The 115,343-nt window shown below is 61.8% G+C and carries 100 protein-coding genes, 3 tRNA genes, 1 other RNA gene and 1 pseudogene (2 of these 105 cut by a window edge); 41 read left to right on the forward strand and 64 right to left on the reverse strand.

Going from position 1 to position 115,343, the window contains the following annotated elements; all coding sequences use genetic code 11:
- The 3 genes from ettA to AC20117_RS19635 form a co-directional block, all read right to left on the reverse strand.
- On the reverse strand, window positions 1-539 hold the beginning of the coding sequence (gene ettA, locus AC20117_RS19625) for an energy-dependent translational throttle protein EttA (protein WP_074703383.1). Its footprint begins 1,144 nt before the window's first position; the window shows 539 of its 1,683 coding nt (coding positions 1-539); the start codon lies at window positions 537-539; the stop codon falls past the left edge of the window.
- A 107-nt stretch (window positions 540-646) separates the two neighbouring features.
- A complete protein-coding gene (locus AC20117_RS23985) occupies window positions 647-1,150 on the reverse strand; it encodes a DUF6993 domain-containing protein (protein WP_236777378.1) in 504 nt (167 codons plus the stop codon).
- Window positions 1,151-1,184: 34 nt separating this feature from the next.
- Window positions 1,185-1,751 carry a single-stranded DNA-binding protein gene (locus AC20117_RS19635; protein WP_074702133.1) on the reverse strand — a complete coding sequence of 189 codons (567 nt, stop codon included), beginning with the start codon at window positions 1,749-1,751 and terminating at the stop codon, window positions 1,185-1,187.
- 196 nt (window positions 1,752-1,947) lie between these two features.
- Between AC20117_RS19635 and AC20117_RS19640 the strand changes: the two genes are divergently transcribed.
- The 6 genes from AC20117_RS19640 to AC20117_RS19665 all read left to right on the forward strand — a co-directional run bounded on the left by AC20117_RS19640 (window position 1,948) and on the right by AC20117_RS19665 (window position 8,778).
- Window positions 1,948-2,020: transfer RNA gene (locus AC20117_RS19640), tRNA-Arg, on the forward strand.
- 68 nt (window positions 2,021-2,088) lie between these two features.
- Window positions 2,089-4,026 carry a glycosyltransferase gene (locus AC20117_RS19645; RefSeq protein WP_083339846.1) on the forward strand — a complete coding sequence of 646 codons (1,938 nt, stop codon included), beginning with the start codon at window positions 2,089-2,091 and terminating at the stop codon, window positions 4,024-4,026.
- A gap of 60 nt (window positions 4,027-4,086) precedes the next feature.
- Entirely contained in the window at window positions 4,087-5,493 is a 1,407-nt protein-coding gene (gene uxaC / locus AC20117_RS19650; RefSeq protein ID WP_074702130.1) for a glucuronate isomerase, read from the forward strand.
- The gene (locus AC20117_RS19655; protein WP_074702128.1) at window positions 5,490-6,932 is read left to right on the forward strand and encodes a mannitol dehydrogenase family protein; all 1,443 of its coding nucleotides are present in this window, start codon (window positions 5,490-5,492) and stop codon (window positions 6,930-6,932) included. The genes uxaC and AC20117_RS19655 overlap by 4 nt, the downstream gene beginning before the upstream one ends.
- A 110-nt stretch (window positions 6,933-7,042) precedes the next feature.
- Window positions 7,043-8,272 (forward strand): D-mannonate dehydratase ManD, encoded by a 1,230-nt coding sequence (gene manD, locus AC20117_RS19660; protein ID WP_074702126.1) that lies wholly within the window; start codon window positions 7,043-7,045, stop codon window positions 8,270-8,272.
- Window positions 8,269-8,778 (forward strand): gluconokinase, encoded by a 510-nt coding sequence (locus AC20117_RS19665; RefSeq protein WP_335644455.1) that lies wholly within the window; start codon window positions 8,269-8,271, stop codon window positions 8,776-8,778. The genes manD and AC20117_RS19665 overlap by 4 nt, the downstream gene beginning before the upstream one ends.
- Here the strand turns inward: AC20117_RS19665 and AC20117_RS19670 are convergent.
- Window positions 8,775-9,785, reverse strand: a complete 1,011-nt coding sequence (locus AC20117_RS19670) for a LacI family DNA-binding transcriptional regulator (RefSeq protein ID WP_101632652.1) — start codon at window positions 9,783-9,785, stop codon at window positions 8,775-8,777. The genes AC20117_RS19665 and AC20117_RS19670 overlap by 4 nt on opposite strands.
- 290 nt (window positions 9,786-10,075) lie before the next feature.
- Between AC20117_RS19670 and AC20117_RS19675 the strand changes: the two genes are divergently transcribed.
- The 4 genes from AC20117_RS19675 (at window position 10,076) to AC20117_RS19690 (ending at window position 16,025) form a co-directional block, all read left to right on the forward strand.
- Window positions 10,076-11,092 (forward strand): TRAP transporter substrate-binding protein, encoded by a 1,017-nt coding sequence (locus AC20117_RS19675; protein WP_074702124.1) that lies wholly within the window; start codon window positions 10,076-10,078, stop codon window positions 11,090-11,092.
- A 33-nt stretch (window positions 11,093-11,125) separates the two neighbouring features.
- Window positions 11,126-11,632, forward strand: coding sequence for a TRAP transporter small permease (locus tag AC20117_RS19680; protein WP_074702122.1), 507 nt, complete (start codon window positions 11,126-11,128; stop codon window positions 11,630-11,632).
- Between the two features lie 8 nt (window positions 11,633-11,640).
- The gene (locus AC20117_RS19685) at window positions 11,641-12,951 is read left to right on the forward strand and encodes a TRAP transporter large permease (RefSeq protein ID WP_074702121.1); all 1,311 of its coding nucleotides are present in this window, start codon (window positions 11,641-11,643) and stop codon (window positions 12,949-12,951) included.
- A 401-nt stretch (window positions 12,952-13,352) separates the two neighbouring features.
- Complete coding sequence (locus AC20117_RS19690; protein WP_236777379.1) at window positions 13,353-16,025, forward strand: GH25 family lysozyme; 2,673 nt, start codon at window positions 13,353-13,355, stop codon at window positions 16,023-16,025.
- Here AC20117_RS19690 and AC20117_RS19695 read toward each other — a convergent pair.
- Genes AC20117_RS19695 through AC20117_RS19705 form a run of 3 tightly spaced genes read right to left on the reverse strand, consistent with a single transcriptional unit; the run spans window position 16,022 to window position 22,491 of the window.
- A complete protein-coding gene (locus AC20117_RS19695; protein ID WP_074702119.1) occupies window positions 16,022-17,476 on the reverse strand; it encodes a glycosyltransferase family 2 protein in 1,455 nt (484 codons plus the stop codon). The two genes, AC20117_RS19690 and AC20117_RS19695, sit on opposite strands and share 4 nt — an antisense overlap.
- Before the next feature lie 42 nt (window positions 17,477-17,518).
- The gene (locus AC20117_RS19700; RefSeq protein ID WP_083339845.1) at window positions 17,519-20,965 is read right to left on the reverse strand and encodes a CDP-glycerol glycerophosphotransferase family protein; all 3,447 of its coding nucleotides are present in this window, start codon (window positions 20,963-20,965) and stop codon (window positions 17,519-17,521) included.
- Window positions 20,965-22,491: a stealth family protein gene (locus tag AC20117_RS19705; RefSeq protein WP_074702118.1), complete on the reverse strand. Its 1,527-nt coding sequence runs from the start codon at window positions 22,489-22,491 to the stop codon at window positions 20,965-20,967. The genes AC20117_RS19700 and AC20117_RS19705 overlap by 1 nt, the downstream gene beginning before the upstream one ends.
- Before the next feature lie 191 nt (window positions 22,492-22,682).
- Between AC20117_RS19705 and AC20117_RS19710 the strand changes: the two genes are divergently transcribed.
- Both AC20117_RS19710 and AC20117_RS19715 read left to right on the forward strand, forming a co-directional pair.
- Window positions 22,683-23,846, forward strand: a complete 1,164-nt coding sequence (locus tag AC20117_RS19710; RefSeq protein WP_074703379.1) for a CDP-glycerol glycerophosphotransferase family protein — start codon at window positions 22,683-22,685, stop codon at window positions 23,844-23,846.
- Between the two features lie 158 nt (window positions 23,847-24,004).
- Window positions 24,005-25,969, forward strand: a complete 1,965-nt coding sequence (locus AC20117_RS19715) for an acyltransferase family protein (protein WP_236777619.1) — start codon at window positions 24,005-24,007, stop codon at window positions 25,967-25,969.
- A 17-nt stretch (window positions 25,970-25,986) separates the two neighbouring features.
- Here AC20117_RS19715 and AC20117_RS19720 read toward each other — a convergent pair whose 3' ends face one another.
- Window positions 25,987-27,435, reverse strand: a complete 1,449-nt coding sequence (locus AC20117_RS19720; protein ID WP_074702116.1) for a glycosyltransferase — start codon at window positions 27,433-27,435, stop codon at window positions 25,987-25,989.
- A gap of 178 nt (window positions 27,436-27,613) precedes the next feature.
- On the opposite strand from AC20117_RS19720, the gene AC20117_RS19725 reads away from it, so the two are divergent.
- Window positions 27,614-28,651, forward strand: coding sequence for an acyltransferase family protein (locus tag AC20117_RS19725; RefSeq protein ID WP_074702115.1), 1,038 nt, complete (start codon window positions 27,614-27,616; stop codon window positions 28,649-28,651).
- 129 nt (window positions 28,652-28,780) lie between these two features.
- Window positions 28,781-30,373: a stealth family protein gene (locus tag AC20117_RS19730; RefSeq protein ID WP_101632653.1), complete on the forward strand. Its 1,593-nt coding sequence runs from the start codon at window positions 28,781-28,783 to the stop codon at window positions 30,371-30,373.
- A gap of 357 nt (window positions 30,374-30,730) precedes the next feature.
- Here the strand turns inward: AC20117_RS19730 and AC20117_RS19735 are convergent, their stop codons facing one another.
- From AC20117_RS19735 to mptB, 10 genes are all read right to left on the reverse strand, one after another.
- On the reverse strand, window positions 30,731-33,532 hold the full coding sequence (locus tag AC20117_RS19735) for a stealth family protein (protein ID WP_074702113.1): 2,802 nt from the start codon (window positions 33,530-33,532) through the stop codon (window positions 30,731-30,733).
- 1,126 nt (window positions 33,533-34,658) lie between these two features.
- Window positions 34,659-35,120, reverse strand: coding sequence for an FAD synthase family protein (locus AC20117_RS19745; RefSeq protein ID WP_074702106.1), 462 nt, complete (start codon window positions 35,118-35,120; stop codon window positions 34,659-34,661).
- Window positions 35,121-35,173: 53 nt separating this feature from the next.
- Window positions 35,174-36,421 (reverse strand): acyltransferase family protein, encoded by a 1,248-nt coding sequence (locus AC20117_RS19750; protein WP_083339840.1) that lies wholly within the window; start codon window positions 36,419-36,421, stop codon window positions 35,174-35,176.
- A gap of 158 nt (window positions 36,422-36,579) precedes the next feature.
- Window positions 36,580-37,503, reverse strand: coding sequence for a glycosyltransferase family 2 protein (locus AC20117_RS19755; RefSeq protein ID WP_074702103.1), 924 nt, complete (start codon window positions 37,501-37,503; stop codon window positions 36,580-36,582).
- 5 nt (window positions 37,504-37,508) lie between these two features.
- Window positions 37,509-38,333: a CDP-alcohol phosphatidyltransferase family protein gene (locus AC20117_RS19760; RefSeq protein ID WP_074702102.1), complete on the reverse strand. Its 825-nt coding sequence runs from the start codon at window positions 38,331-38,333 to the stop codon at window positions 37,509-37,511.
- Complete coding sequence (locus AC20117_RS19765) at window positions 38,330-39,403, reverse strand: glycosyltransferase family 2 protein (protein ID WP_074702100.1); 1,074 nt, start codon at window positions 39,401-39,403, stop codon at window positions 38,330-38,332. The genes AC20117_RS19760 and AC20117_RS19765 overlap by 4 nt, the downstream gene beginning before the upstream one ends.
- Window positions 39,403-40,194, reverse strand: coding sequence for an ABC transporter ATP-binding protein (locus AC20117_RS19770; protein ID WP_074702099.1), 792 nt, complete (start codon window positions 40,192-40,194; stop codon window positions 39,403-39,405). Before AC20117_RS19770 ends, AC20117_RS19765 begins: the two co-directional genes overlap by 1 nt.
- The gene (locus tag AC20117_RS19775; RefSeq protein ID WP_074702097.1) at window positions 40,178-41,026 is read right to left on the reverse strand and encodes an ABC transporter permease; all 849 of its coding nucleotides are present in this window, start codon (window positions 41,024-41,026) and stop codon (window positions 40,178-40,180) included. Before AC20117_RS19775 ends, AC20117_RS19770 begins: the two co-directional genes overlap by 17 nt.
- An 87-nt stretch (window positions 41,027-41,113) precedes the next feature.
- A complete protein-coding gene (locus tag AC20117_RS19780) occupies window positions 41,114-41,548 on the reverse strand; it encodes a DUF3224 domain-containing protein (protein WP_074702096.1) in 435 nt (144 codons plus the stop codon).
- A 94-nt stretch (window positions 41,549-41,642) separates the two neighbouring features.
- Window positions 41,643-43,172: a polyprenol phosphomannose-dependent alpha 1,6 mannosyltransferase MptB gene (mptB, locus tag AC20117_RS19785; protein WP_074702095.1), complete on the reverse strand. Its 1,530-nt coding sequence runs from the start codon at window positions 43,170-43,172 to the stop codon at window positions 41,643-41,645.
- 280 nt (window positions 43,173-43,452) lie between these two features.
- Here mptB and orn point away from each other — a divergent pair, with 280 nt between their 5' ends.
- From orn to def, 3 genes are all read left to right on the forward strand, one after another.
- Entirely contained in the window at window positions 43,453-44,025 is a 573-nt protein-coding gene (gene orn / locus AC20117_RS19790) for an oligoribonuclease (protein WP_236777620.1), read from the forward strand.
- A 174-nt stretch (window positions 44,026-44,199) separates the two neighbouring features.
- A tRNA-His gene (locus AC20117_RS19795) sits at window positions 44,200-44,272 on the forward strand.
- Between the two features lie 367 nt (window positions 44,273-44,639).
- Window positions 44,640-45,212: a peptide deformylase gene (gene def, locus AC20117_RS19800; RefSeq protein ID WP_074702093.1), complete on the forward strand. Its 573-nt coding sequence runs from the start codon at window positions 44,640-44,642 to the stop codon at window positions 45,210-45,212.
- 27 nt (window positions 45,213-45,239) lie between these two features.
- Here def and AC20117_RS23420 read toward each other — a convergent pair whose 3' ends face one another.
- The 6 genes from AC20117_RS23420 to rnpB all read right to left on the reverse strand — a co-directional run bounded on the left by AC20117_RS23420 (window position 45,240) and on the right by rnpB (window position 50,244).
- Window positions 45,240-46,001 carry a hypothetical protein gene (locus AC20117_RS23420; RefSeq protein ID WP_418202260.1) on the reverse strand — a complete coding sequence of 254 codons (762 nt, stop codon included), beginning with the start codon at window positions 45,999-46,001 and terminating at the stop codon, window positions 45,240-45,242.
- Window positions 45,911-46,582: a glycosyltransferase family 2 protein gene (locus AC20117_RS19810; RefSeq protein WP_139186829.1), complete on the reverse strand. Its 672-nt coding sequence runs from the start codon at window positions 46,580-46,582 to the stop codon at window positions 45,911-45,913. Before AC20117_RS19810 ends, AC20117_RS23420 begins: the two co-directional genes overlap by 91 nt.
- 130 nt (window positions 46,583-46,712) lie before the next feature.
- Window positions 46,713-46,922, reverse strand: a complete 210-nt coding sequence (locus AC20117_RS19815) for a hypothetical protein (RefSeq protein ID WP_074702090.1) — start codon at window positions 46,920-46,922, stop codon at window positions 46,713-46,715.
- A gap of 122 nt (window positions 46,923-47,044) precedes the next feature.
- The gene (locus AC20117_RS19820; protein ID WP_418202261.1) at window positions 47,045-48,457 is read right to left on the reverse strand and encodes a glyceraldehyde-3-phosphate dehydrogenase; all 1,413 of its coding nucleotides are present in this window, start codon (window positions 48,455-48,457) and stop codon (window positions 47,045-47,047) included.
- A gap of 294 nt (window positions 48,458-48,751) precedes the next feature.
- Window positions 48,752-49,789, reverse strand: a complete 1,038-nt coding sequence (locus AC20117_RS19825) for an acyltransferase family protein (protein ID WP_074702088.1) — start codon at window positions 49,787-49,789, stop codon at window positions 48,752-48,754.
- 67 nt (window positions 49,790-49,856) lie between these two features.
- Window positions 49,857-50,244, reverse strand: an RNA gene (rnpB, locus tag AC20117_RS19830) — RNase P RNA component class A.
- Window positions 50,245-50,314: 70 nt separating this feature from the next.
- Between rnpB and AC20117_RS19835 the strand changes: the two genes are divergently transcribed.
- Together AC20117_RS19835 and AC20117_RS19840 are read left to right on the forward strand one after the other, a co-directional pair.
- On the forward strand, window positions 50,315-51,088 hold the full coding sequence (locus AC20117_RS19835) for a YaaA family protein (RefSeq protein WP_074702087.1): 774 nt from the start codon (window positions 50,315-50,317) through the stop codon (window positions 51,086-51,088).
- 4 nt (window positions 51,089-51,092) lie between these two features.
- Complete coding sequence (locus AC20117_RS19840) at window positions 51,093-52,868, forward strand: accessory Sec system protein Asp2 (RefSeq protein ID WP_074702086.1); 1,776 nt, start codon at window positions 51,093-51,095, stop codon at window positions 52,866-52,868.
- Window positions 52,869-52,885: 17 nt separating this feature from the next.
- On the opposite strand, the gene AC20117_RS19845 is transcribed toward AC20117_RS19840, so the two are convergent.
- Both AC20117_RS19845 and AC20117_RS19850 read right to left on the reverse strand, forming a co-directional pair.
- Complete coding sequence (locus tag AC20117_RS19845) at window positions 52,886-53,626, reverse strand: zinc ribbon domain-containing protein (RefSeq protein WP_074702085.1); 741 nt, start codon at window positions 53,624-53,626, stop codon at window positions 52,886-52,888.
- An 84-nt stretch (window positions 53,627-53,710) separates the two neighbouring features.
- The gene (locus AC20117_RS19850; RefSeq protein ID WP_074702084.1) at window positions 53,711-54,625 is read right to left on the reverse strand and encodes a Nif3-like dinuclear metal center hexameric protein; all 915 of its coding nucleotides are present in this window, start codon (window positions 54,623-54,625) and stop codon (window positions 53,711-53,713) included.
- Window positions 54,626-54,725: 100 nt separating this feature from the next.
- Between AC20117_RS19850 and msrA the strand changes: the two genes are divergently transcribed.
- The 4 genes from msrA to AC20117_RS19870 all read left to right on the forward strand — a co-directional run bounded on the left by msrA (window position 54,726) and on the right by AC20117_RS19870 (window position 58,076).
- Entirely contained in the window at window positions 54,726-55,250 is a 525-nt protein-coding gene (gene msrA, locus AC20117_RS19855) for a peptide-methionine (S)-S-oxide reductase MsrA (RefSeq protein ID WP_074702083.1), read from the forward strand.
- Window positions 55,251-55,367: 117 nt separating this feature from the next.
- Window positions 55,368-56,303, forward strand: a complete 936-nt coding sequence (cysK, locus tag AC20117_RS19860) for a cysteine synthase A (protein WP_074702082.1) — start codon at window positions 55,368-55,370, stop codon at window positions 56,301-56,303.
- Window positions 56,304-56,347: 44 nt separating this feature from the next.
- Complete coding sequence (epsC, locus tag AC20117_RS19865; RefSeq protein ID WP_074702081.1) at window positions 56,348-56,935, forward strand: serine O-acetyltransferase EpsC; 588 nt, start codon at window positions 56,348-56,350, stop codon at window positions 56,933-56,935.
- A gap of 154 nt (window positions 56,936-57,089) precedes the next feature.
- On the forward strand, window positions 57,090-58,076 hold the full coding sequence (locus tag AC20117_RS19870; RefSeq protein WP_074702080.1) for a diaminopimelate dehydrogenase: 987 nt from the start codon (window positions 57,090-57,092) through the stop codon (window positions 58,074-58,076).
- 67 nt (window positions 58,077-58,143) lie between these two features.
- On the opposite strand, the gene gndA is transcribed toward AC20117_RS19870, so the two are convergent.
- From gndA to AC20117_RS19900, 6 genes are all read right to left on the reverse strand, one after another.
- Window positions 58,144-59,580 (reverse strand): NADP-dependent phosphogluconate dehydrogenase, encoded by a 1,437-nt coding sequence (gndA, locus tag AC20117_RS19875; protein WP_074702074.1) that lies wholly within the window; start codon window positions 59,578-59,580, stop codon window positions 58,144-58,146.
- 161 nt (window positions 59,581-59,741) lie between these two features.
- The gene (locus AC20117_RS19880) at window positions 59,742-60,692 is read right to left on the reverse strand and encodes a serine hydrolase (RefSeq protein WP_139186828.1); all 951 of its coding nucleotides are present in this window, start codon (window positions 60,690-60,692) and stop codon (window positions 59,742-59,744) included.
- Window positions 60,693-60,846: 154 nt separating this feature from the next.
- Window positions 60,847-60,922, reverse strand: a tRNA-Val gene (locus AC20117_RS19885).
- 62 nt (window positions 60,923-60,984) lie between these two features.
- Window positions 60,985-61,872 (reverse strand): NAD-dependent protein deacetylase, encoded by an 888-nt coding sequence (locus AC20117_RS19890; protein WP_074702071.1) that lies wholly within the window; start codon window positions 61,870-61,872, stop codon window positions 60,985-60,987.
- A 6-nt stretch (window positions 61,873-61,878) separates the two neighbouring features.
- Window positions 61,879-62,337: a peroxiredoxin gene (locus tag AC20117_RS19895; RefSeq protein WP_074702069.1), complete on the reverse strand. Its 459-nt coding sequence runs from the start codon at window positions 62,335-62,337 to the stop codon at window positions 61,879-61,881.
- A gap of 4 nt (window positions 62,338-62,341) precedes the next feature.
- Entirely contained in the window at window positions 62,342-62,761 is a 420-nt protein-coding gene (locus AC20117_RS19900; protein WP_074702068.1) for a DUF3052 domain-containing protein, read from the reverse strand.
- A 398-nt stretch (window positions 62,762-63,159) separates the two neighbouring features.
- On the opposite strand from AC20117_RS19900, the gene aceE reads away from it, so the two are divergent.
- The 6 genes from aceE to fabF all read left to right on the forward strand — a co-directional run bounded on the left by aceE (window position 63,160) and on the right by fabF (window position 71,177).
- Complete coding sequence (gene aceE, locus AC20117_RS19905; protein WP_074703378.1) at window positions 63,160-65,901, forward strand: pyruvate dehydrogenase (acetyl-transferring), homodimeric type; 2,742 nt, start codon at window positions 63,160-63,162, stop codon at window positions 65,899-65,901.
- 162 nt (window positions 65,902-66,063) lie between these two features.
- A complete protein-coding gene (locus AC20117_RS19910; RefSeq protein WP_418202230.1) occupies window positions 66,064-67,341 on the forward strand; it encodes a PucR family transcriptional regulator in 1,278 nt (425 codons plus the stop codon).
- Window positions 67,342-67,435: 94 nt separating this feature from the next.
- On the forward strand, window positions 67,436-68,416 hold the full coding sequence (locus AC20117_RS19915; protein WP_074702066.1) for an ACP S-malonyltransferase: 981 nt from the start codon (window positions 67,436-67,438) through the stop codon (window positions 68,414-68,416).
- Between the two features lie 11 nt (window positions 68,417-68,427).
- Window positions 68,428-69,480 carry a beta-ketoacyl-ACP synthase III gene (locus AC20117_RS19920; RefSeq protein ID WP_418202262.1) on the forward strand — a complete coding sequence of 351 codons (1,053 nt, stop codon included), beginning with the start codon at window positions 68,428-68,430 and terminating at the stop codon, window positions 69,478-69,480.
- A gap of 122 nt (window positions 69,481-69,602) precedes the next feature.
- Window positions 69,603-69,848: an acyl carrier protein gene (locus AC20117_RS19925; RefSeq protein WP_074702064.1), complete on the forward strand. Its 246-nt coding sequence runs from the start codon at window positions 69,603-69,605 to the stop codon at window positions 69,846-69,848.
- Between the two features lie 93 nt (window positions 69,849-69,941).
- Complete coding sequence (gene fabF / locus AC20117_RS19930; protein ID WP_074702063.1) at window positions 69,942-71,177, forward strand: beta-ketoacyl-ACP synthase II; 1,236 nt, start codon at window positions 69,942-69,944, stop codon at window positions 71,175-71,177.
- A 123-nt stretch (window positions 71,178-71,300) separates the two neighbouring features.
- On the opposite strand, the gene AC20117_RS19935 is transcribed toward fabF, so the two are convergent.
- The 20 genes from AC20117_RS19935 to ffh form a co-directional block, all read right to left on the reverse strand.
- A complete protein-coding gene (locus AC20117_RS19935; protein WP_074702062.1) occupies window positions 71,301-71,804 on the reverse strand; it encodes a DUF3145 domain-containing protein in 504 nt (167 codons plus the stop codon).
- 206 nt (window positions 71,805-72,010) lie between these two features.
- Window positions 72,011-72,964 carry a tyrosine recombinase gene (locus AC20117_RS19940; protein ID WP_083339839.1) on the reverse strand — a complete coding sequence of 318 codons (954 nt, stop codon included), beginning with the start codon at window positions 72,962-72,964 and terminating at the stop codon, window positions 72,011-72,013.
- A gap of 88 nt (window positions 72,965-73,052) precedes the next feature.
- The gene (locus AC20117_RS19945) at window positions 73,053-74,258 is read right to left on the reverse strand and encodes a DNA-processing protein DprA (protein WP_074703375.1); all 1,206 of its coding nucleotides are present in this window, start codon (window positions 74,256-74,258) and stop codon (window positions 73,053-73,055) included.
- On the reverse strand, window positions 74,258-75,805 hold the full coding sequence (locus tag AC20117_RS19950) for a YifB family Mg chelatase-like AAA ATPase (protein WP_074702061.1): 1,548 nt from the start codon (window positions 75,803-75,805) through the stop codon (window positions 74,258-74,260). Before AC20117_RS19950 ends, AC20117_RS19945 begins: the two co-directional genes overlap by 1 nt.
- A complete protein-coding gene (locus AC20117_RS19955; RefSeq protein WP_074702056.1) occupies window positions 75,805-76,161 on the reverse strand; it encodes a YraN family protein in 357 nt (118 codons plus the stop codon). The genes AC20117_RS19950 and AC20117_RS19955 overlap by 1 nt, the downstream gene beginning before the upstream one ends.
- 130 nt (window positions 76,162-76,291) lie before the next feature.
- Window positions 76,292-76,618 (reverse strand): DUF2469 domain-containing protein, encoded by a 327-nt coding sequence (locus AC20117_RS19960; RefSeq protein ID WP_074702055.1) that lies wholly within the window; start codon window positions 76,616-76,618, stop codon window positions 76,292-76,294.
- 88 nt (window positions 76,619-76,706) lie between these two features.
- Window positions 76,707-77,420 (reverse strand): ribonuclease HII, encoded by a 714-nt coding sequence (locus AC20117_RS19965; protein ID WP_074702054.1) that lies wholly within the window; start codon window positions 77,418-77,420, stop codon window positions 76,707-76,709.
- The gene (gene lepB / locus AC20117_RS19970) at window positions 77,417-78,172 is read right to left on the reverse strand and encodes a signal peptidase I (protein ID WP_083339838.1); all 756 of its coding nucleotides are present in this window, start codon (window positions 78,170-78,172) and stop codon (window positions 77,417-77,419) included. The genes AC20117_RS19965 and lepB (AC20117_RS19970) overlap by 4 nt, the downstream gene beginning before the upstream one ends.
- Window positions 78,173-78,174: 2 nt before the next feature.
- Entirely contained in the window at window positions 78,175-78,801 is a 627-nt protein-coding gene (gene lepB, locus AC20117_RS19975) for a signal peptidase I (RefSeq protein ID WP_236777380.1), read from the reverse strand.
- Window positions 78,802-78,921: 120 nt separating this feature from the next.
- Window positions 78,922-79,281 (reverse strand): 50S ribosomal protein L19, encoded by a 360-nt coding sequence (gene rplS, locus AC20117_RS19980; RefSeq protein ID WP_074702050.1) that lies wholly within the window; start codon window positions 79,279-79,281, stop codon window positions 78,922-78,924.
- A 232-nt stretch (window positions 79,282-79,513) separates the two neighbouring features.
- Window positions 79,514-80,305, reverse strand: coding sequence for a tRNA (guanosine(37)-N1)-methyltransferase TrmD (gene trmD / locus AC20117_RS19985; RefSeq protein WP_074702049.1), 792 nt, complete (start codon window positions 80,303-80,305; stop codon window positions 79,514-79,516).
- Entirely contained in the window at window positions 80,306-80,854 is a 549-nt protein-coding gene (rimM, locus tag AC20117_RS19990; RefSeq protein ID WP_101632654.1) for a ribosome maturation factor RimM, read from the reverse strand.
- A gap of 112 nt (window positions 80,855-80,966) precedes the next feature.
- Window positions 80,967-81,209 (reverse strand): RNA-binding protein, encoded by a 243-nt coding sequence (locus AC20117_RS19995; RefSeq protein WP_074702047.1) that lies wholly within the window; start codon window positions 81,207-81,209, stop codon window positions 80,967-80,969.
- Window positions 81,210-81,650 carry a 30S ribosomal protein S16 gene (gene rpsP, locus AC20117_RS20000; protein ID WP_074702046.1) on the reverse strand — a complete coding sequence of 147 codons (441 nt, stop codon included), beginning with the start codon at window positions 81,648-81,650 and terminating at the stop codon, window positions 81,210-81,212. It abuts the gene before it with no gap.
- A gap of 201 nt (window positions 81,651-81,851) precedes the next feature.
- On the reverse strand, window positions 81,852-82,334 hold the full coding sequence (locus tag AC20117_RS20005) for a hypothetical protein (RefSeq protein ID WP_074702045.1): 483 nt from the start codon (window positions 82,332-82,334) through the stop codon (window positions 81,852-81,854).
- Between the two features lie 74 nt (window positions 82,335-82,408).
- Window positions 82,409-83,296, reverse strand: a complete 888-nt coding sequence (locus AC20117_RS20010; RefSeq protein WP_074702044.1) for a VOC family protein — start codon at window positions 83,294-83,296, stop codon at window positions 82,409-82,411.
- 100 nt (window positions 83,297-83,396) lie between these two features.
- Complete coding sequence (locus AC20117_RS20015) at window positions 83,397-84,626, reverse strand: hypothetical protein (protein ID WP_139186827.1); 1,230 nt, start codon at window positions 84,624-84,626, stop codon at window positions 83,397-83,399.
- Window positions 84,627-84,649: 23 nt separating this feature from the next.
- Complete coding sequence (locus tag AC20117_RS20020; protein WP_074702042.1) at window positions 84,650-85,360, reverse strand: alpha/beta fold hydrolase; 711 nt, start codon at window positions 85,358-85,360, stop codon at window positions 84,650-84,652.
- Between the two features lie 9 nt (window positions 85,361-85,369).
- Entirely contained in the window at window positions 85,370-85,903 is a 534-nt protein-coding gene (locus AC20117_RS20025; RefSeq protein ID WP_139186826.1) for an NUDIX hydrolase, read from the reverse strand.
- Window positions 85,904-85,994: 91 nt separating this feature from the next.
- Window positions 85,995-87,581, reverse strand: coding sequence for a signal recognition particle protein (gene ffh, locus AC20117_RS20030; protein ID WP_074702040.1), 1,587 nt, complete (start codon window positions 87,579-87,581; stop codon window positions 85,995-85,997).
- Between the two features lie 238 nt (window positions 87,582-87,819).
- Between ffh and AC20117_RS20035 the strand changes: the two genes are divergently transcribed.
- Window positions 87,820-89,238 (forward strand): glucose-6-phosphate dehydrogenase, encoded by a 1,419-nt coding sequence (locus AC20117_RS20035; RefSeq protein WP_074703374.1) that lies wholly within the window; start codon window positions 87,820-87,822, stop codon window positions 89,236-89,238.
- A 97-nt stretch (window positions 89,239-89,335) separates the two neighbouring features.
- On the opposite strand, the gene AC20117_RS20040 is transcribed toward AC20117_RS20035, so the two are convergent.
- Both AC20117_RS20040 and AC20117_RS20045 read right to left on the reverse strand, forming a co-directional pair.
- On the reverse strand, window positions 89,336-89,674 hold the full coding sequence (locus AC20117_RS20040) for a P-II family nitrogen regulator (RefSeq protein WP_074702039.1): 339 nt from the start codon (window positions 89,672-89,674) through the stop codon (window positions 89,336-89,338).
- Complete coding sequence (locus AC20117_RS20045) at window positions 89,671-90,969, reverse strand: ammonium transporter (RefSeq protein WP_074702038.1); 1,299 nt, start codon at window positions 90,967-90,969, stop codon at window positions 89,671-89,673. The genes AC20117_RS20040 and AC20117_RS20045 overlap by 4 nt, the downstream gene beginning before the upstream one ends.
- A gap of 177 nt (window positions 90,970-91,146) precedes the next feature.
- Here AC20117_RS20045 and AC20117_RS20050 point away from each other — a divergent pair, with 177 nt between their 5' ends.
- The 3 genes and pseudogenes from AC20117_RS20050 to AC20117_RS20060 all read left to right on the forward strand — a co-directional run bounded on the left by AC20117_RS20050 (window position 91,147) and on the right by AC20117_RS20060 (window position 95,226).
- Window positions 91,147-92,427, forward strand: a complete 1,281-nt coding sequence (locus AC20117_RS20050; RefSeq protein WP_074702036.1) for an MFS transporter — start codon at window positions 91,147-91,149, stop codon at window positions 92,425-92,427.
- 111 nt (window positions 92,428-92,538) lie between these two features.
- Window positions 92,539-93,337 (forward strand): annotated as a pseudogene (locus tag AC20117_RS20055) (dioxygenase family protein).
- Window positions 93,338-93,540: 203 nt separating this feature from the next.
- The gene (locus AC20117_RS20060; protein ID WP_074702035.1) at window positions 93,541-95,226 is read left to right on the forward strand and encodes an HNH endonuclease; all 1,686 of its coding nucleotides are present in this window, start codon (window positions 93,541-93,543) and stop codon (window positions 95,224-95,226) included.
- Window positions 95,227-95,353: 127 nt separating this feature from the next.
- On the opposite strand, the gene ftsY is transcribed toward AC20117_RS20060, so the two are convergent.
- Window positions 95,354-96,562 (reverse strand): signal recognition particle-docking protein FtsY, encoded by a 1,209-nt coding sequence (gene ftsY, locus AC20117_RS20065; protein WP_074702033.1) that lies wholly within the window; start codon window positions 96,560-96,562, stop codon window positions 95,354-95,356.
- Between the two features lie 178 nt (window positions 96,563-96,740).
- On the opposite strand from ftsY, the gene AC20117_RS20070 reads away from it, so the two are divergent.
- Both AC20117_RS20070 and AC20117_RS20075 read left to right on the forward strand, forming a co-directional pair.
- Window positions 96,741-98,261, forward strand: a complete 1,521-nt coding sequence (locus AC20117_RS20070; protein ID WP_074702031.1) for a CYTH and CHAD domain-containing protein — start codon at window positions 96,741-96,743, stop codon at window positions 98,259-98,261.
- Window positions 98,258-98,992 (forward strand): glutamine amidotransferase, encoded by a 735-nt coding sequence (locus AC20117_RS20075; RefSeq protein WP_074702029.1) that lies wholly within the window; start codon window positions 98,258-98,260, stop codon window positions 98,990-98,992. The genes AC20117_RS20070 and AC20117_RS20075 overlap by 4 nt, the downstream gene beginning before the upstream one ends.
- A gap of 52 nt (window positions 98,993-99,044) precedes the next feature.
- Here the strand turns inward: AC20117_RS20075 and smc are convergent, their stop codons facing one another.
- On the reverse strand, window positions 99,045-102,683 hold the full coding sequence (smc, locus tag AC20117_RS20080; protein ID WP_170837965.1) for a chromosome segregation protein SMC: 3,639 nt from the start codon (window positions 102,681-102,683) through the stop codon (window positions 99,045-99,047).
- Between the two features lie 247 nt (window positions 102,684-102,930).
- Between smc and AC20117_RS20085 the strand changes: the two genes are divergently transcribed.
- From AC20117_RS20085 to AC20117_RS20100, 4 genes are read left to right on the forward strand one after another with little or no spacing between them, the layout of a single operon-like run.
- A complete protein-coding gene (locus AC20117_RS20085; RefSeq protein ID WP_074702028.1) occupies window positions 102,931-103,956 on the forward strand; it encodes a 3-oxoacyl-ACP synthase III in 1,026 nt (341 codons plus the stop codon).
- Window positions 103,950-106,649, forward strand: a complete 2,700-nt coding sequence (locus tag AC20117_RS20090; protein ID WP_074702026.1) for an alpha/beta fold hydrolase — start codon at window positions 103,950-103,952, stop codon at window positions 106,647-106,649. The genes AC20117_RS20085 and AC20117_RS20090 overlap by 7 nt, the downstream gene beginning before the upstream one ends.
- Window positions 106,646-107,680, forward strand: a complete 1,035-nt coding sequence (locus tag AC20117_RS20095) for an NAD-dependent epimerase/dehydratase family protein (protein WP_074702025.1) — start codon at window positions 106,646-106,648, stop codon at window positions 107,678-107,680. The genes AC20117_RS20090 and AC20117_RS20095 overlap by 4 nt, the downstream gene beginning before the upstream one ends.
- A 23-nt stretch (window positions 107,681-107,703) precedes the next feature.
- A complete protein-coding gene (locus AC20117_RS20100) occupies window positions 107,704-108,519 on the forward strand; it encodes a serine hydrolase domain-containing protein (protein ID WP_074702024.1) in 816 nt (271 codons plus the stop codon).
- A 74-nt stretch (window positions 108,520-108,593) separates the two neighbouring features.
- On the opposite strand, the gene fmdA is transcribed toward AC20117_RS20100, so the two are convergent.
- The 8 genes from fmdA to coaD form a co-directional block, all read right to left on the reverse strand.
- Complete coding sequence (gene fmdA, locus AC20117_RS20105; protein WP_074702022.1) at window positions 108,594-109,850, reverse strand: formamidase; 1,257 nt, start codon at window positions 109,848-109,850, stop codon at window positions 108,594-108,596.
- 40 nt (window positions 109,851-109,890) lie between these two features.
- Window positions 109,891-110,175: an FmdB family zinc ribbon protein gene (locus tag AC20117_RS20110; RefSeq protein WP_074702020.1), complete on the reverse strand. Its 285-nt coding sequence runs from the start codon at window positions 110,173-110,175 to the stop codon at window positions 109,891-109,893.
- Window positions 110,172-110,813: an AmiS/UreI family transporter gene (locus AC20117_RS20115; protein ID WP_074702019.1), complete on the reverse strand. Its 642-nt coding sequence runs from the start codon at window positions 110,811-110,813 to the stop codon at window positions 110,172-110,174. The genes AC20117_RS20110 and AC20117_RS20115 overlap by 4 nt, the downstream gene beginning before the upstream one ends.
- A gap of 144 nt (window positions 110,814-110,957) precedes the next feature.
- Window positions 110,958-111,923 carry a bifunctional DNA-formamidopyrimidine glycosylase/DNA-(apurinic or apyrimidinic site) lyase gene (gene mutM / locus AC20117_RS20120; protein ID WP_074702017.1) on the reverse strand — a complete coding sequence of 322 codons (966 nt, stop codon included), beginning with the start codon at window positions 111,921-111,923 and terminating at the stop codon, window positions 110,958-110,960.
- Window positions 111,916-112,611: a ribonuclease III gene (gene rnc, locus AC20117_RS20125; protein WP_074702015.1), complete on the reverse strand. Its 696-nt coding sequence runs from the start codon at window positions 112,609-112,611 to the stop codon at window positions 111,916-111,918. Before rnc ends, mutM begins: the two co-directional genes overlap by 8 nt.
- Before the next feature lie 10 nt (window positions 112,612-112,621).
- Window positions 112,622-112,825, reverse strand: a complete 204-nt coding sequence (rpmF, locus tag AC20117_RS20130) for a 50S ribosomal protein L32 (RefSeq protein ID WP_055240805.1) — start codon at window positions 112,823-112,825, stop codon at window positions 112,622-112,624.
- A gap of 2 nt (window positions 112,826-112,827) precedes the next feature.
- Window positions 112,828-113,403 carry a YceD family protein gene (locus AC20117_RS20135; RefSeq protein WP_074703372.1) on the reverse strand — a complete coding sequence of 192 codons (576 nt, stop codon included), beginning with the start codon at window positions 113,401-113,403 and terminating at the stop codon, window positions 112,828-112,830.
- Window positions 113,404-113,518: 115 nt separating this feature from the next.
- Complete coding sequence (coaD, locus tag AC20117_RS20140; protein WP_074702014.1) at window positions 113,519-114,001, reverse strand: pantetheine-phosphate adenylyltransferase; 483 nt, start codon at window positions 113,999-114,001, stop codon at window positions 113,519-113,521.
- 75 nt (window positions 114,002-114,076) lie between these two features.
- On the opposite strand from coaD, the gene AC20117_RS20145 reads away from it, so the two are divergent.
- Together AC20117_RS20145 and AC20117_RS20150 are read left to right on the forward strand one after the other, a co-directional pair.
- Window positions 114,077-115,318 (forward strand): aminotransferase class I/II-fold pyridoxal phosphate-dependent enzyme, encoded by a 1,242-nt coding sequence (locus tag AC20117_RS20145; RefSeq protein WP_074702012.1) that lies wholly within the window; start codon window positions 114,077-114,079, stop codon window positions 115,316-115,318.
- A 2-nt stretch (window positions 115,319-115,320) separates the two neighbouring features.
- Window positions 115,321-115,343, forward strand: the 5' end (the start) of a protein-coding gene (locus tag AC20117_RS20150; RefSeq protein WP_074702010.1) for a spermidine synthase. It continues 748 nt past the right edge of the window; only the first 23 of its 771 coding nucleotides appear in the window; the start codon lies at window positions 115,321-115,323; its stop codon lies off the right edge, out of view.

A 115,343-nucleotide genomic window follows, 5' to 3' on the forward strand; every position in this document is an offset into this window, starting at 1 on the left:
GGCTTCTGGAGGAGCAGCTTGCACAGTGCAACGCGGCGACGCTCACCTCCGGAGAGTACGGTTACGTCGGAGTCGCCGGGTGGGCAGCGCAGCGCGTCCATGGCTTGTTCGAGCTGGGAATCGATGTCCCAAGCGTCAGCGGCGTCGATAGCCTCCTGCAGCTTGCCCATCTCGTCGAGAAGCTTGTCGTAGTCCGCATCGGGACTGGCCATCTCTTCGGAGATCTCGTTGAAGCGCTGGATCTTGCCGTAAATTTCGCCGACGCCTTCCTGGACGTTGCCCAGGACGGTCTTTTCTTCGTTCAACGGCGGCTCCTGGAGCAGGATTCCCACCGAATAGCCGGGGCTGAGCCGGGCCTCACCATTGGACGGAGTGTCCAGACCAGCCATGATTTTCAGGATGGTGGACTTACCGGCGCCATTCGGACCGACAACGCCGATTTTGGCTCCGGGATAGAAGGACATGCTCACGTCATCGAGGATGACCTTGTCGCCAACGGCTTTGCGGGCCTTGGTCATTGTGTAAATAAATTCCGCCATGCCCATAAGGCTAGTGGGTGGCGGGGCAGAACTCACATTTGAGGGCCGGTGTCTGCCAGTGGTCCAAGCCAGCGTTCGCGTGCAGCTAGATGCTGCAGCCGTTGCTGTCAGGAGCCATTGCCGACAAAGCAGTTCCCGGCCGGCAGAACTGGCAGCACTGACATCGCAACCTCTCCTTCACGTACCTGCCCGATAACGCATTGCTCATCTACCGGTGCCGCAGCCTCGATCGCGTCGACGGCCAGGCCTGTGGGAGTTATATCGGCGGAGACCTCAATCTCGTCTTCAACGAAACCGGCGTCGGTCATCGCTTTGAGCATCTGCGATTCATTCGGCCGGGGCGAGGAAGCTGCGAGATTCTCCAACTGCTCCCGCACTTGCCTTTCGGCTGCATCCACGGCCGACGCTTCCGCCGTCTCAACGGCAGGTTCAGCAGTTTCAGTTGTTGCAGGCACTGTTGCGGAAGCAGTCGCATCGCTGCTTTCCGCTGAATCGGCAGCTCCCGATCCGACAGCCGAGCATCCTACCAACGCGAAGCCAGCTGCAAATAACCACGCGGCGCCAGCAAAGCGCATCTGAATTGAACGTCCCTGTCGGTGCAGATTTTTCACGCTGTCATTCTGTCACGCCCCGGCTCCGTCTCTTCTATCCCGCCATCCGCAGTCCGTTCTCATCGCGTTCATCAATCAATATTGAGTTGTCACCGTTGAACTCCGGGGCTGCCGCCGTTGAGGCATCCGTTCCCCAGTCGTAAAACTCTTCCGTGCTGGCGTTGACGCCGTCCGGGGACCTCTGTTCCGCACCGGGGAGCGGACTCGCTGAAAGCTGCTGGGTTTTCGGCTCCTGCCTCGATGAAATACTGCGAACGAAATTCGCCGTTCCCCAGAACAAGTCATGACCGAGCGACTCCGCGTCGATCTCACATGCCGTCCCCTGCCGCCCGTCATCGCTGGTCCATTGGCGGAGCCGGAGCCTGCCAGTAACGATGACGTGTTGGCCCTTCCTCAGGCTTGATCCAATGTTCTCGGCCAACTTCCGATAGCACTGCACCGTGTACCAGTTGGTTTGGCCGTCTACCCACTCCTGGTTTTCGCGGTCAAACCGCCGCTCCTTGGAAGCCAGCCGGAAATCGGCGCAGGCAGTCCCGCCCTTGGTCGTTCCGGCTTTAATGTCGGTTCCTATAATTCCCCGGACAGTAATGATGTCTGTCATGGTCCTGCTCCTCCTCACGATGCCGGCGGAGTTGCCGACATCCCCAGTCTGCGAATCCCTGCTATGGAAAAGAACCTGTTTCGAGACGTTTGTGGAGAGGCGGGCACCGCGGGCCGTTGTGCAGGACGAGTGGCGACTTCGAAGAATCGCAGGCAAGGGGATAAACTTGCTGACTGGCGGAGCGATCCGCCAGCCAGCCTCGGTAGCTCAGCGGATAGAGCAGGAGCCTTCTAATCTCTTGGTCGCAGGTTCGATTCCTGTCCGGGGCACGCATAATTAGCATTGCCTGCACAGCGCACCGGGCGCACTTGCAGTCGGCCGGGGGTAGATTACGAGCATGCAGACGCACGTCCATTTCCCTGTGAGCACCCTTGCCCTTCAAAGAGGCGGCTTGGTGAAAGCCGTCCGGAACCGTGCAAGCGCCCTCGCGGAAGAAGGTTCTTTCGCAGGAATCCATATCGATGTACTTGGATTCCAGCCCCGCCTGTCCCGCACCGTCAAGATGATGAAGGATTCGGGCCACCTTCACCCAGCGGTCCAGGTCAACAGTGTCCTGTACTCGCTGGATCCAAGTCCGGAGACTGAACGTCGAAAACCATCCTTCCCATCCCGGGACAGCGGGCTCACGGGCATCAAGGATGGACGTAATCCCCAATCGGTGCGGTATTTCCGGGACGGCTTACTGGAGATGTTTGTGCGCACCGATCCGGCAGGAACACCTGTTTTCATCGACTATTTCAATTCAGAGCGGCAACGTGTTAGACGCGATGAGATGGACAGTACGGGCAGACTGGTTCGTGTTTTGCATACCCCGGTCACGCCGGGTGAGTCAGCGGTCCAACGCTATATAGGCCGTGACGGGCAATGCTTTCTGACCATTTGGCAATCACCAGGCAAGAATAACTGGGAACAAGGCTTCCTCTTCGGTCCCAAGCCCCGGAGTTTTCCAGAAATGGGAATCCTTTATACCCACGCTTTCGAACAGCTTCTAGCGCAGCACGAAAGCGTTGCCATCACGTCGGAATTCCGTGAAAACCTAGACATCCTCCGCGACCAGAACCTGGATGAAGTCGTGGCATCTATACGGCACCCTCATCTCCGAAAAGTGGTAACTGCGCACAGTAACCACCTTGAACCTCCTTATACCGCCGGCTCCGGTGTAAGCGGCAACTGGCGCAGACTTATCCATCGCCTCGATGAATTCGACGCATTGGTGCTGTTGACCGAGGCTCAGCGGGAGGACATCGCAGCGGATTTCGGCCACGCGGAATTGCTGGAAGTCATTCCCCAGGTAGCTCCCCCTCGCAAGGAAGCCAACGCCCCAACGGACCCCAACCGTCTGGTCCTCGTGGCCCGAACACACCCGAAAAAACGTGTTGACGAGGCTATCCGGGTTTTCCGTAAAGTGGTCGATGGCAATCCTGACGCCGTTCTGGAGGTGTTCGGTTTCGGCTACAAGGACAAGGAAGAACTCAAGGTTCACCAACTCGTAGCCGACCTGTCGCTACAAGACAGCGTCCGCTTCATGCCCTTCACCAGCAACCCGGACGACATCTATGCCGCTGCTTGCGCGACCCTATTAACCTCGGCGTCGGAGGGTTTCCCATTGATTTTGCTCGAAAGCATGTCTTATGGCGTTCCCGTAGTGGCCTACGACTCCAACTACGGACCGCGGGATGTGATTATCGACAGTGAGAACGGCTACCTGGCGGACTTCGCCGACAGTGATGCCCTAGCGAAAAAGATCCTGCTGTTAATGCAGGACGCCGATCAACGCGCCAGGATGGGAGCGGCAGCAGTCGAGACCCTTGACCGTTTCGATACAGCACGCTTCGTTGAGGGCTGGAAGCGTGTACTGACCGCTCCCCCACGGCCTGACCGCATTACCCGGGCGTCTACACGAGCAGTGGTAGAGCACGTCGAATGGAATGGGAAGAAACTCTACATACGGGCCCCACACGGAACTGCACCCGGTACGGAACTCATATTCCGCCGCCGACACACAGACAATGCCACGGAGGTACCCGTCTCCAACGGACAGTGGATTGTTCAGCTGCCTGAGAGCAAGCCGGGCGATATCTTCGATGCTTACATCCGACTCGCGGACCACAGTGAAAAACGTATGGCCCTCGACATCGTTGATGTCGTCCAAAGACCGCCCATGCAGGTCTACGCCACCGCACACGGTTCATTCTCTGTGCGCCACGTCAACGATAGCTTGGTCGCCAAGGGACGCCGTTGGCTAAAACGGAGGATCCGGGCTCAAGCGCAGTAGCCGCTGCCAACAAATGGCAACTCGTTGACCACACTTCACGTGCTTGGAAACGATAGTGCAATGTCAATCTCTCTAGCCGCCGAACCTGATCGGCTTCTACCTGCTGAACCCGGCGTCCGAAAGATCGCGCGCGGGCTTCTGGAACTTGTTAGTGACCTGCCGATTATTTCTCCGCACGGTCATGTGGACGCCGCTGTCCTGGACAAGAACTCCCCCTTCCCTGATCCTGCAACGTTGCTGATCAGCCCCGACCACTACGTCACCCGGCTCATTCATGCCAGCGGTGTCCCGTTGGACCGGCTGCGCGTGGGAGGATCCACCGCGGCCTCTCCCCGCGACGTATGGCGGGAGTTCGCCAAGGCCTGGCCGTTGTTTGACGGCACCGCGTCCGGATACTGGCTGCGGTCCGAATTCGAACACGTGTTTAAGCTCGAACACGAAATCTCCGAAGCGACCGCCGACGCCACCTTCGATGCCATTCAGAGCAGGCTCAGTGAACCCGGCTTCCGCCCGCGCCAGCTCTTCAAGGACTTCAACATTGAGGTCCTGGCCACTACTGACGATCCTCTGGACAGCTTGGAGTCCCATGCGGCGCTGGCTGCGGACGCCACCTTCCAAGGTCGGGTTCTGCCTACGTTCCGTCCGGACGCGTATTTGAACATCAGCCATCCGACTTGGATCGAAAACGTCGACCAGTTGATTACCACGGCCGGCGACGGTACCACCGGATACGCGGGCTACATCCGCGCGTTGGAAAACCGCCGGCAGCACTTCGTCGACCACGGTGCCGTCTCCGCGGATCATGGAGTCCGTACTCCGCAGACGCTCAAGCTGGACCGCGCGGAAGCGGAAAGCCTTTTCAACAAGGCCCGCCGCGGGGAAGCCACCGAGACCGACCGCGACGCTTTCGAAGCGCACATGATGTACGAGATGGCACGCATGTCGGTCCAGGACGGTCTGGTCATGACGGTTCACCCCGGTTCATTCCGCAACCACCATCTGCCGACCTTCGAAAAATACGGCGCTGACACCGGCCACGACATCCCCTTCGCCGTCAACTACACCGAAGCCATCCGTCCGGTCCTGCAGGACTTCGGTACGGCAGAGGGCTTTAACCTGATCCTCTTCACCCTGGATGAAACCGTGTTTTCCCGGGAACTCGCCCCCTTGGCCGGCTTCTACCCCGCCGTCTACGTGGGCGCCCCGTGGTGGTTCCTCGATGCACCGGATGCAATGCTGCGCTTCCGCTCTGCCATCACCGAGACCGCCGGGTTCTACCGTTCCTCCGGCTTCATCGACGACACCCGCGCCTTCTGCTCCATCCCGGCCCGTCACGACGCGTCCCGCCGGATTGAAGCTTCATTCCTGGCACGGCTTGTTGCCGAACACCGCGTTTCCGAGTCGCGTGCCGCCGAGCTCATCGTCGATATTGTCGATGCCGCACCCCGAAGGGCTTTCAAACTGTGACGGCACAAACCGCAACGCAGCCGCTCAATCGGCAGACGTACGGGGCAGGCAGCCCCGCCCCGATCCGGATTATCCACTTCGGGCTGGGCGCTTTCCACCGCGCCCACCAAGCGTGGTACACGCATAAAGTAGACGCCAACCACGAATGGGGCATCGCCGCATTCACCGGACGTAGCCCGCAAGCTGCCGAGACTCTTGAGGCCCAGGACGGGCTTTACACCCTCGTCGAGCGGGCGGAAGACGCAGACAGCTTCGAAGTCATCGAAAGCATCAGTGCGGCGTACGACGGCGGCAACATTGCGCGGCTCGCAGAGCTACTGTCGCAACCGACGACGGCGATCGTCACCCTGACGGTGACAGAAGCTGCGTACAACCTCGGTTCCGATGGACAGCTCGATCTAACGGCAGAGGCGGTAGCGGCCGATGCAGCCCTGCTGAGCCAGTGGTGGAAGGCATCGGCAGCGCTCACTGGTTCCAGCGGCACGGCCCGTCGCGGAGCCCCATCGACCGCAGCGGCACGGTTGCTTACCGGCTTGGACGCGCGCCGGAGGGCAGAAGCCGGGCCAATAGCCGTTGTCTCCTGCGACAACCTCAGCGCCAACGGCACGGCCGCACGCAACGCCGTTCGCGGTTTGGCATCGGCGGTCGCACCGGAACTGGCAGGCTGGATCGATGCCAATGTGTCGTTCGTGGATACCTCCATTGACCGGATCACTCCGCGGACTACGGATGAGGACATAGCTGGCGTAGCCGCTGCAACTGGTTTTGCCGACCAGTCACCAGTGGTGACCGAGCCCTTCCATAACTGGGTCCTCTGCGGCGATTTCCCGGCCGGCCGGCCGGCCTGGGAAGATGCCGGCGCGGTGTTCGTCGACAGGATCGAGCATTTTGAACGGCGCAAGCTGTGGTTGCTTAACGGAGCCCACTCCCTGTTGGCCTACGCCGGCCAGTTGCGTGGCAGCGACACCGTAGCGCAAGCCTTGCGTGATCCCGTATGTGCTGCCTGGATGGACGAATTCTGGAATGAGGCCGCGGAACACCTTACGGAGCCGGAGCTCAAGGTGGACGAGTACCGGGCGGCGCTGCTGGAACGGTTTGGCAACTCGCGCATAGCCCACATGCTGGCCCAGATCGCCATCGACGGGAGCAGCAAACTGCGCATGCGCGCCGTCCCTGTTATCCGGGCAGAACGCGCGGCCGGACGCCCGGGGCAGGCAGCCGCCCGGCTGATTGCCGCATGGATCGACTACCTGGCAATAGCCAATAACGACGGCGCAGACGTGCGCGACGCCGAGACTGACCGCATCATGCCACTGCTGGCATTGGTTGGCAGGGACCAGACCGCCGCGCTGGTGGAACTGCTGGACCCGGACTTCGCCGCAGAAGACGGCATTGTTGATATGGTCCATGCCCTGCGCGGATCGTTCCAGGACCAGTAAGGGAAACGGACGCTGTGCCGGAGATCCGGCAACTTGTGGCAACTCCTTGCCACCCGGTTTCCGGCATAGCTACGGTTACTTGAAGATTTGAAATCATTGAAAGGCCTATCTTGAAGATCATTGCTGCTGATGTCATTGTGACCAGCCCCAGCCGGAACTTTGTGACGCTGAAAATCACCACGGATGACGGTGTTACCGGTCTGGGAGATGCCACTCTGAACGGCCGCGAGCTGGCCGTGGCAACTTATTTGAAGGAACACGTTGCGCAGCTGCTGATCGGCAAGGATCCGCACCGGATCGAAGACACATGGCAGTTCCTCTACCGCAGCTCCTACTGGCGCCGGGGCCCTGTCACTATGGCCGCAATCGCCGCCGTCGACATGGCGCTGTGGGACATCAAGGGCAAGGTTGCCGGGCTGCCGGTCTACCAACTGCTGGGCGGCGCCTCAAGGACCGGTCTGCGCACTTACGGCCATGCCTCCGGCCGCGACATTCCGGAATTGTTCGACTCCATCCGGCAGCATCTGGAAGAAGGCTACAAGTCCATTCGTGTGCAGACGTCCGTGCCGGGGATCAAAGCACTCTACGGTGTTGCTGCCCAGGCACAGGCGACGGGTGAGCGCTATGACTTCGAACCCGCCGGCCGGGGTGCGCAGCCGACCGAGGAAGATTGGGACACCCGGGCCTACCTGCGCCATCTCCCCACCGTCTTCGAAGCCGTCCGTAACGAGTTCGGCCCGGAGTTGCCGTTGCTGCATGACGGACACCACCGGATGACCCCGATCCAGGCAGCCAAGCTGGGCAAGTCACTCGAGCCGTACGATCTGTTCTGGCTTGAGGATTGCACCCCCGCTGAGAACCAGGAAGCGCTCCGGCTGGTCCGCCAGCACACCACCACCCCGCTGGCGATCGGCGAAATCTTCAACACGGTCTTCGATTTCCAGACGCTGATCAAAGAACAGCTGATCGACTATGTCCGTGCGGCTTCGACACACTTCGGCGGCATCTCCCCGTTGAAGAAGGTCATGGACTTCGCCGCCCAGTACCAGGTCAAGTCGGGCTTCCACGGCCCTACGGATGTCTCCCCGGTCGGCCTTGCAGCGCAGACTCACGTCGGGCTGGCTATCCATAACTTCGGTATCCAGGAATACATGGAGCACAGCGAGAAGACCAATACGGTGTTTGAGCAGTCCATGGTCTTTGCCGACGGTTATCTGCACCCGGGCGACAAGCCCGGACTCGGCATCGAGCTGAACGAAGAAGCCGCGGCTTCCTTCCCCTACCAGCAGGCCTACCTGCCGTATAACCGTCTCGCCGACGGCACGGTGCACGACTGGTGACAACCTCGGGCCCCTATCATGTGGTGCTGATGGGTGTTTCCGGATCCGGAAAGTCCACCGTCGGTGAACTCCTGGCTGAGCATATCGGCGCAGAGTTCACCGACGGAGACGCCCTCCATCCGCAGGCTAATGTGGACAAGATGGAGTCGGGTCTCCCGCTCAACGATGGCGACCGCAAGCCTTGGCTCGAAAAGATCGGTGCCACGTTTGCACAGGCGCCCGGCTCCTTGGTCATTGCCTGCAGCGCCCTGAAAAAGTCCTACCGGGACCTTATCCGGGCCGCTGATTCCTCAGTAGTATTCATTCATCTCCAAGGGAGCCAGAAACTGCTCGAAGACCGCATGACTTCGCGCAGCGGACATTTTATGCCGCCCTCCTTGCTGGAGTCCCAGCTGGAAACGCTGGAACCGCTCGATGCGACGGAACCCGGCGTCGTCCTTGACATCGCCGCTTCACCGGCAGAGTTGGCGCAGTCGGCCAAGCTATGGCTGGAAAAGACCAGCTAACGCTTGGTACGCCTGGCCGTTGAATTACGCACAACCAATCGGGTCGGCAGGACAACCGGCTGACCCGATTGGGACTTCGCCCCAGCGGCGAACGCCAACAGGTTATTCACCGCCGTTGTGCCCAAGGCATATAGCGGTGCCGCAATCGTCGTCAACGCTGGCGTTATCAGATCCGCGCCGTAACTGTTGTCGAAGCCCACCACACTGACGTCCTCCGGCACGCTAAACCCTTGCTGCTGCAGCGCGCGGATGAAGCCAATGGCCATCTGGTCGTTATAGGCGATTACTGCTGACGTACGATGCTGAAGCCATTCGGCGGCCACGTCCTCCCCGCCGCGAACCGTGGGCTGAGCCGGTGCCGTGCGCCGGACATTCAGTTCAAGCTCCAGAGCAGCCTCCCGCAGGGACCGCCAACGCATGCCGTCCGCCCACGAAGCTTCCGGACCCGCCAGATAGGTGATGGTTTCGTGGCCGTGTTCGCCCAGGTGCTCTGCGGCACGGCGGATCCCCCTGGCGTTATCGGTAACCACGCTGGCGACATCCGCCACTGCCCTGTTCATCACGATCGTCGGTTTCTGCTTGGCCATCATCCGGATGGCAGAATCCGACATACGGGAACTGGAAAGTACAATCCCGTCAACCGTGGACATGGCCCGCTCTAACGCCTGGCGTTCGCGGCGGTCGGATTCCTGGGTGTGTGCAAGGAGCATGGTGTAGCCGGCTTCGGCTGCCGCCGCTTCGGCGCCGCGGACCATCTCCGCATACACCGGGTTCCGGATGTCGGCGATGACCAACGCGATCATGGATGTGCGCGTTCCGCCAGGCTGCCCTGACCCGTTCATCGGCTTGGACCGATAACCGAGCTCAATCGCAGCCGCAAAAATCTTCTGCGCCGTTTCATGGCTCACCCGGCCAGGCCGAGCAAAGGCCCGCGAAACCGTGGATGAGGACACGCCAGCAACCCGGGCGACGTCGTAAATAGTCGGCGCCCCCTGAACTTCACTCATACTTGTCCTCCTATAGAACATCTTACGGGCAGGCCAAGGCAATATATGGCAACTGCTTGCCGCGCACGCTCCATTTTTGGCTGAATCATTAGAACGCATGCTTGGCGCCACCTGCCATTCCGGTGCACGCACAACGAGGCGTGTGCACAGATTGGGGCGGATTCGCAGCATGCATGAGGCGGCCATTCCACTGCGGCCAGCAGCTGGAACCGGCAGCAATGAAAATGGAAAGCCGCGGATTCTCCGCGGCTGCACACAATGCCCCCTCAACGGGCAGGAAAAGGTAAACCATGAAGGGCAACAAAGCTTTTGCAGTGATGGGGTCCGTGGCAGCGATGGCGTTGGCACTGACAGCTTGTGGTGGCGGTTCCGGCAGCGCCGACGGCGGCGCTGACGGCAAGACCATGCGACTGGCGCTCAACCAGACCGAAACCCACCCCTCTTACATCGCCCTGGACAGCTTCGGGGAAAGGCTGTCGGAGTCTACCGAAGGCCGCTGGGACATCGATGTCTACGCGAACGAGACCCTCGGTGCGCAGCAGGAAGCCATCCAGCTGGTCAGCGACGGAACCGTGGAGATGGCCATCGTCTCCGGTACTCAGCTGGAAAACCTCAATGAAGACTTCCGGGTCTTTAACCTGCCCCAGGTGTTCGACGACGTCGAGCACCAGATGAAGGTTGTCGGCGACGAGGAAATCACCGGCGAACTCTACTCCTCCCTTGAGGATCAGAAGATCACTGTCCTGGGCGGCTTTACCCAGGGAACGCGCAGCGTTTACAACACTGAGAAGCCGATCAACACCCCCGAGGACCTCGCGGGCATGAAGGTCCGCGTCCAGGAGTCCGACGTGCATATGAAGATGATCGAGCTCATGGGCGGCTCCGCAACACCCATGGCATTCGGCGAGGTTTATACCGCATTGCAGTCCGGCGTGCTTGATGGTGCGGAGAACAACGAAATCTCCTACCTGACGCAGAAGCACAATGAGGTTGCCGAGTACTTCTCGAACACGAATCACCTTGTTGGCCTCGACTACCTGGTCATCAACACCGATGTGCTCGCTGAAATGTCCGAAGAGGACCGCGCGGCTTTCGATGCCGAGTGGGATGCAGCCGTAACCGAGCACACTGAACTCTGGCTCTCCGAGACCGACGCGGCCATCAAGGAGCTTGAAGCCGCCGGCACCAAGTTCAACGACGTCGATACGGAAGCCTTCCGCACGGCCCTGCAGCCGCTCATCGACGAATACGTGACCACCGACTCCGCCAAGGCCCTGTACCAAGCCACCCGCGCCGCGGCCGAGTAATCCCCTACTCAGAGAGTCACTGAAAAAACAGCTATGCATGCCATAAAGAAATTCTTCGACAAACTGCTTGCAGTCGCCTGCGTGGTGCTGTTCGCCGTTCTCGTCGTGACGGTCGTCTGGCAGGTCTTTACGCGTCAGGTCATACAAGACCCCAGCGCATGGACCTCGGAACTGGCCCAGTATCTGTTCGTCTGGTTGGGCCTGTTCGGCGCGGCACTGGTATTCGCCGAGCGTGGTCATATCGCCGTCGATTTCGTGGTGCGCAAACTGCCCGAGCGCGCGGAGCGCGTGGTAGCCGTCTTTGTCCAGGTAGTCATCATGGTCTTTGCCGCGGTGATCCTTATCTGGGGCGGCTACCGCGTCTCCGTTCAAGCCTGGAGCCAAGCGCTTACCGGTTTGCCGGTAAACGTGGGCCCCTTGTACCTGGTGATGCCGATTACCGGCGTGATCATCATTTTCTATGCGATTTACCACACGATTGCCGTTCTGCGAGGCGAAGAGGAAGCCATCGCCGAAGACGACAATCCGGACGTTATCTAGGAGAGCCCGTGGAAACAGCACTACTCGCCGGGCTCATCCTTCTCATCGGGATTGCAGTCCTTATCATTCTCAGCGTGCCGATCGCCGTTGCCATCGGTGTCTCGACCGTAACTGCGATCATCGCTGTTCTCGGCTTTGACCGTGCAGTCTTGACGACGTCGCAGCAAGTGTTCGCGGGGATCAACTCCTTCACCTTGCTGGCCATCCCGTTCTTTATCTTGGCCGGCGTACTGATGAACAATGGCGGCATCGCCTCCCGCCTCATTGACGCTGCCAAGGTCCTCGTGGGACGCGCACCCGGATCGCTCGCACAGACGAACATCGTTGCCAACGCTCTTTTCGGGTCGGTCAGTGGGGCCGCGGTCGCCGCGGCGGCAGCCGTCGGAACCGTTATGGGTCCCCGCCAGGCCAAGGAAGGCTACGACCGCAGCTTTGCGGCCGCCGTGAACGTTGCCTCTGCACCGTCCGGAATGCTCATTCCGCCCAGTAACACCTTCATTGTCTACTCACTGGTCAGCAGCACGTCCATCGCCGCTCTATTCGTCGCCGGCTACGGCCCAGGTCTCCTGTGGGCGCTTGCCTGCATGACCGTCGTCTATTTCTACGCCCGCAAACGTCCGGAACTGAAGTCGACTGAGAAGGTCTCCTTTGCGGTGGCCATTCAGACACTGCTCAAAGCAGTGCCGTCATTGTTGATGATCGTCATCGTGATCGGTGGTATCCTCGCAGGAATCTTCACGCCAACGGAATCAGCGGCCATCGCCGTCGTCTACTGCTTGGCACTTGGTTTCATCTACAAGACCATCAGGGTCAAGGATCTTCCGGGAATCCTCCTGGACGCCACCAAGACCACCGCTATCGTGATGCTGTTGGTTGGCGTGTCCACCGCGATGTCCTGGCTGATGTCTTTCGCCCGGATCCCAGATCTGATCTCAGACAGCATTCTGGGCCTGACGGAAAACCCGACGATCATCCTGATCCTGATGATGATCATCCTGCTCATCGTCGGAACCTTCATGGACCCCACCCCGGCAATCCTGATCTTCACGCCGATCTTCCTGCCGATCGTCATGGAATTCGGCATTCACCCAGTCCACTTCGGAACCATGATCGTCTTCAACCTCTGCGTAGGAACGATCACGCCGCCGGTTGGAAACGTCCTGTTCGTCGGTGCCCGCGTGGCCGGGCTACGGATCGAGCCGGTGATCCAGCGGCTGGTGCCGTTCTTTATCTCGCTCATCATCGGACTGTTTGTCGTTGTGTTCGTGCCTCAGCTGAGTATGTGGCTGCCGACCGTTCTGGGGCTAGTAGCCCCATAGCTGAAGGAACCAGAATTTCGTGCCAAGAGGCCTCCGTTCAGGATTGGACGGAGGCCTCCTGCGTTCCTCGTAGGCACCAGCATTAACTATGGCCCCAATATTCACCGGATGTTACCGTTTAACCGACGACGACCACACCGCTGCGCTCCATGGCAGCCATACCCCGTCGCTTGGGGATATACCGGAGTACACCTATGCGCCCTCGCCCACAGTTCCAAGCCCCTTCAACCGCCGTGCGGATTCGGGGAACCGGGATCGTCGGCCTGACCGTCTTGTCTCTCGCGGTTTCGGGGTTCGTCCTTCCTCCAGCCGTCAGCGCTAACGCAACGCCGCAGCCATCAGTGATCACAACTGAGCCGGCAAAGATCAATCCATCCGCTCCGGTCAGCACGTCAACTGCTGTGCCCACGACTCAGGAAGTCCCCCAGCCCTCGCCGACGGCCACTACGCCGAAAGAATCGAATCCAGCGGAAACGCCGGCAACTAATGAACCCGAGGTCAGCGAGGAACCAGCTCCGCTACCGTCCGTTGAATCCACCCAGGGTCAGCGGCCTGTACCGGCGCAAACCGGGCGGCCCGAAATTGACGCTGATATCGAAGTCCCGGTAGAAGAACTCTCTCAAAAGCAGCTGAGGGAACTGCTCGAAGTGCTCCAGGGCGACCACGGCGCCCAGATGGGCCACGGACTTGCACAACGGCAGCAGCGAGAGGCCGAACTCAGGCAGCCGGAGAAGCAGGAAGAGCTCCAGGAGCAGCTGGACGTCCTGGAGATCGAACGGACCGGCTCGGTGCAGGCATTGTCTGTCCCCATGGTCAACCGCAACAAGTGGAGCCCGGATGGGATCCAGGGTATCGACGTCAGCAGCCACCAGCCTGATGTCAACTGGACCACCGAGTGGAACTACGGATCCCGGTTCGCCTACGTCAAAACCACCGAGGCCCTGTCCTATCAGAATCCGGAGTGGGCGGAACAATACACCGGCTCCTACAACGTGGGCATGATCCGCGGTTCGTACCACTTCGCAATCCCGAACGTTTCCTCCGGCAAAGCCCAGGCAGATTACATGGTCAACAACGGGGGCGGCTGGTCTGCCGACGGCAAGACCCTCCCGCCCCTACTGGACATCGAATACAACCCCTACCCGGAGCTCGGCAACACCTGCTACAACATGTCCCCGAGCGAGATGGTCGCTTGGATCCAGGATTTCTCCAATACGATCAAGGCCCGCACCGGACGGCTACCCGCCATCTACACCACGGCAGACTGGTGGGACTACTGCACAGGCAGCAGCACGGCTTTTAAGGACCATCCGCTCCATGTGGCCCATTACCCCCTGGATGGGTACACCCTTGCCGAACCGCGACTGCCCGCGGGCTGGTCCGGTTTCGATATCTGGCAGTACAGTTCAAGCGGTCCGTTCGTCGGTGACTCGAATGTCTGGCACGGCACAATGACACAGCTGCGCGACTTTGCCAGGAACGCCAGTGACACCGTTACTACTTCCGTCCTCAGCGCAGCCCCAGGAGACCTCAACGGGGACGGGCAAAGCGATCTCCTCTCCCGGCGCACCGATGGCACCCTTTGGTACTACCCCGGTGACGGTTCGGGCGGCTATGGTTCCGCCACCCGCGTTGGCGGTGGTTGGCAGATCTACAACGCGCTAATCGGCGTGGGGAATTACGACGGCGATTCGCGCCCCGACCTTTTGGCTCGCCACAACGACGGCTCCCTTTGGTTCTACAAGGGCAGAGGTGGAGCTTCTTTCGAACCCCGTGTCCTCGTGGGGACCAGCGGTTGGAATCAGTTCAGTGATGTCATAGGTGTCGGCGATATCACCGGCGACGGCCCCAGGGACCTTCTCACGAAGCGGCCTGACGGAATCGTTTATGTTTATCCGGGACGGGGCACCGGCAGGACTGACTCGCGAGTCCGGATTGCCGATGACTGGCAGGGCTATGCCCAGCTGATTGCCCCTCAGGACTTTAGCGGTGACGGCAACGCCGATGTTATTGCAACGAAGCCGGACGGGTCACTGTGGATCCTCCCTGGCACGGGTCAGGCGCCAGCATTAGGCACGTTGTTCTCTAGAGAACAACGTATTGGGGCAAGTGGTTGGCAGGCCTTCACACAAATCCTGGGCATCTGGGACAACAATAGGGATGGCAAGGATGATCTGCTCGGGATTTATGCCGATGGCGGCCTTGGTTTTTACGAGGGCACAGAGTTCGCGGAGCCCGAGGGGTACAAATCCCGCGTCCTGACCCGCAATTCCGGTTGGGAAATTTACAACCAGATGATTACCCCGGGCGATTTCAACGGCGATGGCCAAGCGGACCTGGTCGGCAGGATGGCCGACGGCACATTGTGGTTCATCCCCGGGGACGGGAACGGCAGCTACGGCAGCAGGATTCGCATCGGTCACGGCTGGCAGATTTACCACGACATCATCGGAGTCGGGGACTACGACAGTGATGGTCATGCGGACTTGGTTGCCCGGCAGAAGGACGGAACATTATGGTTCTACGCCGGCACCGGCAAAGTGAACACATCGGACGAGGGATACCACCGTCGGGTAAAAATCGGCACCGGCGGCTGGAATCAGTTCTCTTCGTTGCTCGGTCCAGGCGACATCAACCGAGACGGAAACAATGACATTCTGGCGGTACTCCCAGACGGCACCGTCTGGCTCTATGCCGGTCCAGGCAACGGCCGGCACGGCTCCCGGACGCAGGTGGCTTCCGGTTGGGATCAGTACAGCTATCTGACGGCGACCGGTGACTACACCGGTGACGGGACGGGCGACATCATTGCCAGGAAACCGGACGGCACACTGTGGCTGCTCCCCGGCCGGAGCACGTACTCCTCCGGTTGGTTCAGTCCAGAACGAAAGATCGGCCGCGGTGGTTGGAACATGTTCGATCGGATTCTTGGTCCCGGTGACTTCAATGACGACCGAAAGGTTGATCTGCTCGGCATAGAACCGGCCGGTTCCATGTGGTTCTATGCCGGCACGCAGTTCACAACGGCGGCGGCGGTGCTACCTCGCAGAATGGTCGGTACGCTCCACCACTAGCGAAGGTCCAGACTCAGGTTTCCGTGGACTGTGGCATACGCCTTGATGCCGTCCCCCAGAACCGGCAAGGGCGTGTCGTCGCTGGCCATCACGCGTTGCGGCGGTCCTGTGAAACCGTTCGCGTTAGCCTCCACGAAACAATCGACGATTGTTCCGCTGTAATCCCCCAATACAGTCTCCGGGACAACACCAAGATAGCTCCCGGCCGCCTGTGGATCCGGCTCCAGCAGCAGGCGGTCCTCATTGCCTCGCCCACGGCCTCGAAGGACCAAGAATAAGCGTTCAAAGCTGCTGTCAGGTTCCATCCGGAAGTTCAGGACCGCCGAGCGGCGTCCTACGCTAACGGACGCGGAATGTGGCACCGCCCGAAGCAACTGCTCCGAGTCGGCCAAACGTTCAAGGCCGGCAAGATCACGCATGCGCACTAACTGGGACCGTTGCCGGAAAATGGGAGACAGTTCGCTCTCCAGTCCCTTTGGAACAAACCGTTCTACGAAGTCGGCATGTGCCTGAACCCATCGGCCCCGGATGGACCGTCCCAGCCTTCCGAAGCGTTCGGGATCGTAGATCCGCAGGCATTTGCGGCGGTAAAGGTCAAGGACCATAAGGTCGCCCCGTCCGGGGTCCGGCTCGTTTTCCTTGATGATGCGCGCAATTTCTCCTACCGACCAGGTGTAGCCCTCGGGCACAGTGCGTTCCGAACTGATGTTCAATCCGTCATCGCGCGTCCTGATGAAGTAATAGTCGTAGTCGGCTAGGACGGATACCCTGTTGGCGAGCAGGTAACAGCGCGCCATCACCATGCCGTCTTCCAGCCGGACCTTGTCTTCGTGGAATCTAATGGCGTGGCTTTCCAGCAGTTCACGGCGGATCATCTTTTGTGGTGACAGGGTCCCGAGAATCCTGCGCCGGTCGACGTCCACTTCCGTCACCTTGAACAGTGACGCCTGGACTCGGCGGCCATTGACCCCAACAAGCTTGGGCACCAGGACATCCACGTCATTGGCAAAGGCGTAGTCCACCATACGTCGCAATGTCTCCGGCCCCAGCCTGTCATCGGCATCGCAAAAGAAGACATAGGGCGCCTTGCTTGCGGCAATACCAACGTTCCGAGGCTTGCCGGGCCAACCACTGTTCGGCTGATGGATAACCCTGAAGTGAGGGTTTTTCCTGACATATTCGTCCAGCAGCTTCCCGCTGGCGTCAGTCGATCCGTCATCAACGGCAATAACCTCAAACAGCGCCTGATCCAGCTCTTGCGCCTCTAGGGAATCGAGCATCTCTGTCAGGTACGGCATGGCATTGAAGACCGGTATGACCACGGAAACTCTGGCAGTTTCCGCGCTTGAGCTGGGTCCGCTGTCCCCCGGCAACACCTGCGGGGCCTTGCGTTTGGCGGTAAACCTCTTCATGCGCCGCTGAAGGGCCGCAACCCGATCCCGAACGATCATTCGTATCCCTTTGCTGGAAGGAGTTTTAGTAACTGTAATGGCTCAGAAAAGCTGATCGACGACGCGTTCTGCGGCATGGCCATCGTCCTTGGGCGCAAATTTAGCTACGAAGGATTCGTGCTTCGCCTCGCGTTCGGGATCCGGATGTGACGTCGCGTCAATGGCTTGGTACAGAGACTCCTCGGATTCCACGACAGGCCCGGGAAGATCGGTGCTGTAGTCGAGATAAAATCCTCGGAGTGTGTCCCGGTACAGCTCCAGGTCGTAGGCGTAAAAGATGATCGGACGGCGCAGTAGCGAAAAGTCGAAGAACACTGATGAGTAGTCAGTCACCAAGATGTCACTGGCCAGGTACAGCTCCTGAATTTCCGGGTAGCCCGAGACATCCAGAACTGTATCCCGAACGCTTTCCGGGATTTGTATTCTATTACTGACGAGCACATGCATGCGGAGCAGCAGAACTGTATCGGCTCCAAACCTCTTATGGAAGCGCTCCAGGTCGAACGGCAACTCAAAAGAGAACTTGCCTGCCCCACTGCTGTCTGAGTCGCGGAACGTAGGTGCATACAGCACTACCCGTTTATTCTCGGGGATACCCAGTTTTCGCCGTACCTGTTCGCTCAGACCGCTGTTCTGTCCGACGGCGGCTAGAACGTCGTTCCGCGGGTAACCTTCCTCAAGTACTTTCCCATCATATCTAAAGGCGCTGCGAAAGACTTCGGTCGCGTATGGACTTGGAGAAAGCAGCACACTCCACTGCCGTACCGCATTGCTGACTCTGCGAAGGTAATCCTCGTCGCGGCCGTGCACCTCGGCCAAGTCATGGAGCATGCGCTTCAATGGGGTTCCATGCCAGGTCTGGACCATGATGGCATCTTTTCGCCGTCGTATATAGTGCGGGAAGTTCTGGTTGTTGACCCAGTACTTGGCCTTGCCGAGATACCAGTAGTATTCCGGCGACAGCCGCTTCACCACCCGGGTGTTTGCGTCCTCATGCGGCAATTTACCCCCGTAGATCCAGATCTTGGTACGTGGATCATTTCGCTTCAAGAGCTCTTCATATATATATCGGGGACTATCGGCGTACTGTTTTCCCAGACCGCTTTCAAAAACGAGGAGATTCTCATCCATCGGCGTGCGCAGCACGAATTTGTAGAATTGGCGCATGGCCGGGAAATAAAACCGGCTTCGTCGAAAGCGGCCAAACACCCTTTCCCCGAATTCGGGGTCAATGAATTTTCGCAGCCGGGATCCGCTCGGCTGGGCTTCCGTGACTGCATCGAAGATTCGACTGCAATTGTTCTGATCGCGATATTTTAGGAAACGTCGAGCACGCCCCACGTACTCCTCCGGCATCGGGCATCCGGATGCGAAGGTTTCGACTAGCCCAGCCATCAGGGAGTCAAGATCAAATGATATGCGCCCGGGCAGCTCGGCATCGAGATCGAGGTGCGGCCCTCTCGGGCCAAGGAAGCGCTCCCTATCGAATTGGTAGTAATGGACCGGTTTCTGCAGAAAACTGAAATCAAAGCCCACGCTGGAGTAGTCGGTGACCATTACTGCGCTTTGCTTAAGCAGGTGTTGGACATCCACTTCGCCTTGAGAAATGACTCGCGCCGGAACACCTTCGAAGTGGTGGCGGAACTGTTGCATGTTCGGATGCAAGCAGAAAATGATCTCGGCGCCAAACCGCTCCACTAGTTCCTGCAGTCGCGGATCATGCAGCAGTTCATTCCATGCCTGGAAGTACTCCGACTCGGTAAAAACTGATGGATCTTGCAGCCAGTCCCGCCAGGTCGGGATGACGAGGAGCTGTTTGGGCTTGACCTCAACATCTCCGGCGAACAGTGCGTCGAAGCGAGACAGGCCGGTGACGACCACGTCCTTGTCGGCGTATCCGAAGTCGCCGACGATGTATTCCTTCTCGCGTTCAGAACTGACGACGAAGACATCAGTGTCGAATCCAGGCGCCTTCTTTCCATAATTGGGAACCATCCACTTGGTACCCATGACCCCGTGCTGCAGAAAGACTTTGACACCGTTCACTGCCCTGCGGAACTGTGGAAGCCACGTCGGGTAGAGGAAGTCCGGATGATGCGAGCCGATGAACCGTTCCGCTTGCAAGGCAAGTTCAAAATGGCGTTTGGACCGGTATGCAACGATATTGCCCAATCCGTCCAGGTTCCGAGCTTCGGGCGAGGCAGGATCGATCACATAGTATGCATCTATTTCTGGCTTATGCTCGCGCAGGTACCGAAAGAAGTGCAGGCCCGTGTCCTGCGCCTTATAGGGGCGCTCCCCCACCAACCACACAGGCTTACTTTGTGTCCTCTTGGATAGAGGCAGCCGTGTCTTCTTCTGCAGGTATTCGAAGGCCTCAGTATCCAGCAGTTCTACATGGAAAGACGTCTTCTTGGCCTTGAAGGTGTAGTACGGGGTAATGCACAAGGTCTTGTCGCCACGATGTTGCCAGCCGGCCCGGGACATTTTCCGAACTACGTATTTGGTCCTGCCCACCCGCACACGATGGGGATCCTGGGCACCGCCCTCGTGGACTTCCAGCCATGCATCAAGCGTACTGTCTGCGGATAGTTGTTCGTTTGGAAAAGTCCGGAGGTCCAGTCGGGCCCGAAGCAAATACTCGCGCAAGCCAAAACGCTTGGCAGTACGCTTTTCGTCCAGCTTGATACTAGTGGCGGCAACATAACGCAGACCGCTTTCCCTGCCGACGAGTACCAGTTCCGCTTTCTTCGGACTGCCATGACGTGCCAGAAGCCTGCCGGAAAGCCGGATGTATCCACCGGCAACAGACAAACGCTTAACGTAAACGGCGTTATACGGTTTTAGAACCCGGTTGAGGGCAAGAGTTAAGAAGCCCTTGCGATTGACATAACCGACGATTGAATTGTCTGCAGCAGCGACTGCTTGTAGCAAGCCGACCTCGGTACGCAAGAAGCGGCCGAAGGCCACTCGCGCTGTGCACGCTGCATCCGGCTCCACCGCGCCTGACTCTAATCCTTCGCGAAATTCCGCGAAGGACATCCCTACTTCGTCCCCGCCGACCACAATGATGTGCCGGCTGTATCGCGGAATATCGATCGCAGAGCACGATATCTCCAGGAACAGGGGAAACAATCCATCCGGATCTGCACCCAGTTCACGAGAAATCTGTGCCGTGTCTATCTGACGAGCCAGGCCTGCGGCCAACCGTTGTAGATCGACGGAAGCGGTAAAGGACCGGTATCCCGCCCGTGCCAGCTTTCCAGTGGTTTCCGCATCAGCCAACCTGATCCAGGACTCGTTGGCATGCAACGTCCAGAGCGCAATCGGAGTGAGCCCATGGCTCAAAGCAAATTCTGAAGTGAGTACCGGACCGTCTTGTGAAATGGCGAGTTCACGCAGTTCTTGCCGCGCCGATCCAGAACCAGGATCAAGAAGACGCTCCGCCTTCGACCGAGCTTTAGAAAACGCAGATTTCGGATCGGACATTACTCTCCTAGTTCGAAGGAACTGGGGACGGGAAAATAGGCACGCAGGAACTGCTGCACGAGTTGATCCTGCGAGGCACGGTCGATGGGGGAACCACCGATTTCATTGAGACAGAAAACATCGGCATCACGGTCTCTCAAAAGCCGAAGCAGCTTCGCTTGAGCGGAGCCATCCCCTATATCGCAATAGCGGTACTTCAGATTGCCCGGTACCGCCGCGCCAATCATGTACCCGTAATAGTGGGCCAGCGAGGACGGAATGGAGATATCCGACGGACTCCGGAACTGTGACCGGGACGTTTCCGCATGCTTTGCCGGGAAATCCTGCTCCACTTGCCGCAAAGTGCTTACTCGTTCGGAATGAGCAGCGTGCTTGAACTTGAATCGAACTGTGCGACCGAAGCGTTGCTCAATCAGCGCTCGGTTTTGTTTGGCCGCGCTGTCAACCGGGAGATCGGCAGAGTTGGGCGGGTCTTCATCAACTTGTTGTTCAGAGAGGAAGAACCGGCTGAGCCCGCTGCCCTCAAAAAACAATTCCGGCTGCACCTGCCGGCCGAAGAACACGTCATCGTTCAGGTAGAGGAAATGTTCGCTCAGCCCCGGGATATGATGCAGCCGAGCTTCAATTGCATGCGAATTGAATGTAGGCAGCGCGCCGTCTGGGAAAATTTCCTGATGATCCACCACTGTTATGCGTGGATTAGAGGTGGCGAGCCATTCCGGAATCTGTTCCGCTGTCACCAGGTAGACGTGGTTGATCCACGGTGCAAAATAATCCAACGACCGGAGCGAATAACGCAGTTCATCGTGTGATCGATAGCGCTCATCGTTGGCGGAAAATTCATTCAGTCCGCCAGGCTGCATCCGGGACAGTGCCTCGGCCTTTCGCGCCTGCCACTCAGGATCCCCGCCGTCGACCCAAGTATAGACAACGTCGATTGGCTCCAGCAGTTCAGTTACAGCCACACAGGCAGTTCGTCCCGGCTTCGCTATGATCTCGCAACCAAGTTCGCTTCCGGCCAGCAGAAGGCCGTCAGTTGACTGCGGCTCAAACACGGTTACCTGAGCCACATCTAGTTGGTCGAAATCGCTAAGCAGCATGGGGGCGCTGTCACCTACTTTGGCATACACCGCCCGGCCAACGGAGACGTCCTTGAGAGCACGCAACAGCTCTGCCCACTGCCCGTCGTCGATCACCAGGGAGGCTGGCTTGTTTGGGTTGGGCTGTTCGACTCGATAATCGATTCCGGCCACGTCGGCCGATAGCTGGGCCAGGTCAAGGTTTGCCCTGACGGCTTCAACGGCTGAAAACCGCTCGACGGTCCGTGTTAGGAAAACTGATCCATCAGACACCACGGCACTCACGTGTCCCGTCATGCCTGCCAACGCGGCGCGGGCAAGGAAACGGGCGATAGAAGAGCGCAATGAAGTCTGCAGCTGTGTCCTGCCGTGGAACACGTCGAAAACGGTCTGGACGACGGGCTGCGGCAAGTTCCGTGCAATGGCTCCACGCAGTCCTGCGATCATTAATTCCTTCCAAAGCACAATAGACCCCATGGGCCGCCCAAGATTCGTTACAGTTTACCAACAGAAATCTGAACTGATTCTGAATTCTGCAGACGCTCCCCTTGACTGCTTCAATACACTCGATCCTTCCCGATCCTCTAACAGGAGACTCTGTGTCACTCACTGTCAAAGCCCGTAGGGGTTTGAAGCTCATGGCCGACAGCGCCGGCAACCTCTTCTTGGATAAGAGGGTGCGTCGACAGCTGAGTGCCCGAAACCCGACTACACCAGCACGTTACGAAGCCGTTCTGTATTTTGCAGATGATCCCTCAAGCGCTTATCAGATTCGGCAGTGGTTCGGTCCGATGCTCAAGCTGTCCGAACGGCACCCGGTCGCCGTGTTGGTTCACAAGGCGACAACTGCCGCGGCCATCATGGAGGACTGTCCTCTGCCGGTTTACTTGACGAGCGGCATCAACGAAGTTGAACAGTTCGTCAGCACCCATGAAGTACGAGCCGTGTTTTACGTCAACAACAACCAGGCCAACTTCACGGTCCTGCGGCTGACGGGACCTGTACATATTCACCTGAGCCACGGGGAGAGCGACAAGGTCTCGATGGCCTCCAACCAGCTTAAGGCTTACGACTTCGCGTTCATTGCCGGTGAGGCATCCAGGCAACGCATACTCGCCAACGTCCCCCGTTTGGATCCCACTAAGCTCGTTGAAATTGGCCGCCCACAACTCGACGACGCTGTAGACAACGCACCTAATAACGACGACGGCCGGGTCACAGTGCTGTATGCCCCTACATGGGAGGGCGACCGTGATGCTATGGCCTACGGTTCCGCAGCGTCTCATGGCCCTGCCCTTGTTCGCGCGCTCCTTGCCGATCCCCGTTACCGCCTGATTTTCCGGCCTCATCCGCGTACGGGCGTGCGTCTTCGTGCACATGGCGAATCTGTAAAACTGATCGATTCGTTGATCGCCTCGGCAGTGAAGAAGTCTCCGGATGCCGTGCACTACCGTGACCACAATCACGATTTCAGAGGCGCGATGGCGAAAGCTGATATCTGCATCTGTGACATCTCGGCGATGGCCATGGACTGGCTCCCGAGTGGTAAACCCTTGCTGATTGCCAAGCCCGTCGAACCGGCGGCCGTTGTCGACCCCAAGGGAATCACGAGCGTCGTACCTGTGCTGGAAGCGGCCGACGCGGAGCGGTCGCCCTCCATTCTGGACGAACTACTGTCCCGTCCCATAAGTGCCGAGCAGTTCGACTTGATCAGGCATCACTTCGGAGAGACGGACCGCGGTGCAAGCACTCAGCGTTTCCTCCTGGCCGTTGATAGAGCAATGCAGGAGCCAAGCTTGTAAAATAGTTCACCATCTGCCGTTCCAGTCGCCGAGCTTGCGGCCTTCAAGGAGGAAGAACTATTAGGGAAAACGTACCTGCAGCAGCCAAGAACAGCGGATTTCGCCCGGATATCCAAGGGCTGAGAGCTCTCGCCGTCTCTCTGGTTGTCACGTACCACCTGTGGCCCGAGCAGCTCACAGGCGGCTATGTGGGCGTAGACGTTTTCTTCGTCATCTCCGGTTTCCTTATTACCTCGCATCTGATCCGGAAACCCCCGCTAACGGGCAGGGAAATGGCCCAGTTCTACGGGCGTAGGATCAGAAGGTTGCTTCCCGCTTCTTTTGCCGTCCTTGCAGCTACCGCAGTTGCAACGCGCTTGGTTGCCGCTCCCACACAATGGGAAGGCATCGCCAAGGAAATCATCGCTTCTGCCCTGTACGTCCAAAACTGGGTCCTCGCGAGTAGTTCAGTCGACTACATGGCGGAAGGCATTGATCCAACGCCAACTCAACACTTCTGGTCATTGGCAGTTGAAGAACAATTCTATTTGGTTTGGCCGCTCGTCATCATGGCCGCTTTCTGGGTTGCAGCCAAACGTCGGCTAAGGGCAGGTGTTTTAGTTCGATACGCGATTGCCGCCGTCGTTGTCGTTTCCCTCGGCGTCTCAGTGCTGGCAACGACGGCCGAACCAGGCGGTGCCTACTTCATCACCCCTACGAGAATGTGGGAGCTCGCCATCGGTGGTCTCGTCGGTTCCGTCGCTCCACTGGCTGCAACCCGTTTGAATGCGCAGACTAACGCGGTACTGGCTTGGGCCGGGATACTTGCGATTGTGCTGGCCAGCGTAACCTACACGAATGCCACTCCATTCCCCGGTTCTGCAGCGCTTGTTCCTGTCCTCGGTACTGCTTTAGTCATTCTCGCAGGTACCAGCAGCAGCTTCTCCCCCACGCTATTCTTCCGTTGGACACCGGTGCAATGGCTGGGTGGGATTTCGTACTCCGTCTACCTTTGGCATTGGCCTCTTATCATTTTGGTGCCATATGTTAGCGGCGGTGAACTCGGGTGGCTGGATAAGGCCGTGATCATCGTGGTTACCTTGGTGCTGGCCGCGCTCAGCAAGACGTTTATCGAAGACAAATTCCGTTTCACAAAGTCGGCACAAGGTCTCATGCCGACTTTCCGGTTTGCGGCAGCAGGAATGATCATGATGACTGTGTTGGGCGCCGCGCAGCTTGCGGAGGTCAACTATCGCTCGCATCAGGCGGAGCAACGGCTGTTGGCCGTAGAGACGAGCGGCGACCCCTGTCTCGGTGCGGCCGCCATCGCCAAGGGGTTCGACGTCTGCGAGCCGGATCCGACCGCCGCGCTAGTTCCAGAACCGGAACTGGCGAAGGATGACAGGTCGGACGCCTATGCCGATGGCTGCTGGTCTAACGCGCCGTTCACGGAACGGCCCATCTGTACCTACGGCAGCGGCGAGAAGAAGGTGGCACTAGTGGGAAATTCCCATGCAGGCCACTGGCTCCCCACTCTCCAGAAACTGGCAGAACGCAATGACTGGACAATTTCAACGTTCCTGGTCTCACGTTGCAATCCCACGGACGCGCCTCTGGAGTTGGACACCCAGGAAAAAACCGACAACTGCCTTGCCTACGGTGACTGGGTGATGGAGCAAACCAAGGGCGATAAGTTCGACCTCGTCATTACGTCGGAGAGACAATCCGTACCTGTCCAAGGCGAGACTTGGGAAACAACGGAAGCCCCTGCAGTCGCCGGTTACAAGTCCTACCTGTCCAGATGGGCGGAGGCAGACACGAATGTGGTTGTCATAAAGGATCCGTTGTTCCCAGGCGGCTCGATTCCTGATTGTCTAGCGGAGAATCCGGGTAATCCGGGAGCCTGCGCAGGCACCCCAGAAGATTGGTATTGGATGGACCCACTGGAGGAGGCTGCGAATGAGCTTTCCTTGCCAAATATTAAAACCGTCAACATGGACCAGTATTTCTGCGAGGACGGCGTGTGCCATGCCGCGATCGGGTCCGTAGTCACGTTTTTCGACGGATCCCACATTACGGCAACATATGCGAAGACTCTTGCACCATATCTGGACCAGGCTCTGCAGAAACTACTCCGAGACTAATCGGCCCGTGCTGCCTCCTAGCGGCGGAGGTCCAGGCTCAGGCTGCCATGAATCGTGGCGTATGGGCGTCTGTGGTCTTTTTGCTCTGGCAGATCCAGTTGGTCGTCTACGGTGACGCGCTGGAGCTTTCCCGTCATTCCCTTGCTGCTGGCCTCCGTGAAAAAATCCACGATCGCACTGCTGAATTCGTCAAGCTCCGAATAGGGCAAATCTACGCGAAAATTAGCATGCTCGTTGTCCATACGGAGCATTGGGAAGGAACGCTCGGCGCTTCCGTCTCGCCTGCGGACCAGTAGATCGACGGCGTCCATCTCGCCATGCTCGAGGGCAACCTCCATTGTGACAACAGCAGCGCCGAGTTCCATACCGGTTACCCGGGCGACTGGCTGCAGGGAGCTCTCCAACTTGCAGTACTCCAACATTCCGGCCACGTCCCGGTTCCGGATGAACTGGGTCTTCTGCTTGAAGGGCGTCGCCAGTTGGATGTCAATATCTTCAGGAATGTAACGGTCGACAAATTCAGCATGCGCTGCTACCCAGCGCTCTTGGATCTCCGGGGAGAATTTTAGAAAACGTTGCGGTTCGTAGACGCGGAGGCACTTGCGTCGGTACAGGTCAAGGACCAGCAGTTTCGCCCGATCCGAGTCTTTGTCGCCTTCCGTCAGGATGCGGGCAATTTCCCCGACCGACCAGGTGTACCCCTCAGGAATAGTCGGCGTACTGCTGATATTGGCGCCGTCCTCCCGGGTCCTGATGAAGTAGTAGTCGTAATCGGCGAGAATGGACGTCCGCTGCGAGAGCAGGTAGCACTGGGACATAACCATCCCGTCTTCAAGCCGGACCTTATCTTCATGGAACGTGATGCCGTTCTTGACCAAGAGTTCCCGCCGCACCATTTTCTGTGGGGAGAGTGAGCGCAGGACCTCCCGTAGGTCTACGTCTTTTACTGTCCGTTCGAAGAGGGAAGCCTGGACCCGGCGCCCGCCGATACCCACCATCTTGGGAACGAGGATATCCACGTTGTTTTCATTCGCATAGTCAACCATTCTCCGAAGGGCTTGGGGCCCGAGGCGATCATCGGCGTCGCAAAAAAAGACGTATTTCGCCTGGCTGGCGGCCATGCCCACGTTGCGAGGTTTCCCCGGCCAACCGCTGTTCTCCTGATGGATTACGCGGAAATTTGTGTTGCGTGCGGCGTAGACATCAAGAATTTCTCCACTGAAGTCTGTTGAACCATCATCGACAGCAATGAGTTCGAACAACGAAGCATCTAGGTCCTGGGCCTCAAGCGAGTTCAAGAGTTCCGTGAGATATGGCATCGCGTTGTAGACAGGAACGATGACGCTGACCTTGGCGGTATCGGCACTGCTACTGGGGCCGCTGTCGCCGCCAGCGTTCGCCGCTGGCGCCTTCGCAGGCCCTCGGACATCGCGCCTTAACGCAGCAAGCCGGTCACGAATTGCCATTCATACACTCCGAAGCGAACTAGTAATCTATTCAAATTGACTTCATGAATTCTGCCATGGATCGACAACCTCGGGCACCGTCACCGTGCGCTGGACCACTGGTTTTGTAAGGGCGATCTGCGAAACCAGTAACGTTGGCACAAGTCTGCACACAATTTCTGGAGGACCGGCAACTACCTTGAGTCAGGATCTATCGAAACCCCATAAAGCAATCGCGGTCCGCAAGACCTGGATAGACCAGGCCCGCTGGTGCGCCATTGTACTGGTGGTGGTTGGCCATGCCGTAGGTGTGCTCCGTAGTACGAGTGATCTGGCAGTTGTGGTGTCCAACTTCGTCTATATGTTCCATATCCCGGTCCTTGTGCTCCTTGCAGGCTGGGGTGCGCAGCGTGCCAAAGCGGACGGCACAACGTTGACCAAGATTTTCTGGCAATTGCTGCTGCCCTACGTTATTTTTCAGCTCATCGCATTCCTGTTTAACTTCCTCTTCGAGAACGACTCACCCAGTTGGTCCTTCACGTCACAGACTTTCGGCCTTTGGTTCCTGGTTGCCCTGGCTGGGTGGCGCTTGCTGGCCCCATGGTTCCGAGGATTGAAATTCGCCATCCCGATCGCCGTCCTTGTCGCATTACTGGCCGGGTTGAGCCCACACATCGGCGGATTTCTGTCACTTTCGCGCATCCTTGTCTTCCTTCCGATGTTTCTCGCCGGCCCATGGGTGATCGAAAAGATTTCGTTGTGGAGACAGGATCTCCGGTACAGACTCGCCGGCGCTGTCGTGTTGTTCAGTGGAGGACTCGTCGCATTGCTTACACACCGCGAATTCTGGCGCACACCGTTTTTTGGAAATGCAGGTTATGAAGCTTTGGACGTTGGCGCAGTGGAGGGAATGCTATGGCGGCTGCTAGTTCTGACCGTCGGAACGGCGATGGCTGCAGCTTTCATGCTCGTGCTGCCGGGAAAGACGGGTGCTCCGTCGCCTATCGGCGCCTGGGTTGCGAAAGCCGGCCAAAAGACGATGTATCCATATCTGCTTCATTTGCCAGTCCTCACTGTGGTAGGCGCAACTGCAGCGACTGATACATTGGCACCGATTGCTCAGACCACCCTCTTCGTCGTTGTCGCCTTCGTCTTCTGCATCGTGACTGTGTCGAAACTCATCACGACCATAGCAACCCCATTTGTCGAACCGAGAAAAGCGTTGCCGCGGGGGTAACCATTCAGGTGTAACCCGCCAGTATTCGACGTGTCAGTTAGAGTGGAATCCGAACTTCAACGTTCCAGCAACCTGCTCGCATTGGACTCACTGAGTCAGAATATTTGGTTTTGGAGGACAACGTAGGTCGTGACTGCACTCAAGAGACGATTAGCCCGGCTGCGTAATCAGGCGCTCAGGCTCATGTCGACGAATGTCAGCTACTACCGCAGACACCGCGCCCAAAACGACAGCCTTTACCGAACAGGTTCCGCTTTCATGCCGATGCTGGCGAGAATTGATACCAACCTGCGGATACCGGAACAGCGCCATCGGGCCCTGTCCCTTTTACAACAGTTACTGAACAAGGCCGAGATCGACTTCTGGATGTTGCCTGTTCGTTCAGACCGTCCAAACATCGTTTGCGTCGACTCGCGAAAGCGCGAAAGTATTTTCTCCCTGCTCAGGCAGCAACCGGATTTCTCGGGTTGGTACCTCGAACCACTCAGTCCTCGAGGCAAGAGTTACGGACAGGTCCAGATAATCGGACAATCACTCAGGGCCACGCAAGCAACCGGAGTTCGGATTTATGAATTGGTGAAGGCGGAGCGAAGCTCCACCTTTTCGACCACCCCCCTGCAGGGCGTAGAGATACATTTCTGGAAGCGGGACGAATCAGGACTAAATTCATTGGTCTGGAACGATCGTGTTGTGGAGTTAACAAGCTCAGACACTGACCTTCAACCTGACGAAGAGATACGTTCAGCACAATCGAAAGCAACCCACGACGTCTCCTTTCCTATTGATATCGTCTACACCTGGGTTGATGGTGCAGATCCTGAATGGCTGAAGCGCAAAGCATCAGCACTACAGATCCATGATCCGGAGTTGTTCACGGATAGCGCGATTGATGCGGCACGTTTCGCTGATCACGACGAGCTACGTTACAGCCTGAGAAGCATCGAGCAATTCGCCCCTTGGGTACGGAAGATTTGGATCGTCACGGCCGGCCAAACTCCGCCTTGGCTCGATACTTCGAATCCGCGAATCCACGTTGTCGACCATGAAGATATATGGCCTTCGCCCGAGGGTCTGCCAACATTCAATTCGCATGCAATTGAGGCAAATCTTCATCGCATTCCCGGACTGGCCGACTACTATCTGTATTTTAACGATGACGTTCTTCTAGGACGGCCCATCGCTCCTGAACTGTTTTTCCATCCGAATGGAATCACCAAGTTTTTCCATTCACGCGCATTGGTCGACTTCGGGCCGACCCTTCCTGGAGAAAATGCCTCAACAACAGCCGCAAAAAACGCTAGGGGACTGATTCAGCAGGCCTTCGGCATGACATTCAGCCGCAAGTTCTACCACGTTCCGGCGCCCATCTCTCGCAGAATCATGAATCAGGCCGAGGAACGATTCAGCGAAGCTTTCCAACGAACGAGAGCGTCTTCATTTCGCGCTGCTACGGACATTGCACCATCCGGCTCGATGTATCTCAATTACGCCTATGCAGCCGGCCATGCTGTCCCCGGCTCCATTCGCTACGATTACATCGATCCCGCGACGATTGACGGCAGAAAACGCATGGAAGACGTCATACGCCGCAGGCACCTGGACGTCATCTGTGTTAATGATGGAGCGACTGAACAGTCACTTGAAGAACGCGAAGAAACGGACCGCTACATCCGCCTCGCTCTTGCTCGCATGCTTCCCGTCAAAAGTTCCTTCGAACTGTAGCGACGCAGAGTCGCTGCCCGCGCGAAGAGCTGCGCACGGCGGCCTTGCGTCGACCCTGCGAACTTGTCGTACGCTTCCGCGAAAGTTGTCAACTGCGAAGAGCCCAATTCAACATTTGCAGTGGCAGGGAGGTGCTCAGTACATCCAGTCACCGCCCCTGGCGCAGTTGGCTATTCCGCCAAGCAATGGGCGCCAGGAGCGGCGGTTGAGGTCGATCCATTCGGGTCTCGCAGAGCCAGATGAGGACTTCGCCGGATGTTTCCGAGACGTCATACCGCGCGCTGAACGACCCGGCGATAACGGGGCCCTCAGCAGCGCCTCTAACCTTTCACAGACACGATGTGCCATACCTCTGACTCAGAGCGCAACCTTTTCCCGTTCATTTTCGCGCTCATAGTCGGTCGGTATCGGGACAAGCTCCTTCAGGAACTGGTCGGTGATGAAGGCAGTGAGTTCGGGATCCGGATCGCCCTGATTCGGCTCCCCGAGCGTCAAGACGTCAGGCCGACGTCCTCGAAGCACCCGCGCCATCATCGCCTCTGTGCCCTCTCGGCCTAGGCCTACAAACGAATACACAATGGAACCAGGTATGGCTCGGCCAGTTGCGTAGCCATAGTACTGCGCCAGTGACGAGAGCAGTGAGATGTCGTTCTCGGACCGGAATCGCGCGGCACGCGTACGGTCGAAAACGTCTTGATACTTCACTTCCATTTCTTCCAGAACACTCCTCCGGTGTGGATGCGGAGTGTGAAGAAGACTCTGCGAAATCTCGAATCCGAATTCCTGACGGATGAGTTCTCTATTATTAGCACCTGCAATCAAATGAGGCGGAGCGCTCTCACCCAGATAATTTATCTTTGTCGGAGAAGTGAAGAATCTGCTCAGGCCATTAGCAGAAAAATAAGTCTCTGGACGCTGCGGGCGAGTAAGAATAGTGTCATCGTTGAAATAGAGAAAGTGTTCAGCTAGGCCGTCGATACGGTGCAGTACTGTCTCGATTGCATGCGAATTAAAAGTAGGTAAAACGCTGGCTTGTGGGAAAAGCGAGTCATGCGATACGAACTCTATGCGTTCATCCGACTGGGCGAACCAAGCAGGAGTCTGACCTGCAGTAACTATGAATATCTTTCGTATCCAAGGGGCAAACATCCTCAAGGAACGGATGGAATACTTCAGTTCATTCCGGTTCGTAAATCTGGCTGTGCTTGCCGCTTCCGAATGCAATCGGTCGATTTCGGGCAAGTACCTCTCTCGCGCATCACGCCACGTCGGGTCAGTATCGTCAACCCACGTGTAGACGGCGTCAATGGGAAAGGCTATCTCTGACCAAATAGGAAGATCTTGACTGTCAGAACTGCTAGGCAGATGAATCTGTCCCGAAGTAGAAGTGTCTGCATGGAAGAGTGTCTCAGGCAGTCTGTCCAGGACACGATTATGCCGCGGAGGCGCAAGAAGACCGGGTTCTTCCTCAACCTCATTCCAGAACTCGACGTCACAAGCGTAACCATCGCCGCGCCGAACGATAGCCTCAGGATCTACATATTCCCGGAAGAGCCGAATTGTCGTCGCCGATTCGTATGCCGGCGGAGTTTTCGGTGATCTGGACGGCTCCCAAAACCCCGGCGTCAGCTTTCGAGACCCGGCGAGGGCTTCAACGCGTAATCCGGAGTATTTGGGTCCGGTGAGCGACTCGAGGAGCCTGTCCTTGTCTCGGGCAGAAACGGCTATGGATGAGCGGTTCAGATCGTAGCCTTTGAGCACCAAGTAGCGAATACCTGCATCATCCAATAGTTGGCGCACCAATTCAGCGTTTCGCTGGGTCACTTCATGCCCAGCTAATTTGGAAATCTCAAGTACGAAGTCGGACGAACTATCAAGCGTTTGTTCCGTTTCGTCAGATTCCTCCGCAGCCGCTTCCTGCTGTGAATTCAGCAGTTGCGTTGCTTTTTTCGTCCGCCGCAATGACCGTTGGTCGCGCGTCGATCCGTCAGAGGCTTCCTCAAGCAGCGCGGAAAAGAGTTCGATCCATTTCTTTTGGACTCGATCTGGTGAAAAGCGGGCGGCAGATGCCTTCGCCGCCGAGCCCATACGGATACGCTTGGCTGGATCTGCCATCAACTCTTCGAGCGCGTGGGCCAGGATCTGCACGTCTCCAGTTGGAATAAGTCTTCCGTTCACCCCATCATCGATAATCTCGGATGGGCCAGTTGGGCAGTCATATGACACAACTGGTACGCCAGCGGCGATCGCTTCAAGCGCTACAAGGGGCAGGCCCTCGCTCCGGGAGCTTAACGCCGCGATGGAAGCCTTGGACCATTCCGAAAGCATATCCGTGACCGGCGGGATGAGCTCAAGACGTGATTCCACGCCCAACCGTCGAGCCATGCGCCGATAGGCGTCCTCCTGCGGCCCTGACCCGTAGAGGCGAAGCCTCCAATCCGGATGTTGAGGTGCAGCACTTGCAAAGGCCCTGATTAAATGGTCGAAGCGTTTTCCGGGGACAAAACGTCCCGCCGCGACGATCAAAGGCAGACGTCCAGAAGACTCGGGACGAAACACGTCAGGAATGGCATTGGGAATCGTGACGAGATTCGGAGCCGCAGCCTGGAGTTGATCCGCAAGCCAATCCGACGACTCATCAGTCAGTGAAACTATGCAGTCGGCCCGAGGACCGAACAGAAGAATCGGTTCGGCAGTCACGCCCCTGGTACCTGTAGACCGATGCTCTTCCTCAACGACAATGATCTTTGGAGGCGCTTGTTGAACCGCGAGAGCGGTCAAAGCAGGAGTCGAAGTCACCAAGATATCGCAGTCCAGTTGAGCAAGAGCACGATCGATGGCGACGTCAGTAAGTGCATTGAGCTGGTTGTCCCACTTGTCAGGAATGAACCGCGAAGGCGATTGACTGAGCAGGTACTGTTCATCTGGATTCGCTGCGGCGCTGTTGTCGTCAGCGATAATTACCCATTGGTTCCGATCAATCAGATACTGCACTTCGACCCGCGGGTCTAAATCGAAAAATGTCGAGCCGGTGTCGCGGTACAGGCTGAGGATGCCAGCCTCGTGACCGTCCTCTACCATGCTGTTCGCCTGGGTTATTATTGCGCGTTCTGTGCCCGCCGCGTTATCCGCCGTCGTCAGGAAGTATGTAATTTTCAACTGCCGGTTCCTTCCGGTTGAACGGCGGGAAGTTGTCCGCCCTTTATCTCCAAAGATAGGTATCCGTCCAAAGTCCAATAGGGACGCAAGAATCTACGGCGGCTCCCAGAGTGGAAAGGGGCAGCAGCGTATTTGAACACGGCACGTGGGTCTTCGATGTCCGTGAGCCCCGAACGTACCCGATAAGGGTCCCTCGCCGAATGTTCCATCAGCACATCCCATACAACCGGCTGGCCGGTTTGAGCGGCAACGTCAGAAGCCAGAACGTCTTCGCCCTTTACTCGCACTTCGCCGCGGCCGCCGGTGATTTGGAACGGAATTCGCACTTCTACCCTGGCCTTCCTCTTCCGGACCACAAGGACTGCTTCGCCATCGGGAACAGTTGCTGACGCTCGTATGTGGCAGATGATTGACCCCATATGTACTGTGAGGCGTTCCACATAAAGCTGTTCAGGAGCCGGCTCGCCGATCAATAGAAGAGCTCCTGATTGTGTGCGCCAGGTCCAAGTAGTTCCGTCGTCAGGAGACACCGCAGCGATTTTGGGCAGTGAGTCTCCCCCGGACGCTCGCAATGTCACTCTTTTAGTTTTGCCACCCGAGACAGCATAGGCTTTCCACGTTTTAGCTCCTGCTGAAACGGCCCCGACCGGCAGGTGTCCAGTCGCTTGCCAGCGCATGTTGAAAGAATTGATGGACCGCATGCGGCACTCGAATCGCTGACCATCCCTGGAAGCGAACCATAGCTCAGAAATATGATTCCGGCTGTCCTCCGGCTGGAAGCCGCCCAAGGTAATCAACGATCCGTTGGCGACGGAAACGTCAGTGGCGACTAGAGCATCAGACGCTAGAAATCTCGAAGAGATGAAACCTAATGCTTTTCGTCTGGCTCTGCCAACCGTCCGACGGGAAGTTTGGGCGACCCGCCTGATCGAAGACGGCAACATCATATTTGCACCAGCCTTTGTGGAAGTAAATGAGGGAAACGACTTCGACAAACGGCACTAGATGGAGGACCGGGGACAAGCCGCGTTGTTCACATCAGCTTCAAGGTCAACGGTCGTATTGTCTTATCAGTCTGAACCAGCCCCAGTTTACGCGATGGATCATCAGCACTGACAAATCGGACTCAACTCAGTTCCTTTACGATCTGGCTGAGACTGTCCAGAGTTCGCTTCAGTTCCTCTACATGACGTTCATCGAAGGCGCTGAGAACGCGCTTCATCTCCGTGGTTGAAATACCGCTCGTTCTAGGCAGGTAGACAACTTCGACCTTGTCTTCAAGCTCGTCAAACTTCCCTTTCCAGTCTTCTCCGATGCCAAAAATCTGGACATCGTATTTTTCAATATCCTCCCGTTTTTGACTCCAGCGCTCTTCAGGGATCGCAATGTCCACATATTTGATGGAACGGACAATCTCGATGCGTTGCTCGAACGGAACAATAGGCCTCTTGCCCTTTACGGCGTTGAATTCGTCAGTCGAGACCCCCACGATCAAGCGGTCGCCCAGCGCGCGCAGTCGCTTGAGGACGTTCAAGTGACCGATATGAAAAAGATCAAAAGTTCCGTAGGTCAGTACTGTCTTGGTCACACTTGCACCTCATGTTGTATATGACTGGTAAGTCCGCTGACGAGTATATGTGACTATCCGTCACGGTTACTCTCGTCGCCCCCTGCTGACAACGATGCCGCCTGTCTGGGTGCGAGGGACGAAATACCGCTGCTGACATTCCTGCGGATCAAGGGGCCGAGAGGCGTCTCAATATACTTCCAAATGGCCCATGCCAGGCCAAAGCACACGCTAGTAGCGAGAAATAGAGTTATCCCAGGTGGCAACGCATCTTGGATGAGGTGAATAATCCACCATCCAAAATACTCATGTATTAGGTACAGAGGATAGGTCAGCGCTCCGGCGAAGCTTAGACCTGCCCAAGAAAGCCGGCTTAGCCGCGTCAAGGTGGCCGCAGCCACTACCGCAAAGCAGCCCGCTACGACTATCCAACATGCCACCGAAGGAAAGGACAAACCTGTAATCTCTTCCATGCGTCTGAACTGTCCGGTTTGGGTCTGTTGCGCCGCGAGTGCCACGTTGATCAGAATCCCGAACCAACAAACGAAATTCCTACGGTTCTCAAGCAGCACGAACAGGAGCATGCCACCGGCGAACAGGGGCGCATAGTCCGGCATGAGGATCTCGGACAGGAGGTTGTTTTCTGCCGCCTCCGCTATGGCGGCCACAACCGGCCATAGGATCGATACGGTAAGGATTCGCAGCTTCGTGATCCCCAGCATCATGAAGACGCCGATGAGCACATAAAACTTCAGCTCCACCCATAGCGTCCAATACACTCCGTCTACATGCTGAACGCCCAGAGGAGTCTGGAGCATCGTGAGATTGGCTAGCACTTGCGTGATGCTGATGTCCGCTCCCTCAGGCCAGACAACAAGCAACAGACCGCCGGTGAGCAGGACCCCTGCCCAATATCCTGGCAGCAGCCGGCCAGCTCGCGACGCCACGTAGTCTCCGATAGAGCGCCCGGTCGCGGACATCAAGATGACAAACCCGCTAATGATGAAGAATAGCTGCACACCCAAAGCACCAAAAGCAGCAACCGGCGCAAAATCGGGGAATACGTCCACGACCGGGCGGCCCCAATATGGATTCTCTCTCGCGGTGAAGTGATACAGAACAACGGCGAGGGCTGCAAAGATTCGCAGTCCGTCCAGAAGCCGGAATCGAGGTTTGGCCTGGGTTGCACGGTTCACGCCATCCGCGCTTTCATTACCGAATGGATGCCTCGATCCCGATGACGAAGCAGGGACCGGTGATTCGTCAAGAGCAGTGGGCCCATCTACTGCCCTCCGTTGCTCGCTCAAGCCTTCCAGCGCCATGACCCACCTAACTCAGTTGCCCAGCGCCGGGTGGCCTTGCACGACGAGCTCAGCCGTTTCTCTTCCCACGCCAAAACGATTCTAAGCAAGACTTTGGCAGTAATTGAAACCGAATCGTAATTCGACCGCGGAAAGGCAGGGTTCTGCGAGTGGGATGTCTAAACTATGGGCCAGCGACCCGCAGCTCCCATGCGGAACACCGTGGACCACCTGAGCTTACGGCGCTCTTCGTTCGGTCCCCACGGATTTTGCTGCCAGCCCGAGCGCCACCCGGCGAACCATGGCTTGAGCTGCTCCGGTTGCCTTCGGGAGCGCGCGACCTGCACCAAGGTCCAAGAGGCGACGTAAAGCCAGCTGAAGGGCCAGTGCAGGTTCCTGCGTGCCAGCCAGACTCGGTTCCGCGCGTTAAGCCGGAAGAACTCCTCATGCCGGCGGGGATCGATGACCGGATGCCCGGCACGGAGGTCACCGGCGTACCAAGTCCGGAAACCGGTGTCCCAGACGCGCCACGCAAACTCTATGCCTTCATGGGCGTACCAGAATGTCGCAGGCCAACCGTTAGTCCGGTCAAAAACATCCCGGCGCATCACGATGGCCATTTCGACGACGGAGAAGACGTTGCTGGATTTAGTATCTTCACCCTTGTTCAGACGCGGAATCCACCGCTGCGGCGCATCAGGATTGGCAGGGTCTTCAATCCGCGGCTGGATCATGCCAATGTCGGGCTGGCTCCGAAAGAGCTGGGCGGCTTTCCACAGGAAGTGCTCGTCCGGCAGCCAGGCGTCGTCGTCAAGGAAGAACAGGTACTGGCCCGATACGTGCGGGACCCCCGCATTGCGTCCGGCGGGAATGCCCAGGTTCTCTTCCAGATGAAGTGACTTGAATCCCGTGGGCAATCCCTCTGGCCGCCAGCCGTTGCCCACAACCACAACATCGAGTGAAACGTCCTGCTGTGCCTGCAGCGAGGCGAACCCACGCTGCAGGTCATCCGGACGGGTTCCTTGGGTCAGGATTACGACGCCGAAGGTTGGCAACGCGTCGAACTCATCTCCCGCCGTCGTACTCTCTTTGGTGCCTTCCATGGCGCTCACTTCCGCAGCCTCGGCGAGGCCATGATGGCGACGAAATGGCCTACATTCACAAAAATCACTCCGGGTACGAGGATATAGAGCAGCCAGCGCTCCCCCAGCATCGGCTGCGCGGCGACGAGGGACACAATCGAGGCAGCCAGGATGAGCAGGCTCATCTCCACCGAGTGCAGCACCCGGTGGAAGGGCAGGAACCTTGCCAGCCGCCGCAGTCTCCCCACAAAACTTGCCGCGGGTACGGCCTTTGCAGCGGAGGTATCGGCCAGTTTGTCCATTCCCGCCAGGGCACGGGAGGCGTGGACCATCTCGTTCTGGGCTTTGTTCAGCACGATCCCCAGTGCCAGAACTGCGCCGAGAAACAGGTGCAGGTAGGCGCTGCCCGGATCCGTTTGCAGCAGACCAAGCTCGCCCAGGCACCGCAAACCCAGGGCCAACGGGATCAGGCCCTCCGTGGTGTAGTGGCCGATCTTATCCAGGAAAATTCCTTTGGGGCTCTGAGTTCCGCGCCAGCGGGCGACTTCCCCGTCGCTGCAGTCGAAATAGAGCTGAAGCTGCGAAAAGAAGACCGCCAGCAAGGGTCCCCAGATCCCGGGGATCAGGAGGGATGCCGAGATGGCCCAACCGGAGAGAATCATCAGTCCGGTGACGCCGTTTGCCGAGATCGGCGTCCGCACCAGCGCGCTGGTCAGGTAGATCGAAATGTGGCGCAGGTACAGTTCCGCCGTCCAGTGCTCGGCGTTCTTGCGGCTGCGCACCTCCGGAGGTTGGGCGACCGCGCGCAACTGCTCCAGGGTGGGCCGGGCGGGACGCTCGGTGCGGGTCATGACTTCCTCCTGCTGGTGTCCACGGTTCCGCGGGCGCCCATGATCCGGCCGCGGATGTAGCCCAGGCCCCAGCTGATGTGAATGCTGGGCAGCACGATGAGCAGTCTGAGTCGCTCGGCCATGGTCAACCGTGCCTTGATGGTGAGCGCAGCATAAATAATGCCCAGCGCATACAGGACCGGGACGAATCCGGCCAGCAGCACCAGCACGGCGACCCAGACCGGCCACGTGTCCGGGACTTTCGCCAGCAGGAGTACTTCGGCCACGAGACCAATGACGAGTCCCAGCACAAGCAGCGGCGGCAGGAAATGCCGTATTGACTTGCCTTCCTTGTGGCGGCGGGCGAGTTCCGCACGCCAGATGCCGGCGGCGTAGAACTGCCGGATCACCTTGTTCCAGCTTGAACGCGGCCAATAGGTGACTGTCATTTCCGGATCGAACCAGACGGTGTATCCGGCCTGGCGCAGGCGCAGGCACATATCCCAGTCCTGTCCGCGCCAAAGCGTTTCTTCAAAAAGCCCGACGGCGTCCAAGGCTTCACGGCGGAAAATCCCCAGGTAAGCCGATTCAGCCGGCCCTTCCGGAGCGCCGCTGTGATATGCCGCGCCGCCAAGGCCAAGCGGGGAATGGTAGGCCGTTGCTACCGCCCGCTGAAAGGCCGTCTTCCCCTGCGCGTCCATCAGGCCGCCAACGTCCGCGGCACCGGTGCGCAGCAGGGTGGCAACCCCCCTGGCCGTGTAGTGCGGCTCCAGTTCAGTATGTGCATCCACCCGGATGATCACCGGGTACTTCGAGCCCTTGATCGCAAGGTTCAGCCCGGCCGGAGTCCGACCAGTGGGACTCGTGACCGTGCGCAGCCGCGGTTCCTCGCGCTGCAGCTGCCGGACAACGTCATCGGTCGCATCGGTACACGGTCCCATCGCCAGCACGATCTCCTTGGGGCCCGCATATTCCTGGCCCAGGATGCTGCGGATGGCTCCCTCAATGTGCTCAGCCTCATTGAGGACGGGCATCACATAGGAGACACCGGGATGCGGGGCAAGCGGTGCGAGTTCAGGCGTCAACGGCACTACTTCTTGGTTTCCTGGTAAGCGTCGACGACTTCCTTCGGATCTCCATCCATCTGCAGGACACCCTTGTTGATCCAGATGACGCGGCTGCAGGTATCCAGAATGGATTTCATGGAGTGGGACACCAGGAAGACCGTACCGGCATTTTCACGGATCTCGCGGATGCGGGCTTCGCTGCGCTTCCGGAAACGCTGGTCACCCACTGCCAGTGCTTCGTCCACGATCAGGATCTCGTGCTGTTTGGAGGCAGCGATGGCGAACTTCAGCCGGGCCTGCATGCCCGAGGAATAGGTGCGCATCGGGAGATCGATGAACTCTTCCAATTCAGCGAACTGGACGATGTTATCCCGCAGTCCGTTGATCTCCTGCTTCGAAAAGCCGAGCGCTAGACCGCCGAGCTGGATGTTCTTTTCGCCGGAAAGATCCGGGATCAGCGCTGCACCGACGCCCAGCAGGTTCGGCCGGGAAGAGGCGTAGACAGCGCCGTCGCTGGGCGGCGTCAGGCCCACCAGGGTCCGCATCAGCGTGGACTTGCCGGAACCGTTGGAACCGATCACGCCGATGGACTCGTTCTCATAGGCAGTGAAGGAGACGCCCTTGAGGGCGTGTACTTCACGGATCCCGCCGCCGCTGCGCTTGAGCAGCGACCGGCCCGTGCCTTTGACAGGCTTGCCGCCCGCATAGACCCGGTATTTGACGTGCAGATCATCAACCACCACTACCGGCTTCCGCCCGTTGGCTGACGCGTCCTGATTGGCCAAATCCACTCCCGTTTTAGTCGACTCGGCCATAACGCTCCTCAGCGGACCAGAAGAACAGTACGCCCGCAACGAATACCGCTACGGACCAGACCGAAAAGTACAGCCAGTACATCGGGTCGTAATCAAGCCCGGGCATCAGCGCCCCACGGGCAATGGACAGGACCTCGTGCAGCGGATGGTAGTCAAACAGCGCGATCGCCCACGGATGGGATGCCAGGATCGTTTCGATCGAGAAGAGGACACCCGAAGTGTAAAACAGAATCCGCGTGAACAATGGCAGCAGTTGGGTCAGGTCCCGGACATGCACAGTCAGACGCGCACCGATCAGCGCGACACCGAGGTTGAACATGGTGAAAACCGCAACCAGCGGGATCATCAGCAGCCATTCCACGGTGATGGGTGCGCCCAGCAGCAGAATGTAAACCACCATGACGCCCAGCATCGGGACCAGGGTCATCAGTTGCTGGATCACTGTGGAGACGGGCAGCGTGATACGGGGGAAGGCCAGGGACTGGACCAGTGCGCCATTTCCGGTGATGGACTTGGCGCCGTTGTTCATCGAGGTGGAAAAGAACTCGAACAGGAAAACGCCGATAACCACATACATCGGAAAGTTTTCCGGTCTGCTGGCGCCCTGCAGGATGCCGAAGATGGCCCCGTACAGCAGCGCGTTCAGCGTCGGCTTGATGAAAATCCACAGCATACCCAGCCGGTTGCGCTGGTTGGATGCCTCGATCTTGTACTTGGCCATGGCGATGGCGAAGTCACGGCGCCCCCAGGCATCAGCTAGATATCTGGGCAGTGACGGCCGGGCCCCGACTCGGTGGAGTCGGTTCCGGTCCGCATATTCGGCAAGGCTCATGCCAGGTAGTTCCCTTACGCGCGAATGGTTTGGTGCGGCGCCTGGCCCGGACTCGGGCCGGAGGCGCACATACCGAGTTTAGAGGATTTAGCTGGGCAGGCCGTTTACCGGCTCTGTGCGAAAGTACACACGCAGTTCCAAGCTGTGCTGACCGCTCGCGTCCTGGGAGTACGTGGCCTTGCCGACGATCCCCTCCAGGTCGCCGGTGCCGGATCCGGGAATGATGTGTCCGGCGCTGGCAGCGGCTTCGCCTTCGGCGAGGCCCCAGTGCTGGATGATCATGCTTCCCTCTTTGCCGTCCACCGTACCGGTGAATACCTCGGAAGCAACGTAGCCGGCACCGCGGGTGTTACCGGCCATCAGCAACTCTGCCCGGCTGGTGCCGGTGATCAGTCCGTCAAAGAGTTTGGTGACGCGGACCCGGCTCAGGTCGGAGTTCGAACCTTCAATTTCGTAGGGTTCCGGATCCCATTCGGTGACGTCAAAATCTGCTGCAATTACTTCTTCGGCCTCACTGGTCATTGCACCAGTATCTCCGGTATTGCCGGCGGTTGCATCTTGATGGGTACGCGCGCGGCCCTAAGTCCCGCCGCCGCACGGTCCACCAGAGGTCAAATCAGAACAGCCGGTTATCGGCGGGATCTTCGTATTTCTTCCGGAAAAGCGTGCGCGTTTTGGGGTCGAAAAACACCAGATACACGGCGAACGCGAGGGCGACAAAGGCAGCCAGCAGCCGGGCAGCGCCCAGGTCGAACTCGATGTACGGGAAGATATCCAGCTGGTCTGCTATGGCATAGACCATCAGGAAGGACGTGACTGAGTACACGGTTTTTACCTGCCAGTCATTCCGGATTCCGGTCGCGGCAAAGAGCGGGAGCAGCCAGACGACATACCAGGCCTGGATCATCGGGGCGAGAAACACCACGGCGGCCAGGGCCAGAGCCAGCCTGCGGACAATCCGGTCATGTTTGCCACGGAACATCAGATAAAGCACGACGCCGATCGACGCCACCGTGCCTGCCTTATGTACCAGCCAAGTGATCAATTCGCCGTCGAGCGAGAAGGCTCCTCCGATCCCGCCGAGCACTGCGCCCAGCAGCCCGATCGGTGCATACCAGATCCAGACACTGCCGGGAGTGCTCAAGGCTCCCACCCAGCCGAATCCGAAGCCGTTCATCAGACCGAGAATGCCCAACAGGCCAAACGATATTCCGGCCGTAAGCGCCCAGAATCCAAATTTCCGAGGCCAGCTGGCCCCGCGGCCGGCCCAGAGCAGCCCGATGAAGGGCAGGAAGATGATGGTGATCGGTTTGATGCCGATGGAGAGCGTAACCAGCAGAACCCCCAGCAGCGGCTTCTTGGTCGCCGCCAGATACAGCCCGCCCAGGGCCAGGCCCAGCATCAACGCGTCATTGTGGATGCTGGCGATGAACGTCGTCAGGAACAGTGGATTCGCGCAGGCGAGCCACAATGCACGGTTGGGGTTGATGCCGTGCAGCTCGGCCAGTTTCGGACCGTAGTAGATGCACATCGCGGCCCCCGCCAGCGCGATGATGCGGAAGAAAATGATGGAGTACTCCGGGTGGCCGCCTGTCAGCCAAACAACGAATTCTTCCATCCACAGAAAGATGGGTCCGTACGGCGTTGGGCTTCTGGCCCAGAGATCGTCGGCACCGGTCTGCAGATAGTTGGAAAGCTGGTCATATCCGTCAACGTACGGATTGAGGTTGTTGACCATGACTTTGCCCTGCGCGATGTAGGCGTAGACATCCCGGCTGAAGAGTGGAATGCTCAGCGCCAGCGGGGCGCCCCAGGCAGCTATCGCCGTATAAGTGGCCTTGCGCGCTTCGGCCCCCCAGACGGTGAACTGCTGTCCCAGCCGCAGCCAGGAGCGGATCATCAGCATGCCGCCCAGGGCGAGGAGGACAACCGAGACGACGACGCCTTCCGGTTCAATCCGCAGCCAGATCAGCAGCGGCCACCGGCGCAGGTCCGATACTGATGCCAGCCAGCCCACGCCCAGCGAGCCGAAAAACATCATGAACGAACCAACGGTCCCCTCGATAATGCTCTTCGCCGAACGCCCCGGGCCCTCTTCGCCTCCGGCAGGCGTGGAGGGATCAGTCACGGGCATGTTGGCGGTCATCTAAATGCGGTCCAATCAATCTGGGTGTGTACGTCGTTCGCAGCCTTTGGCTTGGCCACGGATGTCGTGGAGAATGCACGCCTCAGAACGGTCAGGCGAATGAGGGCAGCCCGGCTGGCTCTCCGGGGTACTTGTTGTGGATTTTAGCACCGCGGACCGGACGTTTCGTTGGAGGGTCCGCAGTGCTGGCTTTGTTCTGTCCGGACATGTGCCGCTGCCGACGCGGTACATTTGAGCGGTGCCTATCTCTAATGAACATATTGTCTGGATCGATTGCGAAATGACCGGGCTGGACCTCGAGGCAGATGCGCTCATCGAGGTGGCAGTGCTGGTCACCGACTCGGAGCTGAACGTGCTCGGGGACGGTGTGGACGTGGTCATCAAGCCCTCCGATGAGTCCCTTACCCAGATGAATGACTTTGTCCGGGAAATGCACACCACTTCCAAGCTGCTTGATGAACTGCCGCATGGCATGACCATGGCTGAGGCGGAAGAGATCGTCATGGAGTACATCACCGCGTGGGTTCCCGAGCCCCGCAAGGCACAGCTGGCCGGGAACTCGGTGGGAACGGACCGCAATTTCCTGGCCAGGGACATGCCGAAGGTCATCGACTTCCTCCACTACCGGATCATCGACGTCTCTACGATCAAGGAACTGTCACGCCGGTGGTTCACACGCGCTTACTTCCAGTCCCCGGCCAAGAGCGGCGGCCACCGAGCCCTCGGAGACATCAAGGACTCGATCAACGAGTTGCGCTACTACCGCCAGGCAGTCTTCGTCCCCTCCCCCGGTCCCGACTCGGCCACCGCCAAGAAGATTGCTGCCGAGGTCACCCAATCGGCAGTGCTCTGACCCCGCTCCGGGAATGTTAGCTGCACCACATTCTGGTCGAATCGGGCCAAAATGGCCGAAGACGGTCAAAAGCACCCCGGAAAGCATGTAGACTTATCTGCGTTGCCTTTTGTGGTTGAAGACCGGTAGGAACCGCTAGAGTGGGATCTGCCGGGAGGAACAAAGAGGCATATGGTGGGTATAGCTCAGCTGGCAGAGCGCCTGGTTGTGGTCCAGGAGGTCGCGGGTTCAATCCCCGTTACTCACCCCGAATGAGGCTGGTGGCTTACACCGGTAGCTTCGCAAGAAAGCCGCCTTGGAGATAATCCAGGCGGCTTTCTTCATGTTCAGCCGGTCAAGCCCGGCAGTCCGCGGACACGACGCCGCGCCGCACAACAGCTTGAGGAGAAGACGGTTATGGAGCGCGGTCTCTATGAAGAAGATCTTGAGATGTTTCGCGAACTAGCCGTTGAGTTCAATTCCCCCGAAGTTGCGCCGCACTGCAATATCCTGTCGCCCGGGACTACGTGGCCGCACGCCTGCTCACGATCTTCGGCGGTACCAGTTCGGTCATGCGCGGAGTCGTCGGCCGGGATCGCCAACTAGCATTTCGAGCTTTCGCACTGAGGAGAAGCATGCCCGTCCGTCCAGTCACCATCACCGGTGAACCTGTCCTGCACCGCCGCGCCGCCGTCGTTACCGAGTTCGACGACGACCTCCGCACGCTCGTCGAGGATATGTACGAGACGATGGATGCGGCCCACGGGGTGGGACTGGCAGCGCCGCAGATCGGTGTCGGCCTGCGCCTATTCACCTACGAGTTCACCAACGACGACGGTGTACCGCCGCGCGGCGTGGTGATCAATCCTTCGCTGACTCTCTCGAAGATATCCGGCGCTGACCCGGACCCCGAGGAGGAGGTCGAAGGCTGCCTGTCCGTGCCGGGACTGAGCTACCCGCTCAAGCGTGCGGAATGGGCCAGGGTCCAGGGCTTCGACGTCGACGGACAGCCAGTTGACTTCGAAGCCACCGGGTGGTTCGCCCGAGTCATGCAGCACGAATACGACCATCTTGACGGCAAGCTGTACATCGATCGGCTCAATGATCGCTGGGGCCGGCGCGCACGCAAGCACATCAAGAACGAGGGCTGGGCAAAAGAAGGTCTGACCTGGATGCCGGGTGTGGATCCGGATCCGTTCGGCCACTGACCCAACTGGCTTTATAGCCCCTTGCCGCTAGCTTGGTTGCTTGGTCCGCATGTCAACGCTCAGCTTGCCGTTGACCGTGGCATAGGTGCGGAAATCTCCCGTCGGGGACGTCAGCGGCAGGCTTTTGTCCACGGCAACCCGATGTTCCGAACCAGTGAATCCGTCTTTCGTTGCCCGAGCGTAAAAGTCCACGATCACGGGGCCGAAACCCGCCAAGGACGCACCATCCAGTATGGCGGTGTACTTGCCCGGCTCAGCCAGAAGTGGATCGAACCGTTGGGTGCTGCAGTTATTTGATCCGCGGCCACGGACCACAAGTTCCAAGCGGTCAAGTTCTCCGGCTGGCTCCAGCACCACTTCCATGCTCATCCGACCCGATTCCCCTGACACGCTTACAGCCCTAGCCTTCGCTTGGACCAAAGGTTCGGCAGCAGCCAGTCTTCGCAGCCCGTACAGGTCATCGGCGCGTACAAGCGCAGCCCTTTGCCGATGGGGGAAGGACAGCTGTTCTTCCAGCGCCGGGGAAATATAGCGCTGCGCGAACTTTGCATGTTCGGACATCCAGCGGCGCGCCTGTCGGCGGTTGATCTTGCGAAAGCGGTCCGGCGCATAGAACCTCAGGCACTTACGCCGGTAGAGGTCCAGCACCAAGAGGCTAGCCCGCTCTGCATCGGAGTCACCTGCGGTGAGGATCCTCGTTATCTCGCTAACGGAGCGTGTGCAACTCTCCGGACTGGTCCGTTGCGAACTGATGTTTTGCGCCGTCGTCCCTCGTCCTGAGGTAGTAATAGTCGTAGTCCGCGAGCAGGGAGGTCCGCTCCGAGACCAGATAGCATCGCGCCAACATCTGCCCAGTCTTCGAGCCTGACCTTCCCTTCGGGAAATCTGATGTCGTGCTGATCCAGCATGCTCCGCCGGAACATCTTCTGGGGCGAGAGCGTCCCAAGAATTTTCCTTAGGTCAACGTCCAGGTATGTCTCCCGGAATAAAGCCGCTTGCACACCTCTGCCGCCGAGGCCCACCATGCGCGGCACCAAAAGATCCACGTCATTAGCCAAGGCATAATCCACCATGCGGCGCAAGGCTTCGGGCCCCAGCAGGTCATCGGCGTCGCAAAAGAAGATATAGGGAGCCTGGCTTGCCGCGATACCGACATTGCGTGGTTTACCTGGCCAGCCGCTGTTCTTTTGATGGATCACACGGACGTTGGAGTGGGCAGCAGCGTAGGCATCAAGCACTTCGCCGCTTATGTCCGTGGAGCCGTCATCGACAGCGACGATCTCGAACAATGCTGGATCCAGGTCCTGCGCTGCCAGGGAGTCGAGCAAGTCAGCCAGATACGGCATTGTGTTATAGACCGGTATCACCACGGCCACCTTCGCCGTCGCGGCACTGGCGCTAGGACCGCTGTCCCCCGCCGGAACGCGCGGACCTTGCTTTTTGGCTACGGCCCGTTTGAGTCTACGCTTAGCGGCACGGAATTTATCGTGAAGCCTCAAATCAGGAATCCGTCAATCCTGACCTATGCTCCTTCTCGCACCGCAGATAGTCTTCCTCGGCGATGTCCTTCAACCGAGTCAGCTCGTCAACGCGCTTCTGTTGGACATCTCCGCGCGCAAACGCCGACTGTGCCTCCTTGAGCAAGCGCTGGGCCTCCTTGTAGTTGGCCTGTGCCTGCTCCCATCTCGACAACTCTGTCTTTTCAGTCATGGGCCCATTCTAGGAACGGCGCCACGGTAAAAGCCATACCGTTACGCACGTGCCGCAAATGCCGAAAGGCCGGCAGCGTATAAAACGCCGCCAGCCTCTCGATGTAACAAGGTTCGGTCAGATCAGCCGATTGCCTCAACCACGGGTTCCTTAGCAACAACCGGGAACAGCATCGGGTGCACCCCGGCCATTTCCTCCAAGACTCGGATGACCTGGCAGCTGTAGCCGAATTCGTTGTCGTACCAAACGTAGAGGACGGCGTTCTTGCCGTTGGCGATGGTTGCGAGACCGTCGACAATGCCGGCGCGGCGCGAGCCTACGAAGTCGCTCGAGACAACTTCGGGCGAGTCGATGTAGTCGATCTGCTTGTGCAGTTCGGAATCCAGCGACATACCGCGCAGGTAGGTGTTCAGCTCTTCCTTGGTGGCGTCCTTTTCCAGGTTCAGGTTCAGGATGGCCATCGAGACGTTCGGGGTAGGTACGCGGATAGCGTTGCCCGTCAGCTTGCCTTCGAGCTCGGGCAGAGCCTTGGCAACTGCCTTGGCGGCACCGGTCTCGGTGATCACCATGTTCAGCGAAGCGGCACGGCCGCGGCGCTCCCCCTTGTGGAAGTTGTCGATCAGGTTCTGGTCGTTCGTGAACGAGTGGACGGTCTCCACATGGCCGTGGACCACGCCGTACTTGTCGTTGATGGCCTTCAGCACCGGCGTGATGGCATTGGTGGTGCAGGACGCGGCCGTGACAATCTTGTCATCGGAGGTGATGTCCTTGTGGTTCACACCGTGCACGATGTTCTTCAGGCCGCCCTTGCCCGGCGCAGTCAGGACAACGCGGGAGACACCCTTGCTCTTCAGGTGCTGCGACAGGCCTTCTTCATCGCGCCAGCGCCCGGTGTTGTCCACAACAATGGCGTCGTTGATGCCGTACGCGGTGTAGTCAACCGTGGACGGATCGTTGGAGTAGATCACGTTGATCAGCGTGCCGTTGGCGAGGATGGTGTTCTGCTCCTCGTCCACGGAGATCGTCCCCTCGAACGGGCCGTGGACGGAGTCGCGGCGCAGCAGGCTGGCGCGCTTGACGAGGTCATTTTCGGATCCCTTGCGGACCACGATGGCGCGAAGGCGCAGGCCGTGGCCGCCGCCCGAGTGGCCGATCATGATCCGGGCCAGAAGACGGCCGATGCGGCCGAAACCGTAAAGAACGACGTCGGTGCTGACGCGAGCGTCCGCTCCACGCTTACCGACGATCTCGGCCAGCTCTTCCCGCAGGAAGTCCTTCAGTTCGCTGCCGGCGGCTTCGGTCTTGAACTTCGCCAGCAGGCGGGCCAGATCGACGGAGCCGGCACCGAGGTCCAGCTCGGTCAGGGCCTGAAGCACCGGGAAAGTTTCTTCCAGCGGCAGTTCAACGTCATCGATCTGCCGGGCAAACCGATGGGCCTTGAGGATGCCCACTACGGACTGGTTGATCAGGCTTCGTCCGTGGATGGATGTGACCACGTTGTTCTCGCGGTACAGGCGCCCGATCAGCGGAATCATCGTTTCGGCAAGCGCCTCACGATTGATCCACGTATCCAGGGCCGCTTCTGACTTCTGGTTCACAGAATTACCTTCCTACATCAGCCGGACTCTCCCTCGAGACCGGTTGGAACTCGCCGCGCAATCCACGGCGACGCCTGCAACGAAGATCCGTCTACTTCGTGCAGAGCACACAACCGCCGTAGCCGGCAGCTGCATTGAGGACTATGCCCATATCTATTCTAGGGACTCCCGAGGGCCGCTGGTTCCAGTTCCGTGTGAAGTCACTCACAAGCGATCGAGAGTCGGCAGGATCTAGCGAACAGGAGGCTGGCGGGCAGAGGCCGAATCACGCTCTTGACACAGCCCCGTATACGCCTCCACGATCGTTGATGAGAACCGGCGAATAGCTAAATCAAACGTTGGAAGCGCAAGAACCAGCACCGTAACAGCGGTCAATATGGTGCAAGCTGCGAGGGCGACGATGCTTCCAGCTTCGTGGAGCAACCAACGCATTACGGGAGTGAGTGCCAGAACAACTAATCCATGCAAAGCGAAAACTGCCAGACTATGCCGTCCGGTCCTGGCGATAATTCCATCTCGTTTTGGCATCAGCGAAATGAACGTCATGGTGACAAAGATGGCAGCAAGAAGTAGGCCGCCACGTACAACTATTCCTTGGCCATTAGCAACGCCGAGGTCGTCGAAGCCGAAACTTCCATAGAGCCATTTTTGGCTTAAATTGCCCTGAAACAAAAATAGCCAAATGGCTACAGCTAGGATTACCGCTGCTGACTTCCAGACGGCGGCAAGCGCTGATACTGCAGCTAATATCTCCTTCCCATAAGTCGCTCCCAAGACGAAGAACGGCAGAAATATCAACGTCCGGGAAAGTGACAGCGGATAGCCGACGGCATCAATCATTCCGATGAACGCGCTCACTAGGACTGACGATGCCACAGACGTTTTAGGAAACGTCCGGACCACCGGCAGCAGCAGGAGCCACCAGAACATCGCCAGCAAGAACCAGAGGATCCAAAATGGAATGGCAACTGAAAAGTTGCGGTCGAGTTGAAGCAATTCTGCAACAACAAAATAGAGCGTTTGAAATGTCACGAGGATCACGGCGAACGTTCCAAGCCGTCGTCCGAGATGCGTTGTCTTCGCTGTAACTCCTGCGAGAAACACAAACGCCGGCATGTGAAACATATAGATTGCCGTCAGTGGTAGCCGCATCGTGTCGGCTCCCCACGAGCCGCCTGCCTCAAGAAAATGACCTAGTACGACAAGGCAGATCAGGACGCCTTTGGCCGTGTCAATGCGATGATCGCGCGGGCTACTGATGCTGGGCATTCGGAAATATTAGCAATCTGTGGCGGATTGGGTCTCACTGGCCCCAATCCCGCAATAGGCCGAATGTGGGATGGGTTGGCCTCTAAGCCGGGTTCTGTCGCCGGCGGCAGTTACCCGCCGCCGGGTGGCAATCATCCATCTAGGGGCACCGTTGCCGATGCCCTCAAGCGGCCTACCCGGGCACTCGGGCGAGCAGCCCTCAAACGTACCCTGTATGGCCTTGCTCCGAGTGGGGTTTACCTAGCTCTCCCGGTCACCCGGGACACTGGTGGTCTCTTACACCACCTTTTCACCCTTACCAGATCCCGCCCATGGGCGGTCCTGGCGGTTTGTTTTCTGTGGCACTGGCCTGCGGGTTACCCCGAGTGGGCGTTACCCACCACTCTGCTCTGCGGAGCCCGGACTTTCCTCGGCAGCAGGTTTGCACCTGCCAACGCGATCGCCCAGCCAACCCATCCAGTTTCAAGGATACAGGCCGCGGCACCACTGACCGCCCCGCATTGGCGGAATCTGTAAGCTCGTAGGGTGCTGATTCTGCTTCCTCCCTCCGAAGGTAAAACCGCCGCTGCCAAGGGTCATCCGTTTGAGCTCTCGGAACTGCATTTTCCGGAGCTGAATCCAGCCCGCAAACAAGTACTGAACGCCCTGGCCCACGTCAGTTCGCGGCCGGATGCCCTGGCCAGCCTCGGAGTCGGCGCGTCGCTGGCCGCCGAGGTGGAACGCAACACGCGCCTGCACGACGAGCCGTCGGCCGCCGCCCATACCGTGTATTCCGGCGTCCTTTACGACGCCCTGGGCTATGGCACCATGACCGCGCCACAAAAGCGCAAGGCTGATGCCGCCGTCGTTATTGTCTCTGCCTTGTGGGGAGCCATTGCCTTCCAGGACTTCATCCCTGCATACCGGCTCTCCATGTCGGTGGGCCTGCCCGAAACAGGGAAGCTCGCCAGCTACTGGAAGAAGCAGCTGCCTGCGGCGCTGGACGCGCATGCGGACGGGCACCTGCTGGTGGATTGCCGCTCCAGCAGCTATGCCGCGGCGTGGTCGCCGGCTGCGGACAGGACGGTAGTGGTCAACGTTTTCCAGGAGCGCAATGGCAAGCGGACCGTTGTCTCGCACTTTGCCAAGCACACCCGCGGCGAGCTCGCCCGCCATCTGCTCACCCGCCGGGGCAAGGCGCCTCAGACCCCGGCGAGCCTGCTCACGGCCGCGCAGGAGAAGTGGCAGGCGGAGCTGGTGGCCGGCACCGCGCGCAAGCCGCACGCGCTGAACATCATCCTGCCGGATTCGGCGGGGTAGCAGGTTGACCGTACAAGAACTGGAATTCAGGCACGGCAACACTACCGTTCTGTACAAGCGGCGCAAGGCGAAGCTGGACCGCAGGCATTTGATCGTGATGTTTGCGGGAATACGCCCCATTGACTCGTACGAGTTTGATGGCCGGGCTTCCCGGAACAGCCAGTCGCACTGGCTATGGATCAAAGACAAATTCCACGGCCAGTTCGCCTACTACCTCTGCCATGGCATGGACTTCTCCATCGAAGTGGCCGTCGTCAAACTCATCGAGGCGGAGCTGGACCGGCTGGGACTGACAAAGGACCAGTGCACGCTGGCGGGCTTTTCGAAGGGCGGCTTCGCGGCTCTCTACCTTGGCATCAAATACGGCTTCAAGAATATCCTCGCCAGCGCTCCGCAGCTTTTTGTCGGTTCCCATGCACGACGGCATCGGCCCGTGATTTTTGATCATCTGACCCAGGAGGGCTCGACCGAGGAGCAGCAGGTTCTCGACGGGCTCCTCCCAACGGCGATAGCGGCGGATACCGACAAGAACAGAAACATCTACGTGTTCAGTGCGCTGGAAGACCAGTTCCATGCTGAACAGATTGTTCCGGGCCTTCCGTTGTTCTCGGAGTACGCCAACTTCAACTACATCGAAACCCATTCGGACCTGGTCAACGAGCATTCGGACGTCACGCGGTACAACCTGCCGCTGATCCTGTCCACGTTGTATGCCCTGGCTGAGAACGTTCCGCCGCATTTCGGCGTGGTACGCAACGGTCAGCGGTTGGCTCCTCAGCTCGCCGCTGAAAAGCTGGCTGATCAACAGGCTGCGGGTGAAGTGGTAGCCAATCTGGTGTCCTGCCGCACGGGACCTGAACGACTGTTTCCGGTCGGCGTCGCCTTCCCCAAAGGGCACGACGTCGGCCACATTTCCGCTGCGCCAGCCCGACTCGTGCTCGCCGGTGCTGCCGGCTCGTTTGCCTACGATCTGGAACGGACCAGCAACCGCAGTCTCTACTTCAAATATTTCGACGATGCGTTCGCCGACTACCGGTATGCACAATTCCGCACCCCTCGGGATGCAGGAATCGACGTCAGCAGGCTGCCGGAAGGGCTCTACGACCTTGAGCTGGAAATGGACTCCGAAGACGGCGAGGTCAGGGTCCCCTGTACTGCAGCCGACCTGCTGGAGGCCGAGGTGAACTGTGGCCCGCACCTGGTCCGCCTGCGTTCCGATAGCACCGGCAGCAGGATGGACAAGAGACCGTTTGCGGGCACGACGGCGGCCCAAGCTGACATTGCCTTGAACCGGACGTGGGTGAGTGGAAACCTCCTGCACGTCGAAGGCCCATTTGCCGTTCGGGGCGTGGAAATGCCTGACTGGGGTTCAGGCCTCTACTACCTGCTGCTTTCGGACGGCGTCAGGACCTATTCGTTCAGCCTCGGCACAGGACGCGTCAAAGTTCCCACCGATCCCTTCGGCGACGGATTGAGCGACTATACGCATGCTTATTTCGCCACCAACAAATTTGCCGGCATAGATACTTCGCAGCTGCCCGCTGGAGACTACCGGGTGACCGTTTCCCTTAGCTCTGCCGGAGTAATCGTCACCAGCCACGCTCTGGCCACGCTCCGCATCCGGGCCACGTCAGAGGGCGGCCGGACCGTTACGGTAGAACGCCACGACCCTTCGGGTCGCCTGCCCGTCCCCGCGCTTGCAGCGGGACGGAGGCTCGTCCGGTCCTTGCGGCGCAGGGCCCGACGCCGGATGGCAACCAGGCGCGAAAGATCCAGCTGAGTCTTCCCTCAGCGTGTTTAGCTGGCCCATTCGGTGGAGCGGACCAGGATGCAGCCGGAATCGGGGCAGAAGACAATGTCGTCCTCGGCGGCCTTCTTGATGTCGGCCAGGTCGCCCGGGCTGAGCTGCATGCCGGAACCTTCCGACTTGCCATGGAAGAGCCTCGCCGCGCCCACGCCCCGCTGGGCGCGGGTCTTCTCATAGAGTGCCAGCAATGCCGGCTCGAAGGTGCCAGCCAGCTCCGCGCGGTCCGCGGCGACGGCAGCACGCTCGGATGCGATGGCGGCCAGTTCTGCGTCCCGGGTCTTCTCCAAGGCGGCCAGTTCCTCCCGCAGGGAATCATGGGACTTCTGGTGGTCGGCCTGCCGTACCCGGACGGCCTCGAGCCGCTCCATCACCTCGAGCTCGACGTCTTCAAGGTCCGAACGCCGCTTGTTCAGCGACACGAGTTCGCTCTGCAGGGCGGAGAGATCCTTGGGCGATCCGGACCCGCTGTCCAGCCGCTTCTGGTCCCGGTCGATCCGCGTCTGGACCATTTCCACGTCCGTCTCGGCCCGCTGGAGTTCGCGCTGCGTGTCACCAACCGCGGTGTTGATCGTGACAAGTTCCGAATCGGCAGTGGCCAGCTTCTCCAGCAGGGCGTCGATGTCCGCGTTCTTGGCAACGCTGGCGCTGCGGCGGTCCAGCTGGGTCATCTTGCTGTCCAGTGCCTGGAGGTCGAGCAGCCGCAGCTGCTCCGATGCTGGTGCTTTCGCCATGAAAATCCTCCGGATCCTGCCCGGCCCCTGCGGCCCGGCGTGCCTTCTAGCCTATCCTTTTGCGTCCAATGCCCCGGCCCGGCATCAGGATCCGGGCGTCAGGATGAAATCCCACGGATCGGTGTTGATTCCGCTGACGCTCACCTCAACGTTGTACCCCTGGTCCGTGAGCACGTTGTCCAGTGCATCGGCCGCCGGCGTGAGCCACAGCCACTCGCTGCCGAAATGCGAGACATCGATCAGGTAAGGCCGCCCGTCAACCGCACCCTCACGGGCTTCCGACGCCGGGTGGTGTCGCAGGTCGGCGGTGACATAGACATCCGCCCGGGCTGCCCGGACGGCGTCGAAGAGTGAGTCACCGGCGCCGCCGCACACCGCCACGGTACGGACAATTCCGTCCTTGTCTCCTGCCACTTTTACTCCCCCGGCCACAGCCGGCAGCATGCTGAACACAGTGGCGGCGAATTCGCCGAGCGTCGTCCCGTCTGCCAGTTCCCCGACCCGCCCGATGCCTTCCTCGGGGAGGCCGTTTTCGGCAGCGGCCAGCGGCCGGACATCGCGGAGGCCCATGGCGTCGGCCAGGACATCGGAAACCCCGCCCACGGCGCTGTCTCCATTGGTGTGCACGGTCACCAATGCACAGCCGCCCTCGATCAGGCGGTGGATTGCGTCACCTTTAAAGTGCGAGGTCGCCACCGAGTTCACCGGCTTGAGCAGCAGCGGGTGGTGGGTGACCAGCAGGTCCGCGTCCCAGGCCAGTGCTTCGGCGATCACGTCCGCCGTGGGATCCACCGCGAAAAGGATCCGTTTCACCTCCGCCGAAGCCCTGCCCACCACGGGGCCAACCGCATCCCACGGCTCGGACAGGGATTCGGGCCACAGCTCTTCGATGGCCAGCAGCACGTCGCCAAGAATAGGGGTGCCACCTGCGTCCGGCGCAGGTTCGCTGGACGTGTCTTCGGCGTCCTGCGTGGTCTCGGGCTGATCGTCGTCGTTCATACGTCCTTTTCTACCCCATCGGCCGGTTCGAGCGCGCGTTTTTGTCGTGACGTGGAACACATTGGGAATCTTGCCGCCCCGTCTGACATTGTTAACGACCATGAAGACTTTTGTTTTGGGCGGCGGCTGCTTCTGGTGTCTGGACGCGGTGTACCAGAAGACGCGCGGAGTGACCGAGGTGGTTTCCGGCTACACCGGCGGCCACACGCAGAACCCCTTCTATGAAGCGGTATGTTCCGGCACCACAGGGCACGCGGAAGTTGTGGCGGTGACCTTCGACGAGACGGTGGTGCCCGAAGACGTCATTCTGGACATGTTCTTTGTCTCCCACGATCCGACCACCCTGAACCGCCAGGGTTACGACGTCGGCACCCAGTACCGTTCGGTCATGTACTACGCGGACCAGGAGCAGAAGCAGGCGTTCGAAGCGGCGATCGAGCGCGCCCAGCCGCTGTGGGACAACCCGATTGTCACCGAGGTGTCCGAGCTGCCGGCGTTCCACACAGCCGAGGAATACCACCAGGATTTTTACGCCAAGCATCCCGAACAGGGGTATTGCCGCGTCATAATCGACCCGAAGCTGGCCAAAGCCAGAAAATATTACGCCCAGTGGCTGGCGGCTTAGCCCGGCGCCGTGAGCGCTGGCTAGGCTAAACGTATCTTTGCTCCGGGCGTGTCAGCATTGCCCGCTGCGTGTACATCCAGATCGGCCATGGGCCGGAAAAGGCAGGAATCAGCAAAAATGGCACGTATTTACGACGACGTAACCCAGCTTGTTGGACGCACTCCCCTGGTTCGGCTTAACCGTCTGGCTGACGGGCTGCCGGCAAAGGTAGCCGTGAAGCTGGAGTTCTACAACCCGGCCAACAGCGTCAAGGACCGGATCGGCGTCGCCATTGTGGATGCCGCCGAGCAGGCCGGCGCGCTCAAGCCCGGCGGAACTATTGTGGAGGGCACCTCCGGCAACACCGGTATTGCGCTGGCGATGGTGGGCGCTGCCCGCGGCTACAAGGTCATTCTCACCATGCCGGAAACCATGTCGACCGAGCGCCGCGTCATGCTGCGCGCCTTCGGCGCCGAGATCGTGCTGACCCCGGGGTCGGAAGGTATGCGGGGCGCCGTCGAGAAGGCCAAAGAAATCGTGGCCACCACGGAAAACTCCATCTGGGCGCAGCAGTTCGCCAACCAGGCCAACGTCGCGATCCACCGTTCCACCACGGGCGAAGAGGTCTGGGCCGACACCGACGGCGAAGTAGACATCTTCGTGGCGGGCATCGGCACGGGCGGCACCATCACCGGCGCGGGCCGCCTGCTGAAGGAACGCAAGCCCGGCGTCCAGGTCATCGCCGTCGAGCCGCAGGACTCCGCCATCCTCACCGGTGGCAATCCCGGCCCGCACAAGATCCAGGGCCTCGGCGCGAACTTCGTCCCCGAAATCCTGGACACTGATGTCTACGACGAGGTGCTCGACGCCCCCACCGAAGCTTCGGTGGCCGTGGCACGCCAGCTCGGCATCAAGGAAGGCATCCTCGGCGGCATCTCTGCCGGCGCCGCCGTCTGGGCCGCCCTCGAGGTAGCCAAGCGCCCGGAGAACGCGGGTAAGCTGATTGTGGCCGTGGTCCCGGACTTCGGCGAGCGTTACATCTCCACCATCCTGTACGACGACATCCGCGGATAAGTTGTCCGGACCGTCCAGCGGTTACCGCCGATCAGAAAGCTCCCATGGGTTTCATAGCGCGACTGCGTGAAGACCTCGAGACCGCCCGGTCACATGACCCGGCGGCCCGCGGGTCCGTAGAAAACTTCTTAGCCTATTCGGGCCTGCACGCCATCTGGATCCACCGGGCGACGCACAAGATGTGGGCCAATCCGTCGCTGCGCTTCCCTGCACGGCTGCTCTCGCAGCTGGGGCGGTTTGTGACCGGCATCGAGATCCACCCCGGTGCCACGATCGGCCGCCGGTTCTTCATCGACCACGGCATGGGCGTGGTGATCGGCGAGACGGCGGAGATCGGCGAAGACGTCATGATTTACCATGGCGTCACGCTCGGCGGCCGTTCGCTTGCCAAGGTCAAGCGGCACCCCACCATCGGGGACCGCGTGGTGATCGGGGCCGGCGCGAAGGTGCTGGGACCGGTTGTTATCGGCGCGGACAGCGCCGTGGGAGCCAACGCCGTCGTTGTTAAGGACGCACCCCCGGAGTCCATTATCACCGGCATTCCGGCGACGTTCCGGCACCGTGATCCGCAGCGGGAAACGACACCCGCCGTGGATCCGGCCGAATATATCGATCCCGCGATGTGGATCTGACCTGCTGACTTCCGAAGGCCCCGGACTGCTCCTGCAGCAGCCCGGGGCCTTCGGCGTTTCCGGCACCGCATCCGCTGGGGCCGGTTGACCTTGGCACGAAAGTGCTGCCCGCCGCACCTGTGCTCGGTGGGCGAACCTGACGAGAGGACTGACCATGGGTGAAACCATCCGCATCGGCATTGCCGGCTATGGAAACCTGGGCCGCGGCGTGGAGGCCGCGGTGGAGAAGAACGCCGACATGCAGCTGACCGGGATTTTTACGCGCCGCCAGCCGGCGGATCTGGTGCCGCTGCATTCCGGGACGGCCGTGTACGCAATGACGGACCTGGCGGCTTACGAGGACGACATCGACGTGCTGATCCTGTGCGGCGGCTCCAAGGAAGACCTGCCGCAGCAGGGTCCGGCGTTGGCTGCGCAGTTCAACACCGTGGACAGTTTCGACACCCATGCGCGCATCCCGGAGTATTACGACGCCGTGGACGGCCCGGCGCGCGCCAGCCGGAAGACTGCATTGATTTCGGCCGGCTGGGATCCGGGCATGTTCTCCATCAACCGGGTGTACGGCGAGGCCCTCCTGCCCGACGGCGACACCTACACGTTTTGGGGCCGGGGCCTGAGCCAGGGGCATTCCGATGCCGTCCGCAGGGTGCCCGGGGTGGCCGGCGGCGTGCAGTACACCATTCCCTCCGAGACGGCCATCGACAAGGTCCGCAATGGCAGCCGTCCGCAGCTGGAGACCCGGGAGAAGCACGTACGCGAGTGTTTCGTGGTGCTGGCGGACGGTGCAGATCCCGCGGCAGTCAGTGAGGCCATCGTGACGATGCCGCACTACTTTGACCAGTACGACACCGAGGTCCATTTCATCACGGCCGAGGAACTCGCCCGGGACCATCGGGCCATGCCGCACGGGGGTTTCTCGATCCGTAGCGGCAACACCAGCGCCGAGCATGCGCAGGTCATTGAATACGGCCTCACGCTGGAGAGCAACCCGGAGTTCACCGCCAGCGTCCTGGTGGCCTACGCCCGCGCGGTGCACCGGCTGAACCAGCAGGGCCGGTTCGGCGCCGTGACCGTCCTGGACGTGCCGCCCGGGCTGCTCTCGCCGAAGTCCGCAGCGGACCTGCGCGCCGAACTGCTGTAGTCCCGCCGGAGCCGGCGGTCCTGCCGGTGCGGCCCATCAAGCCGCGCCGGCAGGACCGTTTGCATTGTTAGTGCGTGTCGACAGCCTCGACCTCGGACTTATCGCCACTCCACTGTGTGTGGAAGGTGCCCTCGGCGTCGATGCGCCGGTAAGTGTGGGCACCGAACAGGTCGCGCAGGCCCTGCGTCAGGGCGGCCGGCAGGCGCTTGCGGCGCAGGCCGTCGTAGTAGGCCAGCGAGCTGGAGAAGACCGGGACGGGAATGCCCAGCTGCACGGCGGTCGCCACGACGCGGCGCCAGGCCGGTACCGCTGCCGCAATGGCTTCGGCGAAGGCCGGAGCGAACAGCAGGTTCTCGGGGCGGTCCTCGTCGGCGTAGGCCTTCATGATGTCGTCGAGCAGCTCGGCGCGGATGATGCAACCGGCACGCCACAGCGACGCGATTTCGTCCAGCTTCAGTTCCCAGCCGTATTCCTTCGCGGCCGAGGTGAGCATGTCGATGCCCTGGGCATAGCTGACCAGCTTCGACGCGAACAGCGCCTGGCGGACGTCCTCGACGAAGCCCTCCGGTACCTGCACCTGCTCTTCGTGGCCGGCCAGCACATCCTGCGCCAGGGCACGCTGGTCCCGCTGCGAGGACAAGCCGCGGGCGAAGACGGACTCGGCGATACCCGATACCGGGGAACCCAATTCCAGTGCCGAGACAACCGTCCAGCGTCCCGTGCCCTTCTGGCCGGCGGAATCAACAACGACGTCGATAAAGGGCTTCGAGGTCCTGGCGTCCGTGTGCGCGAGTACCTCGGCGGTGATCTCGATCAGGAACGAGGACAGCTCGCCCTTGTTCCATTCGGTGAAGATCTCTGCCTGCTCGGCAGGTTCGATGCCGGCGCCGGAGCGCAGCAGGTCGAAGGCTTCGCCGATGACCTGCATGTCTGCGTATTCGATGCCGTTATGGACCATCTTCACAAAGTGGCCCGCGCCGTCGGTGCCGATCCAGCGGCAGCACGGGTCGCCGTCGTACTTTGCTGAAATCTTTTCCAGCATGGGGCCGAGGGAATCGTAGGACTCGCGCGAACCGCCCGGCATGATGGACGGGCCGAGCAGGGCGCCTTCCTCGCCACCGGAGACTCCGATTCCGACGAAGTGCAGGCCCTTTTCGGCCAATGCAGCTTCACGCCGGCGGGTGTCCTCATAGTGCGAGTTGCCGGCGTCGATGACAATGTCGCCGTCTTCAAGCAACGGAGTCAACTGCTCGATGACCGAATCCACGGGTTTTCCGGCCTTGACCATGATCAGCACACGGCGCGGCTTCTGCAGGGAATCCACCAGCTCCTGCAGTGACTCGGTGCGGACGAAGTCGCCTTCATCCCCGTGCTGGTTCAGCAGGGCATCGGTCTTCTCCACCGAACGGTTGTGCAGGGCAACGGTGTAGCCGTTACGGGCAAAATTCCGTGCCAGGTTGGCGCCCATGACTGCCAGACCTGTCACACCGATGTGTGCGCTCATTACTCTCCAGTGCTTGTTTGCTTGCGTGGGCCCGGGACTGCTCGCGTGGGCAGCCGGGATAGGTATCCACGCTCCAGCCTAGTCCGGCAGTGCCCGGGCGGTTAAGCCGTTGCACTATTTTGCACGGCCGGCTCTTGGTGCCCGCCGGCATTTGCAGGGGCTCAGTTGGACCCGGCACTCCCCTGGGCTGCGTCGCTGCGTTCGAGTTCATGGATGATGCCCGCAACGTCCTCGATCAGCGAGACGCCGTCTTCCATCTCCGGATTGCCCGATGAAAGAACCGTGATCCCGTACTCGGTGCTGTCCTCGCTGACGTAGCCGATGCTATTGACATCCCACTTGCCGTCGTCGTCCTGCAGCCAACCGTTCTTCAGTGCCACGGAGGCATGGGTGGTACCGGAGGGCACTCCCCAGTACTGGGATGCCTCCACCCGGTTCATCAGTTTCTGGAGATAGGCCAGCTGGTCTTCATTCAGCCAGTCCGTTCCATAGATTACGGCGTTGACGATCTTGAGCTGGTCAGCTGCAGTGGTGGTCGACGCGCCCCAGAGCGGCCCTGCCTCCGTGCTCGTCAAGGCCAGCAGGTCGTAGGTCTCCTGCAACGCCTCGGCACCGCCGATGTGCCGGTAGAGCTCGTTAGTGGCGTCATTGTCGCTTGACTGGATCATTCGGGCCGAGAGGTCCATCTCATCCGAAGTCAGCCCCCGGCCTTCCTCCGTGGCTTCGCGGATCAGCGTCAGGACCATGGACACCTTGACGATGCTTGCTTCCATGTAGCCTTGGCGGGCGTTGTAGGTCCAGGTCTCATCCGTGGCCGGATCGTACACCGCGGCGGAGAACGTCTTCCCTGTTGCGGCTGCATACTCGTCCATGGCGACGGAAAACTGCTGCTCATCCAGGCTGGGCTCAGACGCCTTCGCATCCGCGCCGCCGCCAGCTTGGCCACTGATCCGGAGATTCTCCACCTGGCTTGCCCTGGAGAGGGCTTGGGCCTGCAGGTCCTCGTTCCCCGCCCGGCTGTCGACGGCTACGTCTACAGTCTGCGCGGCAAGGAGGATGGCGGCCGCGCTGCCCACCAGGGCAAAGATCGGCCGACGCTTGATGCTTGGCATTGCTACCTTCGGATCGGAAACCGGTTTTATCTTTGCTACCACAGCATCATGGCCGCGGTCTCCGCGCAACCTGTGCAGGACCTGAACGCTGTGCCCGGAACTGGCCACATTTCGCGGTTAAACACAGCAGGGCTCCGTTGCCGGAGCCCTGCGTTGGTGGGTCCTACCGGGATCGAACCGATGACATCCACGGTGTAAACGTGGCGCTCTACCAGCTGAGCTAAAGACCCAATGGTGATGTTTTGTACAGTGCCGCAGTGCGTTATCCGCCGCAACATCACAAGGAAATACTCTACCGGATAACCGGCCCGATGTGCCAACTGGACTCACCGGCACCATCTGCATCATCGGCAAACAGGGCAGGAAGCTCCGCCGCCAGGCTTTGCAGAGTCTCCGAGACGCCCGACTCGATCTTCACCGACGCCAGGTCATCGCCGCGCGTGCTGCCGCGGTTGATGATGACCACCGGCTTGCCTGTTTTGGCGGCATGGCGGACAAAACGCAGCCCGCTCATCACCGTCAATGATGATCCCGCCACCAGCAGTGCCTCCGCCCGGTCGACCATGGCATAGGCCGCGGCGACACGGTCCTTGGGAACGTTCTCACCGAAATAAACAAAGTCCGGCTTCAGCATCCCGCCGCACACTTCGCAGTCCGCGATGACAAAGTGCGCCGTGTCACCGACATCGGCGTCCGCGTCGGGGGCAACATCGCCGGGATCGGCCGAGGAGTCGGGCCATCCGGGATTCAGTACTTCCAGCCGGTCAGCGAGTTCGGAGCGGTCGACTACACGGCGGCACTGCAGGCAGATGACCTTGTCGAAGCGCCCGTGCAGATCAATCACATTGATACTGCCGGCGTCTTCATGCAGACGGTCCACGTTCTGTGTGATCAGCCCTGTCATGAGCCCGGCATGTTCGAGGACCGCCAGGGCGAGATGCCCGGCATTCGGCTCGGCCCGATGCATGTGGCGCCAGCCGACATGGTTGCGCGCCCAGTACCGGCGCCGCAGCAGTTCATCCGACACGAATTGCTGATATGTCATGGGGCTGCGCGGCACGGAGTCCGGCCCCCGGTAGTCAGGGATGCCCGAATCCGTGCTGAGTCCGGCACCGGTGAGGACGGCAAGAGGACGGCCGGCCATGGCGTCTACGGCCTGGTCCAGCCGTCCCCGGTCCATCGCTGCCTAAAGTTCTTTCAGCAGGCGGTGATACTCCTGGATATCCCGTGCCTGGGTACGCGGGCTGTTGATCACGTGGCGGAGGATTCCGTCCGCGTCCACGATGAACGTTCCGCGTCCTGCCATGCCTGATTCTTCGTCGAAAACGCCATAAGCCTTCGCCACGCCGCCATGCGGCCAGAAATCGGCGAGCAGATCGAATTCGTAGCTTTCCTGCTCGGCAAAGGCCCGAAGCGCGAACTTATGGTCAACGGACACGGCTAGCAACCGGGCGTTTTGATCCTTGAAGGACGCCAGGTCGTCGCGAAGCGCGCACAGTTCGCCGGTGCAGATGCCGGAGAAAGCGAAGGGGTAAAAGACTATGACGACGGACTGGCCGCGGAGATCGGAGAGACGGATCGGCTCCCCGAACTGGTTGGACAGCTCAAAATTTGGGGCGGCCTTGCCGACGGCGGGAAAACTCATACGGTTATTTGTTCCTCTTGCTTACGAGCCGGGCTGCTGCCCAGTCATCGGAGACTCCTGCGGACGTGGTGACGTGCAGTCCTGCCGTGGGTGCTGCTTCCTGGATATCCGACGGCGGCACGTAGCCGTCCCGTCCCGATTTCGGCGTCAGGACCCACACCACACCGCCGTCGTCCAGCATGGTGAGGGAATCTACCAGTGCGTCCACCAGGTCTCCGTCACCGTCCCGCCACCAGAGAATGGCAGCATCTACGGAATCCTGGTCGTCCTCGGTGAGCAGTTCGGAGCCAGTCAACTCTTCGATGTCGGCACGCAGATCGAAATCCACATCCTCGTCGTAGCCGAACTCCTGTATTAGGTCTCCGTCTTTGAAACCCAACTTGCCTGCCACATTGTCAACCGTGGCGGCCTCGGCCTCGCTCACTGTGCTCCTCCTGGTTGGAACTGTCTTGCAACTGTCATACCTGCGTGTACAGGACCGTGTCGGTCCTGTAATGGATACTACAAGCCAACACCCTATTTGCGGATGCATCAAGCCAGCCACCGCGTCCGCCATGAAAAAGGCAGCCCCTGCAACAATTGTGATAGTGCGTTCTTCCACCGCGTAATCAACGGGTTCTCGGGCAGCCCCGCGGCTACGCTATGGCACTATGAGCGGCTAGAGTTGCACGAAGAATATCCGTGCGCGTCCAAACCGGACTGCGCCGGGATTCAGCGACCAATGCTTCCGCTTGAAGCCGGAGACATTGCCCGCCGTAAGCGCGGCCGGGACGCTTGACCATGCACGGCGCAGACACAATCTGCACATAAGAGAGGTTGGACGTGAGCGCAGGAGAAGATACCTCGCACATCCTGAGCGGGCTGACACACCAGCTCCCGGACCGCGATCCTGAGGAAACCGCGGAATGGATCGAATCGCTGGACCAGCTGATTCAGTCCCAAGGCACCGAGCGCGCACAGTTCATCATGCGCTCCCTGCTGCAACGAGCGGGCGCCCAGAGCGTCGGCGTGCCCATGGTCACCACCACGGACTACGTCAACACCATTCCCGCCGACCAGGAACCTGCGTTCCCGGGCAAGGAAGAAATCGAACGCAAATACCGTGCCTGGTTGCGCTGGAATGCGGCGGTGCTGGTGCACCGCGCACAGCGGCCTGACATCGGCGTCGGCGGGCATATCTCTACCTACGCCGGCGCGGCCACCCTGTATGAAGTCGGACTTAACCACTTCTTCCGCGGCAAGGACCACCCCGGCGGCGGCGACCATGTCTTCTTCCAGGGACACGCTTCGCCCGGCATGTATGCTCGCGCCTTCCTCGAAGGCCGCATGAGCGAAGAGGACCTGGACGGTTTCCGGCAGGAGAAGTCCAAGGCCGGCCACGCGCTCTCGTCCTACCCGCACCCCCGCCTGATGCCGGAATTCTGGGAGTTCCCGACGGTCTCCATGGGTATCGGGCCGATGAACGCCATCTACCAGGCGCAGTCCAACCGCTACCTGCAGAACCGCGGCATCAAGGACACCTCCCAGCAGCACGTCTGGGCCTTCCTCGGCGACGGCGAAATGGACGAGCCGGAAAGCCGCGGCCTGCTGCAGTTGGCCGCTAATGAAAACCTCGACAACCTCACTTTTGTCATCAACTGCAACCTCCAGCGCCTCGATGGCCCGGTTCGCGGCAACGGCAAGATCATGCAGGAACTCGAAGCCTTCTTCCGCGGTGCCGGCTGGAATGTCATCAAGGTCGTTTGGGGCCGCGAGTGGGATCCGCTGCTGGCTGCCGACAAGGACGGCGCCCTGGTGGACGTCATGAACGAGACCCCCGACGGCGACTACCAGACCTACAAGGCCGAGTCCGGCGGCTTCGTCCGCGAGCACTTCTTCGGGAAGACCCCACAGACCAAGGAAATGGTCTCCCACCTTTCCGACGAGGAGATCTGGAACCTCAAGCGCGGTGGCCACGATTACCACAAGGTCTACGCCGCCTACAAGGCTGCCACCGAGTTCGAGGGCAAGCCGACCGTCATCCTGGCGCACACCGTCAAGGGCTACGGTCTGGGCACCCACTTCGAGGGCCGCAACGCGACCCACCAGATGAAGAAGCTGACCCTGGATGATCTGAAGCAGTTCCGCGACCACCTGCGGATCCCGATTACCGACGAGCAACTCGAAGCCGACCCGTACCGGCCGCCGTACTACCATCCAGGACAGGACTCCCCCGAGATCCAGTACCTGCAGGAGCGGCGCAAAGCCTTGGGCGGTTACGTGCCGGAGCGGCGGAACACCGCGGAGCCAATCCATCTGCCGGACGACAAGGCCTACGAGGTCGCCAAGCGCGGCTCCGGCAAGCAGATGGCTGCGACCACGATGGCCTTCGTGCGCCTGCTGAAGGATCTGATGCGGGACAAGGACTTCGGCAAACGGGTTGTCCCGATTGTGCCGGATGAAGCCCGTACCTTCGGCATGGACTCGTTCTTCCCGACGTCGAAAATCTACAACCCCAAGGGGCAGAACTACTTGTCCGTGGACCGTGACCTGGTCCTGGCGTACAAGGAGTCCATTTCCGGGCAGATCCTGCACGCGGGTATCAACGAGGCCGGTTCCACCGCAGCCTTCACAGCAGCAGGAACCGCCTATGCCACCCACGGCGAGCCGCTGATTCCGATCTACATCTTCTACTCCATGTTCGGTTTCCAGCGCACCGGCGATTCCTTCTGGGCCGCCGGGGACCAGATGACCCGCGGCTTCATTATCGGCGCCACGGCAGGCCGGACCACGCTCACCGGAGAAGGCCTGCAGCACGCCGACGGCCATTCGCCGCTGCTGGCTTCGACCAACCCGGCGGTCGTCACCTACGATCCCGCATACGGCTACGAAATCGGACACATCATGAAGTCCGGTCTGGAGCGCATGTACGGACCGGATTCCAAGGATCCGAACGTCATGTACTACCTAACGGTCTACAACGAACCGATCCTGCAGCCGGCAGAGCCCGAAGAGCTCGACGTCGAAGGTCTGCTTAAGGGCATCTACCTGCTGGCGCCGGCCAAGGTTGACGGTCCCAGGACCCAGCTGCTGGCTTCAGGCGTCTCGGTGCCGTGGGCGCTCGAGGCGCAGCAGATCCTCGCCGACGAATGGGGCGTCTCCGCCGACGTCTGGTCCGTCACGTCCTGGACGGAGCTGCGCAGGGACGGCCTGGCGGCGGAGGAAGAAGCCTTCCTGAACCCAGGCTCCGAGCCGCGCAAGCCGTTTGTCACCGAACAGCTTGAGGGTGCCACCGGACCCATCGTTGCCGTGAGCGACTACATGAAGGCCGTGCCGGACCAGATCCGTCAGTTCCTGCCCCATGAGTTCGCCACGCTCGGTGCGGATGGATTCGGCTTCTCCGACACCCGTGCAGCGGCCCGCCGGTTCTTCAAGATCGACAGCCACTCGATCGTGGTCCGCGCCCTGGAAATGCTCGCCCGCCGCGGCGAGGTGGACCAGAACGCTCCCAAGGAAGCCTTCGACCGGTACAAGCTCAACGACGTTACGGCCGGTACGTCCGGAAACGCCGGCGGCGATTCCTGACCTAGCGGCATGAATGGGAAAGCAGCGGGTCCTCGGAAGGGGGCCCGCTGCTTTTTTATCTCCGCGACCCGCCACCGCCTCGGAAACAGTTCCTGCCGTTTTAGTAGGAACCACACAAAAGAGCGAATGGAGCACCGGCCGCCAAGTGCGTATGCTCGAGGCATGCCCCAGTCCCGGACCAACGCCGCAACACCGGCCCCGCTAGCGTCGCCGAAGACCACGGCTCGCGGCGCCATGCCGTCCTCAAGCAAGCAGCCGCCAGCTACCGCTGCCACCCTTGACCGGCTCAGGTCGAAGATCGGCGCGCTGTCCACCACCACGCTCAAGCGGTTGGAAAGCGAGCTGCCCTGGTACCGCAGCCTTCGTCCCGACGAGCGGGCAGCGCTGGGATTGGTTGCGCAAAAAGGCATCGCGTCCTTCGTAACCTGGTATGAACGTCCGGCATCGCCTGCCTGGGTCATGAACGACGTTTTCGGAACAGCTCCGACGGAACTTACCCGGTCAATCAGCCTGCAACGCGCCCTGCAGCTGATCCGGGTGGTGGTTGAAGCGGTGGAGGACCAGGTCGGCGACTTGGCGGGCGGCAGCGACGAAGCATCGCTGCGTGAGGCGGTCCTGCGGTATTCCAGGGAGGTAGCGTTCGCCGCAGCTGACGTCTACGCGCGTGCCGCCGAGACCCGCGGAGCCTGGGACACAAGGCTGGAGGCACTTGTCGTCGACGCCATCCTGCGGGGCGAGAGTTCGGACGCTCTGCGGTCGCGCATCGCCGCCGTCGGCTGGAAATCGGCCGGCAGGATTACCGTCATGGTGGGTAGCTCCCCGCCGGAGCCAAGCCCGTCCTTCGTCGCCGAAATACGCCGAGCCAGCTCACGGTTCGCCGATGACACTTTGGTGGGAATCCAGGGCGAGAGGCTGATTCTGGTACTGGGCGGCATCTCCGACCAGGGCTCGGCCTTTATCCGGCTCAGCGAGCTGTTCGGCCCCGGCCCGGTGGTCTATGGGCCGGAAGCCAAATCGCTCGTAGAAGCCAGCATGTCGGCGCAGGCAGCATTCGCCGGCCTCTCGGCTGCCCGGGCCTGGCCAGGTGCGCCACGTCCGGTGGCAGCAAACGACCTGTGGCCCGAACGTGTCATGTCGGGAGACGACGCCGCACGCCGCGACCTGTACAAATACATCTACGTGCCGCTGGTCAACGCTGGAAACGGACTCAGCGAAACACTCTCCAGTTACCTGTCCCTTGGCCATTCCCTGGAGGCAACCGCCAGGGAACTCTTCGTCCATGCCAATACCGTGCGGTACCGTCTGCGGAGAGTCTGTGACGTGACCGGCTGGGATCCGCTGCTCCCCCGCGAGGCGTTCGTTCTGCAAACAGCCCTCGTTGTTGGCCGTCTCGTAGCAGCGTCACGCCCCGCCCAGGAGCGCGCGCCTACTCGGCAGTAACAACCTACCCTTGTAGACTTCCTACAAAGGGATCAGGCGAGCTTCGTTTGTCAAAACACCCTAAGAAACCCAACCTCTTTGGAAAGCTGGATAAGTGCTTGCAATTGTCTGCCCGGGCCAGGGCTCCCAGACCCCAGGATTCCTCTCCCCTTGGCTAGACGTCCCCGGCGTCGCTGAGCACCTGAACTTGCTCAGCGACATTGCGAAGCTGGACCTCGTAGCCCACGGAACCACTTCCGATGAAGAGACCATCAAAGATACAGCCGTTGCCCAGCCGCTAATCGTCGCGGCCGGCCTCATTGCAGCCAGAGCGCTGATGGCGGACGAGCCGCTCGATCTTTCCACGGTTGTGGCCGGACACTCCGTCGGCGAGATTACCGCCTCGGCCATTGCCGGCGCCCTGACGGAAAACGATGCGATGGCCTTTGTCCGCGAACGCGCCAACGCGATGGCCCAGGCCGCCGCACAGACCCCGACAGGCATGAGTGCGGTGCTCGGCGGAGGCGAGGCGGAAGTTCTCGCAGCTATCGACGCCGCGGGGCTCACCCCCGCGAATGCGAACGGCGGCGGGCAGATCGTGGCAGCGGGCACCTTTGACCAACTCCAGAAGCTGGCTGACAATCCTCCAGCCAAGGCCCGAGTCATCCCGCTGAAGGTAGCCGGTGCTTTCCATACCGAGCACATGGCGCCCGCCGTCAGTGTCTTGGAAAGCTTGCGCCCACAGCTTTCCCCTGCTTCGCCGGCGCTAACGCTGCTCTCCAACAACGACGGCGAACCGGTTGCCGGGGGCGAACAGAACCTGGACAGTCTGATCGCCCAGGTCTCCAGGCCTGTCCGCTGGGATCTGTGCATGGAAGAGCTGCTCTCCGTGGGTGTGACCGGTCTACTCGAACTGCCGCCGGCGGGGACGCTGACCGGGCTGGCTAAGCGTGGCATGAAGGGCGTCGCTACAATGGCGCTGAAATCCCCCGACCAGCTCGAGCAGGCCCGCGCCTTCATCGCCGAACACACACAGCAGACACCGGCCGGCGTCGTACTTACCAATGAACATAAGTCTGGAGACATCCACCAGTGAGCACCCCCGTCATGCGCCAGTCCCAACTGCGCGAACATTCCCGCATCCTCGGTATGGGCGCTTTCCGGCCCGATGTCATCGTCACCAACGACGATGTCTGCCAGTGGATTGAGTCCTCGGACGAATGGATCCGACAGCGGACCGGAATCGTGACACGCCACCGGGCCGGGGCGGATACCTCTGTTGTGGACATGGCCGAGGGCGCCGCCAACGAAGCACTCCAAAAGGCAGGCATCGAGGCCTCCCAGCTCGGGGCCGTCATCGTCTCGACAGTCTCGCACCCGTACGCCACGCCGTCGGCCGCTGCTGCCCTGGCAGACCGGCTTGGAGCAACGCCCGCGCCGGCATTCGATATTTCCGCTGCCTGCGCCGGCTATTGCTACGGCATTGCCCAGGGCGATGCCCTGGTCCGTTCCGGCGCAGCCGAATACGTGCTGGTAGTAGGAGCTGAGAAGCTTTCGGATGTAATCGACAACTCCGAACGGACCATCTCCTTCCTGCTCGGCGACGGTGCTGGCGCCGTTGTGATCGGCCCTTCCGACACCCCCGGCATCGGACCGTCGGTTTGGGGCTCGGACGGGAGCAAGTGGGACGTCATCGGCATGACCCATTCGCTGAACGACGTGCGTGAGCTGTCCTTGGCGGCAGAGGCTGCAGGCTCTCTCTCCGCAGCCGCTGAAGAACGGACCGAGGACGGCAAGAAGCTGTGGCCCACCTTGCGGCAGGACGGACAGTCGGTCTTCCGCTGGGCCGTGTGGGAAATGGCCAAGGTTGCCAAGCGCGCCCTGGACGAGGCCGGAGTCAAGCCGGAGGAGCTGGCCGCATTCGTCCCCCATCAGGCCAATATGCGCATCATCGACGAGATGATCAAGCAGCTCAAGCTTCCGGAAAGTGTCGTGGTCGCCCGCGACATTGCAGACGCAGGGAACACGTCCGCCGCTTCCATCCCGCTGGCCGCGCACCGGCTGCTGCAGGAGAACCCGCAGCTCAGCGGAGGCCTGGCGTTGCAGATCGGCTTCGGCGCGGGGCTGGTCTTCGGTGCGCAGGTCGTCGTTCTGCCGTAGTATCGCAGTCGTTCCGCTGCAAATTCCCCTGCATGTGAACAGTTTTCCATTCCAAGCCGTATTCAACGGTTTGACAACCCCGGCCGGACACCGTGCCGGCACCATAAGAAAAGGAGCCTTTAATGGCTAGCAACGAAGAAATCCTGGCAGGCCTGGCCGAAATCGTTAACGAGGAAACCGGCCTCGCACCCGAAGCTGTCGAGCTGGACAAGTCCTTCACCGACGATCTGGACATTGACTCCATCTCCATGATGACGATCGTCGTCAACGCTGAGGAAAAGTTCGGCGTCCGCATCCCCGATGAAGAGGTCAAGAACCTCAAGACCGTCGGCGACGCCGTGGACTTCATCGCCAACGCCCAGGCGTAAGTTTTCCCTTCACAGGGACCGGCGGCCGGATGGAAATCGGTCCGGCCGCCGACTCTTGCATTTTTGCCCCACACCCTTGGAGAGAATGAGTAAATGGCACGCAAAGTAGTCATCACCGGCCTTGGCGCCACCACGCCCATCGGCGGCGACGTCCCGACGATGTGGAAGAACGCTCTCAAGGGCGTGTCAGGCGCCCGCACCCTTGAAGACGATTGGGTAGCCCGCTACGAACTCCCCGTAACCTTTGCCTGCCGGGCCTCGAACAAGCCGGACGAAGTACTGACCCGCGTCGAGGCCAAGCGGATGGATCCCTCCACGCAGTTTGCCGTGGTCGCCTCCCGTGAAGCATGGAAGGACTCGGGCATTGAAGATATCGACCACGACCGTCTGGCCGTGGCTTTCGCTACCGGTATCGGCGGCGTCTGGACTCTTCTGGATGCTTGGGACACCCTTCGGGAAAAGGGGCCCCGCCGGGTCCTGCCGATGACTGTGCCCATGCTGATGCCCAACGGCCCGTCAGCAGCGGTGAGCATGGATCTGGGTGCCCGCGCCGGCGCCCACACTCCCGTTTCCGCTTGCGCCTCAGGCACCGAGGCCATCGCCATGGGCGTTGATCTCATCCGCGCCGGCAAGGCCGACGTCGTCATGACCGGCGGCGCCGAAGCTGCCATCCATGCCATGCCGATCGCCGCCTTCAGCGCCATGCAGGCGCTCTCCAAACGCAACGACGACCCTGAGCACGCCTCACGGCCGTACGATCTGGACCGCGACGGATTCGTCATGGGCGAAGGAGCCGGCGCGCTCGTCCTCGAGGCCGAGGAACACGCCCTGGCCCGCGGCGCCCGTATTTATGCCGAACTTGCCGGCTCCGGAGTCACCGCCGATGCGTACCACATCACCGCCCCGGATCCGGAAGGCCTTGGAGCGACCCGGGCGCTCAAGGCAGCTATGTTTGATGCCCGTGCTCAGGCCGTAGACGTGGTCCATGTCAATGCCCATGCCACCTCCACCCCGGTCGGCGACAAACCCGAGTACACGGCACTCAAGGCTGCCCTGGGCAATCAGGTGGACAATGTCTCGGTCTCGGCAACCAAGTCACAGACCGGACATCTTTTGGGTGCCTCGGGCGCGGTCGAATCTGTCATGACGGCCCTTGCCGTGTACGAACGCAAGGCGCCTTTGACCATCAACCTTGATAACCAGGATCCAGAGATCCCGCTGGACGTCGTGACCTCCGCCCGGGATTTGCCCAGCGGCGACATTGTGGCGCTGAACAACTCGTTCGGTTTCGGCGGACATAACGCCGTCGTCGTGTTCCGGAACGCCTGACCGCACGAAAACCGGAATCCCCGCCGTAGATTAGCAAAGGAGAGGCTGACCAGCGATTCGCTGGGCAGCCTCTCCTTTTGCATTGCTGTTGTGTGAGCGGCGAAGACGTTTGATGCAGAAGTGTCAGCCGACTTGGTGAAGCCACCGGACGGGCGCGCCCTCGGCCGCATGCCGGAAGGGTTCCAGCTCTTCATCCCAAGCCTCGCCCAGCGCCAAGGACAGCTCGTGGTAAACAGCTGCCGGATCACCAGCGCCCGTCTCGTAGGCATAGCGGATGCGGTCTTCCGAAACCATGATGTTGCCATGGACATCTGTTGCCGCGTGGAATATGCCGAGTTCGGGCGTATGCGACCAGCGGCCGCCGTCGACGCCGGGGCTCGGTTCTTCTGTCACCTCATAACGCAGGTGGGCCCAGCCGCGCAAGGCGGACGCCAGCATAGAACCTGTTCCCTGTGGACCAATCCACGAGAGTTCGGCCCGGAACATTCCGGGCGCAGCAGGTTGAGGGGTCCAGTCGAGATCCGTTCGCTTGTCCACGACGGATCCGACGGCCCACTCGATGTGGGGGCATAGCGCTGTAGGCGCCGAATGCACAAACAGCACACCACGCGTCATCACAACAGACATCCCATCCTCCAATTTGCTGTAGGTACGTCTTCCCCAACGACCTTCAGCCCACGGACAGTTATCTGATTCCGACGCTGCTATTGCTCAGGTTGATTCGACGATACATCTATTAGTATTTCGTCAACCCGATGGATTATGTGACTCATTCTGCCGCATGTCCGGGAATTCCGCCAGCGTAACTACGGACTTGCCATTCTCCAGTCGTGTTAGGCACGCGGATGTGCCTGCTTGTAGCTAGCTCGTAGACGATCCACCGAGACATGCGTATAGATCTGAGTAGTCGCCAGAGACTCATGGCCAAGAATCTCCTGGACGGCGCGGAGGTCCGCTCCACCGTCGAGGAGATGGGTGGCGGTACTGTGGCGCAATGCGTGCGGGCTGGTGGCGGCGGTGTCGCCCAGTCCGGCAAATAGGCGTGCGGAAACGTCCCGCACCTGCCGCTGGTCGATGCGTTTTCCCCGGCGGCCCAGAAACAGCGCCGGACCGCTGGCATCCGTGGCCAGTGCTCCCCTGCCACGGCGAAGCCAATCATCCAACGCAGTAGCCGCAGGAACACCATAGGGAACAGCGCGTTCTTTATTGCCCTTACCCAGCACACGTACCAGCCTGCGGTCCTGGTCAAGGTCGTCAATGTCCAGTCCGGATAACTCCCCAACACGAATTCCTGTGGCGTAGAGAAGTTCGATCAGCGCCCGGTCCCGCAACGGAACAGGTTGTCCCTCGGCTGCTTCCGCGGCCAGCGTCGAGAAGAGTTGCTCCACTTGGCGCCGCTGCAGGACGTGGGGCAGCGTCCGTTGGCGTTTGGGGGCCTGCAACCGGACTGCAGGATCGCTTCCGATCAGCTCTTCGCGCAGCGCCCAAGCAGTAAACATTCGGGCAGCCGCGGCACGGCGGGCAATGCTGGATCGAGCCAGGCCGTCCGCATTCATGCTCCCCAGCCAGGCACGTAAAGTCAGCAGACTGAGTCCGCCTAAATCCGTTATGGAGTTGTCCGCCGCGAAGTTGAAGAGCTGTTGGAGGTCGGCCAGATAGGCACGTGTGGTGTGATCCGAATGAGCACGCTCGGCCGTCAGGTACTTTTCAAATCTGCTGAACGCCAAGCTGAAGCTATCCGGCCATGGCCGGCCCGATGCTGCTTCCGGCGTCTCACGTGCTTTCATCGTTTCCACTGTCCTCGATCCCGGTCTCGAACTCAAGACGCCACACGTTAGGCCTCGGCAGGAATTTGGAAGCTAGCACGACCCAGCTTCAACTGCGCTGTTGCCGCCGCCAACCGGACGAATCCTGCTGGGCAAGGGACATGATTTCCAGCCGGCCGAGCCCCGCCAGCACTGTCCTCATCGGCAACCCGGCAACAGCCGAAAGCTTCTCGACCGTGGTTCCCTGCCTCACGGGCAGTGCGTCCAGCAGGAGCAGGTCTTCCACGCTGAGACCATCGTGATCGGAGAGCGGCACCTGCTGCTCTGCGGCGGCCCCAGCGTCAAGGGGTCCCGCCAATTCAGCGACTTCCGCAGCGTCCGTTACGCAGACTGCGCTGCCGTCCCGCAGCAGCCGGTGCGTGCCGGCCGAGTTCGCCGAGTAAATGGATCCCGGCACTGCCCCGACCGGACGCCCCAGTCCTGCAGCATGGTGCGCCGTGTTCAGTGCTCCCGATCGCCACCGGGCTTCTACAACTACCGTGGTACCCGCCAATGCGGCGATCAAACGGTTGCGCTGGAGGAACCGCCAGCGAGTGGGCGCGGCGCCCGGCGGCAGCTCAGAGAGCAGAAGGCCTCGGCTCGCCACTGTTCGAAGCAGTTCCTCATTCCCCGCCGGATAGTAGCGGTCCAGCCCGCACGCCATGATGGCAATTGTGGCTGGCCAGTGCCCTGGCTCCGCGGCTGCCAGGGCGGACCGATGCGCCTGGGCGTCGATGCCGTAGGCGCCTCCGGAAGCCACGCAGTAGCCCTTCTGCGTCAGGCCCGCTGCAAGGTCGCCGGTAGCAGAGTTGCCGTAGTTCGTGCTGTCCCTCGAACCAACCACGGCTATGGTGCGTTCTGCTGGGGGAATTCCGTGTGAATGTTGCCCGCGGGTCCACAGGCACAGCGGTTCTGCAAGCTCCAGATCAGCCAATTCCACAGGCCAAGACTCATCGCCTGGCACCAGAACGGTCCCACCAAGGCGCTCGATCGTGGCCAGGTCCCGCTCCGGGTCCAGATCCTTAATACGCGGACGCCAGCGCTGCAGGGCCTCGGAAAGCATACCCTGCTGGCTGCGTGACTGCTCCCGGTTCAGCAGACGGTACAGCTCAGCCTGCAGCTCCGGCCCCGGATTCACCTCGCCTGTAGCGATACGCAGCCCATCCAGGGCACCAACGGCCGCGACAAGGGCCAGACCCACCCAGTCCGAAGGCTCCATCAGCCGTGATAGGGCCGCCCGCGCCCTGCGGTCGGCGGCCCGTGTAGTCGTCGTCATCATGCCGCACCTACCTGTTGGCGGAAAGCCAGCGCCGTGCTGACGCAGTCCCGATCGGGAACCGCCAGACCAGCCAGATCGGCCATGGTCCAGGCCACCCTGAGCACCCGGGCATAACCCCGGCCGGTCAGCACATCGCGCTCCATGGCCTTGTCGAGGTCAACCGTTGCCGTGTGCGAAAGCCGCAACTCGGTCTTGAGCAGCTCGGCTGAAACCTCAGAATTCAATTCGTGCCCCCAACGCCCCAGCCGCTCCCTTTGTGCCGTTCTGGCTGCGCGCACCCGTGCCGCAACGGTACGGCTCGCTTCCTGCACCGCGGCACCGGCCATGTCGGCCAGTGACAGCCGGTTGAGCCGCAGCTGAAGGTCTATGCGGTCTATTAGGGGTTTGGACAGCTTGCCGAAGTACCGGCGGCGTTGCATGGGCGTGCAGCTGCACTCCAGTCCTTTGCCGCTGGCCATCCCGCAGGGACAGGGATTTGCAGCCAGCACCAGCTGGAAGCGGGCGGGATAGGCAGCCGTCCCCGCTGCCCGGTGGAGTACGAGGTTCCCGCTCTCCAGCGGCTGTCGCAGCGCATCCAATACGGCGCGGTCATATTCGGGCGCCTCGTCGAGGAAGAGGACGCCGCGGTGTGCCCGGGATGCGGCACCGGGGCGCGGGACTCCGGAACCACCGCCGATGATGGAAGCAGTGGTGGCCGTGTGATGGGGGTTCTCGAATGGCGGGCGCCGCAGCAACTGGGTCAAATGCGCGGCTGTATTGCTCAGGGAATGGACCGCCGTGACCTCCATGGCATGGTGGTCCGGCAGGTCCGGCAGCAGACCGGGTAGGCGCTCCGCGAGCATCGTCTTGCCGGCCCCGGGAGGCCCGACGAGCATGACGTGGTGCCCGCCTGCGGCCGCAACCTCCATGGCAGTCCTGGCTTCGTGTTGGCCTGCGATGTCTGCCATGTCGGGTTCGCGGCAATCACCCGCTGGCGGGCTCTCACGCCTGGTGGGAGTTTCCTCAGCCCCGCCCGTCGGGAGCAGCAGCGGGACGGGATCCGCGCCGTAGGCAAGGAGCAGTTCAGCCAGAGTTCCATAACTCCGGACCTTGACGCCCGGTACCAGTTCCGCTTCCGCCCGGTTAGCCGCCGCCACGACCACCTCTGGGTGGCCGTCATCAACTGCTGCCATGACGGCCGGCAATACTCCCCGGATGGGTCTCAGCCTGCCGTCGAGTCCCAGCTCGGAAAGGAACACGGTCCCGCCGCTTGGCCGAACATCACCGGCTGCCTGCAGGGCGGACATTAGGATTGCCAGATCGAAGCCCGAGCCCTTTTTCGGCAATGAGGCCGGGATCAGGTTCACGGTGATTTTGCGCCGGCTCAGCGGGATTCCGGCGTTCTTCGCCGCCGCCTTAATCCGGTCCTTCGCCTCATTCAGGGACGCGTCCGGCAATCCGAGAAGGACAAATGCCGGCAGGGTCTGGCCTATGTCTGCTTCCACCTCGACCATGTGCCCCGACAGGCCCACCAGTGCCACGGAGAATGTTCTGCCCAGTCCCATCAGCCCACGGCCTTCACATGCTCGATGACCGGAGGGGTCTGCCCGTCATCGAGAATGGCTACCGCATCGATGCGGTAACCGGTGCCCGACATGCCGTGCGCACGCAACCATTGCAGAGTGAGGATCTGCAGTCGCTGCACCTTGGCTGGCGTAATCGCCTCGAGGGGATGCCCGTAGTCCGGGCTCCGCCGCGTTTTGACCTCGGAAACGACAACGGTTGCCCCTTCCAGGGCAACGATATCGATCTCCCCCGCGCCGGAACGCCAATTCCGGTCCACGACCCGTTGCCCCGCCTGCTCCAAATATCTGGCGGCTAGGTCTTCGCCGTCTTTGCCCAGTTTGTCTTTGGCTCTCATACCCCCAGCGTGGCGGCACGGTGCGCCACGGCACAGGAGCTACGGGTCTTATGTGGACGTTGAATCTGACCGTGATTGCTGTGCAGGAAAAGTGCCAAGTCCACCGGGCGGCCGGCAGGCGGGGAAAACGCTAGTTGCCGAGGTCTGCGTCCTTGGGCAACGTCAGGTCATCGGTCTTGGTCAACTCTTCAATGTTCACGTCTTTGAAAGTCAGCACGCGGACCTTCTTGACGAAACGTGCCGAGCGGTAAATGTCCCAGACCCAGGCATCCTGCAGGGTCAGGTCGAAGTAGATCTCGCCATCGGCGGAACGGGCCTGCAGATCAACGTGGTTGGCCAGGTAGAACCGCCGCTCGGTCTCCACAACATAGCTGAACAGACCTGCAACGTCCCGGTATTCGCGGTAGAGCTGCAGCTCCATGTCCGTCTCATAGTTCTCAAGATCTTCGGCGCTCATGCCACCATCTTCTCGCAGTTCGGGTAGGTCTGTGTTCCCCGCCGGACTTCGACCCTCACGGGAGGCGATTTCGGCGGGCGAAAAACGGTCAGAGCGGTCCTGCTCCGCTCAGTTCAACAGCGGCCATGGCCGGGCTGTCCGGGGTCAGCCGCCAGCTCTGCCTGTGCTGGTTTGAAGGTCCCTTGTCCACAATGGCCGCGCGGTGGCTGCCGGTAGCGTAGCCCTTGTTGGCCTCCCAGCCATACGCTGGATACTCATCCGCAAGCTTTATCATCATTGCGTCGCGTTCCACCTTGGCCAGGACACTGGCGGCAGCCACACTGAGGCACTGCAGATCGGCCTTGATCTTTGTGTGCACTGGCACGTCGCAGCCGGCGCCGTCGGTTACCTCGAAGAGCGATGCCTGTGGCTGTGCCGAGAGCCAGTCATAGTTACCGTCCAGGATCACGACATCCGGCCGGGCTACGGCAAGAACCTGCAGCCAGGCGCGGGTTCCGGCCAAGCGCAGCGCGGCCATCAGCCCCAGGCTGTCAATCTCGGCAGGGGAAGCATGGCCAACACCGTAGGCGGCGGCCCAGGTCCGGATCACCGGCACGAGAGCTTCGCGGTCAGGGGCGGTCAGCAGTTTGCTGTCGCGCACACCTTTGAGCGCCTTGGCGGTGGTGGCGTCGATCAGGACCATGCCCACGGAGACGGGGCCGGCCAAGGCTCCACGGCCAACTTCATCCGCACCGGCAATCAGCCGGTGGCCCTGCGCCTTGAACGAACGCTCGAAGCGCAGATGTGCGTCCTTCGGCGTCATCGGCTGGCCCCCTGTGCCGGCTCGGTTTCCTCTACGGAGCCTGATTCCTGGCCGGGGTTCGCTTCATCCGGAGCCGGGACGGCGTCGAAGACCTCCGGGTAGCTGCCCAGCACACTCATCCGGCCCAACGGCCAGGCGATCACGGCTGCCCTGCCTTCCACCGCGTCAATGTCAATGAATCCGCCGGATTCCTCGTCGCGGTGTTCGCGGGAATCGGCCGAGTGGTTCCGGTTATCCCCCATGACCCAGATTTTACCCTCGGGAACAACGACGTCGAAGGGCTGGCGGGAATTGTCGGATTCCGGGTGCAGGTACGGCTCATTGAGCGGATACCCGTTCACGGTAATCCGCCCGTCGGCATCGCAGCAGACCACGCGGTCGCCGCTGACACCGATCACGCGCTTGACCAGATGCTGCTGTGAGCTGTCCGGCAGCAGCCCAACAAAGGTGAGGGCCTGCTGGAACCAGCTATCGCCGTCGTTAGATTCCGCCGGAGGCAACCAGCTCAGGTCGTCCTGGAAGACAACGACGTCCCCGCGCTTGAGGCTGAACGGCTCAGGCACCAGCAGATTGACGAAGATGCGATCGTTGACCTCCAAGGTGTTTTCCATGGAAGTAGACGGGATGTAGAAGGCCCGAAACAGGAAGGTCTTGATCAGGAACGACAACAACAGGGCTACCGCCACGATGACCGCGATTTCGCGCAGCCAGGCCAGAACCGGGTTTTTCCGTTTGCCTGCCGCCTGCTCCATGTTCACTTTCCTTTGTCCGTTTCGGGATCGATGCCAAGAGCGGTCCGCTCCAGCGGGCCGGACCGTTCCAGCGGCCAGACAATTTCCATCGGCCTGCCGATTACCCTTTCCAAGGGAACCATACCGCCACCGGGTGCACCCAGCAGTACACGCGAGTCAGCTGAGATAGACCGGTGGTCCCCCATCAACCACAACCTATCGTGGGGCACCTCAACCGAGAACTCCTGTGCACTGGGGGCGTCTCCGGGATACACATACTCTTCAGTAACAGCTTCCCCATTTATCACTAGTCGGCCGTCCGGCGCACAGCATTCCACGGTGTCGCCCGGAAGCCCGATAACCCGCTTGATGTAAACCGTATCGCTGCCGATGAGGCCAAGCCATTGCCCCAGCCCGAGCAGCGCGTCGACGTAGGCGGGGTTTCCGCTGTCGAAGGGCGCAAAGGAGCCGCGGCCGTCGAAAACCACCAGGTCGCCCCGTTCGATGGGTCCGAAGGCATAATCAGTTCGGGAGACGAGTACCCGGTCGCCGGTGTCCAGCAGCGGCTCCATCGAATCCGAGGGGATATAGTAAACGTCGATCAGGGTAGCGCGCACCACTGCGCTGAGCACGATTGCCGCGGCGAGCACAGCTAAGACAAAACGCCAGCCCGGGAATCCGGACCGGCGTTTTGTATGTTCCCCGGACGACGCCCGGGGAACTGGGATTTCTTGCACCACTTAGTTCAAGCTGCCCTAGGAAAAGGGAGGCTACTTGGCAGTGCCGAAGTCGCGCTTTTCCTTGATCTTGGCAGCCTTGCCGTGGCGGTCGCGCATGTAGTACAGCTTGGCACGGCGAACGTCACCCTTGGTCAGAACTTCGATCTTGTCGATGATCGGAGAGTGAACCGGGAAGGTACGCTCCACGCCGACGCCGAAGGAAACCTTGCGGACGGTGAACGTCTCGCGGACGCCGTCGCCCTGGCGGCCCATCACGAAGCCCTGGAAAACCTGGATACGGGCGTTCTTGCCTTCGATGATGTTGACGTGAACCTTGACGGTATCACCGGCGCGGAACTCGGGAACGTCGCTGCGCAGTGAAGCGGCGTCTACTGAATCGAGGATGTGCATTGTTATCACTCCTGGTGAACGCCACAGGTCATCCACTTTGGTCACGGCTGAGGGTCCGGCGCGCGGCAGGACCATCAATACCGAAAGATCTGATAAACCGGCGCGTCCGGAAATGGTGCGCCGGTGTGTCTGGCTGTTGGCTCCACGCCCCCTGTGGCAGGCGCGACCCCAGCAAACACAAGTCTTCATTTTGCCACACCGCGGCGGGCACCGCCAATTGAACCGGCTGGCGTCAGCGGTCGGCTGGGCTCTGCGCGATGCCGCTGGCCGAAACGGTGTAGCCCTGGCTGTCGAGCAAGGCCTTGTCCGCTTTGTCCAGCGTGCCGGGATCCAGCCGGGCAATCAGATCCGGGCGGCGGCGGAGCGTGCGCAGCAGTTGCTCATCGCGCCGGAACCGGGCGATCTTGGCGTGGTTGCCGCTGAGCAGCACCTCGGGAACCTCTTTGTCCCGCCACTGCGAAGGCTTGGTGTACACGGGGTACTCGAGCAGGCCGTCGGAGTGCGATTCCTCGACCAGGGACTCGGGGTTGCCCACCACGCCCGGAACCAGGCGGCCGATGGCCTCCACCATCGCGAGAACGGCCACTTCCCCGCCGTTGAGGACATAGTCCCCCAGACTCATCGGCCGGACCGTAAATCTCTCCTGGGCCCAGTCCAGCACCCGCTCGTCGATACCTTCGTACCGGCCGCAGGCGAAGACCAGATGTTCTTCCTCCGCGAGCTCATGGGCGGCCGCCTGTGTGAAAACTTCTCCGGCCGGAGACGGCACGATCAGCACGGGCCGGCGGGATTCGTCCGCAGGCAGCACGGATTCGAGGGCCTGGGCCCAGGGTTCGGGCTTCATCACCATGCCGGCGCCGCCGCCGTACGGCGTGTCATCCACCGTGCGGTGTTTGTCCGTCGTGAAGTCCCGCAGGTCGTGCACGTCCAGCTGCAGCAGTCCGTCCTGGCGTGCCTTGCCGATCAGGGAGAGCTCCAGGGCCGCCAGATATTCGGGAAAAATGCTAACGACGTCGATGCGCACTTAGCGCTCCCCCTCGCCGTCGTCGGGGGTGCTTTGGCTCTCGGCGGAGTTGAGCTCGAAAAGACCTGCGGGCGGGGTGACCCGGATGAAACCGGCCGCTACGTCGACTTCGGGGACAATCTGCTCCACGAAGGGAACCAGGACTTCGTCGCCGTTGGCTGCGGTGACGACCAGCAGGTCCTGGGCCGGAAGGGTGTTCAGGGCGGCGACCTTGCCGACTTCCTGTCCATCCACCAGCACGCGCAGGCCAACCAGCTCATGTTCGTACCAGGCGTCTTCGTCGTCGTCGACATCTTCCGTATCGACGAACAGCTTGGCGCCGCGGAGTTCCTCGGCCCCGTTCCGGTCAACCACTTCCGCAAAGCCCAGCAGCAGGATGTCCTTGTTCCAACGGGCCGATTCAACTGTCAACGGCCCCAGGCGCGCCGGCTCAACGACAAAGGCGGTGCCCGGAACAAAGCGCTCCTCCGGCGCATCGGTCATCACCTGGACGGTGACCTCGCCTCGAATGCCGTGGGGTTTGCCAATCCGCGCAACCTGGACCTGCATGGAATCTCCTGTCGAACTACGTCTGAGGGTAGAAAATCGGGGCACAAAAACATCCGGCCCACACACCATTATCTGGTGCGGGGCCGGATGCGATGACTGATGTGAAGCGTGCTCAGCGGCGGCGGTCAGTATCCACTACGTCCACGCGGACCTGCTCGCCACCGGCCAATGCGGCGATGACGGTGCGCAGTGCGCGTGCTGTGCGGCCCTGACGGCCAATGACGCGGCCCAAATCATCCTGGTGGACCCGCACCTCAATAATGTCTGAGCGGCGGTTGGTCTTTACCATGACCTTGACGTCCTCGGGACGGTCAACGATGCCACGGACCAGGTGTTCGAGCGCTTCAGCCAGCATTTACTCAGCCTTTGCGGTTTCGTCCGCAGACTCTTCGGCCGGTGCTTCTGCAGCGGCTTCGTCGGCGGCCTCTTCCTTCTTGGCCTTCGGGGTGATGGCCTCGGGGATGATCACGGACTCCTTCTCGGGAGCAGCGAAAGCCTCCTTGGGAGCCTTGGTCTTGAGCGTGCCTTCCTGGCCCTCAATACCCTTGAACTTCTGCCAGTCACCGGTGATCTTGAGCAGGGCGGCAACCTGCTCGGACGGCTGGGCGCCTACGCCGAGCCAGTACTGTGCACGGTCGGACTTGATGTCGATGTACGACGGCTCCTCGGTGGGGCGGTACAGCCCGATCTCCTCGATGGCACGGCCGTCGCGCTTGGCGCGGGCATCCATGACAACGATTCGGTAGTGGGCTGAGAACTTCTTGCCGAGGCGCTTAAGGCGAATCTTTACGGCCACTTTAGTGGTCACTCCTGGTTCTGAAAATGGGCGAACCCGTATGTCTGCACCCGTGGGGCGGGCCGTGGTTGGGGTTCAAAGGACAAGATACTTGCACGGAGAGAGGGGCCGCGCAGATCGAGTACCTGTCTATTGTGCCAGATACAGCCCAATCCGCGCGACTCGACTCCCCGGACCTGTGCGAGCGGCTACGAAAGCCGGTCAGACGGACTCGGTACCGCTCCAGACGTAGAGCTGCTGGCGGCCGTCTTCTGCCGCATCCGCAGCAAGTTCGCCGATCCGCTTGACCGACTCCACCGCGGCGTCGCCGCTGAGCGGCATGTCCTCTTCGGACGCCCACGCCGCGGCGACGTCGGGCAGGACGGGGGCGCCGTCGTCGGACGTTTCGGCCAGCAGGTCGGCCAAGGCGCGGACCATCGATTCCGGCGCGACATAGAGGGTCTCGCTGGCGACGTCGGCAATGGCCAGCTCATCTTCGCCGACGGAGTGGACAGCCTGCCCTGCCAACTGGCCCAACCGTTCGATTTCCCAATCGGTGATGCCATTGATTCTCGTGTGCGGGGCATCCGGAATTTCCACCTGGGTGCCGCCTTCGCCGATGGCCTCCAGCGCTTTATCAAGTGCGGCGGCGCGCTGCACCGCGGCGTCGTGGGTGGCCACAAAAACTTCAGTAATTCCGGACATAGCGCCTCCGCCTCGGATTGGATGCTTCTGGTTTTACCCTATCCTGCGCGGGGCCGCGGCCAAACTGCGCAGTATCAGGAGACGGCGACGCGCAGCTGATTGCGCCAGGGATCCTCAAACCGAAGCTCGGCGCCGGTGTGATGATGGCTGACACCGGCACTCGCAAGCCGCTGGGCCAGGGCGCCAACCTCGTCGTCATTCGGAACATGGATCAGCACTTCCCCCAGGCCCAGGGTGTCCTTGCGCGGGCCTGCGCCCCGGCTGTTCCACACGTTCATCGCCATATGGTGGTGGTAGCCGCCGGCGGAGACAAACAATGCCTGGCCATGCCAGCCGGCCGTGCGCTCGAATCCGAGGATGTTGACGTAGAACTGCTCCGCCACCGAAGTGTCGCCAACCTGCAGGTGGACGTGGCCGATGGCCGCGCCGGCGTCGTGCTGCTTGCGCACGGAATCTTCGGTGAGGTGGCTCTGCAGGTAGGACTGGGGGTTCAGGGCCAGGCTGTCCATGTGGACTTCCTTGCCCGTGGCGGTCTCGTTCCATTCCCACTGTTCGCGGGGCCGGTCATAGTACAGCTCAATGCCGTTGCCCTCTGGATCGGTGAAGTAGAAGGCTTCGCTCACCAAGTGGTCGGCGCTGCCAACGAAACGCGTGGGGTCCGTTTGGGCCGCAGAGGCGACGGTGGCGGCAAGGTCCGACTGGCTGTCGAAAAGGAAGGCCGTATGGAACAGTCCTGCCTCGCCGCGCGACGGCAGCTGGAGTCCGGCGGCGGGTGCCAGGTGGACCAGCGGCGTGGCGCCGCGGCCCAGATAGACACCGCCGAGGCCTTCCGCCACAGGATCCAAGCCCAGCGCGTTCCGGTAGTACTTGGTCATGTTCGCCATGTCCCCCACCTTGAGCATTACGGTGCCCATGGTGAGGTCGCCGGCCAACAGGTCCTGGTCTTTTGCTTGAAAGTTCATGTATATAAGATTACTTGAAGCTTCATGTTTATTCCAGTCCCCTTGCAGGGCGGCCCAGTTCCCAAGTCAGACCGGTGTGCCACAGTCCCCTCAGCCGGAATTAGCGACGGCGGTTCCGCCGGGACTTGAGAAAGCTGTAGAAGACGAGTTCGCCTGCTGCCTCCGTGACCAACGACAGCGCGCCCGCGCGCATTATTCCGTTGCGGGGGCTCCCTTGTCTGGCCGCGGCGCGGAAGAGGACTGCGGCAGCACCGGCCGCCACCGCCGCGCTTCCGGCCAGCAGTTCCGGATGCGCCAGCACGGTCCGGTGCCACTTGGCGAAGGGAGACTGTCCGGAGGTGGGAGTAGCGATGACTTCGAGCAAAGCCTTGGCCATCGGCAGCGGCGGCATCACCGTGACCGGCTGTCCCACGGTAGCCACCGGCGCTTCGGCCAGCCGGCCCGCCAGTTCCGGCAGCCCCAGGGACACCGCTGTCCGGGCCAGGACCTCGCCGTCTTCCGGCCCCTGCATCAGGTCCCTGAGCCGGGACTCCGCCTCGGCATTCAGCTCGAAGGCTTGGGCGATGCCGGCGGTGCTCGGCTCGGTGGAACGGACCAAGGTTCCGAGCAATCGCAGGGCTTCGGCCGAGGCCTTGTCGGTAGTTGCGAATGGTTTGGGCTGCGGCTGCCAGGCGTGCCAGAAGTTGTTCCGCGGGTCGTTCACAGCACCGGGAAGCCAAACTTCAACGGCTCGCAGTCCGTCCAGATTCATTAACGCTATCAAGGGCTTGGTTTCGGCCGGCCAGTTGTAGAGCCCGGGCGCGGCCTCCCCTTCCACCACCACCACAGAGCGTCCCGGCACGGCTTCGTCTTCAAGGACCTGGAGTTCGACGCGGTTCAGCGCTCCAAACATAACCAGATCCTCGTGGCGCATCTGCCCCACGAGCACGGTGCGCAGCACCATCAAATCTTCCACGTCCGCCGCACCGGGATCCCCGAGCTCAGGCTCCTCGGCCAGCCGGAACGCGGCCTCTGCCGCAGGGGCCTGGTAGCTGAAGCCATCCATGTCCACCGCAGCACCGAGGGCCAACGAGAAGCTCTGGGCGAGCATGCGGTAGTCGGGGCCAGGAACGGCTTCGCCTCCCTCGCCCAAGACAGCGACGCGTCCCGCACCGTTTCTGGCCAGCAGCATTTCAACGACCGTTTGGCCCGGCTCGGGCTGGCCTGCGGCGAAAGCACCGAGCAGCGAACGGTCCGTGATCTCTTGCATCAGGGCCGCGACACCGGCCTCGTCCAGTGGCCATGGCCACCAAAGTTCACCGGTCATGGGCTCCCAGGCAGATTCACTCATGGCATCAACGCTAGCAAGTCCCGCTAGCCGTGCTGTCCGTCGGCCAGGAAGTCGACCAACAGCCCATGGCCTTCGGGCGTGTCCTGCGGACGGTGGTTGTTGGCAGCATGGCGATGTACAGCGCCAGTGGTAGCCAGATATTCCGCGACCTCTTCATACAGCGGCTCCCAGCCGCCCGTCACGACGAGCGTGCGGACGCCAGGAACGATGTGCAGCGGGGCGGTCCAGGGCGGATCCTGCAGCCGGAGCCGGCTGGCCTGCAGGCGGTCCGCGGCCGAGGCCAGGGGCTTCGCCGCCGCGCCAAGGACGAGGCGCGAGAATTCACGATGGTACTGCTCGTCGTCCAGCTCGTTCCTTGCGGCGAACAGTGGCTCCAGCCGCTTCCGATGCGCCCTTGTTGCCGGCAGGTCCGCAGTCAGCGACAAACAGGCAGGTTCGAACAGGGTCAGGGAGGCAACCAGTTCCGGCCGTTCCACCGCCGCCATCATCGCCGAGACGGCCCCTTGGGAATGCGCGACGAGATGACCGCCGTCGCCTAGGTTTTCCACCACTATGTCCATGTCTGCACCGAAGTCCGTCCGTTGCGGAGCACCATCCGGAGCGAATCCGTGCCGCCGGACAAACAGGCAGTCGTAGGCGCTGGCGAGACGGTGCTGGTACGGCCACGCGGCGATGCCGAAGCGACCGGTTCCGTGCACAAAAACCACACGGGGCTTGGGGCTGCTGTGCTGCATAAGGGCAGTCTAGGATCCGGAGCTGATGGTGGCGTCGAAGTCCGGAAGCAGCTCGCGTGGCGGCACGTCCCGCTGGACCGTATCGATCCGCTGCCCGTCCCGCAGCTCCAGCACCGAAAGCAGTTCATGGGCGTCGAGGGCGGCCTTCAGCTGGGCCGACTGCGGGCGGCCCAGTCCGGCCAGCGCCAGATCGGCCGCGAGGAACTCGGCCTGCCCGCCCGCCACAGCGGCGAGCGAACCGCCGTCGTAGGTTCCGCCGTCGTAAATAAAGGTGATGGCCTCCGCTGGCGAGGCCGGCGTCTGCTGGTAATCAATTGCCAGAATGCGGCCCAGCGGCAGCGACAGCGAGGTTGCCTGCAGAACGCGGCTGGCCGTTGCGCGCGGATCCTCCCCCGACTTCACCATCCCGGCAGGCAACGATGCCTGGCCGTCGGCATCGGGACTGAGCAGGATGGAACCGCTGACGGTGCGTACCACCACCGCCACGTTGGCAGGGCGCTTCCATTGGGAACCATAGAATCCACTCAGATCGTGCCTGCTCACAAAAGCCCTTCGTAGAAGCCCCAACTCTTACCAGGATGCGGAACGGTATGCTCCCTTAGTCCGGCCGGTGCCGGCGCGGACCGCGGCGAGCTTACTTACCCAGGAACTTTTCGAACCCCTTGGGCAGGTTCAGTGCGGACGGATCGAAATCTTCCTGCTGCTGGCCGAAAGCTGCGCCGGTGGGCAGCGCCTTCTTGGCGTTGGCACGGCGCTCCTCGGCCTCCCGCAGCTCCTGCGCGGCCTTGGCCGGATTTCCCGAACGCGCCTTCTTCTTGCCCTTCGAGACCTGCTTGCCCTTGCGGGCGCCGCCGCTGAAGCCGCCCGGGCCAGCCATGCCTGGCATGCCCGGAATGCCGCCGCCCTGGGCCATCTTCTTCATCATCTTCTGGGCCTGGCCAAACCGCTCCAGCAGGCCGTTGACCTCGGAGACGTGCACGCCCGAGCCCTTGGCGATGCGGGCGCGGCGCGAGCCGTTGATGATCTTCGGCGCGACCCGCTCGTGCGGGGTCATGGAGCGGACAATGGCCTCGACGCGGTCGATTTCGCGCTCGTCGAAGTTCTCCAGCTGCTGACGCATGCCGGCCGCGCCGGGCATCATCATCAGCATCTTCTTCATCGACCCCATCTTGCGGATCTGCTGCATCTGCGCGAGGAAGTCATCGAGCGTGAAGTCTTCCTGGTCGGCGAACTTCTGCGCCATGCGCTCGGCTTCGCCCTTGTCCCAGGACTTCTCCGCCTGCTCGATCAGGGAGAGGATGTCGCCCATGTCCAAGATGCGGTTGGCCATCCGGTCCGGGTGGAAGATTTCGAAATCGTCCAGGTTCTCACCGGTGGAGGCAAACATGACGGGCTTGCCGGTCACGGACGCAACGGAAAGCGCGGCACCGCCGCGGGCATCGCCGTCGAGCTTTGAAAGCACGACGCCGGTGAAATTCACGCCTTCATTGAACGCCTGCGCGGTGTTGACCGCGTCCTGGCCGATCATGGCGTCGATGACGAAGAGGACCTCGTCCGGGTTGATGGCTGCGCGGATGTCCGCGGCCTGCTGCATCATTTCCGAGTCCACGCCGAGGCGGCCGGCGGTGTCCACTATGACCACGTCGTGCAGCTTCTGGCGGGCTTCCTCGACACCCTGGCGGGCGACGGCGACCGGATCGCCCGTGGCGGACTCGAATTCGGACTGCACGCCCGGGTGCGGCGCAAAGACCGGCACGCCTGCGCGCTGGCCGTTGACCTGCAGCTGGGTGACGGCGTTGGGCCGCTGGAGGTCCGCGGCGACCAGCAGCGGGCTGTGGCCCTGTCCCCTGAGCCACTTGGACAGCTTGCCGGCAAGCGTGGTCTTACCGGCACCCTGAAGACCGGCCAGCATGATCACGGTGGGCGGGTTCTTGGCCAGGCGGATGCGGCGGGTTTCGCCGCCGAGGATGTTGACAAGTTCGTCGTTGACGATCTTGACGACCTGCTGGCCCGGGTTCAGCGCACCGGAAACTTCCTCGCCCAGCGCGCGTTCCTTGACGTGCGCGGCGAATTCACGCACCACCGGTACGGCGACGTCCGCGTCCAGCAGGGCACGCCGGATCTCGCGGACAGTGGCGTCGACATCCGCCTCCGAGAGACGTCCCTTGCCGCGCAGATTCTTGAAGGTCGAGGCCAACCGGTCAGAGAGTGAATTGAACACGCGCCGTGTACTTCTTTCGTCGATCTAGGCTCACAGTCCCCGGCCGCGCCGGAGTTCAACTATCTAGGGTAGCAACTGCGGACGGCCTATGTCCCAATTCCGGGACGACGACGGCGACCGGACCGTACCTGATGTCAGCGAACCGGCGACATCGGGCGCCATAGATGGCAAGGTAGGAAAGGTGACTGCCGAACAGACCTCAACCGGGACAGAATCCGCAGAAACCACCGGCGGAGAGATGGAAATCCGGACCTTGCTCATTTTGGGTGCTTCCGGAGACCTGACCGGACGGCTGCTGCTGCCGGGGCTGGGAAAACTCATCGCCCAGGGTCGGACCCAGGGCCTGAGCCTCGTGGGCGCGGGATCCGACGACTGGGACCAGGACCGGTGGCGCGAACGTGTCGACGAAGCCTTCGGATCCTGCACTGAGGGAGCTAACGACGCCGGCCTGCGGGAATTGCGCAAGGTACAGGAAAACACCGAGTACCACATGGTGGACGTGACGGCCGAGGGGGCCCTGGCGGAACTGCTCGGCTCGGTCAAGGGACCGGCAGCGGTCTACTTTGCTTTACCGCCCGCCGTCAGCCAGCAGGCCTGCGAGGTCCTCAAGCCCGAGGACGTGCCCGAGGGCACGCGCCTGGTGATGGAGAAGCCGTTCGGCTCCAGCCTGGTCTCCGCTGCCTCGCTGAACGGGACGCTGCTGCGGCTGGTGCCCGAGGACCACATCCACCGCGTGGACCACTTCCTGGGCAAAGCCACCGTATTCAACATCCTGGGCCTGCGCTTTGCCAACCGGCTGCTCGAGCCGTTGTTCAGCAACGAGCACGTGCAAAAGGTGGAAATCTTCTACGACGAGTCGCTGGCGCTGGAAGGACGGGCACGCTACTACGACAAGGCGGGTGCCTTGCGGGACATGATCCAGAGCCACCTGCTGCAGATCATGGCGCTGATGGCGCTGAATGCACCGGCTACATTGCACGAGCGGGACCTGCGCGACCACATCGGCAGCGTGCTGCGTGCCAGTTCGGTCAAGCCGGACTTCGCCAAGAGCACACGCCGCGCCCGGTACACCGCCGGCGAGGTGGACGGCCGGAAGATCCCCGACTACGTGGCCGAAGAGGGGATCGATCCCGCACGGAACACGGAGACGCTGGCGGAGATCGAGGTCTCGATCAACAACAGCCGGTGGACCGGCGTGCCGTTTATCCTGCGTTCAGGCAAAGCCTTGGGCAAGAAGCAAAAGGAAGCCATCGTCACCTTCAAACCCGTTAATCATCTGCCCACCGGGTTCAAGGGCGTGGATGCGCCCACGCGCCTGCGGATCGGTTTTGGCCCCGACACCCTGCGGCTCGAGATCGATGTCAACGGACCGGGCGATATCTTCACGCTCGACCGCGAGGTGATGGAGACCAACCTGCACTCCGCGGATCTCCTGCCGTACGGCGAAGTCCTGGACGGCATCCTGACCAGTGACCCGATGCTCTCGGTCCGCGGGGACATTGCGGAGGATTGCTGGCGGATTGTCGAGCCGGTCCTCAAAGCATGGGAGGCCAACGAAGTGCCGCTGGAGGAGTACGCAGCGGGATCGAGCGGACCAGCCGGCTGGGAAACATCGAGGGACGATACGCCGATGCGTACGGTGGATGCCGAAGCCTGACCGCGGGGCACGGGTCACGCAGAACTGCACCTCCGAAAGCCGGACCCGATGATTCGGTTCCAGCTCCCGGAGGTGCAATAGGAGCTTTCCTGTCCCGTTAGATAGCGGCTTCGCCGCGCTCGCCGGTGCGGACCCGCACGGCTTCCTCGACGTCGATAAGCCATACTTTGCCGTCGCCGGCATGTCCGGTGTTGGCGGTGGCAACCAGGACATCGACGATGTCGTTGGCCCATTCATTGGCGACCAGGATCTCCACTCGTACCTTCTGCAGCAGATCAACGGTGTATTCAGCGCCGCGGTATACCTCGGTGTGGCCCCGCTGGCGGCCGTAGCCGCTGGCCTGGCTGACCGTGAGGCCCTGCACGCCGTAACTTTCCAGGCTGCCGCGGACGTCGTCGAGCTTCTCGGGACGGATGATTGCGGTTACCAGTTTCATGCCTTGACCTCTTCCTTGATATGCGCGCTGCGGTCCGTGGCCGGATGCGGCACGAAAGTGCCCCCAGTGCCCAGCCCGCCGAACTCGTATGCGGTTTCGGCGTGCTGCGTCAGGTCCACGCCGATGACCTCCTGGTCCTCCGTGACGCGGAAGCCAATTGTCTTGTGCACGGCCAGACCGATGACACTCGTCATGATCGCGGTGAAGACAACGGAGACAACAGCTGCCACCGTCTGGGCACCGAGCTGGCCGGGACCGCCGCCGTACAGCAGTCCGCCGCCGGCCCCGTCCAGGGGGAGGGCAACGAAGCCAAGGGCCAGCGTGCCGACCAGTCCGGCGACGAGGTGGACCCCAACGACATCCAGGGAGTCGTCATAGCCGAACTTGTACTTCAGCCCCACGGCGAGGGCTGCCAGTGCACCGGCAACGATGCCGAGCCCGATGGCGCCGACGGGAGAAACATTCGCGCAGGCCGGGGTGATCGCAACCAAACCGGCGACGACGCCGGAAGCGGCGCCAAGAGACGTGGGCCGGCCGTCACGGATGCGTTCGACGACGAGCCAGGCGAGCATCGCGGCACCGGGCGCCACCATGGTGTTGACCCAGATGAGCCCCGCTTCCTCAGCAGTACCGGCGGCGCCACCATTGAATCCGAACCAGCCGAACCACAGCAGCGCGGCACCGAGCATGACGAAGGGGATGTTGTGCGGACGCTGCGCGGGGTCCTTGCCGAAACCTTTGCGCTTGCCCAGGATGAGGGCGAGGATCAGGCCAGCAATGCCTGCATTGATGTGGACCACGGTGCCGCCGGCGAAGTCGATGGCCTCCCCTGCCCAGCTGCCCACAGCACCTTCAGCACTCAGGAGGCCGCCGCCCCACACCATGAAAGCCAGCGGGCAGTACACCAGAGTGACCCAGACCGGGACGAAGACTGCCCACGCGCCGAACTTCGCGCGGTCGGCGATGGCACCGGAAATGAGTGCCACGGTGATGATCGCGAAGGTAGCCCCATAGCCGGCGCCAATCAGGTCCTCCGTGTTCAGCAGGCTCTGCATGCCGAACGCAGCGAACGGGTTCCCGAAGAGCTGGCCGATCCCCTCGCCGCCGCTCATGGAGTAACCCCACAGAACCCAGACGACGGCGACCAGACCGATGGAAATGAAGCTCATCATCATCATGTTCAGGGCGGCTTTTGCACGGGTCATGCCGCCGTAGAAGAATGCAAGGCCTGGCGTCATGAGCAGCACCAGTGCCGCGGAAATCATCACCCAGACGTGACCTGCTGACAGATCCATTTTCGCGTCCTCTCGTCCGAGGCGGGCCCATCCCGCATCTGGTTTCCAGATTGCCGGTCGATTGTTTCCGCCGGCCCGGCGCTTCGTTTCAGCTGCGTTACAAGGACGAGGCCACCGTAAATCCGGTGTCACGGGCATGTTTCATTCATGTTTCTCAGCACGGATAGGCTTGATGCCATGCCCCTCTTCCGCCGCTCGGCCCGTTCCTCTGCCGAGCCCGCCCGCCCTCGGCCGGAACGCCAGCGCCCCACACCCATCCCCCGCGATATCAAAGTCCTGGTGGCAGCCGCCTTCGTGATCGCGCTGGGTTACGGCCTCGTAGCTCCGGTACTGCCGCAGTTCGCTGCCAGTTTTGACGTCGGCGTCGCTGCCGCGTCCATCATCGTCAGCGTTTTCGCCTTCACCCGGCTGATCTTCGCCCCGGCGGGCGGGGCACTGGTGGGCCGCTGGGGCGAACGACGGGTCTACCTCACCGGACTGCTGATCGTCGCCGCCTCCACCGGCGCCTGTGCCTTGGCGCAGGGCTACTGGCAGCTGCTGCTGTTCCGCGGGCTCGGCGGTCTGGGCTCCACCATGTTCACCGTTTCCGCCACCGCGCTGATCCTCCGGCTCGCGCCGCCTGACAGCCGGGGACGCGTCTCCGGCCTCTACGCTTCAACGTTCCTGATGGGCGGAATCCTCGGGCCCGTTGTGGGCGGCCTGTTAGCCGGTCTCGGACTGCGGGTTCCCTTCGTGGTGTACGCCGTCGCACTTTTGGTGGCTGCCGCCGTCGTCGCTGTCATGCTGAAGAAGCCGGAGCGCAGCTCCGCAGACGGAACGGACTCCCCCATCCAGCCGATGCCGCTGGGCGAAGCGATGAAGGATCCGGGGTATCGGGCGGCCATCGCCTCCGCCTTTGCCAATGGCTGGGCCACATTCGGAGTCCGTATGTCGTTGATTCCGCTCTTTGCGGGCGCCGTCCTGGGCGCAGGACCGGAAACGGCCGGGCTTGCCCTGGCAGTTTTTGCCGTGGGCAACGCCCTGGCACTGACATTTTCAGGCAAGCTCTCCGACACTTTGGGACGCCGACCGTTGGTCATTTCCGGCCTGGCCGTCGCAGGACTGGCGATCGCCGCCATCGGGTTTACCGACTCGGTCCCGGTGTTCGTTGCCGTGTCCGTGATCGCCGGTTTCGGATCCGGCCTGCTCGGACCTGCCCAGCAGGCAGCGGTGGCGGATATCATCGGCAATCAACGCAGCGGCGGAAAAGTTCTCGCGGTGTTCCAGATGTCTACAGACGCCGGTGCCATCGTGGGGCCCGTGCTCGCCGGCGCCTTGGCAGACAGGCTGGATTATGGCTGGGCCTTCGCGGTCACCGGTTGTGTGACCATCATCGCGGCCCTGTTTTGGCTCTTTTTCGGTCGGGAAACACTCCCCGTCCAGCAATCGGAACCCTCTGCCGACGAGTCCCGCCCCTAATTCGGCAGCTGGAAACAGGAAAACCTAGGACGACCTCTCCCTTCCGGCCAGGATCTGATCTACCCAAGAGTTAGACTTGAAGCTTCAAGTAAAATGTCTTACGATGGATTCATGACGCAAACGATGACCCAGCCTCCGGTTCTGTTCCTCAGCCATGGCGCTCCGCCACTTGCCGACGACGAGCGCTGGACCAGCCAGCTCGCCGACTGGTCTGGCACTTTTTGAAAAGCCGAAGGACATCCTGATGGTGTCGGCGCATTGGGAGAATGCGCCGGTGACGCTGAGTGCCACCCAGCAAAAGACCGGACTGGTATACGACTTTTGGGGTTTCCCGCAGAAGTACTACGACGTCACGTATGACGCACCGCTTGCCCCCGAGCTGGCCGGTGAGGTGGCCAAGCTCGTTGGAGACCACGGCCACCACGTCGAACAGGATGAAACCCGCGGGCTGGACCACGGCGCCTATGTCCCACTGGTGGAAATGTTCCCCGATGCCGATGTGCCGGTGGTCCAGATGTCCATGCCGACACTCGACCCGCAGGGACTCTTTGAGCTCGGCAAATCCTTGGCACCCTTGCGCGACCGCGGCACATTGATAGTCGGCTCGGGCTTCACCACACATAATCTGCGCTGGTTCAATCCTGCCGCCGGCCCTGACACCACACCGCCGGCCGCCTCAAGCGAATTCGACCAATGGGCAGAAGAAGCAATGGCCCGTGGCGATGTGGACTCAATTTTGGACTTCCTCAACAAGGCACCTGCGGCCCACGAAGCCCACCCGCGCAGCGAGCACTGGGCACCACTGTATGTAGCGCTCGGCGCCGCTTACGGTTCCGGCGGAATCGAAGCCAAGACTGCTATCGACGGGTTCTGGTTTGGCCTGTCCAAGCGCTCCTGGACGCTGACCTAAACCCACTCCCCCGAGGACGGGAAGCGACCGAGCTCGTGTTTGCGGCAGTGAGCTCGGCCGTGCGGCCTCCATCCGGGTTGCCGTGCATGAGTCGAGATTGGCAGTGGAGCCGAAGATCCCGCAAGCACCGGCCAAGACGGCACCTTCTCCACAGTTTTGAACATGTCTTGTGCCCTACATCGCATCACGATAGAATCGAATGTATGTTCGAGTCAATCGTTCCAGCAGAGATGGATCCGGTGAAGCCGGTTCCCGGTGATCCGGGTGCCGCCCTGGTCCGCTCAATGATCCTGGAACTGGCGAACATGGACCCCGACGTCTCCGAAGGCGTACGGATCGACCGAATCGCCGCCCTGGAAGAACTCAAGGCCGCCTCGGCTGCGGGGCAGGCCCGCGAGACCGAGGCGTTCGCGGCCTCCCGGCGGGAGGCCCGGGCCGCGGCCGGGGTTCCGGCGGAGCGGCGGGGCCGGGGCCTGGCGAAGGAGATCGGTCTGGCCAGAAAGGATTCGCCGAACCGGGGCGGTAAGCACCTGGGGATGGCGACCACGCTGATCAGGGAAATGCCCCACAGCTATAGGGCGTTGGCGGAGGGCCGGCTGAACGAGTGGCGGGCGACCATCCTGGTCCGCGAGACCGCGTGCCTGAGCGTGGAAGACCGCGCCAAGGTTGACCGGGAGTTGTGTGCTGATCCGAAGACGCTGCAAGGGTGCGGGGACAAACAGATCGGGGCGATGGCGAAGCAGGCCGCGCTGCGGCTGGACCCGTTGTCGGTGGTCCGGCGGGCCGCGAAAGCCGAAAACGAACGCCATGTCTCCTGCCGTCCGGCGCCGGACACCATGGCCCAGGTGAGCTGCCTGGTGCCGGTGACACAGGGCGTGGCCGTCCTCGCGGCCCTGACCAGGGAAGCCGACCGGTTGAAGGCGCAGGGCGATGAACGCTCCCGGGGACAGCTGATGGCCGACATCTTCGTCGAACGCGTTACCGGCCAACCGGCCGAGAACCCGGCAAAGATCGAGGTGCAGCTGGTCATGACCGACCGCACCCTGTTCCAGGGCGATTCCGAGCCGGCACATCTGGCCGGGTACGGCATCGTCCCCGCCCAATGGGCCCGTAACCTGATCCGCACCGAAGACACCGACACCGACGACACGAACGGCAGCGCCGGCACGGACACCACCGACGCCGGCAACCCGGTAAATGGTGCTGCCAAGGAAGACGAAGGCGGTGCTGGCACAGCCAATCCCGGCACCAGGGATGGCGCTACGGCATCCGGCCCGCCAGGAACTGGCGAACCGGAACCAGTCATCGATACTGCTGCCGGGAACGGAGATACCGGCGACAGCGACGCCGGCAAGACAAGAGAAGCCGGCACGGCGACCGGGCCTCCCGGTCCGAAGCGAAGAGCCCCCGGCGATGCGGGTGATGCGACGGAGGTGGAAGTGTGGGTCCGCCGGCTCTACACCGCGCCGGGCACCGGGCAGCTGCACGGGATGGATTCGCGGGCAAGGCTGATGCCGGCCGGCATGCAGCGGGTCATCCAGGCCAGAGACCAGCTCTGCCGCACCCCCTGGTGCGACGCGCCGATCCGCCACCACGACCACGTCGTGCCCTGGCGCAACAACGGGCAGACCACCGAGATCAACGGGCAAGGCCTGTGTGAAGCGTGTAACCTCGCGAAGGAATCAGAGGGCTGGCACGCCCAAACCGTCCCCGGGCCACGGCACACCGTCGAAACGACCACGCCGACCGGGCACACCTACCTATCCACCGCACCGGCACTGCCCGGCACACCACCGGCAACCGCGCAACCGGACGAGACGCCAGAGCCGCAGTCAATCTTCGAACAGGCACTCGGCCGCATCGACTTCCTCTACCGCCCCGCCGCCTGACGAGATCTAATAACCGGCCAACCAATGCCCTAAATACGCCGAAGGGCGGACGTGATATCACGTCCGCCCTTCGGCTTTGGTCATCAAGCGTCCCGCTGGCAAGCGCCCGCACGACACTAGAGCGCCCTTAGTTCAGGAGTGCATCCACAAAACCTTCGGCTTCGAACGGAGCCAGATCGTCCGCACCTTCACCAAGGCCGATCAGCTTGACCGGAACGCCGAGGCTACGCTGAATAGCGACGACGATTCCGCCCTTGGCCGTTCCATCCAGTTTGGTCAGCACGATGCCCGTGATGTTGACGACCTCGGAGAAGACCTTGGCCTGATTCAGTCCGTTCTGCCCGGTGGTGGCATCCAGAACCAACAGGACCTCGTCAACCATCGCCTGCTTCTCAATGACGCGCTTGACCTTGCCGAGCTCGTCCATCAAGCCCACCTTGTTCTGCAGGCGGCCAGCCGTATCAATCATGACGACGTCGACTTCCTGGTCAATGCCGGCCTTCACTGCTTCGAAAGCAACGGACGCCGGGTCCGCACCATCGACGTCGGACTTTACGGTAGGCACACCCACGCGCTGGCCCCAAGTTGCCAACTGCTCGGCTGCCGCGGCACGGAAAGTATCCGCCGCACCCAGCAGCACATCCTTGTCTTCGGCCACCAGGACGCGGGCCAGCTTGCCAACGGTGGTGGTCTTGCCCACGCCATTGACGCCTACCACCATGACGATAGACGGGCGATCCGCATGGCGCTCGACGGCCAGCGAACGGTCCATCTCCGGGTCAACGAGCTTGATGAGTTCTTCGCGAAGCATCGCCTTGACGTGTTCGGGGTCCTGACTGCCGGCGACTTTGACCCGGTCGCGCAGGGCGTCGACCAGTTCCATCGTTGGCTCGGTACCGAGGTCCGCCATCAGGAGGGTTTCCTCGATTTCGTCCCAGACATCCTCGTCGATCTTGTCACGGGAGAGCAGTGCCAGCAGCCCCTTGCCCAAGGCGTTATTGGACTTGATCAGGCGGGCACGCAGACGGGCCAACCGGCCTTCAACCGGAGCAGGGGTCTCAACCGGTACGGTCTCGATGCCCGCCGCATCATCGGCAACTTCGACGTCGGTCGCGGGCAGTTCCTCTTCGGGAACGGCAACACGGGGTTCGGCCGGCGCAGGTGGCGCTTCCAACGTATCGGTACCGCCACCGCCGCGCACCGGGTCGTTAGCGTCCCGGGTCGTGGGGTAGGTTCCCGGAGGGGTCTTGCGGCCCTTGACCAGGAGGATGGCAACCGTACCGATCACGGCGATCGCGATGACAGCGTATATAAGGATCATGGTTACGTCGTTCACAATCCCTAGCTTCTCACAGCCCCTGCCACCTTCGGACTCACCGCCACCGGTGGGACAGGAACCTGAGCTGGGCGAATCCGCCGTGCGGGCTTATCATGGCGTCACCTGCCCTGCCGCGCCGGGCCGTGACCGTACCGCGCTCCGAAGCGGATTCCAAGGTGAAAGCGAAAGGCCGGATATGGCCAGTGATTCTGGATACGGCACAAGGACAGGACGTGCCTACGACGTCGAAGACTCGGCGCCGCTGCCCACTCTGCATGCTTTGCCGGATGTGAGCCGTGTGGAGCAAGGCGTGGAAACCGAGTTCGAGGCCGTGTACTTCGATACCGAGGATCTCGCGCTGGCCGCACGCTGCATAACCCTTGAACGTCGCACCGGCACTCAAGCCGGTTGGCAACTGGAGCAGCCAAACGACGACGGCGGGCGCCGGGTCAGCTCCTCACCTCCCGTCCGTGGCACAGACGGAGTGCCGAAGACCCTGCTGCAGTTAGTGCGTGTGCATGTACGGGACAAGCCGTTGGTTCCCGTTGCCCGGGTCCTGACCAGACGGGTTTTGCACCGGCTTTACGGTTCCGGGGATAAGGTGCTGGCTGACATGCTGGATGACCATCTACGGTCCGAGCAGCTGCCAAGTAAGACCGGGGGTAGCGTGTGGCGGGAATGGGCGATTGAACTGGTCGAGGGCAATCAGGACTTGCTGGACGCTTGTGACGCCCTGTGCGCAGGCTCTGGTGCACAACGTGGATCGCGCGGGTCCACGCTGCGGTCGGAACTGGCCGGACGTTCCCGCCAGCCGGAGCCGGCTGTGCCATGTCCGAAGCGCAAAGGTGACGCGGCCGCCGTCCTACTCTTCTTTCTGCATCAGCAGGTGCGCAGCCTGAAGGAACAAGATCCGCTCGTACGGTCGGGCGAGCCTGAAGCGGTACACAAAATGCGGGTGGCTTCCCGGCGGCTGCGCTCGTGCCTGGCCACTTACCGCAAGCTGCTGGCCGGCGATACAGCCGGTGAGCTGCGGGGCGAACTGAAGTGGCTCGCGGGCTTGCTGGGCGAGGCCCGCGACGCCCAGGTAATGCAGGACCGGCTCCGGGACCTACTTGCCGGGGAGCCCTCGGAACTGGTGATGGGGCCCGTTGCCCGCAGGATCGATGAGCAGCTCACCGCCGACCTGCAGGCAGCGCGGACCAAGACATTGCGAGCGCTCGACACCAAACGGTACTTCCGGCTGCTCGATGCGCTGGATGGGTTGCTTGCCAATCCCCCGCTGACTGCCTTGGCATCGGAGCCGGCGCGCGAGGTGATCGGGAGGCGTATCAAGCGGGAGGCCAAACGGCTCGGCAGGGCGGTTACCGCGGCGGAGCAACTTGCCGGCGACGCTACCGAGGCACGGGCGCTGCACGAGGTCCGCATCCGTGCCAAGCGCCTGCGGTATGCAGCGGAAGCTGCGATTCCGGTAGGCGGGAAGCGCGCACAGCGGCTCGCCGAAGCGGCGCACCGGGTACAGCAGTCGCTCGGCGTGCACCAGGACACCGTCCTGACGCGCGATCTGCTGCGTCGGTTGGGGGCCGGGGCGGTCCTGCAAAATGAGAACGGCTTCACCTATGGCCGTCTGCATGCACTGGAACAAATTGCGGCCGAGAACGCGCAAGCGGCCTTCCGCCGTGAATGGAAGCGGTTCCCTTCCACTAGCATCAACCCATGAAGCCGTTCCTGCTCCTGGCTACCCGGGCCGAAGACAAAGCAGCCGACGAAGAATATGCGGCGTTCATGCGCTTCGGCGGCCTCGTGGACGGAGAACTGCACCGGGTGCGGCTGGAAGCCACCCCGCTGCCCGACATCGCTCTGGATTCCTACAGCGGGATCATTCTGGGCGGCAGTCCGTTCAACTCCAGCGATGCGCCCGCGGATAAATCGGCGGTGCAGCACCGGGTTGAACGCGAGCTCGGCCGCCTGCTCGATCAGGTCATCGCCATCGATTTCCCGTTTTTCGGTGCCTGCTACGGTGTCGGCACGCTGGGCCTGCACCAGGGCGGTGTGGTGGACAGGACGCACGGCGAGCCGATCGGCGAAGTGGAAATAGTGCTGACCGATGATGGCAGAAAGGATCCGTTGCTGGCAGGCGTGCCGGACCGGTTCCAGGCTTTTGTGGGACACAAGGAAGCATGTTCGACGCTGCCGGCGGGTGCCGTGCGGCTGGCCGGATCGGCTACCTGCCCGGTCCAGATGTTCCGACTGAAATCGAACCTCTACGCCACACAGTTCCACCCCGAGCTCGACATCGACGGGCTGCTGACCCGGATCTCCATCTACCGTTTTGCCGGGTACTTCCCGCCGGCTGAAGCGGCGAGGGTGATGGAAAGTGTCCGTGGAAGCGTGGTCACCGAGCCCCAGCACGTGCTGCGCAACTTCGTGCGGCGCTACCGGCAGGACTAACACTGCGGGCGGGACCGGCGCGGGCACCGGGCCGCCGCCGTGCCTTGGTGCCTTAGACCTCTGCCGTGGCAAGGCGCTGGGAAATCACGGTGGAGACGCCGTCCCCCCGCATGGTCACGCCGTAGAGTGCGTCGGCGACTTCCATGGTGCGCTTCTGGTGCGTGATGACGATGAGCTGGCTGGATTCGCGCAGCTCTTCGAAAATGGTGATCAGCCGCCCCAGGTTCGTGTCATCCAGGGCCGCTTCTACCTCATCCATCACGTAAAAAGGCGAGGGCCGCGCCTTGAAGATCGCCACCAGAAGGGCCACTGCGGTCAATGATCGCTCGCCGCCGGAGAGCAGCGAGAGGCGCTTGATTTTCTTGCCCGCCGGGCGTGCCTCGACTTCGATACCCGTGGTGAGCATGTCGTCCGGGTCCGTGAGCACCAGGCGTCCTTCACCACCGGGGAACAGCCGGCCGAAGACCCGTTCGAACTGTGCCGCCGTGTCATGGTAAGCCTCGGTGAAGACGCGTTCCACCCGCTCGTCGACTTCCTTGATGATGTCCAGCAGGTCCTTGCGCGTGGCTTTGAGGTCTTCCAGCTGGCCGCTGAGGTACTGGTGGCGTTCCTCCAGAGCCGCAAACTCTTCCAGTGCCAGCGGGTTCACCTTGCCTAGCGAGGACAAGTCCCGTTGCGCCTTCTTCAGCCGCTTCTCCTGTTCTGCCCGGATAAACGGCACTCCCTCAACCACGGGGTTACCGTCTTCGTCCACCTCCGCGCGCAGGGCCGCCCACTTGTCGTTCGACGCCGCCGTGGCCACCGGAACCGGTTGGTCCGGCCCGTATTCAGCCACCAGGTGGTCCGGTGTCAGACCCAGTTCGTCAATTGCCTTTGTTTCCAGTGCCTCGATGCGCAGCCGCTGCTGGGCCCGCGCCATCTCATCGCGGTGTACGGAATCCGTCAGCTCCCGCAGCTCGTTGGCGAGCGCGTCGGTCGAGGTGCGGACGGTGGCCAGTTCGCGCTCCCACGCTGCCCGGACCTCCTCGGCAGCATCACGTTCGCGTTCGGCCAGGTCCACCGACACGTCCAGCCAGGCCAGCACCTGCTTGACGCCCCTTGCGACGGCGGCGGCTTTGGCCGCCTGCACCTGGCGCTTAAGTGCCCGCTCTGCCGCCTGCGCCCGGGCGTGCCGTTCCGTTGCCGCCGCCCGTTCCAACGATGCGGCGCGGTTACCGATAGCGTTCAGCTGTTCCTCACCCGAGCGCAGAGCCAGCCTGGCTTCCATCTCGCTCTGACGCGCCCTGGTGGCGGCCGCTGCGAGCGCGTCGCGTTCCTCGGTTGAGGGCTCGGATTCTGCTGGAGCTTCCTGGGCGGCAACGAGCCGCTGGGTGATCTCCGCCAGTTTCTGCTGCTCGGTGGCAACGTTGGCTTCGGCAGCTTCAACCAGCCTGGCAAGCCGCTCGCTCTCCCCCACGGCTGAGCGCAGCGTGGAGCCGAGATGGCCCAGCCGTTCAGCCACGGCCGCAAGCCTGGCATCCGATTCATTAAGTTGTTCCAGCGCCGCCTCTGCCCGAGCGCCGGTTTCTGCACGCCGCGCCGTCGCTGCTGCGATCGCAAACTTGGCCCGTTCAGCCCTGGCTGCGGCCTGTGCCAGGCGTTGGCCCGTCTCCTCCACCGCAGCCTGCACCTCCAGCAGACTCGGCCGGCCCGCCGAGCCGCCGCGGGCACCATAGGCGCTGAAGACCTCGCCGGCCTTAGTAACAGCGGTCAGCTCCGGACTGGCGGAAACAGCTTCCGCTGCACCGGCAAGATCCTCAACAACGACGACGGAAGCCAGCAAGGCGCGTACAGCTGCGGCTTCTTCCTTCAACGTAACCAGAGAGAGGGCACGGACCGCGTCGCACGACAGGGCCAAGTCCTCCGGGGCCTGATCCGCGGAAGCCTGATCCGCCTGGGCGGCATCCGCTGTGCCCTGATCTACCGGAGCAAGATCAGCCGTCCGGGCGAAAACAAGCTCAATCCGGCCGGCGTCATCGCTCTTCATCAGCTCCAGCGCCTGCACCCCGGCGTCCCGGTCTGCGACGACCACCGCTTCGGCGCTGCTGCCCAGGGCGGCGGCTATCGCCGGCTCGTAGCCGGGTTCCACCGATATCCGTTCTGCCAGCGGGCCCAAGACTCCCGCTGAACCGGAGGCCAGCAGCGCCTCGCTGCCATCCCGGCGGTCGAGACCTACTTCCAGAGCTTCCTTTCGAGCGGACAGTGCATCGCGCTCACGTTCGGCTTCGCGTTCCTCCGCAACGAGGGCTTCGAGTTCTTCCTCGATGGCATCCAGTTCCTGCGATGCCTGCTCGTATTCGGCGTCGAGGCCCTCTTCCCCTTCTTCCACTCCCGCGACCTGTGATTCCAGGGCGCTGAACTCGGTCTGTGCTTTCCGGCGGCGTTCCTCGCCCTCGCCGATCGAGGCACGCAGGCGTCCCAGCTCCGCTTCGGCCGCCTCCACCCGCGACCGGGCCGCAGCCACCTGTCCGGCGAGTTTGGCGAGACCTTCCCGGCGGTCTGCGGCCGCCCGGAGGATGGCGGTCAGGCGTTGGTCTTCGGCGGCGGCGCTGGCTTCCGCGTCGGCGCGGGCCTGCACTGCGTCCTCCAGGGCTTCCCTGCGGTCCTCCAACTCAAACTCGAGCTCCGCCTGTTCTTCGCGTACCTGGGCGGCCTGCTGTTCCAGCTGGTCCGGGTCCCGTCCGTTTTCAGGTTCCGCGTCCGCATTGCCGAGCAGCCGGCGTCGTTCATTTGCCAGGTTGCCGAGTGATCTGAACCGTTCGCGCGCGGAAGAAAGCTGGTACCAGGCATCCCGGGCGGCGTTCAGCCTCGGTGTGGCCTCGGCCGCCAGCCGTTCCAGTTCCGCGAGCCGCCGCCGTCCGGCCTCCAACGTACGTTCCACCTCGGCCTGCCTGGCTTTCATCGCGGCTTCGTCCGCCACTTCCTGTGCCAGGGCAGCGGTCAGCTGGACCAGGTCATCTGCCAGCAGGCGTGCCCGCGCATCCCGGACCTCGAACTGCACCTGCTGGGCGCGGCGGGCTACCTCGGCCTGTTTGCCCAGCGGGGTCAGCTGCCGGCGGAGCTCGCCGGTGAGATCCGTGAGGCGGGCGAGATTGGCCTGCATCGACTCAAGCTTCCGGACCGTCTTTTCCTTGCGCCGCCGGTGCTTGAGGATTCCCGCGGCTTCCTCGACGAACCCCCGGCGGTCATCCGGAGTGGCATGCAGAATGCGGTCCAGCTGGCCCTGGCCGACGATCACGTGCATCTCGCGGCCAAGGCCGGAGTCGCTGAGCAGTTCCTGGATGTCCAGCAGGCGGCAGTTGCTGCCGTTGATGGCATATTCGGAGCCGCCGGTACGGAAAAGCGTGCGCGAGATGGTGACTTCGGCGTATTCGATGGGCAACGCGCCATCGGCGTTATCGATGGTCAAGGAGACCTGGGCGCGGCCCAGCGGCGAACGGCCGGAGGTCCCTGCAAAAATGACGTCTTCCATCTTGCCGCCGCGCAGAGTCTTGGCACCTTGTTCACCCATGACCCAAGCCAAGGCGTCGACGACATTGGACTTACCGGACCCGTTGGGTCCGACGACGGCCGTGACACCGGGCTCGAAATCGAAGGTCGTGGCAGACGCAAAAGACTTGAAGCCGCGCACAGTCAGAGATTTCAGATGCAAATTGTGTCTCCCGCAGCACTTTTTCCTTGAAACAATCTATCGTGTTTCCTATGCAGATCGCGGCACAAAGGGGCGCCGGTGTGCGCAACCAGGCCTCCCGGGTCTGCTGTGGAGGAGCGGTTAATCACATATGCATGCCGGACGGTGCATGTGCGGGAACGGCCGCATTAGGTGCATAGTTAAGGTTTCGGGGTGCATCAAGGCGCGGACCGGTGCCGCGGACAGAAACACGAATAAAGGCTGGATATTGATCGGTAACGCGACGTTTCGACATGACAACACGGCACTGCTGGCCGTCACAAGTGTGGAGGCGCCGGTAGTCGTCAGTTCCGCGGAGTTCGACGAGCGCCTGGCCCCCAGCCTCAAGCGTCTGCGCCTTTCCAAGCGTCTGCTCGAGCGTGTCGCCGGAGTATCCGAACGCCGCTGGTGGTCACCGGGCACAAGTTTCGACGACGCCGCCATCGAAGCCGGTGCCAAAGCCATGGCTGAGGCCGGCATCGAGCCGGACGAAATCGGCCTGCTGATCAATACTTCGGTGACCCGCAAGAACCTCGAGCCATCCGTGGCGGTGAAGATCCACCACAGCTTGGGTTTGCCGTCGTCGGCCATTAACTTCGACCTGGCCAATGCCTGCCTCGGGTTCGTCAACGGGATCTCCTTGGCGGCCAACATGATTGACTCGGGCCAGATCAAGTACGCGCTCATCGTCGCCGGCGAAGATGCGCAGCAGACCCAGGAAACCACGTTCAAACGGCTGAACGACCCCGAGTCCTCCCGGGAAGACTACCTGCGCGAATTCGCCACGCTGACGCTGGGCTCCGGCGCCGCCGCAGCCGTGATCGGCCCGGCGGACCTGCACCCCGGCTCGCACCGGATCATCGGCGGTGTCTCGCGCGCCGGAACCGAACACCACGGCCTGTGCGTGGGCGGCCAGGACGGGATGTTCACCGATACCAAGGGGCTGCTGGAGGGCGGGCTTGAACTGGTGGTCACGGCGTGGCACGAGGCGCACGACAACGGCTGGAACTGGGGATCCATGGACCGCTACGTCACCCACCAGGTCTCCAATTCCTACACCAACGCCATCATCAAGGCGGTCAACCTCGTCAAGGAGAGGGTACCGATCACCTTCCCGAAGTGGGGCAACGTGGGCCCGGCGTCGCTCCCGATGACCCTGGCCCAGGAAGCGCAGAGCCTCAACGCCGGCGACCGTGTCCTGTGCATGGGCGTGGGCTCCGGACTGAACACGTCCATGATGGAGATTGCGTGGTAACTGAGCTGTGGCCCGGCGTCCGGGCTGTTTGGTCCCGCCGCGTCAACGTACCTTCGACGGCTGCAGCGGACCCGGACGGCAGCACACACACCTGGCATCTGCTCGACAACGGCCCCCAACTGGAAGAGCGCGGGATCACGCCCGCCGGCACGCTGCTCTGCGTTCATGGCAATCCCACGTGGTCCTACCTCTGGCGCGGCCTGCTGGCCGCAGCGACCGAGGCGGACCGGCCCTGGCGGGTGGTCGCCGTCGACCAGCTGGACATGGGTTTCTCCGCCCGCACGGGTACGTTCCGCCGTCTTGAGGACCGCATCACGGATCTGGGCGACCTGACCCGCGAGCTGGACCTCACAGGCCCGGTTGTCACCGTCGGCCACGACTGGGGCGGCCTGATCTCTCTGGGCTGGGCCACACGCCACCGGCAGCAGCTCGCCGCCGTCGTCCTGACGAACACGGCCGTTCATCCGGCTGGCTACTCCGTCCCCGCCCCGCTGCAGCTCGCGCTGCACCCGGCCGTGCACAGCTGGGGAACGACGACGTCGGCCGCTTTCCTCCGCGTGACACATGCTTTGGCGCATCCCCCGCTGGCCAAGGACGTCCGCGAAGCGTTCATGGCACCGTACCGCAGCGCCGAACGCAGGTCCGGGGTGGGCAATTTCGTCGCCGACATCCCCGCGGATCCATCTGCCCCCAGCTGGGGCACGCTTACCGGGGTAGCCGACGGCATCCATTCGCTGGACGTTCCGGCCCTGGTCCTGTGGGGGCCGAAGGATCCGATCTTCTCCGACCGCTACCTGCGCGATCTGCTGCAGCGCCTGCCGCAGGCGGACGTGCACCGTTTCGAAGGTGCCGGCCATCTGCTTCCCGAAGACGCAGACATCGCAAGCCCCGTCTTTAACTGGCTGGACAGGTTGAAGCCCGGCCTCGACTTGGACAGCGGGGGAAGCAAACAGGCCAATGCGACGGCAGGTGGCAGCGCTTCCGAAAGCGGCACATTCCAAGCCGCGCCGACAGTGACCGCAGCAGGCACGGGCTCGTTCCGTCCTATGCTGGCCGAACTGGCCGAGCGCGCCGGGGACAGTTCGCCGGCCGTGGTGGATATGGCCCCGCTCGACGCTGAGCCGGGAACCGGCCCGCGGACATTGTCGTGGGCCGAACTTGCCGCTGTTGTAGACCGTCTGGCGGCGGGCTTGTCGTCCATCGGGGTCAAGGCCGGAGACCGCGTCAACCTCTTGGTTCCGCCCGGCATCGAACTGACGAGCCTGATCTACGCGTGCCTGAAGCTCGGCGCCGTCATCGTGGTTGCCGACGCCGGCCTGGGCGCCACCGGCCTGAGCCGTGCCATCAAGGGTGCCGGGCCGAAGTTCATTATCGGAATCGAACGCGCCTTCGTTGCCGCCCGACTCTTCCAATGGCCCGGGGTGAAGATCAGCGCCACGGCCATGAGCGCGCCCAAACGCGCGCTGTACGGCGTGAGCCACACAGTGGAGGACCTGCTGCAGTCGATTCCGGTCATGCCCGGTACCGAAGGCGTCACATCGGATCCGCAACCGGACGCGGATGCCGCCATCCTCTTCACTTCTGGCTCCACCGGACCGGCGAAGGGCGTGGTCTACACGCACCGGCAGCTGGCCGCCATGCGGGATACCTTGAAGGACACGTACAAGCTGCAGGCCGGCACCGCACTGGTTGCCGGTTTCGCCCCCTTCGCCTTGCTGGGACCCGCGCTGGGAGCCACCTCGGTCACCCCCGACATGGACGTCACGGCGCCCAAGACCCTGACCGCGGCGGCACTGGCCGAAGCCGCGGCCGCCGTGCAGGCGACGGCCGTTTTCGCGTCCCCTGCGGCGCTGAACAACGTCGTTGCCACCGCCGTCGAGCTCTCCGGCCCACAGCGCGGCGCCTTGGGTGAGGTTGAACTGCTCCTCTCCGCCGGCGCGCCGATCCCGGAGCCGCTGCTGGCCAAAGTCCAACGGCTCGTCCCCAACGCATCCCTGCACACGCCGTACGGGATGACCGAGGCCTTGCCCGTCACCGATATCAGCCTTGAAGAAATCCGGGCAGCAGGTAGGGGCAACGGCGTCTGCGTCGGCACTCCCGTGTCCGGCGCCAAGGTTGCCGTCACTGCCCTGAACCCCGACGGCAGCAGCACGGATGAGCCCGTCACCCGGCCCGGTGTCACCGGCGAGATCCTGGTCAATGCTGCGCATGTGAAGGACCGCTATGACCGGCTGTGGATCACCGAATCGCGCAGCAGATCCGTCCCTGGCTGGCACCGCACCGGCGACGTGGGGCATCTTGACGACGCCGGACGCCTCTGGGTCGAGGGACGGCTGGCACACATCCTGACCACCGCCCACGGCGTCAGGACGCCCGTGGCCGCCGAGCAAGCAGCCGAAACGGTCCCCCAGGTGGCGCGGGCGGCCGTGGTGGGCGTCGGCCCCGGCGGTGCCCAGGTTCCGGTCGCCGTCGTCGAAACGCAGCCGCAGGCACGGAAACCCGCTCCGGCTCCTTGGAAGCTCAGCGCCGAGGTACGCGACAGAGTCGCAGCAGAGACCGGTCTGGATCTCGCATCCGTCCTGGCGGTGCCCGAGCTGCCTACCGATATCCGGCACAATTCCAAGATCGACCGGGCCGCATTGGCACAGTGGGCGGCGAAGGCGCTGGCCGGAGGACGGATGGGCCGGCCATGAGCACCGGAACCGCCCGGGGCCGGAACATCTTGGTCACTGGGGCCAGCGGCATGCTTGGCGGTGCCGTCGCCCGGCTGCTGATGGAACAAGGCCACCGCGTGCGCACCTTCCAGCGGCGTCCGGCTGCCTTGGCCCGGAATGCGGCACAGGCAGAAACGGTTCAAGGGTCGCTGACCGACGAGCTGGCCGTGGCCCGCGCCGTCGCGGGCGTTGACGCCGTCGTGCATTTGGCTGCGAAGGTTTCCTTCACCGGCGAATGGAGCGATTTTGTCGCCACCAATATCGAAGGTACCCGGAGTCTGCTCAAGGCCGCCCGTGGTGCCGGTGTACGGGATTTTGTGTTCGTCTCTTCGCCGTCGGTCGCCCATTTCGGTGCGGCCATTGCCGGCGCCGGGGCCGGAACTGCGGATCCCGAACGCGCGCACGGAAACTATGCCAGATCCAAGGCTGCCGCCGAGCTGCTTGCGTTGGCAGAAGACTCTCCCGGTTTCCGGGTGGCCGCCGTACGTCCGCACGTCGTCTGGGGTCCCGGGGACACCCAGCTGGTGGAGCGGGTCGTGGCGCGGGCACGGGCTGGCCGGCTGCCCCTGTTGGACCATGGCACCGCGCTGATCGACAGCACCTACATCGACAATGCCGCCGCCGCCATTGCGCGCACGCTGGAGCGGATGGACCACGCCCACGGGCAGGCGCTGGTGGTTACCAACGGCCAGCCGCGGCCGGTCGGCGAACTGCTGGCCGGCATCTGCGCGGCTGCCGATGTGCGGCCTCCGGCCTGGAATGTGCCGGGCTGGCTGGCCCGGGGTACCGGCAGTGTGATCGAGCGCGCGTGGAGTGCAGCCGGTAAACGCGGCCTGGTCCGCGACGAACCGCCGATGACAAGGTTCCTGGCCGAACAGCTCTCCACCGCGCACTGGTTCGACCAGCGCCGCACGCGCGAGGTGCTGGACTGGTCCCCTGCGGTCAGCATCGAAGAGGGCCTGGACCGGCTCGCGGAGCACTACCTCGGCCGGTCCGGCCGGCGCCTCTAACTACCACCCGCAGGAGAATCAGCATGCAGAGTCTGAAACATATCGCCGACTGGCCGGTCCCGAATGCATCCACCGCTGTGATCGGGAAGGACGGCGGACTGCTGGGCTCCCACGGAGACCAGGACCGCCATTACGCGTTGGCCTCCGTCACCAAACTGCTCAGCGCCTATGCGGTGCTGATGGCGGTGGAGGAAGGCGCCTTGGAACTGGACCAGCCTGCAGGACCGGAAGGTTCAACCGTCCGGCACCTGCTGGCACACAGCGGCGGCTACGACTTCGGCGACCGCTCCGTGCGCTATACCCCCGGCGAACGCCGCCTGTACTCCAATGCTGGCTTCGAGGTCCTCGGCGAAACCGTGGAACACGCAACCGGAATGGCCTTCGCCGACTATCTGCGCGACGGCGTCCTGCTGCCGCTGGGCATGCAGCAGACTTCGCTGGAGGGCTCCCCGGCCGCCGGAGCTACCTCCACCGTCACCGATTTGTCGCGCTTCGCGGCGGAGCTGCAGCAACCCAAGCTGCTGGATCCTTCCACGCTGTCCGAAGCCACGTCCGTGGTTTTCCCCGGACTGGCAGGCGTGCTGCCCGGCTTCGGGCGCCAGAAGGACAATGACTGGGGCCTGGGCTTCGAAATCCGCAACGGCAAGCAGCCGCACTGGACCGGCGCGAACAGTTCACCGCGCACTTTCGGCCATTTCGGCCAGTCCGGCACCTTCCTCTGGGTGGACCCGGAAGCCGGTGTCGCCTGTGTCATGCTCACGGACCGTGACTTCGGCCCTTGGGCAGCCGAGGCCTGGCCGGCTTTCACCGATGCGGCGCTGGCCGATCTGGCCACCTGAGCCAAGCCTGCCGGCAGTGCAATGCCGTGGACGCCTGCCTGTAGCGGAGTCCACGGCACTGCTGCAGCCTCAGCTCAGCCCGCCGAAGCCTTGGGGGCGCCAATGCCTGGGTCGATCTGGAACGGTCCGGACGCAGATGGCCGCACATCGAAATCGAAGATCGACGTCGGCAAGTACACCGTCGAGCATGAGTTGGGGATGTCCACCACGCCGGACAGCCGGCCCTCGATCGGCGCGGCGCCCAGTAGCAGGTAGGCCTGCTCGGGGCTGTAGCCAAACTTCGTCAGGTAATCGATAGCGTGCAGGCAGGCGCGCTGGTAGGACAGGTGCGAGTCCAAATAGTGCTGCTTGCCATCCAAGGTTACCGACGTGCCGGAGAAAGCCAGCCACTCGGAAAACTGCGGGTCCACGGTGCCGGGCATGAAGATAGCGTTCTCGCTGACGCCGTATGTGTCCATTCCGCCCTTGATCACTTCGAAACGCAGGTCGATAAACCCGCCCATTTCGATGGCCCCGCAGAAGGTGATTTCGCCGTCGCCTTGGGAGAAATGCAAGTCTCCTAGCGAGAAGTTGGCGCCGTCCACGAACACCGGGTAAAAGACCCGCGTCCCCTTGGTCAGATTCTTGATGTCCTGGTTTCCGCCGTTCTCCCGCGGCGGCGCTGTACGCGCGGCCTCGCCAGCAACCCGGTCAAAATCCGATTCCGGTACACCGCCCAGCAGCGCGGACTGCGGTTCCGGAGGCAGCGCCAGCGGCGGCACCCTGTCCGGATCGGTTGCGATCAGATCGCCCTCGCGTTTGTTCCACTTGGCCAGCAGTTCCGCCGAGGGCGCGGTGCCCATCAGCCCTGGATGGATGATGCCGTTGAAGGACACATTCGGCACGTGCCGTGAGGTTGCCTTCTGGCCGGTGAAGTCCCATATGGCCTTATATGCATCCGGAAACTGCTCCGTGAGGAAACCGCCGCCGTTGCTCTTGGCGAAAATGCCGGTGTAGCCCCAGCCTTGGCCGGCCAGCGGCCCGGAATCCTCCTGCGGAATCGGTCCTACGTCCAGAATGTCGACGACGAGCAGGTCACCCGGCTGGGCGCCCTCGATGGCGAACGGCCCGCTGAGTTTGTGCACGGTCAGCAGCGGGGCATTGAGGATATCTTCCGCGGAGTCGTCATTGACGATGGCCCCGTCGAACCATTCACGGCAGTCGATCCGGACGGACACACCTTGTTTGACCGTCGCCACTGGCGGGATCTCCGGATGGTAGCGGTTGTGTCCGACTTTTTCCTGGTCTTCGAATTTCTTGCTCGAGTCGAGCGGGAAAATGACTTCTGGCATTAATCTCTACTCCCCTTGTTGATGTTCTGCGTCCTGCCGATCAGGGCCGCGGAAGCTTCCGGTGCAGCGGATTGTGCGTATAACGTTGTTTGGGTGCCGTCCTGCCGGGCAGCCCGGAGACTACCTCTGGTTCGTGGGCGCTCTTGGCTGTGCCGTCCAGCAGTTTGTATGCGCTGGTCCCGGCGATGGACAGTCTCGGCGGGCTGAAGACTCTGCGGACCTGACGTCCGCAGCCAGGACATTCGGCGCTCTGCGGTGCCTGTCCGATGACGAAATTCAGCTCCACCGCATCGCACGCGGCACAGCGGTATTCGTAAAGCGTCATGAAGCCGCTCCTTGTGTTGTTGCCGGCCCTATCTGGTCTGCGTCGCTCTTTTGCCGCGACCGCCCCAGGAACAACGAGGCAGCAAAGGATGCGGCGAAAACCAGCGCACCGACCCAGGCCGTGGTGGCCGTCGAGACAAAGCTGCCGCTGAGCAACAGCAGGGCGGGGATCGTACAGGTCAACCAGCCGCAGAAGATGGCAAACCACCCTGTGGCGGCCGTGATCGAGTCCTTGCCCAGGGCCATGAGGAGGAAGAACATGAACCACAACACGGCCCACGTAATCCAGATGACGCCGAACAGCGGATCCGAGATCAGGGTGAAGCTGAGGACGCCGATGACTATCGCGACGACAGCAACAAAGAGGCTGAACCAGCCAAGTCCCTCGGCACTGATGCCAGTCAACTGCAGGATGCCGACGTAGAGGTAGGTAAAGCCGAACAGAAACAAACCGGCCGCCGCAAACGTCGGGGCCAGTTCGCCTTGGGCCTGGGACAGCAGGACGAGCGGCACCACGGTCTGCAGGGCGCCCACAAAAAGATTGAGTATCGCGGCTGATTTTCCGGGAATCCGCCCGAGCAGCATCAGCCCATTGATGAAGAGAATTGCTCCTACGTATAACAGTCCGGCACTAGCCATATTTGCCTCATCGCAAAGGAAGTGGAACTACAAACGGGTATGGGCCGAACCTAACAACCCATGGTTGCCCAGGTCAATGGGAGACGTTGGGAAAACCCTATGGCTGGGGCTTATTGCCGCTTCCGGGGGGGGGCGACGGCCAGGCTACCAGCGGCCGTTGCGCGGCCTCGGCTGGCACACCGGACAGGTGTAGGAGGAACGGTTCATGAAGATATCCCGGCGGATCTTCGTCTCCAGTCCCAGCGCGGCGCAGCGGTTGCAGTTTTCCCGCTCGCGCCCGTAGGCGTTCAGGGACCGGGCGAAGTATCCGGAAGCACCGTTAACGTTCACGTACAGGGAGTCAAAGCTGGTGCCCCCGGCGTCCAGTGCGCGGTTCATGACGTCGCGGCAGGCTTCGACCAGCCTTTCCGCTTCCTTGCGCCGCATCGTGTCGGTGGGCCGGGCATAGTGCAGCTTGGCTGCCCAGAGAGCTTCGTCGGCGTAGATGTTGCCGATCCCGGAGATCAGGCCCTGGTCCAGTATGGCGCGCTTGATTCCAGTGCGGCGGGCACGCAGGCGGCGGTAAAACGCATCGAAAGAGAAGGCAGGATCCAGCGGATCACGGGCGATGTGCGCAGCCTCCACCGGCACCAGCGGCAGGCCGGTTTCCGACAGTCCTCCCGCGTGCCCGTCCGCCGTCGGCACCAGGTCCGCCAGGAAAACTCCGCCGAAGATCCGCTGATCGATGAAGCGCAGTTCGGCTGGCATGGGCGTGCCGTCGGTATTCGCGGCAGGGCTCAGGGTGAGGCGGACTTTCAAGTGCTTTTCATCAGGCTGGACGGAATCCTCGACCAGCAGTTGCCCGCTCATCCCGAGGTGGGCCATCAACGCAAGTTGCGGCGCACCGCCGTCGTTGTTGGTTTCTTCGCGCAGCGGCAGCCAGAGGAACTTGCCGCGGCGCGCAACGTCTTCCACCCGGGTGCCTTCGACGTTGCCGCGCAGGTCCTCGGCGCCGAGCGCATGGCGGCGGATGGAGCGCTCGTCGAGGATCTCGACGCCGGTAATGGTGCGGCCGCGTACCCACTGGGCCAGGCCGCGTCGTACTACCTCGACTTCAGGCAGTTCAGGCATCTGCGGGTTCGACGGAACGCAGCTGGCGCCATGAGACGGCGGCAGCTTCCTGCTCGGCTTCCTTCTTGGAGTGGCCGGTGCCCTGGCCGTAAGCGGTGCCGCCGATGCGCAGCGTGGCCACGAACGTCCTGGCGTGGTCCGGTCCCGAGCCCTGGACGGCATATTCGACGCCGCCCATCTTGCGGGCGGCGGCCAGTTCCTGGATGCTCGTTTTCCAGTCAGTACCCGCGCCTAGTGCCTCGGCATCCGCCAGCAGAGGGGAAATGAGGCGCATGACCATTCCGCGCGCGGTTTCGATGCCGTTGACGAGGTAGGTAGCGCCGATCAGCGCTTCGACGGTGTCCGCCAGAATGGAAGACTTATCGGCGCCGTTGGTCAGCTTTTCGCCCTGGCCGAGCAGAATGTACTGGCCCAGATCCAGGTCGCGGGCAACCCCTGCCAGCGCACGGGTGCTGACGACGGCGGAACGGCGTTTTGCCAGCTCGCCCTCGGGAAGGGTGGGATTGTCGCGGTAGAGCGCATCAGTAACGGAGAAGCCGAGAATGGAGTCGCCCAGGAATTCGAGGCGCTCATTGGTCGGCAGGCCGCCGTGTTCATACGCGTAGGAGCGATGTGTCAGAGCAAGACGAAGCGTCTCGGCGTCGATTTCGACGCCGAGACGCTTCAAAAGCTCTTCAGTTGAAGGCATGCGGACGCTATTAAACGTCGGCTACCTTGCGGCCCTTGTACTCAAGGAACAGCGCGGTGCCTGCCGAGTCGGTGACGACCTTGGCCTGGTGAGGCAGGCTGTAGGTGACACGGCCGTTCTCAACGGTCTTGACCAGGTTGGGCGCAGTTGCCTTCCACTGGGACCGGCGTGCGCGCGTATTCGAGCGGGACATTTTCCGCTTGGGAACAGCCACGACTAACTCTCTTCTCTCTCGTCTGACTCTGTACGTGTTGCTGCCTCATCGGCAGCTGTGCCAGCCAACCCGGCGAGGGCTGCCCAGCGAGGATCCAAAACCTCATGTTGGTGGCCCGGATCCTCTTCAAGGCGCATCCCGCATTCAGGACAAAGGCCTTTACAGTCTTCCCGGCACACCGGCTGGAACGGCAGGGCGGTTACCACTGCGTCCCGCAACACCGGTTCGAGATCGATTGAATCGCGCTCTACCCGCCGCTGCTCTTCAGCCTCTTCATCATCCGGGCCCTGATCCTGCGGATCGAAGCCCTCGTAGTAGAAGAGTTCCTGCACCCTGACGGAGAGATCATACTCGATTGCATCCAGGCAGCGCCCGCACTCCCCCGTTACATCAACGGTGGCAGTGCCGGAAACCAGAATACCTTCGTGTACGGACTCAAGCCGCAGATCCAGCTCCATATCAGAGCCTTCCTGCACGCCAATGAGTGCTGCACCGAACTGATCCGGTGCAGGTACATGCTCGTTCAGGGTCCGCATAGTACCCGGGCTGCGCCCGAGATCCTTGACCGAAATGGCCAGGGGCGAATTTTGATCATGATTCATGATCACAACGATGAGAACTCCTATAGAACATAGACCGACGTATTATCTTAGCGCGAAGATGCCCATACTCTCAAATGGACGCTCCGCCGGACTATTGTCCTTGTTCGCCCTGCTGGAAACGTTGCAGCACGGCCTTCGGTACGAAGTCCGCGATGTCACCGCCGAGCGCCGCCACTTCCTTGATCAAAGTGGATGAGAGGTGAGTGTAATTGTTCTCCGCCGGCAGGAACACCGTTTCAACGCCAGTAAGATGACGGTTCATCCGGGCCATGGGCAGTTCGTACTGGTAATCCTGCGTGGAACGCAACCCTTTGATGATGACACCTGCACCATGGCTGCGGCAAAATTCCGCCAGCAGGCCGTCGCCCATCGGCTCCACGGTGATCCCGCGCAGGTACGACAGGGTCTGGCGGGCCATGTCCAGGCGCACGTCCAAGGAGAACCTGTATTTCTTCGCATAGTTGGTGGAGACGGCGACGATCACTTCGTCGTACATGCTGGCGGCACGGGCAATGATTTCCACGTGCCCGTTGTGCAGGGGGTCATAGGATCCAGGGCAGACGGCTCGGCGCATATCTATGAATCTAATCCATTCACTGCACAAGTCACACCACGTGAGCCCGCGGTTGTAGTGATATTACTGGGAGACATGAGCAGAACGGACGAAAACCTGGCCCAAGGATCCCCCTCCGGGAGCCGTGCACCGTGGCTACGCACGGCCGAAGGCGCCAACCTCCTCGGTGCGGACGGTCATTTGGGTGTGACCATCTTCGAGGAGATCACCACGCTGGCCGTTCGAACCGGCGCGATCAACCTTGGCCAGGGGTTCCCGGACGAGGACGGTCCCGACCTGATGCGGGAGGCTGCCCGTGACGCAATCTCGGCGGGCGCAAACCAGTATGCACCGGGCAAGGGAATCCCCGCGCTGCGCGAAGCGATCTCCGACCATCAACGGCGTTTCTATGGACTGACGCCGGACCCGGAGACGGAAATCATCGTGACCACCGGGGCTACGGAAGCCTTGGCCGCCGCCCTGCTGGCCTTGACCGGCCCCGGCGACGAGGTTCTGACCTTCGAACCGTTCTACGACTCGTACGGCGCTGTGATCGCGCTCAGCGGCGCTACCCACGTCACCGCACCGTTGCTGGCGCCCGAGTTCCAGCCGGACCTGGCCGCGCTTGAGGCTGCTTTTTCCGACCGGACCCGCGTCATCCTGGTCAACAACCCGCACAATCCGATGGGCAGTGTCTTCACCCGGGAGGCGCTCACGCGCATCGTGGAGCTGGCCAACCGACACGATGCCATCATCATCACGGATGAGGTCTACGAACACCTCACCTTCGGGGTAGCCCACATACCCGTGGCCACGCTGCCCGGCGCATCGGAGCGCACCCTGACCATTTCCTCCGCTGGCAAAACGTTCTCGCTCACCGGATGGAAAATCGGCTGGATGAGTGGACCGGCCGAGCTGGTGGCGGCGGCGCGGACCGTCAAGCAATTTCTCAGTTATTCCTCCGGCACCCCCTTCCAGGCGGCCGTGGCGGCCGGCCTCGCGCTGGACGGATCGTTCTACGAAGACTTAGCGAACACGCTGCAGCGCAAGCGGGACATCCTGAGCGAAGGCTTGCGGGCGGCGGGCATGGACGTCTTCACGCCGCAGGGTACCTACTTCATCAATGTGGACGCGGCGCCGCTGGGCGTTACCGATGCAACAGCATTGGCCCGCCGGCTCCCCGAGCTGGTCGGTGTGGCAGCCATACCGGTTCCGGTGTTCTGCCACCCGGAAGGTGCGGAACGGACCAAGTCGCTGCTGCGCTTCGCCTTCTGCAAACGTGTGGATGTGCTGGAGGAAGCGGCGTCGCGGATCGCCACCTTGAAGGACAGGCTCTAACGGTGCCGAACCGGTTCCTTCGCGG

The organism is Arthrobacter crystallopoietes (assembly GCF_002849715.1).
GTDB lineage: Bacteria > Actinomycetota > Actinomycetes > Actinomycetales > Micrococcaceae > Crystallibacter > Crystallibacter crystallopoietes.

Coding starts and splice junctions, on each gene's coding strand:
- AC20117_RS19635 (WP_074702133.1), bottom strand. CDS start 1,751: ATGACAGACATCATTACTGTCCGGGGAATTATAGGAACCGACATTAAA.
- AC20117_RS19645 (WP_083339846.1), top strand. CDS start 2,089: ATGCAGACGCACGTCCATTTCCCTGTGAGCACCCTTGCCCTTCAAAGA.
- uxaC (WP_074702130.1), top strand. CDS start 4,087: ATGTCAATCTCTCTAGCCGCCGAACCTGATCGGCTTCTACCTGCTGAA.
- AC20117_RS19670 (WP_101632652.1), bottom strand. CDS start 9,785: ATGAGTGAAGTTCAGGGGGCGCCGACTATTTACGACGTCGCCCGGGTT.
- AC20117_RS19675 (WP_074702124.1), top strand. CDS start 10,076: ATGAAGGGCAACAAAGCTTTTGCAGTGATGGGGTCCGTGGCAGCGATG.
- AC20117_RS19680 (WP_074702122.1), top strand. CDS start 11,126: ATGCATGCCATAAAGAAATTCTTCGACAAACTGCTTGCAGTCGCCTGC.
- AC20117_RS19695 (WP_074702119.1), bottom strand. CDS start 17,476: ATGATCGTTCGGGATCGGGTTGCGGCCCTTCAGCGGCGCATGAAGAGG.
- AC20117_RS19700 (WP_083339845.1), bottom strand. CDS start 20,965: ATGTCCGATCCGAAATCTGCGTTTTCTAAAGCTCGGTCGAAGGCGGAG.
- AC20117_RS19705 (WP_074702118.1), bottom strand. CDS start 22,491: ATGATCGCAGGACTGCGTGGAGCCATTGCACGGAACTTGCCGCAGCCC.
- AC20117_RS19710 (WP_074703379.1), top strand. CDS start 22,683: ATGGCCGACAGCGCCGGCAACCTCTTCTTGGATAAGAGGGTGCGTCGA.
- AC20117_RS19720 (WP_074702116.1), bottom strand. CDS start 27,435: ATGGCAATTCGTGACCGGCTTGCTGCGTTAAGGCGCGATGTCCGAGGG.
- AC20117_RS19750 (WP_083339840.1), bottom strand. CDS start 36,421: ATGGCGCTGGAAGGCTTGAGCGAGCAACGGAGGGCAGTAGATGGGCCC.
- AC20117_RS19755 (WP_074702103.1), bottom strand. CDS start 37,503: ATGGAAGGCACCAAAGAGAGTACGACGGCGGGAGATGAGTTCGACGCG.
- AC20117_RS19760 (WP_074702102.1), bottom strand. CDS start 38,333: ATGACCCGCACCGAGCGTCCCGCCCGGCCCACCCTGGAGCAGTTGCGC.
- AC20117_RS19770 (WP_074702099.1), bottom strand. CDS start 40,194: ATGGCCGAGTCGACTAAAACGGGAGTGGATTTGGCCAATCAGGACGCG.
- AC20117_RS19775 (WP_074702097.1), bottom strand. CDS start 41,026: ATGAGCCTTGCCGAATATGCGGACCGGAACCGACTCCACCGAGTCGGG.
- AC20117_RS19780 (WP_074702096.1), bottom strand. CDS start 41,548: ATGACCAGTGAGGCCGAAGAAGTAATTGCAGCAGATTTTGACGTCACC.
- mptB (WP_074702095.1), bottom strand. CDS start 43,172: ATGACCGCCAACATGCCCGTGACTGATCCCTCCACGCCTGCCGGAGGC.
- orn (WP_236777620.1), top strand. CDS start 43,453: ATGACCGGGCTGGACCTCGAGGCAGATGCGCTCATCGAGGTGGCAGTG.
- def (WP_074702093.1), top strand. CDS start 44,640: ATGCCCGTCCGTCCAGTCACCATCACCGGTGAACCTGTCCTGCACCGC.
- AC20117_RS19815 (WP_074702090.1), bottom strand. CDS start 46,922: ATGACTGAAAAGACAGAGTTGTCGAGATGGGAGCAGGCACAGGCCAAC.
- AC20117_RS19820 (WP_418202261.1), bottom strand. CDS start 48,457: ATGATTCCGCTGATCGGGCGCCTGTACCGCGAGAACAACGTGGTCACA.
- AC20117_RS19825 (WP_074702088.1), bottom strand. CDS start 49,789: ATGCCCAGCATCAGTAGCCCGCGCGATCATCGCATTGACACGGCCAAA.
- AC20117_RS19845 (WP_074702085.1), bottom strand. CDS start 53,626: ATGGCGAAAGCACCAGCATCGGAGCAGCTGCGGCTGCTCGACCTCCAG.
- AC20117_RS19850 (WP_074702084.1), bottom strand. CDS start 54,625: ATGAACGACGACGATCAGCCCGAGACCACGCAGGACGCCGAAGACACG.
- msrA (WP_074702083.1), top strand. CDS start 54,726: ATGAAGACTTTTGTTTTGGGCGGCGGCTGCTTCTGGTGTCTGGACGCG.
- cysK (WP_074702082.1), top strand. CDS start 55,368: ATGGCACGTATTTACGACGACGTAACCCAGCTTGTTGGACGCACTCCC.
- epsC (WP_074702081.1), top strand. CDS start 56,348: ATGGGTTTCATAGCGCGACTGCGTGAAGACCTCGAGACCGCCCGGTCA.
- AC20117_RS19870 (WP_074702080.1), top strand. CDS start 57,090: ATGGGTGAAACCATCCGCATCGGCATTGCCGGCTATGGAAACCTGGGC.
- gndA (WP_074702074.1), bottom strand. CDS start 59,580: ATGAGCGCACACATCGGTGTGACAGGTCTGGCAGTCATGGGCGCCAAC.
- AC20117_RS19880 (WP_139186828.1), bottom strand. CDS start 60,692: ATGCCAAGCATCAAGCGTCGGCCGATCTTTGCCCTGGTGGGCAGCGCG.
- AC20117_RS19890 (WP_074702071.1), bottom strand. CDS start 61,872: ATGGACCGGGGACGGCTGGACCAGGCCGTAGACGCCATGGCCGGCCGT.
- AC20117_RS19895 (WP_074702069.1), bottom strand. CDS start 62,337: ATGAGTTTTCCCGCCGTCGGCAAGGCCGCCCCAAATTTTGAGCTGTCC.
- AC20117_RS19910 (WP_418202230.1), top strand. CDS start 66,064: ATGCCCCAGTCCCGGACCAACGCCGCAACACCGGCCCCGCTAGCGTCG.
- AC20117_RS19920 (WP_418202262.1), top strand. CDS start 68,428: ATGCGCCAGTCCCAACTGCGCGAACATTCCCGCATCCTCGGTATGGGC.
- AC20117_RS19925 (WP_074702064.1), top strand. CDS start 69,603: ATGGCTAGCAACGAAGAAATCCTGGCAGGCCTGGCCGAAATCGTTAAC.
- fabF (WP_074702063.1), top strand. CDS start 69,942: ATGGCACGCAAAGTAGTCATCACCGGCCTTGGCGCCACCACGCCCATC.
- AC20117_RS19935 (WP_074702062.1), bottom strand. CDS start 71,804: ATGTCTGTTGTGATGACGCGTGGTGTGCTGTTTGTGCATTCGGCGCCT.
- AC20117_RS19940 (WP_083339839.1), bottom strand. CDS start 72,964: ATGAAAGCACGTGAGACGCCGGAAGCAGCATCGGGCCGGCCATGGCCG.
- AC20117_RS19945 (WP_074703375.1), bottom strand. CDS start 74,258: ATGACGACGACTACACGGGCCGCCGACCGCAGGGCGCGGGCGGCCCTA.
- AC20117_RS19950 (WP_074702061.1), bottom strand. CDS start 75,805: ATGGGACTGGGCAGAACATTCTCCGTGGCACTGGTGGGCCTGTCGGGG.
- AC20117_RS19955 (WP_074702056.1), bottom strand. CDS start 76,161: ATGAGAGCCAAAGACAAACTGGGCAAAGACGGCGAAGACCTAGCCGCC.
- AC20117_RS19960 (WP_074702055.1), bottom strand. CDS start 76,618: ATGAGCGCCGAAGATCTTGAGAACTATGAGACGGACATGGAGCTGCAG.
- AC20117_RS19965 (WP_074702054.1), bottom strand. CDS start 77,420: ATGACGCCGAAGGACGCACATCTGCGCTTCGAGCGTTCGTTCAAGGCG.
- lepB (WP_083339838.1), bottom strand. CDS start 78,172: ATGGAGCAGGCGGCAGGCAAACGGAAAAACCCGGTTCTGGCCTGGCTG.
- rplS (WP_074702050.1), bottom strand. CDS start 79,281: ATGCACATCCTCGATTCAGTAGACGCCGCTTCACTGCGCAGCGACGTT.
- rimM (WP_101632654.1), bottom strand. CDS start 80,854: ATGCAGGTCCAGGTTGCGCGGATTGGCAAACCCCACGGCATTCGAGGC.
- AC20117_RS19995 (WP_074702047.1), bottom strand. CDS start 81,209: ATGCTGGCTGAAGCGCTCGAACACCTGGTCCGTGGCATCGTTGACCGT.
- AC20117_RS20005 (WP_074702045.1), bottom strand. CDS start 82,334: ATGTCCGGAATTACTGAAGTTTTTGTGGCCACCCACGACGCCGCGGTG.
- AC20117_RS20010 (WP_074702044.1), bottom strand. CDS start 83,296: ATGAACTTTCAAGCAAAAGACCAGGACCTGTTGGCCGGCGACCTCACC.
- AC20117_RS20015 (WP_139186827.1), bottom strand. CDS start 84,626: ATGAGTGAATCTGCCTGGGAGCCCATGACCGGTGAACTTTGGTGGCCA.
- AC20117_RS20020 (WP_074702042.1), bottom strand. CDS start 85,360: ATGCAGCACAGCAGCCCCAAGCCCCGTGTGGTTTTTGTGCACGGAACC.
- AC20117_RS20035 (WP_074703374.1), top strand. CDS start 87,820: ATGGAAATCCGGACCTTGCTCATTTTGGGTGCTTCCGGAGACCTGACC.
- AC20117_RS20040 (WP_074702039.1), bottom strand. CDS start 89,674: ATGAAACTGGTAACCGCAATCATCCGTCCCGAGAAGCTCGACGACGTC.
- AC20117_RS20045 (WP_074702038.1), bottom strand. CDS start 90,969: ATGGATCTGTCAGCAGGTCACGTCTGGGTGATGATTTCCGCGGCACTG.
- AC20117_RS20050 (WP_074702036.1), top strand. CDS start 91,147: ATGCCCCTCTTCCGCCGCTCGGCCCGTTCCTCTGCCGAGCCCGCCCGC.
- AC20117_RS20060 (WP_074702035.1), top strand. CDS start 93,541: ATGTTCGAGTCAATCGTTCCAGCAGAGATGGATCCGGTGAAGCCGGTT.
- AC20117_RS20070 (WP_074702031.1), top strand. CDS start 96,741: ATGGCCAGTGATTCTGGATACGGCACAAGGACAGGACGTGCCTACGAC.
- AC20117_RS20075 (WP_074702029.1), top strand. CDS start 98,258: ATGAAGCCGTTCCTGCTCCTGGCTACCCGGGCCGAAGACAAAGCAGCC.
- AC20117_RS20095 (WP_074702025.1), top strand. CDS start 106,646: ATGAGCACCGGAACCGCCCGGGGCCGGAACATCTTGGTCACTGGGGCC.
- AC20117_RS20100 (WP_074702024.1), top strand. CDS start 107,704: ATGCAGAGTCTGAAACATATCGCCGACTGGCCGGTCCCGAATGCATCC.
- fmdA (WP_074702022.1), bottom strand. CDS start 109,850: ATGCCAGAAGTCATTTTCCCGCTCGACTCGAGCAAGAAATTCGAAGAC.
- AC20117_RS20110 (WP_074702020.1), bottom strand. CDS start 110,175: ATGACGCTTTACGAATACCGCTGTGCCGCGTGCGATGCGGTGGAGCTG.
- AC20117_RS20115 (WP_074702019.1), bottom strand. CDS start 110,813: ATGGCTAGTGCCGGACTGTTATACGTAGGAGCAATTCTCTTCATCAAT.
- mutM (WP_074702017.1), bottom strand. CDS start 111,923: ATGCCTGAACTGCCTGAAGTCGAGGTAGTACGACGCGGCCTGGCCCAG.
- rnc (WP_074702015.1), bottom strand. CDS start 112,611: ATGCCTTCAACTGAAGAGCTTTTGAAGCGTCTCGGCGTCGAAATCGAC.
- coaD (WP_074702014.1), bottom strand. CDS start 114,001: ATGCGCCGAGCCGTCTGCCCTGGATCCTATGACCCCCTGCACAACGGG.
- AC20117_RS20145 (WP_074702012.1), top strand. CDS start 114,077: ATGAGCAGAACGGACGAAAACCTGGCCCAAGGATCCCCCTCCGGGAGC.